The sequence below is a fragment of the Streptomyces sp. NPDC111516 genome, assembly GCF_055635345.1.
In genome coordinates this window covers 1-112400 of sequence record NZ_JBVKBV010000009.1, presented here as the reverse complement: position 1 = coordinate 112400, position 112400 = coordinate 1, and the positions used below count along the sequence as shown (strand labels likewise).

Sequence of the window (112400 nt, the reverse complement as noted above, 5' to 3'; positions counted from 1 at the left end):
CGCCAGGTCGATGGCGGACGCGGCCATCGTCGGCGGGTAGAGAACGGTGGCCTTCAGCACGCTGTCGTCGGCCTTGATGGCGTCCATCGCGGACTTGGCCCCGGCACCGCCGACCATCAGGAACTCGTCGCGGCCCGCCTGCTGGATGGCGCGAAGCGCTCCCACACCCTGGTCGTCGTCGTGATTCCACAGAGCGTCGAACTTCTTCTGCGCCTGGAGGAGTTGGGCCATCTTCGCCTGACCCGACTCGACAGTGAAGTCGGCGGCCTGACGGGCCACCAGTTTGATGTTGGGGTAGTTCTTCAACGCGTCCGCGAAGCCCTGACTGCGCTGCTTGGTGAGCTCCAGATTGTCGATGCCGGCCAGCTCGACGACCTTGGCTCCCGCCTTGTCCTTGAGCTGCTCACCGATGTACGTACCGGCGTTGAGACCCATGCCGTAGTTGTCGCCGCCGACCCAGCAGCGGTAGGCCTGCGGAGAGGCGAAGATCCGGTCCAGGTTGATGACGGGGATGCCCGCCCGCATGGCCTCCAGGCCGACCTGGGTGAGCGCCTTGCCGTCGGCGGGGAGGATGACGAGGACGTCGACCTTCTTGTTGATGAGGGTCTTGACCTGACCGATCTGGGCGGCGGTGTCATTGGAGCCCTCGGTGCTCTCCAGCGTCACCTCGGAGTACTTCGCCGCCCGCGACTTGGCGTTCTCGTTGATGGCGTTGAGCCAGCCGTGGTCGGCCTGCGGACCCGCGAAGCCGATGGTGACGGGCTTGCCGGGCTTGTCGTCGGCGGCGGGCTGATTGTTCTGCGCGGTCTCCGACTTCTTGGGCTCATTGCTGGTACAGGCGGTGAGGACCGCGCCTGCGGAGACGGCTGCGGTGCCGAAGAGCAGTCGTCTGCGGCTGGTTTCTGGCATGGCTGTCAAACCCTTCATCCGGTGCGTGTCACGTCACACCGGTGCGTGACATGTCACATGTGGTGAACGGAGCGGTGGGCGGTGCGGAGAAGCAGGGCGGTGGGCTCAAGTCTCCCCGTGCGCCGATGTGCGGCGCTGGACCAGGACGGCAGCGACGATGATCGCGCCCTTGGCGATCTGCTGGACATCGCTCTGCAGATTGTTGAGCGCGAAGATATTCTGGATGGTGGTGAAGACGAGGACACCGAGGACGGAGCCGACGATCGTGCCGCGTCCGCCGCTGAGCAGGGTGCCGCCGATGATCGCGGCGGCGATGGCGTCGAGCTCGTACAGATTGCCGTTGGTGTTCTGTCCCGAACCGGCCAGGACGATCAGCATGAAGGCCGCGATGCCGCAGCACAGCCCGGAGAGCAGATAGAGGTAGAGCCGTTGCCGTCGCACGTCGATGCCGGCCAGCCTGGCCGCTTCCGCGTTGCCGCCGACCGCGACCGTACGCCGCCCGAAGGTCGTGCGGTTCAGCACCAGCCAGCCGATGACGGTCACCGCGGCGAACATCATGACCAGGGGCGGGATGCCGAGGACGTACGAGTCGGGCAGGCCCAGGTCGAGAACCGACTTGACGGTGACGATCTGGGTCTTGCCGTCGGTGATCTGGAGGGCGAGCCCGCGGGCGGAGGCGAGCATGGCCAGCGTCGCGATGAACGGCACCATCCGGCCGTACGCGATGAGCACCCCGTTCACCAGCCCGGCACCGAGTCCGACGATCACGGCGGTGAACAGAATCCCTGCGAAGCCGTACTCCTGGGTGGCGAGGGTGGTCGCCCATACGGAGGCCAGCGCGACCATCGCGCCGACCGACAGATCGATCCCTCCGCTGGTGATGACGAAGGTCATCCCGACGGTGACGACTCCGATGACGGACGACTGGGTCAGGATCAGCTGAAGGTTCCCGGTGTCCAGAAAGGCGTCGGGCTCGGTGAATCCGCCGACGGCGACAAGTACGGCGAGAACGCCGAGGAGCGAGAGGTTACGCACGTCCAGGCGCAGGCCGAAGGCGCGCGAAGGTCCGTCCTGCTCCCTGGGTCCGGCGGCCGGGGCGGGGACGGCCCTCTTGTCCGGCCCGCCCTGCTGCGCCGAAGAGACAGGCTGCGTCATGACGTCGGGCTCCCTTCCATCACTAGGTCGAGTACGCGGTGCTCGTCCAGCTCCCGGGCGTCCGCCGCGTGCACGACGCGGCCCTCGCGGAGCACCAGAACCCGGTCGGCGAGGCCCAGCACTTCGGGCACCTCGCTGGAGACGAGCAGGACGGCGAGGCCTTCGTCGGCCAGCCGGCGGATCACGGTGTAGAGCTCGGCGCGGGCGCCGACGTCGACACCGCGGGTCGGTTCGTCGAGCAGCAGCACCCGGCAGCCGCGCAGCAGCCAGCGGGCCAGGACGGCCTTCTGCTGATTGCCGCCGGACAGTGTGCGGACGGGGGTGTCCGGGTTGTCGGGGCGCAGGGAGAGCTCACGGGTGGCGGTGCGGGCGGCCCGGCGTTCGGCCCCGCGGTCGAGCCAGCCGGCCCGGGAGAAGCGGGACATCGAGGAGACGGAGACGTTACGGGTGACGGTTTCGAGCATCAGCAGGGCCTGCGCCTTGCGTTCCTCGGGGGCGAGCCCGATCCCGGCGGCGACGGCCGCGCGGACGCTGCCGGGCCGGAGCTGCTTCCCTGCCACGGTGACGCGTCCGGCGCTCGGCCTGCGGGCGCCGTAGACGGTCTCCAGGATCTCGGAGCGCCCCGACCCGACGAGTCCGGCCAGGCCGACGATCTCGCCGGGCCGGAGCTCCAGGTCCACCGGGGCGAATTCGCCCCTCCTGGTCAGCCCTTCGACCTTCAGTACCGGTTCCGCGACGGCCGCTCCCGCACTGTCCGTGGTGCGCGGCGGGAAGACGTGTTCGACGTTGCGGCCGGTCATCATGGCCACGATGTCGCGCGTCGGCGTGGACTTGGCGGGCAGCCCCACGGCGACGGCGCGGCCGTCCTTGAGTACGGTCACCCGGTCGCCGATGCGGCGGATCTCCTCCAGGCGGTGCGAGATGTAGACGACGGCGACCCCGTCGGCGGTGAGCGCGGCGACGATACGGAAGAGGTTGTCGACCTCGTCGGGGTCAAGCGCGGCGGAGGGCTCGTCCATCACGATGAGCCGTACGTCGTGGGAGAGTGCCCGCGCCATGGAGACGATCTGCTGCTGTGCGGCGGACAGTTCACCGACCGCCCGGGCCGGGTCGATCTCCGGGTGGCCGAGACGCTTCAGCAGCGCGGCGGCCGCCGTACGGCCCTCGCGGGTGCGGACGATGAAGCGGGCGGTGGTGGGTTCATGGCCGAGGAAGACGTTCTCGGCGACCGACAGGCCCTCGACCAGGTCGAGTTCCTGGTAGATGGTGGCGATGCCGAGCCGCATCGCGGCGATGGGCGACTTGAGCGTGACCGGTTCGCCGCGCCAGGTGATCTCGCCACCGTCGGGCTGGTGGGCCCCGGCGAGCACCTTGATGAGAGTGGACTTGCCGGCGCCGTTCTGCCCGAGGAGACAGTGGACTTCGCCGGCCTGTACCTCCAGGTCCACGCCGTCGAGGGCGCGTACTCCGGGGAACGACTTGGTGATGCCGGACATGGTGAGCAGGGGTGGTTCTGGTGCCATGACAAATCCCCTCGGCGAATGGGGTATCCCCTGCTCGAGCGCAGCCGAGAGCTTGGGGAAGGCCGGTGAGTGGACAGGGCGGTACCAGGTGCGGTGGTGCGAGGTGATTCCGGTGTTCCGGTATTTCCTGTGTTCTGGTATTTCCGGTGCTTACAGTGCTTCCGGCCCTGTGTACTGGTGCGGGCCCAGGTGCTGCCCGCCCCGGGGTCAGGCCGGTGAGAACAGGTGGTCGCTGATGAGCCGGGCGGCGCCGATCACTCCGGCGGCCGGTCCCAACTCGCCGAGCACGATGGGGAGATTGCCGGTGGCCAGCGGCAGCGACTGCCGATAGACCTGGGTCCGGACGCTGGCGAGGAGCGTGTGCCCGAGGCCGGTCACACCGCCGCCGATCACCACCAGTCCGGGATTGAAGAAGCTGACGAGTCCCGCGATGACCTGGCCCACCCGGTTGCCGCCTTCGCGGATCAGGTCGAGCGAGGTGGCATCACCGGCGGCCGCGGCGGCGGCCACATCGGCGGCGGTGAGCCTGCCGGCCGCCTCCAGTCGGCCCGCGAGCTCCGGCGACTGCCCGGCACGCGCCGCGTCCTCGGCGTCGCGGGCGAGCGCGGCACCGCTGAAGTGGGCTTCCAGACAGCCCCGGTTGCCGCAGGCGCAGGCGCGCCCTTCGGGTTGGACCTGGATGTGGCCGATGTCTCCGGCGCTGCCCGTCGTACCGCGGTGGACCTCGCCGCCGACGACGATGCCGCAGCCGATACCCGTACCGATCTTGACGCAGAGGAAGTCGCCCACGGAGCGCGCGACGCCCGCGTGCTGCTCCCCCATCGCCATCAGGTTCACATCGTTGTCGACCATGACGGGGCAGCCCAGTTCCTGGCTGAGCGCCTCACGGACCGGGAAGCCGTCCCAGCCGGGCATGATCGGCGGTGCGACCGGCACGCCTTCGGGGAAGCGGACCGGTCCGGGTACGCCGATACCCGCGCCGTCGAAGCCTTCGGCGAGCCCGGAGGCCCGGAGCTTGGCCGCCATGGCCAGCACCTGCTCGAAGATGGCGACCGGCCCTTCGCGTACGTCCATGGGGTGGTTGAGGTGGCCCAGGACCTCCAACTCTGCGTTGGTGACGGCCACATCGACGGATGTGGCACCGATGTCGACGCCGAGGAATCGCAGCTGCGGAGCGAGCCGGATGTTGTGCGAGCGACGCCCTCCGCGGGATGCGGCGAGCCCATCGGCCACAACAAGTCCGGTCTCCAGCAGTCTGTCGACCTCGACGGCGAGCTTGGAGCGGGAGAGATCGACCTGATCCCCCAGCTGTGCCCGTGAGTTGGGCCCGCCGTCGCGCAACAGCCGGAGCAGTCGCGCCTGATGCGCATTCGCGGGTCGTGCCGTCATACGTCTCACGCGCCCCTCCCCGCCACATCGGCCTGTCCGTCGGGCTTTCGAGGGGAACGTAGCAGCGGTTGCCGGGAGTGGGAAGAAGTTGCGCAGGAATCCACTACAACTTTCTCCACACCGAGGACAAAGCCGTTCGGCCCGCGGCGCCCACAGACCACGGAAGGGCCGGGGCTCAAGCCCCGGCCCTTCCGTTACGACCCCATTCGACCCGCTCGGCCGCGCGCTACTCCTCGTCGCGCTGGTGATACGTCTTGCGCGTGTGTTCCGTGTGCGCCCGCATGATCTCCGTGGCCCGCTGTTCGTCGCGCGAGGCGATCGCCGCGATGAGCGAGCGGTGCTCGATCCAGGACTGGGTGCCCCGTTGACGGGCCACCGGGGTGTAGTACCAGCGGACCCTGCGGTCCACCTGCCCTGCGAGCTCGGAGAGGACGACATTGCCCGCCAGCTCCATGACTTTGGCGTGGAAGGCCGCGTTGGTGGCGACCGCCAGATCCACGTCGTCGTCCGCGACCGCCTGCTCGCCCTTGGCGCAGAGCTCCTCCAGGGCGGCGATGCCCGCGGTGCCGGAGTTGGCCGCGGCGAGGCGGGCGGCCTCGGCCTCCAGCAGGGTGCGGACCGAGAGCAGCTGGTCCGCCTCGTCCTCCGTGGGCTCATGCACGAACGCGCCCTGGGCGGGCCGGAGATCGACCCAGCCCTCGGTGTTCAGCCGCTGCAAGGCCTCCCGCACCGGCTGCCTGGACACCCCGAGATGGCCGGCCAGTTCGCTCTCGACCAGGTGCTGGCCGGGGCGGAGCGCACGCGTCGTTATGAGTTCGAGCAGCGCCTCGTACACGCGCTCGCGTAGCGGACCGGGCCGTTCCAGCTTCGGTACAGCCCCTTGCGGCAGTCCTGCGGACAACATCGCGGTCCCCCTCCCGGCGACGAGCAATTGCTTATCGTCTACAGTCTACCGAGCACAACGCCCCTCACGGACAGCGGATCACCTGACCCGCGTACGAGAGATTCCCGCCGAAGCCGAAAAGCAGCACCGGCGCGCCGCTGTGGACCTCGCCGCGTTCCACCAGCTTGGACAGGGCCATCGGGATGGAGGCCGCGGACGTATTGCCGGAGTCCACGACATCCCGGGCGATGACCGCGTTGACCGCGCCGATCTTCCTGGCGACGGGTTCGATGATCCGCAGATTGGCCTGATGCAGCACGACCGCGGCCAGATCCTCAGGGGCGACACCGGCCTTTTCGCACACCTTGCGGGCGATGGGCGGCAGCTGCGTGGTTGCCCAGCGGTACACGGACTGCCCTTCCTGCGCGAAACGCGGGGGCGTCCCCTCGATTCGCACCGCGTTGCCCATCTCCGGCACCGAACCCCACAGGACGGGGCCGATCCCGGGCCGGTCCCCGCCGTCCGGGTCCGCGACGACGACCGCCGCACCGGCTCCGTCACCGAGCAGGACGCAGGTGCTTCGGTCCGTCCAGTCCGCGATGTCCGCCATCTTGTCGGCACCGATGACGAGGACGCGCTCGGCCGCGCCCGCCCGGATCGCGTGGTCGGCGGTGGCGAGGGCATGGGTGAATCCGGAGCAGACCACATTGATGTCCATGACCGCGGGCGAGCCCATGCCGAGCCGGGCGGCGACCCGCGCGGACATGCTCGGCGAGCGGTCGATCGCGGTGGAGGTGGCGACCAGCACCAGATCGACCTCGGCGGGCCGCGTCCCCGCCGCGGCGAGCGCCTTGCCCCCTGCGTGCGCGGCCATCTCGTCCACCGGCTCGTCAGGGCCTCCGACGTGGCGGGTCTTGATGCCGACGCGGCTGGTGATCCACTCGTCGCTGGTGTCGACCATGGCCGCCAGATCGTCATTGGTGAGCACCTTGGCGGGCTGATAGTGGCCGAGCGCCACGACACGTGAGCCGGTCATGTACGGGATCCCCTCGCTACGTATGGCAGGAACCATCCAGTCTTGGTCGCTACTGCCCGGTACGGGGGCACGTGTTCCCACAGGAATAGGACCTGGTCATTGGAGGCTTGACGACAGCCTTGACCGCCGGAAGGCATACTGTAGACAATATTCTGTCGACTTGACGTGGCATCGTTTCCTGTTCTCCCGCTCGGCCCGCTCAGCCCACTCCTCGGATCATTCCCCGGGCCGTCACCCGGTCCGTTCCCCGGTTCACGAAGCTGTTCTGCGTATCGGGGCAGGTGGCCCGGCCCGGCGTGTGCGGGCCCCCTCCACCTCGACGACACACACCCGGCAGGCGTTCTTCGGAGTGAGCGTGTCGCCCTGGCACAGGGTCGGGACGTCCTTGCCCGCGGCCCGGCAGGCGTCCAGGATCGTCGAGCCCTCGGGGACCCGGGTCTCCTGCCCGTCCAAGGTGAACTCGATCAGCCTGCGCGGAAGTTGCAGCGGCACAGCGGTCATGATGTGTAGACCCCCAGATGGTCGATGGCGGACCCGCATCTCCACCGAGCAAGGGGCGCCGCTCACCGATTCGGCGTGCGTCCACTGCGGCAACTGCATCGAGGTGTGCCCCACCGGGGCGCTCTCCTTCAAGTCCGAATTCGACATGCGCGCGGCCGGGACCTGGGACGAACAGGCCCAGACGGAGACCACCACCATCTGCGCGTACTGCGGAGTCGGCTGCAATGTCACACTCCACGTGCAGGACAATGAGATCGTCAAGGTCACCTCTCCGCACGACAATCCGGTGACTCACGGCAACCTCTGCATCAAGGGCCGCTTCGGCTTCCAACACGTACAGAATCGGGTTTAACCGCTATGGGACGGGTCACCGAGCGCCGCCGCACCATCCGTATCCGGGACGGGGCGGTCACCACGCGCCCTGACACGCTCGTCGCGGAGGAGCCCCTGGAGATCCGGCTGAACGGCAAGCCGCTCGCCATCACCATGCGCACGCCGGGCGACGACTTCGCGCTGGCGGCGGGCTTTCTGGTGAGCGAGGGCGTGATCGGTGACGGCCCCGAGGTCCAGTCGATCGTCTACTGCGCCGGGGCCACCGCGGACGGCGTGAACACGTACAACGTCGTGGACGTGAAGCTCGCGCCCGGTGTCCCGGTTCCCGACATCACCCTCGAACGCAATGTGTACACCACGTCGTCCTGCGGACTGTGCGGCAAGGCGAGCCTCGACGCGGTACGCACCACGACCCGGCATCCGATCGCCGACACTCCCCCGGTCCGGGTCGAACCCGCGCTGCTCGCCGCGCTCCCCGACCGGCTGCGGGCCGCGCAACAGGTCTTCGACCGGACCGGGGGCCTGCACGCGGCGGCGCTGTTCTCCGAGACGGGCGAGCTGCTCGACATCCGGGAGGACGTCGGCCGGCACAACGCGGTCGACAAGCTGGTCGGCCGGGCCCTGACCGACCACCGGCTGCCGCTGTCCCGGGCGATCCTGCTGGTGTCCGGGCGAGCCTCGTTCGAGCTGGCCCAGAAGGCGGTGATGGCCGGGATCCCGATGCTCGCGGCGGTCTCGGCGCCATCGTCCCTCGCCGTGGATCTGGCTGCCGAGACCGGACTGACCCTGGTCGGTTTCCTGCGGGGTCCTTCCATGAACGTGTACGCGGGTGAGCACCGCATCACCCTGGAGGCGACGATCGGCCAGGGCTGAGTGCCTGTCCCGAAGGCTCCACCCTCAGCTCACGGCGACCGGCTCCCGCGCCACCACGCCGTTCTCCTGGGTTTCCTCCAGCAGGTCGCGCGATCGGCGCTTGGCGATCACCGCGCACACCATCAGCTGCATCTGGTGGAAGAGCATCAACGGCAGCACGGCGAGGGACGCCTGCGCCCCGAAGAGGACGCTCGCCATCGGCAGCCCGGCGGCCAGGCTCTTCTTCGAGCCGGCGAACTGGATGGCGATCCGGTCCCCACGGTCGAAGCCGAGCCGCTTCGCCCCGTACCAGCTCAGCGCGAGCATCAGCGCGAGCAGCACGGCCTCGGCGCCGAGCAGTGCCCCAAGCCTGGCCGGGGTGACCTGGTGCCAGATGCCCGCCACCATGCCTTCGCTGAATGCCGTGTAGACGACGAGCAGGATCGAGCCGCGGTCGACGTAGCCGAGGACCCTCTTGTGGCGGGTGATGAAGCCACCGATCCAGCGACGCAGCAGCTGCCCCGCGACGAACGGCAGCAGCAGCTGGACCCCGATCTTCAGCAGCGCGTCCGCCGAGAATCCGCCGCCGCTGCTGCCGAGCAGCGCCGCGGCGAGCAGCGGGGTGAGGAAGATCCCGGCGATCGAGGAGAAGGAGCCCGCGCAGATCGCCGCGGGCACGTTGCCGCGGGCGATCGAGGTGAAGGCGATCGACGACTGGATCGTCGAGGGGACGAGGCAGAGGAAGAGGAAGCCGCTGTACAGCTGCGGCGTCAGGACGTACGGCACCAGCCCCTTGCCCGCCAGTCCGAGCAGCGGAAAGGCCACGAAGGTACAGACCAGGACGGTGAGGTGGAGCCGCCAGTGCTTGAGTCCCTCGAGCGCCTCGGCGGTGGAGAGGCGGGCGCCGTACAGGAAGAAGAGCAGGGCGACGGCTCCGGTCGATGCGCCGCCCGCCACCTCCGCGGCGGTCCCCGACGCCGGCAGTATCGCCGCGAGTACGACCGTACCGATCAGCGCCATGATGTACGGGTCGATCGGCAGCCAGGACGGAGGTTTCGGGGTGCGGCGGTTCATCTGCTCCACTTGTTCTCTTGGTTCCGGTCGTGCCCTCCCCATCCTGCTCTTGATCAAAGCAATCGGGAATCCCGCATACCGCTCTCACTGTCATCACGATCGGCGATAACCTGGCCTCATGTACGACCCCGCGCAGCTCCGTACCTTTCTCGCTGTCGCCCAGACCCTGAGCTTCACCCGGGCCGCCCGCCGGCTGGGGGTCCGGCAGTCCACGGTGAGCCAGCACGTGCGGCGCCTGGAGGACGCGGCGGGGCGGCAGCTGTTCACCCGGGACACGCACCGGGTCGATCTCACCGTGGACGGTGAGGCGATGCTCGGTTTCGCCCGGACGATTCTTGAGGCCCATGAGCGGGCAGTGGCCTTCTTCACCGGCACGCGACTGCGTGGGCGGCTGCGGTTCGGGGCGTCCGAGGACTTCGTGCTGACCCGGCTGCCGGAAATCCTGGAGTCGTTCCGCCGCGACCACCCGGAGGTCGAGCTGGAGCTGACGGTGGAGCTCTCCGGGACGCTGCACCAGCGACTCGCGGCGGGCCGGCTCGATCTGGTGCTCGCCAAGCGGCGCGTCGGCGACACGCACGGAGAGCTGGTCCGACAGGACGCGCTGACCTGGATCGGCGCTCCGCGGCTGCGGATCGACCCGGACCGTCCGGTTCCGCTGGTCCTCTTCCCGCCGCCGGGCATCACCCGGGCCCGCGCCCTGGAGGTCCTGGAGGAGCACGGCCGGGCCTGGCGGGTCGCCTGTACGAGCACCAGCCTGAGCGGGCTGATCGCAGCGGCCCGTGCGGGGCTGGGCGTGATGGCTCACAGCCGTGGGCTGATCCCGCCGGGTCTGGCACCGGTGCCGGCCAGAGCGGGGCTGCCGGAGCTCGGCGATGTGGACTTCGTCCTGCTGCACGGCCCGCGGCGGGACAGGGCGCAGGAGGCCGCGGACGCCCTGGCGGCGGCGATCCTGGCGGGCGGCGACCGGCTGATCCGCGGACCAATATCCCCGTAACCGCCCAGAACGGGAGTGACTGTGGCGTACAGATTTGGTGGAGATTCCCGCGTCGGCCGCTTACTCCGCGGCCTCAGCCACGCCCGAGCCTTGCCCATCTGGCCGGATTTCGGTGGCTGACCTGTGCATGGGCCACATGGTCCGCCGATACGGGACCCTCCCGCCCCGCCGTCCGTTGGGGTAGCGTCACGGCGCTGTGCGGAGCGCCACAAGGAGCAGGTCATTGCGCGAGTTCACTGTCCCACCGATGGCAGCCGCGCCCCTCGTAGGCGGGCTGGCCGATGTGGTGTTCGAGTACGCCGAGGAGGATCCGGACCGGGTCGCGCTCGGCCGGAAAGACGCGAGCGGACGCTGGCGGGATGTCACCGCGGCGACGTTCCGCGACGAGGTGCTGGCGCTCGCCAAGGGCCTGATCGCGCACGGCGTCAGATTCGGCGACCGGGTGGCCCTGATGTCGCGGACACGCTACGAGTGGACGCTCTTCGACTTCGCGCTGTGGACGGTCGGCGCCCAGTCCGTACCGGTCTATCCGACGTCCTCGGCCGAGCAGGTCCGCTGGATGCTGCACGATGCCGGTGTGTCCGCCGTCATGGTCGAGCACGAGGACCACGCGATGACGATCGCGTCGGTGATCGACCAGCTGCCCGGGCTCAAGCGGCTCTGGCAGTTGGACGCCGACGCGGTGAACGAACTGCTCGACGCGGGCACCCAGGTCGAGGACGAGGTGGTGCACCGCCACCGGCGCGCGGTGACGCCCGAGTCGGTGGCGACGATCATCTACACCTCGGGGACGACGGGACGCTCCAAGGGCTGCGTGATCACGCACGCCAACTTCATGTTCGAGACGGACACCATGGCCTCGCGCTGGGAGTCGGTCTTCCACTCCAAGCCGGGCGACGAGGCGGCCACCCTCCTCTTCCTGCCGCTGGCGCATGTCTTCGGCCGGATGGTGGAGCTCGCGGCGGTTCGCGGCCGGGTGAAGCTGGGCCATCAGCCGGAGCTGTCGGCGAAGGCCCTGATGCCGGATCTGGTGTCGTTCCGGCCGACGTTCATCCTGGCGGTGCCGTACATCTTCGAGAAGGTCTTCAACGCTGCCCGGCGCAAGGCCGAGGCGGAGGGCCGGGCCGGGGCGTTCGACAAGGCCGTGGACATCGCGGTGAAGTACGCCGAGGCAGTGGAGGCACGGGCGTTCGACACCGGTCCCGGGCCGTCCGCCGGGCTGCGGATGCAGCACCAGTTCTTCGACAAGGTCGTGTACAGGAAGGTGCGCGAGGCGATGGGCGGCCGGATCCGGCACGCCATGTCCGGTGGTTCGGGCATGGAGCGGCGGCTCGGGCTGTTCTTCGCGGGCGCGGGCGTCACCGTGTACGAGGGGTACGGGCTGACCGAGTCCACCGCGGCGGCCACCGCCAATCCGCCGGAGCGCACCCGGTACGGCACGGTCGGGCAGCCGATCCCCGGCACGACCGTGCACATCGCGGAGGACGGCGAGGTGTGGGTGCACGGCGACAATGTGTTCGCGGGCTATCTCGGCGCCCCGGAGGCCACGGACGCGGTGCTGCGGGAGGGCTGGCTGGCCACCGGGGATCTGGGAGCGCTCGACGAGGACGGCTATCTGACGATCACGGGGCGGAAGAAGGAGATCCTGGTGACGTCGGGCGGCAAGAGTGTGTCGCCGACCGGTCTGGAGGAGCGGGTGCGGGCGCATCCGCTGGTCGCGCAGTGCATCGTGGTCGGCAATGACCGGCCCTACGTCGCCGCGTTGGTCACGGTCGACCAGGAGTCGGTGGACCACTGGCTCGCCATGCAGGGGCGGGCGCCCCTGCCGTCGGAGGAGCTGGTGCGGGATCCGGACCTGGAGATGGAGGTCCGGCGTGCGGTGGTCGCCGCCAATACGGCGGTGTCGCAGGCCGAGTCGATCCGTACGTTCCGGATCCTGGCGCATCCGTTCAGCGAGGAGCACGGCCTGCTCACGCCGTCGCTGAAGCTGAAGCGCAAGGCGATCGAGACGGCGTACGCGACGGAGGTCGACGCCCTGTACCGCTGAGGCACGGCCGTCCGTGCCTCAGCAGTACGGCGCGTGCTACGTGATCGAGATGCGGAACAGCTTGTCCGCACCGTCCGGCTGGTTCCCCTTGTTGTCGCAGCTAGTGGTGGACGACTGCCGGACCGCCTGCACCAAGGCCCTACAGAGTGCCTGCATCTGAGCCGCCGTCAGGGAACCCAGTGGTTACCGGATGCGGCAATCATCGACTGGAGTTGGACGCTCCCGCCGTAGTAGAGCTGTGGGTCGATCGAGGTGGTGGCGAGCTTCTTCCAGAGGGCGTCGAGCCAGGCCTGGGAGCCGGGGTCGGTCAGCGCGGTCACGGCGAACGGGGCGGTGAACGCCATGTCGTCGCCGCTGTCGAAGGCGGTGCCGCTGAGGTGGTATCCGGTGACGATCTTGTTCGGGTCGCCGCCGGTCTTCGACTTGATCCAGGAGTTGAGCTTGCGCGCCGAGGCGAGCGAGGCGGCGTCCCCGCTGGTGACGGCGTCGGCACCGATACGCCACGGGTCGCGGCAGGCGTTCCAGGAGTAGTCGCCGTCGTTGGGTCCTTCCAGCACCTCGCCCGCGGCCGGCTTGGGGGTGGTGTTGGTGTTGACGACGAAGTCCGCCAACAGGCCTGTGTTGGATGCGTACTTGGACTGCTGAGAGGTGATCAGGGCTTGGTGTGCGGTGCGCACGGTGTCCCAGGTGCCGTCGCCCGTCGCCCTCTTGAAGGCGCGGAAGTGGTCGGTCATCCAGTCCGAGGAGCGGCTCATCCAGTAGTGGGACTCACCGGAGTCCGACCAGTCGCCGAGCAGCATGAGATGGGTGGTCGGGTTGACCTCGCTCTTCTTGATGGCGTTGATGTGCTTGACCGCGAGATCCTTGTAGTTGTAGGTGCCCGTGGACCCCCACTGCTTGTCGGCGAGCAGCAGCCCGTAGGCGACGTCGAGGTCCCCGTCGGTCGCCGAGTCGGAGCCGTCGACGCTCTTGCAGGAGGTGTCCTGCTCGGCGGCGAGGAGATTGGCGTTGTTGACCGAAGGGTGCGCGAGCATGTACTTCACCATGCCGTCGAAGACCGTTCTGGCCTCCGGGTCGGCTCCCGCCATGGTCGCCGTGACGACCATGCCGTAGCCCTGGGCCTCGGCGACGTAGGGGTGGTCGGCGTCCGGCGAGATGACCTCGTACCAGCCGTTGCCGCAGTTCTTCCTGACGAACGCGGACTTCCAGGCGTTGTACGTCCTGATCACTGCCTGGTCGAGCGTGGACTGTGCGCCGGACGGCTTCAGCGTCCCTGTGGCGTACGGGAATTGGTGGCTGCCGAACGGCACCGCCGGACCGCCGGTCGCGGGGACGCCGGTGTCCAGGTAGTCGAGGTTGGGGCCGCCGTTCGCGGTGGTCGCGGTGGCCCGGACGGTGTTGGTTCCGGTGACGAGCTGGGCGGAGACGGTCTTCGTCGCCCAGGTGTCCCAGGACCCGGTCCCGTTGAACGCGACTCCGGAGGCGACGACCTTGCCGTTGACGCTGATGTCCATCGGGCGGGCGGTGGCGGTGCCGTTGGCGTAGCGGATGTCGAGCGAGGTGCTGCCCGCGGTGGCGTTCACCGTGAACTCCACAGAAGATCCGGCGGTGTTGGTGTAGTCGACGAATCCGGTGCCGGAGAAACCCGTGTGGTTCGTCGCCACGGCCGCCTGCGAGAGCGTGGCGACCTCCGCCTGGTAACGGTTCGCCGCCGCGGCCGCGGGCGGCGCGGCGAGCAGGGGCAGCAGCAGTCCGGCGGCGGCGAGTGCCGTGCCGCCGATGGTCGGTTTGCTCGTCATGGTGCGCATCGGACCTCCTCAGCCCTGGTACTGGACGACGATCTTGGTGAAGTCGTACGGGGCCTGGGACACCCCGCTGCAGGCGTCCGCGTCGCCCCCGGAGCCGCAGGCACGGTCGCGGTTGACGGACCAGAAGGCGTACCGCGCGATGTGGTGCTGCTGCGCGTAGCCGAGGATGGTTCTGAAGTCGGTGGTGGTGACCGTCTCGTCCGACTCGTCGGTCTTCCCGTTCATCGAGGAGACCCCGATGTGCCGGTACGCGGCGCCGTCGCTGTACCCGTAGGCGCTTTTGACGGCGGCTTTCAGACCGTCGAGTGCGCTGACCGTGGCCGCGCCCATGGTGCCGGTGTGTCCGCCGAAGTCGAAGGGCATGATGACCCAGCCGTCGTTGTCGAGCCCGGCGGCTGCACCTCGTTTGATGAGGTCCTTGCCGTTGGTGTCGGGGCCGGTCGGGGTGGTCCCCATGGTCACGTACGTCACGATGCCCGGGTTCTTGGTCTTGACGATCTTCAGGGCGTCGACCACCCGCTGCCGCACGGTGCCTTTGGAGAACTCGGTGTCCTCGATGTCGATGTCCAGCGCCTTGAGGTGGTAGGCGTTGATCACCTTCTGGTAGGCCCCGGCGAGCGCGGAGGCGCTGGAACACTTCTCGCCGAGCTTGTTGCCGCTCCAGCCGCCCGCCGACACGACGATGTCGCCGCCCGCCGCCCGGATGGAGTCGATGGCTGCCTGGTCCGAGCCGCCGGTCAGCGCCCGGTCACCGTCCCACTTCGGGTTGCAGGAGCCGTCCGAGAGGATGAAGGCGAGGGTGAACCACTTCACGCCCGTCGCCGCCATCACATCGGTCGGCTTCTGTGGGTTTCCCCAGCCCAGGTACTCGTAGGGGGCCGCCGCCATCGCTCCGGGGCCCGCGGCCACCGTGGCGGCGGACGGGGAGCCGGCACCCGGGCCGCCTGCCTCCGAAGCGGCGGAGGCATTGGGGATCTGGGCGAGCAGGGGCAGAAACAGACAGCTGAGTCCGGCGAGGACGGCCACGGAACGGCGTGGGGGGCGGTCAGCGTGCACGGGTGCTCCCTTCAGAGCAACGTTAGGAAAGGTTCCTAACCATCACTGCATGGGATTCCCTGGAGAACGATCTGTCAATGCTTCGCGCGGGCCCAAATATCCATGCCCGTACGTGAGTTCGCAGAATTTCGGACACCTCGGGCACGGAGCGGCGGCATCGGGAGCACGATCGGGGCGGGACCGGGTGAGGCCGACGCCCGGTCAGGGCGCCTCCGGGACCGACCGGCAGCGGCCGCCCCGGACACCGGGACGGCGGGGAATGCACGGCACACGCTGATCGTTGACCATGAGAATCCCAACCGACAACGTAAGGATCGACCGCTCGTGAGCAAGGTCCCCTCCATCACCCTCAACAACGGCGTCGAGATGCCGCAGCTCGGTTTCGGTGTCTGGCAGGTGCCTGACGACGAGGCCGCGAAGGCGGTCGCGACAGCCATCGAGTCCGGGTACCGGAGCATCGACACCGCCGCGATCTACGAGAACGAGGAGGGCACCGGCAGGGCCGTCGCGGCCTCCGGTGTCGCCCGCGAAGAGCTCTTCGTCACAACAAAGCTGTGGAACGCCGATCAAGGCTACGACTCCACCCTGCGTGCCTTCGACACCTCGCTCGACAAGCTGGGTCTGGAGTACGTCGATCTGTATCTCATCCACTGGCCCGTGCCGGCCAAGGACGCGTATCTCGACACGTACAAGGCCTTCGAGAAGATCTACTCCGAGGGCCGCGCGAAGGCCATCGGTGTCTCGAACTTCCTCCCGGAGCACCTGGAGCGCCTGCTCGGCGAGACCTCCGTGGCCCCGGTGATCAACCAGATCGAGCTCCACCCGCAGCTCCAGCAGGCCGAGTCGCGCGCGTTCCACGCCAAGCACGGCATCGCGACGGAGGCCTGGTCGCCGCTGGGCCAGGGCAAGGGGCTCCTGGAGGTGCCGACGGTCGTCGCGATCGCCCGGAAGCACGGCCGCACACCGGCTCAGGTGGTGCTCCGCTGGCACATCCAGACCGGCAATGTGGTGATCCCGAAGTCGGTGACGCCGTCCCGGATCGTGGAGAACCTCGATGTGTTCGGCTTCGAGCTGGACGCCGACGACCTGGCCGCGTTCGCCGCGCTGGACGAGGGCAAGCGACTCGGCCCGAACCCGGGTGAGTTCAACCTCGGCGCCTGAGCTTTCGGGGCCGTGCCGCCCGAGCCGTCACCCACTTGGACCAAGGGCCGTCGTCAGGTGTCTCCGAGCACCGCGGGGTTCCTCGATCGCCGGTATCCCGGCCGTACGGCCGGGATACCTGACAGCCGGGACGTGGGCGGCGTCTGCCGCGCCGGGGCCACGTTCTGCCGCCCGGTCGCTGCGCCCCAACCGAGGGCCGCAGGCCGAGAACGAATCCGGAAGCCGAATCCCGGTACCGAAGCCCGGAAGTCGAATCCCGGAACCGGAACCGGAACCCGAAAGGAACCGGAACCGGAGCCCGGTAGCCGCGCGCGGCGCGGCTGTTCCGATCGGCTGGCAGTGGCTCGCCGTCCGGCTTTAGTATGGCTTGGCAGGTGATTGGGTTTGTCAGTCGTCGTTCAGGTGTGGGCATCCGACCGGGTCGCTCCGATCGGATGCCCTGGCTGGAGCCCCGGCCCGATTCCGGCGGGCCGGGGTTCTACGTCAACCGAGTGACTCGGTCACCAGTCTCGGTCACCGCGGTCACGGTCACCACGGTCGCGGTCTCCGTCGAAGTGGCGCTCGATCACCCGGAAGCTGCCCACCACTCCGTTCTTGACCTTCACGCCGCCCCTGACGCGCCCCGGGAACACTCCGTCGCTGGAGCTGTGGGGTCCGACGGTGGCGATGGGGGCGCCGTTGTCGCAGGTGGCCCCGCGGAAGACCTCGACGGTCCGGCGGCTGTCGTTGCGGATGTTGAGACTCGTAGCGCCGAGGCCGCTGATCACGACCATGCAGCCGCCCGGCTCGGCGGAGTACGTCCGCTCGTTGATGTGGATGCGGCCCTCGAAGTACTCACGACCCTCGAAGTGCTCACGACCCTCGTAGCGCTCCCGACCCTCGCCGTAACCACGGCCCTCGTTGCCCTTGCCCTCGTTGCCCTTGCCGGCGTCGCCGCCGTCGAGAGCCGAAACGGGAGCGGCCTGCTGGACGGCCGGGGCAGCCTGGAACGGCTCGGAGGTGGCGGCCGAGGCGTAGGTGATGCCGGTGGCGGCCATGGCCGCAGCGGCCGCGACGGCGGCGGTAACGATGGCGGAACGGGTAACCATGTCGCTTCTCCTGTCTCAGAGAGGGTCGGCTGAGCAGTCGACCCGTGGATGAACGTACTGACGGCCCCCATACCTGTCATATCGGACACGTCGAAGGTCGACGCCTGCACGCCGATCGAGGTACATAAAGTACGCCATATGCTATTTCCATATAATTAGATGAGACGCCAATTGACCTTATTTGTGGGCGAATTGATCTGCCATTAGCCTGTCCAGGGGACTTTCTGATGCCCACTCACCCTGGCGGCAGCGTGTCTTCTATGGACACGGTCGGGGCAGCGGCCGCGGGCCGTGAATGCCGGTGATCCACGGCCCCGTCCGCGCTTGGCCGCCACGGGGCCCGCAGCGCGTTCCACGGCGGCGGGTACGGGCAGCCCGACGAACGCACCGGCCCGCCCGGCCCCGCGGTGTCCCCGGAACCTGGCGGGTCGGCACGGGTCAGCCCGTAAAGGTCAGCCCCGTCGGCCCAGGTGCACCGTGCGCGCCATGAGCAGGAAGACATCGGGGCGGTGACGCAGTCCGGCCGGATCCTCGGGGTCGAGGAGCCGGTCCAGTACGGCGATGTCCTCGGCCGAGAGCGCCTCTTCGAACATCTCGCGCCGACGGGTGAACTCCGCGATGACATGGTCGCGCCCGGGCTGATAGAGCGGTGCCGGGAGGTCGAGCAGGAAACTGCGGGTCCCCTGCGGGTCCAGCCCCACCGCGGTGAGCAGGGCGTTCCAGTCCTCGGTCTCCCGCTTGGTGCCGGGCAGCGACGCCCGCATGTCCTCGAACCAGTCCGCGGTGATCGCGTCGAGCCTGGCCTCCAGGCCGGGCCGCCCCATGCCGATGTCGCGCGGCAGCTGGCGGGGTGGCAGACCGCCCTCGACCAGGGCAATGGTCCCCCCGGGGCGCAGCAGGGCGGCGAACCCGGCGAGGACGGCGCGCTGGTCACCCATGTGATGCAGAGCGTTGCCCACCCAGATCAGATCCGCCTCCCCCAACTCGTCGAGGTCCTCGGGGATCTCGGCCTGCTGGGTCCGTACACGGTCTCCGAGACCGAGCTGCTGGGCACGGGCCGGGGTGCGTTCCAGAAGGGCCGGGGTGCCGTCGACGGCGACGACATCGGCCTCGGGGAACACCTCGGCGAGCAGACAGGAGATCACGCCGGGGCCACTGCCGATGTCGAGCACCCTGCGCACGTTCGGGGCCGTGAGCAGGGCGGCGGTCCAGCGTGCCGCCTCCTCGTACTGCGGGCGGCTGAGCTCGGCGTTCTGCTCCAGCAGCGGGCCCATGACGTCCCAGTCGAATTCGGTGGTGTCGTGGTGGTGCACGTGGGTGTGGTCGTTGTGCCGTTGGCCGTGGGTGGTGGTGTGCCGATGACCGTCGCTGTGCTGGCTCATGGGGACAGCCTCACCACACATCGGCGTTTCTGGCGAGATTTGTTGCCGGTTCGACAACCCGCCGTGCCGATACAGCGAACGCCACTGCGGGGAACGTGCCGGCCGACGGATTCGGTGTCGCGCTGTGGCACGCCACCGCACGGCGGCGGCATGCCCGTTCGCCCGGCTATCTCACGCCGTGCCCGGGGGCGATCGCCACCACTCGCGCGGCCAGGTTCAGGTCGTTCTCGGTGACCACACCACCGGCGTCATGGGTGTTCACGGACAGGTTGACGGTGTTGTATCCGAGGGTCAGATCGGAGTGGTGGTTCAGCTCGTCCTGGATCTGGGCGATGTGCACGGTCAGCCCCAGAGCGGCGAAATGCGTGTGGAGCCGATAGGTGCAGGTGATCCGGTCTCCCTCCAGCGACCAGCCGGGCAGATCACCCAGACGGTCCTCGATCTCCTTCTGTGACAATGGTGCGGCGGGCATGCTGGGACTCCCTCACGAGCGATCGGTTCCGGTCGACGGTGCCGGTGACGTTACGGTCTGGGTATGACAACTGTCGCGCTTGACACGGGGGTAGGGCCGCTGCTGCGCAGCTGGCGGGAGCAGCGTCGGATCAGCCAGCTGGAGCTGGCGCTCCGGGCCGATTCCTCGGCCCGGCACATTTCCTTCGTCGAGACCGGCCGCTCCCGGCCCAGCGAGGACATGATCCTGCGGCTGGCCGAGCACCTCGACATCCCGGTCAGGGAACGCAACGCTCTGCTGGTGGTGGCCGGTTACGCGCCCCGCTACGCACAGACCGCGCTCGACGACCCGGCGTTCGGCGCGCTGCGCGAGGGGATGGAGCGGCTGCTCCAGGGGTACGACCCGTACCCGGCGCTCGTCGTCGACGGCATGTACAACGTCGTGGCGGCCAATCGGGGTATCACCATGCTGCTGGAGGGCGTGGCCGGGCATCTGCTGGCGCCGCCGCTGAACGCCATGCGGCTCACCCTCCATCCGGAGGGCCTGGCTCCGCGCATCCGTAATCTCCGGGAGTGGCGGGCCGATCTGCTGGCACAGATGGATCGCCAGATCGCCCTGGCCCGGTCGGCGGCGCTGCGTGAGCTGTACGAGGAGGTCGCCGGCTATCCCGCACCCGGAGGTACGGACCGGGCCGACGGCGCCGGGCCGACCGGGGGCGGCGACGGGGCGATCGACAGGTCCGGCCCCACGTCGCCGCTGCCTTTCGCGTTGCCGTTGCACATCGAGCACGGCGGACAGGTGCTCTCGTTCGTCTCCTCCATCGCGACGTTCAATACGCCGATGGATGTGACGGTGGCCGAGCTGGCCATCGAGACGTTCCTGCCTGCCGACCGGGCCACCGCCGACCATCTGCGGTCCCTCACTTCCTGACGATCGGGCGGACCCAGGGGGCGTCGGCGCGGGCCAGGACGATCGCGGCCGTGGTCACGGCGGCCAGGAGCGCCAGGGCGAGCAGCAGCGGAAGTCTCGGGTGCCCGTGCAGTACGGCCATGGCTCCGACGAGCGCGCCGGTCATCATGGCGGCGGCCGAGAGCACCCGTCGTCCGGCCCTGCTGCCGCCTCCGCCCGCGAACCGGCTGTCGGAGAGGATGCCGGTGATGGTCAGCGTCAGCACCGTGGTGGTGAGGTCGGGGACCGCCAGTGCACGGGACACGGCGTTCTGCAGCCCGAGGCCGAGTCCGAGCAGGGCGATGAGCGCGAAACGGACCCCGCCGACGTACGGATGTCCGGACATCAGAGTGACGAGCACCGCGGCCAGGACACAGGTGGTCTCGACGAGGAGTGCGTACATCAGCATCCGGCCGCGATGCGTCGGGGCGTGGTGCACGATCAGGCCGCCGAGCAGCGCCCCCACCGCGAACGCGGCGAGTGCGACGAGCGAGGCGGCGAGTGAGAATCCGGGGGCTCCGGCGATCGCGAAGCCGAAGAAGACCACATTGCCGGTCATGTTCGCGACGAAGACCCGGCCGAGTTCCAGGTAGCTGACCGCGTCGACCAGTCCCGTCACGACAGTCAGGGCGAGCATCAGGGGAGGCAGCGGTCCGTGCCGGTCGTTCATGTCCGGTACGACGGTGGACCAAGCCTCACGCAGCACGACGGGCACGGGCATGGTCACGGGTCGGCTCCGATCACACGTGGGTGCTCGGAATTGTGCCGTCCCGGGCGCACGGAACGCCACGACCGACGCATGTCGCCCCCGCCCTGAAGGAGGAGCCCGGCTTCCTTCAGGGCGGGGCGTCGTACGTTCCGGAGCGGCTATACGCGTGCTCCGTTGTCGAGCGGATCCCGGCGCGCCGCCTTCGTGCCGGACCGGCGCCTGGGAGCGCGCTTCCGGGCGGGCGGCGGGGCCTTGCTGCTCCGTTCGAGGACGAGTGCGGCCGGTACGGCGGTCATCACCGAGGAGTAGGTGCCGACACAGATGCCGATCAGCAGGGCGAGCGCGAAGTCCGCGAGGGAGTCGCCGCCCAGCACCGCGAGTGCGGTCAGGATGAAGAGAGCGCCCATTCCTGTGTTGATCGTTCTGGGCACGGTCTGGAGAACGGCCCGGTTGGCAACCGTGGCGACGGGTACGCGGCGGGCCTTCGCCCACAGTTCCCGTACCCGGTCGAAGACCACCACGGAGTCGTTGACGGAGTATCCGATGACGGTGAGGAGTGCGGCCAGGAAGATGCCGTCGACGGTGCGTCCGAGCCAGGCGAAGGCGCCGACCACGATGATGACGTCGTGGACCAGCGCCCCGACCGCGCCCACGGCGAAAGTCCAGCGGAACCGGATCGCCAGATAGGCCAGCTGTACGAGGACGGCGATGGCGAGCGCGATCAGGGCGTTGCGCCGGAGCTCGTCACCGAGGCTGGGGCCGATGAGTTCGTCACGGACCTTGGTGGTCTCGCCGCCCTCCTTCGCGAGGGCGGCGCGCATGGCGTGTTCACCGTCGTTGTCGAGCTTTCCGGTACGTACGGAGAGATCGCCCGCACCCGCGGTGGTGACCTCCGCGTCGCCGAAGCCCGCGTCGGCCAGGGCGGTGCGAGCCCGCTCCACCTCGACGGGCCTGCTGGTCGAGTACTCGACGAGCCGGCCGCCGGTGAATTCGACGCCCAGGTTGACGCCTCGTACGACGATACCGAGGACGGCGACGGCGACCAGTGCCGCGGAGACCAGCAGCCAGCGGCGCGGGAACCGCATCAGCTGGGGATCACGGCGGGTCAGCCAGGTACGTACCCGGCCGAGGGAGGCAATGCCGTTGATGCCCCGGTAGTCGCTGACGAATCGTGAGCGTGCGGCGATCTCGGTGAGTGCGCGGGCGATGACGAGTGCGGAGAACATCGACGCCAGCACACCGATGGCGAGCGTGACACCGAAGCCCTTCACCGGCCCGGAGCCGAGGAAGAAGAGCAGTCCGGCCGCGATCAGCGTCGTGACGTTGGAGTCGGCGACGGCGCTCCAGGCGCCTCGGAATCCGGCGGTCAGCGAGGAGCGCAGCGTGCGACCCGGGTGTTGCGCGTATTCCTCTCTGGCCCGTTCGAAGACCAGCACGTTCGCGTCGACCGCCATCCCGATGGCCAGGACGAATCCGGCGAGGCCGGGCAGCGTGAGCGTGACGCCGAGGGCGACCAGGGCCGCGTAGGAGATCAGTCCGTAGGCGGCGAGCGCGACGGCGGCCAGTGCGCCGAAGAGCCGGTAGACGATGATGATGAAGAGTGCGGTGGCCGCGGCGCCGATGAGGGCGGCCCGGGCACTGGCGTCGATGGCCGCGGCGCCGAGCGTCGGGCCGACGGTCCGCTGCTCGACGATCTCGACGGGGAGCGGCAGGGCGCCGCCCTTGATGAGCAGGGCCAGTTCGCGGGCCTCGTCGGCGCTGAAGGAGCCGGTGATCTGGGTGGAACCGGACGGCAGACCGACGTTGCAGCCGACCGAGGGGGAGACCTGCGGCGAGGAGATGATCTGCTGGTCGAGGACGATGGCTACGCGGCGCCGGTCGTCCTGGACCGGGTTGCAGGCCGCTTCGCCGGTCAGCCGGGTCCAGTCCCCGCCCGCCTTCTTGTGGAAGTCGAGGGAGACGGTCCAGCCGGCGCCCTGCTGGGCATCGAACACCGCGGTGGCGTCCTTGACGCCCGCGCCGGAGAGCCTGCTCGGGCCGAGGGCGAGAGGACGGCCCTGTTCGTCGGGGAGCGTCAGCCCGCCGCCGGCCTTGTCGTCCGCCTTGTCGTCCGCCTTGTCGTCGTTCTGGGTGCCGGGGCCCTGGACTGCGTGGAAGCTGAGCTGGGCGGTTCTGCCGATGACTTCGGCGGCCTTGCGCGGGTCCTGGACGTCGGGGAGTTCGACGATGATCCGGTCCTCACCGGAGCGGGTCAGGGTGGGTTCGGCGACGCCGAGGGAGTCGATGCGCTGGCGGAGCACCTCAAGGGTGCGGTCGGTGCTCTCGCGGTCCGCTTTCGCGGTGTCGGAGTCCTTGGCCTGGAGCACCATTCTGGTGCCGCCCTGCAGGTCGAGGCCGAGTCTGGGTGACATGGTCAGCGTGATGAGCACGGAGACGAGCAGGACGGCCGCAGCCAGAACCGCTCGCACCGTGGTGGCGCGAGTCATGGGTTTCCTCCGAGGGGGCGCCGGGCGCCCTCACCTCGGCGAGGACGGAACGGCGTGCGTGTGGGACGGGATCGGTGGCAGGACCGATGGCCGGTGAACGGCCGTCCCCGGAGGCCCGCGTACGCCGGGGAGCGCGACGCGGAAACGGTCGGTGGCACGAGAGGGCGCGGCGGGTGTTTGTCGGTGCGCGTGGTGCGGTACGCGGATGCCCGGTACGCCGGGCAGCAGGATGTCGGGTCCGGGCGGCGGGAGATGGTGCGCGGTGCGGGCTTGGTCGGCCCCGGCCCTGGGCCGGGGCGCCGGCGTCGGCACCGGGCGGTGGCCGTCGGTCGCCGTGGCCGTGCGGATGTGGGTGCGGCGGGTGTCGTGGGCGGTGCCGGTGCGGGCGGTCCGGTCGCTGTGCAGGGTCGGCTGATGGGCTCCTGGTGAGGACGCGGCGGAGGGCGGCACACCGGCGAACGGCCGGGCGGGGAGGGAGGATCCGGCGGCTGCGGGGGCGCCGCCGATGACGGTGAGCACGGCGAGCAGGACGGCGACGACCAGGCCCTGTCCTGCCTGCCGGACCTCCTGCGCGCGGCCGCGCGGAGCCGAGGTGGCCGGTCGTGGCCTCGGGGGCACGTTCCCCGGGGGCGGCCCCGGGAGTGGGGTCACCGCTCTCGGCCGGGCTGGGCCGGTGCCGTACCGGCAGTCTCCTGCCGGGCCGGTGCCTCGCAGGCCCGGCGGAGCACGGAGCTGAGGATCAGCCCGGCGCCGCGTACGACCGTGGTCGCCGGGTCGTCCGCGAGACGCACCGGAACGCCTAGGCGGACCGCGATCCGGTCGGTGATGTCGGGGCTGGCGGCGCCGCCCCCGGCGAGCAACGGGCCCTTGCGCAGGGCCCCCAGGACGGCGCCGTGCCGGTCCTGCTTCCACATCTCCGTCACCATGTCCAGGACGGTGCGGACGACCGCGGTGGGGGGCTCGGAGGGCTCGAGGTCGCTCAGTCCCGTCTCGGCCTGGCGCGCGTCACGGACCAGTCCGTCGACGAGTAGCGTCGCCTCGGTCAGCTCGGCGCCGATGTCGACGACGAGCAGTGGGCCGCCGTCCTGCGGCCCGGCGCACGCGGCGGCGGCGCGCGCGCTGTCCAGGGCGATGATGCTCACCGGCCCGAGTGCGGCGATCAGTTCCATTGCCGCGGCGCGGTGCTCGGCCCCGGCGAGGACGGGGTGGCTGAGGACGATCACGGTGTCGGTGCGGTCCGCGCCCAGGGCCGTATCGGCGATACGGCCGAGCATCCTGCCGCAGGACACGGGGTCGACGATGCGTCCCCGCCGGACCGGGCGGCCCTGCCCCGGCTCGGCACCGAAGTCGCCGCACGCCTCGGTGTCGGCGATGACGCCGTGTCCCGGCATCCAGGCGCGGGTCCGCGAACTGCCCAGGTCGAGGGCGAGACCGCGGGTGAGGCCGCGGTACTCCCGGCGGACGGACCGGCCGAGTCGAGGTCCGTCGTGCGACGAGTGCATCCGCCCCTCCTCCCCCTGCACGCCACGGTGGCCGTTCACCTGTCCATGGCCCCGCTGATAGCGAGGCATGGCCGAGCCCTCACTATGCAATAGGAAGGCAAAGAAAGCCACTCCCAGGCAAAATCCAAGGGCTCGGGCGTTGCGAGGTCTCCTTGGTGCCTCACACCTCCGACGGCAGGTATCCGGCGATCAGTTCGGCGAACTCGTCCGGTGCGGCGATCCGGATGCCGAGGTCCTCCGCCTTGGTGCGCTTGGATCCGGCCTTCTCCCCGGCGACCAGGAGCGTGGTGCGCTTGGAGACGCTGGACGAGGACTTCCCGCCGGCCCGCTCGATCAGTTCGTTCATCTGATTCCGGGAGAGCTTCTCCAGTACGCCGGTCATCGCCCCCGTCACCACCACGGTCATCCCGTCCAGCGGCAGCCCCGCAGCCCTCTCGCCGTCCGTGGCAGCGGCCGCTTCCGCGCCTTCCTCGCCGGGTGCGGGCGGCGGCGTCGCGCCGGGCTCCGTCATGTTGACCCCGGCGGCCACCAGCTTCTCGATCAGCGGGGCCAGCTCCACCAGCTCCGCGACGACACCCGCCGCCTTCTCCTTACCGATCCCGTCGACCCGTTGGAGCGCCTCGGCGTCGGCAGCCCTGATCCGGTCCATGTCCGCGAAGTACCGGGCGATACGGCGTGACATGGAGCGCCCGGTGCCGCGTACCCCCAGCGCGCAGAAGACCCTGGAGAGCGGTTGGGTCCGTGCCGTTTCGATGGCGGCGAGGAGGTTGTCGGTGCTGGTCTCGCCCATGCGTTCCAGGCCGAGCAACTGTTCCCGGTCGAGGGTGAAGAGGTCGGCGAAGTCGGCGACCAGGCCGGCGTCGACGAGCTGGACGACCCGGGTGGCGCCGAGGCCCTCGATGTCGAGCTGGTCACGGCCCGCCGCGTACGAGATGGAGGCGACGAGACGGCAATCGCGCCCCCGGACACAGCGCCAGCGCTGCTCGCTGGTGTCGATCTCGGAGCCGCACTGCGGGCACACCTCGGGGAAGACGACGGGCTGCTCCTCACCGGTCCGCAGATGGGCGACCGGCGCCTCGATACGGGGGATGATGTCGCCCGCCTTGTAGACCATCACCCGGTCGCCCAGCCGCAGATCGCGGCGGGTGATGTCGGCCGGGTTGTGCAGTGTGGCATAGCTGACGGTCGAGCCGTCGATCTCGACCGGTTCGAGTACGGCGCGCGGCGCGATGATGCCGGTCCTGCCGACGTTCCACTCGACGTCGAGGAGCCGGGTGACCTTCTCCACGGCGGGAAGCTTGTAGGCGATGGCCCAGCGCGGCGCCCTGGTCCCGGAACCGGCCTCCCGCTGGTCGGCTGCGAGGTCGGCCTTGATCACGATGCCGTCGATACCGAACGGCAACGAGGCACGCAGCACCGCTATGTCCTCGATCCGGCTCTGCACCTCCTCGACGGTGGTGACGGCGCGCGGTGCCACGTCCGTGTCCGCCGCGGTGTGGACGCCGAGCCCGGCGACGTACCCCAGGACCTCGCTGTGCGGGAGTTCGGCGAGGGCGTCGGTCAGTTCGCCGGTCTCGGGGAGCGGCAGGGCACCGTAGGCGAAGAATGTCATCTCCACCGTGTACGCGCGGTCCTTGGCCCGGAGTGTGCCCGCCGCGCCGTTCCTCGGGTTGGCGAAGGGGGCGCCGCCGTGCTCGGTGCGCACGGTGTTGGCCTGCTCGAACTGCTCGTTCGTCATGAGGATCTCGCCGCGCACCTCGATCGTCACCGGCTCGGCGAGCTGCTCGGGGAGGCCGGCCACGGTGCCGATCGCGTGCGAGACGTCCTCGCCGGCGGTGCCGTCGCCCCGGGTGATCAGCCGCTCCAGACGGCCCGCCCGGTAGCGGGCGGCGACAGCCAGGCCGTCGAGCTTCGGCTCCACGCTCCACGCGGCGACGGGTCTGCCGATCCGGCGCTCCAGCGACGCCGTCCAGGTGGCGAACTGCTCGGCCGAGAAGACATTGTCCAGGGACAGCATCGGCACCGTGTGCGGCACGTCGCCGCCCGCGGCGCCGCCCGCCACCTTGCCGGTCGGGGACGTCTCCAGCACCTCCTGCGGGTGCTCCTGCTCGTATGCGGCGATCCCCCGCACCAGCCGGTCGTACGCATCGTCGTCGAGCGTGCTCTCGCCCGTGGCGTAGTACGCGGCGGCGGCCTGCGACGCGTCTTCGACCGCGGCGGCGTAGGCGGCGGTATCGGCGAGCACAACAGCTGAGTTCGTCATGTCCCCCATCCTGCCGCCCACCACTGACAATGCCCTCTGAGCAAGGACGACGGCCCTCAGCCGGCCGCCTGAACCGTTCCGGCCGCCTCGTCGGCGTCACCCACCGCGCCGGGCGCCGCCAGCGGGATCTGCGGCCCCGAGCACTCCCGCAGCCACCGCCGCAGCACCCCGTGCACCTGCTCGGCCCCCACCAGCTCCGTACCCTCCGCCACCGGCGCCGACAGTTCCGCCGGCCACAGCAGGAACGGCCGGGACTGCTCGCCGCCCAGACCGCCGTGCGAGCCGATCTGCTCCTCGAACGCGTGCACACCGCCCGTGTCCTCGTCGTACATCGAGTTCACCATGATGTCGGCGACGTGCGGGAAGGTGTCCGTGCGGCGCACCGCAGCCGCCGCGCCCGGGCCGAAGGACGCCAGCGGCCCGTGCCCGTCCTTCAGTTCCGACACCGGGACCTCGACGCCCCCGCGGCCCAGGACGACCGATCCGTACCGTTCGCTGCGGACCAGCAGAAAGCCGATGCCGGGGTGGTTGGCGAGGGTGCCGAGCAGTGCGGGACGGCTCCGGTCGAGCTGTTCGCGCGAGGCGCGTCCCTCGATGTCCGGGAAGGAGATCAGGCCGAGGTTGCCGGAGGCGAGGACGACCGGGTCGGACGGCTTCTCGCGGTGTTCCGCCTCGCCCTCCTCGACCGGCCGGCGGTGCAGGTCGATCCGTACCGCGTCACGCGCCTCCGAAACGCTGCGGGTGCGCTGCGCCCGACGGGGCACGGGCAGTCCGCAGCCCGCCCGCACCAGGTCCTTGAGCGTCAGCCCGTACGCCCCCGCGAACGTCTCCCCGGGGCTCTGTCCGTGGTCGGAGAGCAGCACGATCCGGTAGGTGCGCGGGGTGTGTTCGGCGACCTTCCCGATCAGGGCCAGCGAGCGGTCCAGGCGCGCGAGCACCTTCTCCGCGTCGCGGCTGTGCGGTCCGGAGTGGTGCGCCACCTCGTCGTACGCGACCAGGTCGGCGTAGACGGCGGTGCGTCCGGCGAACATGTCCCCCATGACGGCGGCGACGACCACATCACGTTCGACGACGGTCGCGAAGGCCCGGATGAAGGGGTAGAACCCGCCACGTTTGATCCGGGGCGTGTCCTTCCGTATCCACGCCCGGGTCGACTGGCCGATCTCGCGGCAGACCTCTGCGACGAACGACAGCGCGGTGCGTACGGCGTTGGCCGGATCGGAGAAGTAGGCGAAATACCCCGACCTGGAACGGCGGCCCTTGCCGAGCCGGGCCGCCATGGACAGGACGAGCGCCAGCTGATCGGCGCCGCCGCTGAAGAGGTTGCCGCGGCTGGCGCCGTCGACCGTGAGCAGCCCCGTGTCGTGGGTGCGGGCGATGGCCCGGCGCTGGAGCTCGAGGGCGCTCGCGGGGCGGCTGGAGACCATGACGTCGCCGGTCTCCTTCTCGTACCAGCGGAAGGCGGGGACGTCGTGGTTGCTGCCGTGCAGGATGCCGAGCTGGCTGGCGCCGGTCTGGCTGGACCAGTCGGTGCGCCAGGGGGTGAGCCGATGGCCCTCCTCGTCCGCGAGCCAGTGCGCGACGGTCGGCATCAGGTCGGAGCCGGCAGCGCGGACGAGCACGTCGTGGCCGACGCCGTCGAGCTGGATGAACACGGTGCCGGGCGGTCCGCTGCGCCCGCTGTCGGCACCGCTGCGCCGTCTGCGGCGGTCGGCGAGCCGGGAGAGGCGGCGCCGGTAGGCGTTGTCGTCGCGGACGGCGAGCGCCGTGGAGGTCGCGGAGGCGACGGCGGACATCACGGCCGCGACGACGACCGCGGTCTCCGGGTTGGCGGCACCGCGCCCGTCCGGTATGAGCCGCAGGGCGAGCAGCAGCAGCGAACCGTTCAGGAAGAAGACGAGCATCCCGAGGACGAGTGCGGGCACGATGAGCAGTGCCCGTACCAGGACGGGCCAGACCAGGGCGGAGAGCAGACCGAACGCTCCGGCGCCCCAGGCCGCGGTGAACGCGGTCTTGGTGATGCTGTCGCCGTTGTCCGACTGGAGCTGGAAGTCCGGCAGAATCCCGGCGAGTGCCAGCATCGTGAGCGTCGAGACCGCCCAGACCACAATCACTCGCATCAGGGCGTTGCCTGCTGTTCGCCATCGCCCGTCACCCACGCCGTTCCCACCTCACATCCGGATCCCGTCGTTCCGGGCCCTGGCCCCCCAGCCTTTCACAGCGCGGCCGCGGGCCGTCGGCGACCGCGGTCGGGGGGACCGTCAGCAGCCGTCGTATCCGGCGGTCGGCATCGAGAGCCTGCGGTGCACGCTCGCCTTCGTACGGGCGCTGTACGGCGGCTCGTCGAGTCCCGCGATCTCCAGCCGTACGCCGCGCCGCTCGCACTCCGCGGCGAACTCCGGCACGGAGGTCAGGGCCCGCGCCAGCACCCGGTCGTTGGCGGCGACGAACACCTCGACTTCGCCGCTCTCGACGTCCGTCCACAGGGCGTGGTGGTCGGGGCGCAGTCCGTAGAAACGCAGCTGCCGGGTGACGACGTACCCCTTGTCGGCGGCCCAGCGGGCGCACATGTCGTGCTGGCTGCGGGTGTCCACAAGGAACGGATCGCTGTCGAGTTCCTCGAGCGGCGTGAGACTGGCGATGGCCGCCACCCGTACGTCCAATTACGTCCCCCATGGCCGTTCCCCCGTGCTGGGCGTACCGGCGACCCTACCCGTCCGGCTCCCGCGCAAGAAGGCGCGTGCCGGGACCGGAGGAGCGAGGGGGCGCGCGGCGTAAGGACACGGAACGCCACGTGCGCCCCCGTCCCGTACCCTCGCCCAACGGCTGCGCCGCTCCGGTTCGCCGGCCGGCACCGGGTCACCCGTTCCGGTCGCGGCACTAGGCTCGATGCCAGGGCCGGACCGAGGAGCCCGGAACCAAGGAACCCGGGAACGAGGAGGCACCGCGTGCCGGTGGAAGTCACCTGGTGGGGTCATGCCACCTGCACGATCGAGGACTCCGGGGTCCGCGTGCTGACCGATCCGCTCTTCGTACGGCGCTTCGCGCATCTGCGCCGACGCCGCGGCGAGCTGCCCGGCCCCGAGGCCGCGGTCGCCGATGTCGTGATCGTCTCGCATCTGCACTCCGACCATCTGCATCTGCCGTCGCTGGCCCGGCTCGCGCCCGGCAGCCGGCTGATCGTGCCAACGGGTGCGGTGCACTCCGTGCCGGGGCTGCGGGTACTGCGCTCGGTGCGCGGGCTGCGGATCACCGAGGTCTCTCCGGGCGACGTGGTCCGGGTCGGCGAGGTCCGGGTCCGGGCCGTTCCCGCGCTGCACGACGGCAGACGGCTGCCGGTGGGCCCGCACCGCTCCCCCGCGCTCGGCTATGTGGTCGAGGGCGAGGCGCGGACGTACTTCGCCGGCGACACCGGGCTCTTCGACGACATGGCCCGGGCCGTCGGTCCGGTGGATGTGGCGCTGTTGCCGGTGGGCGGCTGGGGTCCGTATCTGGGCCACAGCCATCTGGACGCGGGCCGGGCCGCGCAGGCGCTGACCCGGCTGGCTCCCCGGTCGGCCGTGCCGGTGCATTACGGCACGTACTGGCCGATCGGCATGGACGGAGTCAGGCCGCACGAGTTCCACTCGCCGGGTGACGAGTTCGTCCGCAAGGCGGCGCTGCTGGCGCCGGAGGTGGCGGTGCACCGGCTGTCGCACGGCGAACACGTGCGGCCGGAGGCCGCCCGGTGATCCAGGATGTCGTGAGACAGCTGCCCACGGAGTCGACGCAGCAGGCGGTCGGCTACCCGTCCCTGTTTCTGCTGGTGGCGCTGGGCTCGCTGGTGCCGGTGGTGCCGACGGGCGCTCTGGTGAGTTCGGCCGCCGTGGTGGCGCTGCATCAGTCGTCGCCGTTCTCGCTGCTGATCGTCTTCGGGGTGGCGTCGGCCGCGGCGTTCCTCGGTGACATCTGTCTGTACTGGCTCGGGCAGCGCGGGGTGCGGTCGAGGAACGGTTCGAGGTGGCTGCGGGCGATCAGCGACCGGGCCGCTCCGGAGCGGCTGGCGCAGGCGCAGCGGAAACTGGACGAGCACGGTGCGGTGGTGCTCGTGCTGTCGAGGCTGGTACCGGCGGGCCGGATTCCGGTGATGCTGGCCTGTCTGCTGGGCCGGACACCGCTGCGCCGATTCGCCCGCGGGGATGTGCCGGCCTGTCTGGCGTGGGCGGCGACGTACCAGCTGATCGGCATTCTGGGCGGTTCGCTCTTCCCCGAACCGTGGCAGGGTGTGGTCGCGGCGGTGGCTCTGACGCTGCTGATCAGCGGGGCTCCCGCGGTGTGGCGCAGGGTGCGGGCACGGTTCAGCCACTGACCGTGCGGGGTACCGGGTCGAGCAGGCGGGAGCCGCCGATCGGCAGGTCCCAGAGCCGTGTCCGGGGGTGTCCGGCCCGCTGCCAGGCGGTACGCAGCCGGGCCAGCGGTTCCAGTACGGGCTCCGCGGAGAGCAGGAAGGTCGCCCAGTGCATCGGCGCCATCGCGCGGGCGCCGAGGTCCTCGTAAGCCTGCACGGCCTCCTCCGGATCGGTGTGTACGTCACGGAGCCACCAGCGCGGTTCGTACGCCCCGATCGGCATCAGGGTCAGGTCGATGCCGGGGTACCGGCGGCCGATCTCGCCGAACCAGTGCCCGTACCCGCTGTCCCCCGCGAAGTGGATCCGCTGCCCGTCGCTGCCCGCGGTGCCGATGATCCAGCCTCCCCACAGGGAGCGGCAGGTGTCGGTGAGGGTCCGCTTGGACCAGTGGTGGGCGGGCACGAAGTCGAAGCGGACGCCGTCCAGCTGGGCCGATTCCCACCAGTCGAGTTCGGTGACACAGGTGAAGCGGCGACGGCGGCACCAGTGGCCGAGTCCGGCGGGGACGAACAGCGGGGTGTTCCGGGGCAGCCGGCGCAGGGTGGGGGCGTCGAGGTGGTCGTAGTGGTTGTGGCTGATGACGACGGCGTCTACGGGCGGCAGGTCTTCCCAGCGGACGCCGACCGGAGTGATCCTGGCCGGGGTGCCGAGGATGCGCCGGGACCAGACGGGGTCGGTGAGGACGGTGAGCCCGCCGGTGCGGACGATCCAGCTGGCGTGCCCGGCCCAGGTGATGGAGGTGGCGCCGGCGGGGGTGACGGGCAGGGATTCGGGGGCGTACGGGAGCCGGTGGATGCCGCGCAGCCCTTCCGGGCTGGGCCGCAGGGTGCGTTCACGGGCCAGGCGGGACATGCTCATGACACCCGGGAGCGGCCCGGTGAGCCGGTCGGCGAAGGTTCTGGGCCAGAGCCGGACCTCGCCGAGCGGACGCGGTTCGACGACCTCGCCGCGAGAGACCTGGTGCGGGTGCGCGGCCCCGGTGCGGGAGCGCTCGGTCCGTTCCGTCATCGAGAGACTCCCGTCTCGCTGTTCCTCATCGGAGTTCGTCGAGTGCCGTCCCGAAAATGCTCAGGGCTTCGGCCACATGCGGCAATTCGAGGGGCTCCACAGCGGTGAGGGACTCCATCTGCTGTTCCGGGGTCGACCCGAGCAGCGTCCCGGTGCCCAGCCGTACGCGCAGCGCCCCCAGTTCGTCGCCGAACCGGTGGCCGCCCGGCGTCGGTGCTCCGAGACGTTCCGTCAGGTACTCCTCCAGCTCCAGGGAGTCCGTGACACCGCGGTTCGCCAGCCGCGACCGGAGCGGCCCGAGGTCGACGTACAGATGGCGCCCCGCCTGCGGGGGCCTGGCCAGCGCGCCCGAGGCGAGCACCGCCCGGTGGGCCGCCGCGGCGACCTTCGCCTGGAGCTCGGCGGCCCGGCGAACCCGTTCGGTGACGGAATCCGGTTCACGCAGCGCGTGGGCGGCGGCCATGGCGACGGGTCCCGCGACAAGCGCGCCGAGCGCGGTGAGGATGTCGAGGGTACGGGCATGGCGCGCCGACGCCCGCTCGGTGTCCGGGAACCGGGCGACCGCGACCGGCCAGGCGGACGGGGTCAGCGCACCGGCGAGATCGCTGACGACCGTGACGTCGTCGGGGCACATCTCGGCCGGACTGAGCAGGACCGTGTCGTGCGGCCGGTGCAGGGTGTCGCGCCAGGTCTCGTCGCTGACGATGTGCATCCCCTCGGCGACCGCGGCCTCACAGGCCTCGCTCACGAGTTCCGGCGGGGCGACGGTGGCGGTCGGGTCGTCGACGACGGAGATCAGCAGCAGCCGGGGCCGCCCGCCCTCGGCGCGCACCCGGCGCACGGTCTCCAGCAGCGCGTACGGATCCGGCACGCCGCCGCACTCGGCCGGGGTCGGCACGTGGTAGGCGGGCCGGCCCAACAGCCGGGCCTGCGGGATCCAGGTGGCCGTACAGGGGCGAGGCATGAGCACGTCACCACCGTGCGCGGCGATCAGTGCGAGCAGCAGCGGCGACGCGCCCGGGGCGGCGACGACGTGCTCCGGGCCGCCGTGCAGTCCGCGCCGCGCCCAGTAGGCGGTCGCGGCCTCGCGCAGGGCGTCGCCGCCGCCGGTCGGTTCGGGTTCGCCGCGTCCGGCCGCGGCGGCGAGCACCTCGGCCAGTTCGGGCAGGACGGGCAGACCGGGATCGGGGGCCGGCGGCCCGTACCGGACCGGGCCGCGGTCCTCCCGTACGGAACGCGCCCCGCCCCCGCCCAGCTGTCCGCGCCCCGCCAGTCCGGTCCGCCCGGTCCGCTTCCGCGCCATCGAGCCTCCTTCGCCGCCGCCCGTCGCCCTGTCCCGTGCGTCTCGCACGCAGTGCCCTTTATACGAGGGTTCGACCGACGGCGCCCGCCCGGCGGAGCCGTCACCGGTGCCGGCCGAGGGCGCCGGCTCAGCCCGCGAAGGCCGTCCCGGGCATCCCGTGGCCCGCGTCCGGCAGCACCAGCAGCGAACCGGACAACGGGTGCGGGGCGGCGAGGCCCGTGCGGGCCGTGGAGATGTAGAGGTCGCGCAGGTCCGCACCGCCGAACGCGCAGGCGGTCGGGCGTTGTACCGGAAGTCCGATGACGCGGTCCAGGGAGCCGTCGGCCGTATAGCGGCGCACCGCGGCACCGTCCCACAGGGCGACCCAGACGGCCCCGTCGGCGTCGACCGTCAGCCCGTCGGGGAACCCCGCACCCTCCTCGACGGTGGCGAACGGGCGCCGGTTCACGGCGTGTTCGCCGTCGAAGTCGAAGACGTCGATGCGGCGCGTGGGCGTGTCGATGAAGTACATCAGCCGCTCGTCCGGGCTCCACCCGATGCCGTTGCCGCAGGCCACGACGGGCAGCACCGGCGTGACCGTGCCGTCGGGTGCGACGCGGGCGAGGCTGCCGCCGGTCTCCGCGCCGTCGTAGCGCATGGTGCCCGCCCACAGCGCACCGTCCGGCGCGACCGCCGCGTCGTTGCCACGGCGTCCGGGCTCGGGGTCGTGGACCAGCCAGCGGAAGGCGCCGTCGGGGCCGTACAGGCCGATGCCGTCACGCAGATGGACCACGAGCCCGCCACCGGATCGCGGTTTGGCCGCTCCGACGTGCTGTTCAGTGGCCATGACCGTACGACGGCCGGTCACCGGCTCGTAGGTGTGCACGCGGGCGGCGACGATGTCCACCCAGATCAGCCGGCCGGTGACCGGGTCCCAGGTCGGGCCCTCGCCGAGCTCGGCCTGCTCGCGTACGGCCACGTCCAGGTCTGTGCCACTCAATGTCTCTGCCCCTCGAAGTCTCTGCCCCTCGCGGTGTCCCAGTCGGCCGGAGAGCGCCTCGGTACCGTCGGCCGCGAGGCCCACCGGCTCCTTCTCGCGCTCCTGGGTCCGGCGGATCACCGGAATCACGCACTCAGCGTAGACGCGTGACCACGGCCTCGGCCCAGTGGCTGTGCGATGCCGGGGCCCCGGGTGGGGGGTGACAGCTTTCATATACCAAGACGCGTATCTCAATATTCGACATGGGCGCGTACGGTGTCGCTGACGATCAGCCCTTCGCGCGGCTCGCGTTCGGGCTCCGCGCCCCGAGGAAGGATCCACCGCCATGCCGAAAGAGACCGCCGTCTACACCCACGGCCACCACGAGTCGGTACTGCGCTCGCACCGCCGGCGCACCGCCGCCAATTCCGCCGCGTATCTGATCGACGAACTCCGCCCCGGCATGACCGTGCTGGACGTCGGCTGCGGACCCGGCACCATCACCGCGGACCTGGCCGCGCTGGTCGCCCCCGGCCGGGTGGCCGCCGTCGACACCACCGGGGAGATCCTCGCCCGGGCTGCCGAGGTCGCGGCCGAACGCGGCCTGGAAAACGTCGAGTTCACCACCGCGGACGTGCACGCTCTGGACTTCCCCGACGACTCCTTCGATGTCGTCCATGCCCATCAGGTGCTCCAGCACGTGGGCGACCCGGTGCAGGCGCTGCGCGAGATGCGGCGCGTCTGCCGCCCCGATGGCATCGTCGCGGCCCGCGACAGCGACTACGCGGCGATGGCCTGGTATCCGGAGGTGCCGGGCATGGACGTCTGGCTGGAGCTGTACCGCCGGGTCGCCCGCGCCAACGGGGGCGAGCCGGACGCGGGCCGGCGGCTGCTGTCCTGGGCGCGGCAGGCCGGCTTCACCGACATCACCCCGACCGCCGCCAACTGGTGCTTCGCCACTCCGGAGAGCCGCGCCTGGTGGAGCGGCCTGTGGGCGGACCGTACGGTCGGCTCGGTGTACGCGGAGCAGGCCGTGTCCGGCGGCCATGCGAGCGCCGGGGAGCTGACCTCGATCGCCGCGGCCTGGCACGCGTGGGGCACGCGGGACGACGCCTGGTTCACGGTCCCGCACGGCGAGGTGCTCTGCCGGGCCTGAGCGCCGCCAACTACCCTTGTGCGCATGGACATTATGGGAACCACGCTGCGCATCTGCGTCGACGACCTGGAGGCCGCGGTGGCCTTCTACGAGGACCTCACAGCCAGTTCCGCGCTGCGCTTCGAGCGCGGCGGAGTCTCGGTCGCCGCGATCAGCTGCTTCCTGCTGATGAGCGGCCCGGAGTCGGAGCTGGAGATCCTGCGCAAGGTGACGGCGACGATTGCGGTCAAGGATGTCGACGAGGCCCACGCCTCCCTCACCCGCGTCGGCGCCCGGATCCTCGCGGGTCCGGTACCGACGCCGGTGGGCCGCAATCTGATCGCGGTGCATCCGGACGGCTCGGTCTTCGAGTACGTCGACCGGACCCCGGCCGGCTGAGCCGCGGGCTCCCCTCCCGGCGGATCGGACCCGCGGCCGTCCGGCCCGTGCCGCTGGAGATGGGCGCGGGCCGGACGGCCGTCGGCGTCACGTCCTGGGACGCATCCGGTAGTTGTACGTGTCCGGCAGTGGATCGTCGGTGAGCTCGGCCCAGACTTCGTCCAGGATCTCCGCTCCCTCGCGTAGATCCGCGACCTCGAAGCCCTCGTCGAAGATGGCCCGGGCGGTGGCGCGGTCACCCTCGGCGATCAGCAGTCGGGCCTCCAACAGGCGGAAACGACCGCGCTGTTGAACCGCCGGAAGCAGGCCGTCCCACACCGTCCGGGCAGCCGCGGGACGCCCCGCCGCCAGCATTGCCTCCATCGCCTCGCGGCCGAGCGCCGTCGTGGCGGACGTCCAGGCGTCATCACCGCCTTCACCATCGCCCTCGCCGTCGGGGCGTTGCGCACCCAGGTCGTCGAACGCCTCGGCGTAGAGGTCGGCGGCCCGGTCCCCCTGTCCGCTCTCCTCGGCGGCGACGGCGAGGCAGCGCAACAGCGGCCACCGGGACGGGGCGAGGGCCAGTCCGCGTTCCCAGCTGCGGACCGCCTGGGCGCGGTCGCCGACGTGCCACTGGGCGACACCGAGGTGGTATTCGGTGAGGGGTTCGGCGGCGGCCGTCTCCAGCATGTCGCGCCAGTGCGGCGAGACCAGGGAGGGGCCGGGCGGGGCCGCCCGGCGGGGTTCGGCGAAGGTGCCCTGGTCCAGCAACTCCAGCCAGAGTTCCTGTTGTTCACCCAGGGTGGACTCGGCGAACGGAGTGCCGGGGAGCCGGTACTTTCCGCGCCGGACTTCCAGGGCGCCCCAGCCGGAGCCGGTGGCGAGGGACTCGCCGGGCTCGGTGTCGGCGCAGGGGCGCCAGGCGGCGTACGCGGCGTCGACATCGGCGCGTGGCAGCACCTCGGCGAGCCGTCGCTCCGTCTCGGCGCGGGCTGCCGCCCAGTCCTCGCCGTGCACGGCCCCGGGGTCCGCGGAAAGCGGTCCGTACGACTCCAGCCAGCTGAACTCGGCACCCGGTTCGAGCGGAATGTGTTCCAGCTGAGTACGGGCGAGTCCGGCCTGGATCTCGGCGTAGCCGACGGTGCCGGGCTCGCTGAGCCACTCCTGCCAGCGCCGCCCGGCCGGGCCGCTGCCCCACAGGAACAGCTTCCGGCCCCGCAGCAGATCGGTCGACGTCTGGACGAGTCCGTGCCCGTCCTCGTCGAGGGAGGCGATCCAGCGGCGCGCGCCGTCCGGCACCTCGTAGAAGTAGTCGGCGGGGAAGTCGCCGCGCAGCGGGTACGTACGGTCGACGGAGCCCGACTCGGGGACCGGGACCCGGGTCAGGGTGCGCTGGTAACCGAAGTGCCACGCCTCGTCGGCCGGGGCCAGGACGCGGGTGCGTTCGCCCTCGGGCACGGCGATGTTGGACCACCAGTAGACGGGTGCGGTGTACTCGTGCGGATTGCGTATCCGTACGCCGACGTGCAGGAAATCGGAGTCCTCGGGCAGCCACAGGTCCACCTGGAACGGCAGGTCGCGCAGCCGCTCCCACTCCCAGAGGCGGACCATGTCACCACCGTCGGGTGCGGCCACCCGGGCCGCGTGCACCGGGGCACAGTTCCAGCGGCGCGCGCCGTCCGGCACCTCGTAGAAGTAGTCGGCGGGGAAGTCGCCGCGCAGCGGGTACGTACGGTCGACGGAGCCCGACTCGGGGACCGGGACCCGGGTCAGGGTGCGCTGGTAACCGAAGTGCCACGCCTCGTCGGCCGGGGCCAGGACGCGGGTGCGTTCGCCCTCGGGCACGGCGATGTTGGACCACCAGTAGACGGGTGCGGTGTACTCGTGCGGATTGCGTATCCGTACGCCGACGTGCAGGAAATCGGAGTCCTCGGGCAGCCACAGGTCCACCTGGAACGGCAGGTCGCGCAGCCGCTCCCACTCCCAGAGGCGGACCATGTCACCACCGTCGGGTGCGGCCACCCGGGCCGCGTGCACCGGGGCACAGGACAGCGTGGTGTGGCCCGTGGCGCCGATGTTCCACTCGATGCCGCCGGAGAACCAGGCGCCGTTGAGCGCGAAGTCGGCGGGCTGCAGCACGGGGTTGGTGTAGAGGAGTTCGCGGCCGGTCGGCTTGTGGTGGAGGGAGTGGACGCGGCCGCCGAGCCCGGGCAGGACAGTGACCCGCAGCCGGGCGTTCTCGATGATGATCGCGTCGAGTCCGGTGGGGACGCGCTCGCGCCCGTAGCCGTCGAGGATGCGCACCGGCAGCACGGTGGCCAGCGGTTCGAAGCCGATCTGGCGTGCCATGTCACGTGGCAGTCGGGCCCGGTCGCGGTCGTCGACGACATGCATCTCGTCGAGCGGCCGCAGTGCGGGCAGCGGGTTCTCCGGGCCCAGTGGTGCGGCGGGCAGAGTCAGTACGGCACGTCGTACGGTCGTGGCCAAGGCAACCTCGCTCCCTCGCGCGGGCCGCCGCAGGTCCGGGCGCCCCCCGATGACCATGGAACACGCTGGACAGCGGCCCGGCCAGGGGCGTTGCCGTCAGACTTCGGCAAAAGACCGAAAGATCACGGGAGCGGCGCCGGAGGCCGCCGCCCCGGAGCCTCGTATCCGGGGCCCCGGATAATTCGCGTGCACCTCACGCCCACCGCCGTAACCTTGCCCCTCGACGGTTCACGAGCGAAAAGCGGAGCGGGAAACACGATGAGCACGCAGCACACCTACCGAGTGATCGTGCGCGGCACCTGGGACGGCCTGACGGAGGATGCACGCGCCCGACTCCTGTCCGAGGTGGACGAGCACGGCCTGAGCGCGATGCAGTTCACCGAGGAGGGCTCGCTGACGTACGACCGCGTGCTCAAGCACTTCAGCTTCCGGTTCGTGATCGTGTCGGACGCCGAGGACGGCGAGGAGATGGCATCCGCGATCGCCGAGGACCGGGCCGAGACCTTGTTGCGGGAGCAGGGTTACGGTCATGGCGAACTGCGCTCCACGGCGACGGACATGGACACCATGAAGATCAATTACAAGCGGCGGTGAGCGGCCGGGCGGCCGCAGCGCGCCTCGCCGAACGGCGGCCCCCCTCAGCTGAGGTCCAGCTCCGGCTCGTACATGTCCAGCCACATCGCGAGGTCCAGGGTGCGTTCGAGCCCGCGTCGGGACGCCGAGGTGATCCCGGGCGCGTCGTGTTCGGCCACCCTGCGCAGCCGGTCGCGGTCGATGAGGTCGAAGACCCGGTGGCCGGGGCGCGCGAGCAAGGTGCGGGCGTGCTCCTGGAGGGCTACGGCGTACTTCGGGTCCTGGGTCGACGGATAGGGGCTCTTGGTCCGCTCGTACACGGAACGGGGCAAAAGATCGGCGGTGGCCTCGCGCAGCAGGCTCTTCTCCCTGCCGTCGAAGGACTTCAGGGCCCAGGGGGTGTTGTAGACGTACTCGACGAGCCGGTGGTCGCAGAACGGCACCCGGACCTCCAGACCGACGGCCATGCTTGCGCGGTCCTTGCGGTCGAGCAGGACGCGTACGAACCGGGTCAGGTGGAGGTGGCAGATCCTGCGCATGCGGTACTCGAAGTCGCTCTCGCCGGTGAGCCGCTCGATGCCGGCGACGGCGGAGTCGTAGCTCTCGCGGATGTGCTTCTCCAGGCCGAGGGCCTGGTTCACGTCGTCGCGGAGCATGCCCGCGTCCTCACCGAAGTGCTCGGTGAACCGGACCAGCCAGGGGAAGGTGTCGGCGCTTCGGGCCTCCTCGTCGAAGAACTGGAGGTAGCCGCCGAAGACCTCGTCGGCGGACTCGCCGGACAGGGCGACCGTCGAGTGTTCGCGGATGGCGCGGAAGAGCAGGTAGAGCGAGGCGTCCATGTCGCCGAGGCCCATGGGGATGTCCCGGGCCCTGATCATCCGGGCCCGTACATCGGGGTCCGCGAGGGCGTCCGGGTCGAGCACGATGTCGCGGTGGATGGTCCCCGCCCGCTCGGCCACGGCGTGCACGAACGGCGTGTCGGGGGTGGTGCGCAGTTCGTCGGCGACGAAGTTCTCGGTGCGTCCGACGAAGTCGACCGCGAAGGTGCGGACCTTCTCGCCGGTCCGGGCGAGTTGCCGGGCGGCGAGCGAGGTGACCGCGGAGGAGTCGAGGCCACCGGAGAGCAGGATGCACCGGGGTACGTCGGAGATCAGCTGGCGGCGCACGATGTCATCGAGCAGTGACCGTACGGTGGCGATCGAGGTGTCCCGGTCGTCGGGGTGCGGACGGGTCTCCAGCCGCCAGTAGACGTGCCGGCGCAGGCCGTCGCGGTCGACGGTGAGCACCGTGCCGGGCTCCACCTCGTACATGCCGTCCCAGACGGCGTGGCCGGGGTTCTTGACGAGGCTGAAGAGCTCCCGGAGCCCGTCCAGGGTCACCCGGGGCCGGGACAGCGGGTTGGCGAGGACGGCCTTGGGTTCCGAGCCGAAAAGCACTCCATCGGGCGTCGGCCAGTAGTAGAAGGGCTTGACGCCCATCCGGTCACGGATCATGACGAGCTTGTCGTGGCGGCTGTCCCAGAGGGCGAAGGCGTACATGCCGTTGAGCCGTTCGGCGACGGACTCGCCCCACTCCAGATAGCCGTGCAGCACGACCTCGGTGTCCGAGTCGGTGAGGAAGCGGTGCCCGCGGGCGGTCAGTTCGGTGCGGAGTTCGGTGAAGTTGTACGCCTCACCGGAGTAGACGAGGGCGACCTCGCCCTCCGGGGTGGAGACGGTCATGGGCTGGCGTCCGCCGGGCAGGTCGATGATCGCGAGCCGGCGGTGTCCGAGCCCCGCGTGCTCGACGATCCAGGTCCCCCGGTCGTCCGGGCCACGGCAGGCCATGGTCTCCGTCATCGCGTCCAGCGTCGCGGTCTCCGAGGCGGCTCGCAGATCGCGGTCGAAGGAGACCCAGCCGACGATGCCACACATACGCGTCCTCCCGATTCGGTCCCGGCCGGGAAGCGGTCGTACGCACGGTGCCGTCGCTCGGGCGGCGCGCCGAAGGCGAATGCCCGGCAGAACCAGTTGTATTTAGCAGCTATGTATCGAGCCTGTGCCTGCCACTGCGCACGGTCAACACGGTCGTCACCTCACCGGGGGCAGACTCCCGGTACTTTCGGCCGCCACTTTTCCTTTCTTATACGGAGTACAGAGCTCCGCATCCCGTACCGAGAGGGCGCACGCGCCGCGGCAGGAACCCGAATCGGCCATGGGTAAAAACTTGCCCGATCCGGCTCGGCCGGTGGGGTGCACCCGGCAGCTCAGCGCATGGGCCGATACGCCGGATCGGGCAGCTGCGCCTGCCATTCGTCCTTCGAGAGGCCTCCCCAGCCGCAACGGCGTTGAGGAGCGGAAACTGAATTGATCGGCACCGCCTGCGGGGGCTGCCCACCAACACGGCGGACGATCGACTGAGCGAGAGACCCACTCAGGACGGAGCACGTCATCTCTGTCATCCAGCACCCCGCACCCGCCGTCGATTCGCGAACGGAACATCTCCAGCCGTCACCCCCGTCGCGGAGCTCCCTGCGCCGGGTGGTCCCGTGGACCCCCGGTCTCGTGGCCCTGCTCGTCGGGTTCTGGGGAATCCGTCGCCAGGGCACCCTGTGGGGAGACGAGGCGGTCACCTATGCGGTGGCACACCGGAGCCTGCCGCAGATATGGCACACCCTGGGCCACGTCGACGTCGTGCACGGCCTGTACTACCTGATCATGCGCGGTGTGTTCGGCCTCTGGGACGGCGGGCTCGTGGCACTGCGGCTGCCCTCGGTACTGGCGGTCGCCGCGGCTGCGGTCGGCATCGTACGGCTCGGACAGCGGCTCGGTGGGACATGGACCGGGCTGCTGGCGGGCCTCGTCCTCCCGCTGCTCCCGCCGGTGCAGCGGTACGCGCAGGAGGGCCGGTCCTACGCGCTGATCTGTGCGCTGATCACATGGGCCAGTTGCCTCCTCGTCAGCAACCTCTCCCGGCCGGAGGGACGGGACGGGACACGGGAGCGGCTGCGGGGATGGGTGACGTACGGCGCGGTGATGCTGACGGCCTGTCTGCTCCACGAGTTCGCCGTGCTGATACTTCTGGCCCACGGTGTGACCGTGTTCGGGGCGCACTCGGCGCGGCCCATGAGACGGGCGTGGAGCATCACGGCGGGCGGGGTTCTCGCCGGGCTCCTCCCGCTCGCCGTCTTCAGCACCACGCAGTCGGCGCAGGTGGACTGGATCGGTCCGCCGGACGCCGGGGAGGTGCTGGCTTTCGTCGTGACCGCCCTGCTGGGCATCGCCCTCGCCGGTTTCACCGGCCGTTCGCGCGGACCGGTCACCCTGCCCGCGCTCGCCCTCCCGCTGCTGATCCTGCCCACCACGCTGCTCATGCTGACGAGCCCGCTGCATCCGTTGTACGTGGACCGATACGTCCTGGCCTCCTCGATCGCCTTCGCGCTCCTGGCGGGCGCGGCGCTCGACCGGCTCCGGTTACGGCTGTCGGCACGCGATGCGGGAACCATGCGACGTATGACGTGTGCTGTGGCGCTGGTCGCGGTGCTCGCCACCCTCGTACCCGTGAGCACCGCGCTGCGGAAGCCGGGGAGCCGCGAGAACGACGCGGTCGCGATTGCCCGGGCGGTCCAGGACATCTGCGAGCCCGGGGACGGGCTGCTGTTCATGCCGTCACGCAGACGCGTGTGGACGCTGGCCCGGCCGGACTCCTTCGTGGCGCTGTCCGACCTCGCCCTGGAGCGGACCCCCGTGGAGTCCAACACGTTGTTCGGCCGGGAGTTGCCACCGCAGCGTATCCGCGAGCGCATCCTGACCAGGGCGCGCGTCATCGCCGTGCGCGATCTGGAGGGCCAGCCCCTGGACGCGAACGCGCGCGAGGCGGTCAAACGCGCCACCCTCGACGCGTACTTCGAGGAATGCGCGAGCAGGACGGTCACGCAGGCGCGCATCACCGTGTACGCCAGGCCCGGCCACTGCTGAAACCGAGTCGGAGATCGAGCGGGCCGGCCCGCTCGATCTCCGACTCACGTTACTGACTCAGCATCTCGACCGTGATCGCCCACCGCTCGTGGTCGCGCCAGGCTCCGTCGATGAAGAGGAAGTCCGGCGAGAACCCTTCGAGACGGAATCCGGCCCGCCGGACGAGGGCGATCGAACCCTCGTTGGCGGGCTGGATGTTGGCTTCGAGCCGGTGCAGGCCGAGCGGCCCGAAGGCGTACCGCAGGACCAGTGCCAGCCCTTCGCTCATCAGGCCCCGCCCCACCGCATGGGCGAAGGCCCCGTATCCGAGCGCGCCGCAGCGGAACCCGCCGTGGACGATGTTGTTGATGTTGATGAACCCTGCGATCGCACCGCCGACGCCGTCCTCACCGGCCCTGTCCTTGCCGGCTTCCCGTTTCCGTTCCCGTTCCGGTTCGCAGACCAGGAAGCCGGCCTTGGTGGGGTCGTCGATCAGCCGTCCCGCGTAGGCGGCGTACGCGCGGGCGTCCTCCGGCGGGAAGAGCCAGGGGCGGTGTACGTCCCGGCTCTCCCTCGCGCGGGTGGTGAACTCTTCGGCATCCGCCGGGGTGTAGGCGCGGATCGCCACGCGGCGCCCCTCGGCCAGATAGTCGAATTCAGACATCCGGCCAGCTTAGGGGGTGCGGTCGGCCCTCGTGCGCGCCTCACTTCCTCCGGTCGCCGACCACCGGCAACTCCAGCACATCGCGATTCGGCCCCCCGTTCAGACCAGCGCCGGCCCGTCGATGGTGAGCGTGGCGGGGTGGCCGTCGGCCGGCGCGTCCAGCACTGCGGGCACGCCGAGCGGAATCGTCAGCGCCGTCGGTCCGTGCCCGAAGCCCAGCTCCTCGACGACGGGTACGCCCAGTGTGCCGAGCCGGTCGGCGAGGACCGCCCGCACGTTCTCGTACGGGCCGCAGCCGACCCAGGAACCGCAGGCCACCCCGGATATCCCGTCGAGCGCACCGGACCTCAGCAGTTGGGTGAGGATGCGGTCGATGCTGTACGGGTCCTCGGTGGTGTCCTCGATCACGAGCAGCCCGCCCCGGGCCGACGTCCGGGCACGCGGCGTGCCCAGGTCGGCGGCGAGCAGGCTCACGCAGCCGCCGTAGGTGATGCCGCGGGCCCTGCCCGGTACCAGCACCCGGGCCGTGGGCAGGCCGAGGGTCCGTACCGTCTCTGGTTCGAACAGGGTGGCTCGCAGGGATTCCTGGGTGTCCGGGTCCTTGAGGAAGGTTTCGGCGCCGGCCATCGGACCGTGCAGGGTGGCGAGCCCCATGCGCCGGGCGAACGCCTCGTGGAGCACGGTGATGTCGCTGTAGCCGATGAACACCTTGGGACCGGCCGCGCGCATCGCCGCCCAGTCGACCAGGTCGACCATGCGGTGCGCGCCGTACCCGCCACGGGCGCAGATCACCGCGTCGACGGACGGATCGCACCAGGCCTCCTGGAGATCCCGGGCGCGCGCTTCGTCCGTACCGCCGAGGTAATCCAACTCCGGGTGGACATCGCGCACATGAGGAGCCTCGACGGGTTCCAGGCCCCAGCCTCGCAGTACGTCGAGGCCCGCCTCCAGACGATCCGCGGGCACCGGCCCGCTCGGTGCCACGACGGCGACCCTGGCACCGGGACGCAGCCGGGCCGGTCGGGTCAGGGGTGCGAGGGTCATTTCTTCAGCTCCAGCCGCGGTACGTCGGGGCAGTCGATGCCGAACGTCTGCCCGTACAGGGAGAGTTCGGCCTCCAGGGCGCGGATCATCGTGTCGGCGCGCCGGAACCCGTGCCCCTCCCCCTCGAAGGTGAGGTACGCGTGCGGAATGCCGCGCCCTTCGACCTCGGCCAGGAACCGCTCGCACTGAACGGGCGGGCAGATCGGGTCGTCCAGTCCCTGGAGCAGGAGGAAGGGGGTGGTCAGCCGGTCGGTGCGGTTGATCGGCGACCGTTCGCGGTAGCGGCCCGGAACGTCGGCGAGCGGGCCCACGAGGGACTCCAGGTACTGCGACTCGAAGTCATGGGTCTCGTCGGTGCCCCAGCCGGTCAGGTCGAGGATCGGGTAGATGATCGTGCCGCAGGCATAGACATCGGTGCCGGTGAGTGAGGCCGCGGTGGTCCAGCCGCCGGCGCTGCCGCCCCGGATGGCGAGCCGCCGCCGGTCGGCCGTGCCTTCGGCGGCCAGCGCCTGGGCGACGGCCACGCAGTCCTCGACGTCGACGACGCCCCACTGTTCGCGCAGCCGGTTGCGGTAGCTCCTGCCGTAGCCGGTGGAGCCGCCGTAGTTCACTTCGGCGACGCCGATGCCGCGCGAGGTGAAGTAGGCGATCTCCAGGTCGAGTACGAGTGCGGCATGCCCGGTGGGGCCGCCGTGCGCCCAGACCACGTAGGGCGGCAGTTCATCGTCGAGGCCGGCCCGGCCGGGGTTGCGGGGCGGGTAGATGTGGGCGTGGATCTCCCGGCCGTCGGGTCCGGTGAAGGTGCGGTCCTCGGGCCGCGGGTAGTACGCGGGGTCGACGGCGTCCTCGTGCGGTGTGCCGATGATCCGGGTGCGGCCGGTCGCGGTGTCCAGCTCGACGACCTCGTAGGCGCTGTACGGGCTCGCGGCGATGCCGTAGACCCGGCTGCCGTGCACGGCGAGCGACTCGGCCCATTCGGTCCAGGGTCCGGCGACGTCGACGAGGTCGCCGGTCTGCGGATCGAGGATGCCTAGCGTGGTGGTGCCCTTGCCGTGGATGGCGGCGATCAGGCCGTTCTCCAGCGGCCGGAACCAGCTGAGGCCGATCTTCCACAGCGGTCCGGCGAACTCCTGCTCCCGGGGGCAGAGGGCGACCGCGCCGCGGTGCGGGTCGGCGCGGTAGAGGTTCCACCAGCCGCCGCGGTCACTGGCGAAGAGAAGCTGCCCGTCGGCGCCCCATTCGATCTGCGGCACCGATTCCTCGGGGCCGCCGCCGAAGCTCCAGTTGTGCTGGAACGTACCGTCTTCGGCGACGTCGGCGAGCATCACCTCGGTGCCGTCCCACGGCATGCGCGGATGGTCCCAGGCGAGCCAGGCCACCCGCCGCCCGTCGGGCGAGAGCCTCGGCCCGGTGACGAACCGGTGGCTGTCGTCGGTGAGTTCACGTACCGCGGAGCGGTCCTCGGCGGCCGAGCCGTCCAAGGGTACGGCGGCGATCACCCGGCGCAGCTCGGTGGGCTGCTCGCCGGTGAAATCCTCCAGGACGCACCACACTTCGCCCCGGTCGCCCCGGTCGAGGTGGAGCTGCGGGTCGACCCACCGCAGCCCGCCGCCGACGGACGAGACCGGGGTGAGCGGCCGGGGCTCGCCGGGCTCGTCGGGGGCGTAGGCGTACAGCCGCTGGTCGGCGAAGTCGACGAAGACGATCAGCGGTCCCTCCGCGGCGCGTTCGGCCCCGGCCCAGGGCTGTCCGCCGTATTCGATGACTCGGCTCCGTACGTTCCACGGAGCGGGCAGGACGCTGTCACTGGTCCCGTCCGCGCGGCGGCGGATCAGGGCGCGGCGCCCCGCCTCGGCGGGGCGCGGCTCCGTCCACCACACCTCGTCGCCGACCACGCCGACGTACTCCGGACGGCCGTCGTGCGAGGCGGCCAGCCGCGCGTCGATCGGCGAAGGCCACGTCCCGTAGGGCCCTGTGGACACCATGTTCGATTCCCCCCGTTCCGGGTCAGGCCGTGCGCAGATAGTGATCGAGGACGCGGACGCCGAAGTGCAGTGCCGCGACGGGGACGCGTTCGTCGACGCCGTGGAACAGCGCCTGGTAGTCGAAGCCGACGGGCAGCTTCAGCGGTGAGAAGCCGTAGCCGGTGATGCCGAGCCGGGAGAACTGCTTGGCGTCCGTGCCGCCCGACATGCAGTACGGCACGACGTGGCCGTCCGGGTCGAAGCGTTCGATCGCGGCGCGCAGCTTCGCGAAGGTCGGCGAGTCGACCGGGGCCTGCAGCGGGACCTCACGGTGGTGGAACTCCCAGTCGACATCGGGTCCGGTCAGCCGGTCCAGGGTGGCGTGGAACTCCTCCTCGCCGCCGGGGACCATCCGGCCGTCGATGAAGGCGGTGGCGTGGCCCGGGATGACGTTGACCTTGTACCCGGCCTCCAGCATGGTCGGGTTGGAGCTGTTACGGACGGTCGGCTCGACCAGGGCGGCGGCCGGTCCAAGCTTGCCGAGCAGTTCGTCCACGTCGAAGCCGGGGGCGTCGAGGTCGGGGCGGATGCCGTGCAGTGCGGCGATCTCGGTGAGTGCGGCGCGCACGGTCGGGGTGAGCCGGACCGGCCATTCGTACTCGCCGATCCGGGCGACGGCCGCGGCGAGTGCGCTGACCGCGTTGGCCTTGTTGACCTTGGAGCCGTGGCCCGCCTTGCCGTGTGCGGTGAGCTTCAGCCAGGCGGTGCCGCGCTCGCCCGCGGCGATCGGATAGAGCGGCATGTCGGGTCCGGCGTGGAAGGTGAAGGCGCCGGATTCGCTGATGCCCTCCGTGCACCCCTCGAAGAGTGCGGCGTGCTGGTCGGCGAGGAAGCCCGAGCCGTCCTCGGCGCTGGCCTCCTCGTCGGCGGTGTACGCGATCACGATGTCGCGGCGGGGCCGGACACCGGTCCGCGCCCAGGCGCGTACGACGGCCAGGACCATCGCGTCCATGTTCTTCATGTCGATGGCGCCGCGCCCCCAGACGACGCCGTCGCGGACCTCCCCGGAGAAGGGATGCACGGTCCAGTCGTCGGCCTCGGCCGGGACGACGTCGAGATGGCCGTGTACGAGCAGGGCGTCGGCGGACGGGTCGGTGCCCTCGATCCGGGCCACCACATTGGTGCGCCCCGGGGTGCGCTCCAGCAGGGCGGGTTCCAGTCCGGCGGCGGCCAGCCGCTCGGCGACGTACTCGGCGGCCGGGCGTTCCCGGCAGTCGCCGCCGCCGCGGTTGGTGGTGTCGATCCGGATCAGTTCGGAGGTGAACGTCACCGATTCGTCGAGCGCCCGCTCGTCGACGCTCTCGGCGCTCTCCTGGGGGTGGGTCGCCTCAGCCATACTGTTCCTCCACGGCGGACGACACGATCGTCGTCACCGCCTTGAACGTGCGGATACCTTCGTACATCGTCGCGCTGGTGTAGGCGACGCGCCGTTCGCCGCTGGGCGCCACGCCGGGGACGACGGTGGCCGCCGCGGCCAGGTGCTCGGCGTCGAACTCCAGCTCGATAGTGAAGGGGCCGCCCTCCACCGGGGTGTGGCGCACGGCGAGTGCGGTCGCTTCCTTGGCCGCCGCACGGATGTCCGCGGCGGTACGGGCCGGCGTACGGCACACCGCCGCGTACCGCGACACATGGTCCTTCACGGCGACCTTGCGGGCCTCGGGGGCATACCCGTCCGCGTCGACGCAGGTCAGGTCGTCGCCGGTGACGAGGACGACGGGTACGCCGTACTCGGCCACGACGTGCGCGTTGAGCAGCCCCTCGCTGGCCCGGGCGCCGTTGACCCAGACCCCGGTGATGGAGTTCGCCAGGTAGGTGTGGGCGAGGACCCCCTCCGTACCGGCGCCCGTGTGGTAGCCGACGAAGGCGATGGCGTCGACGTCGCCGTGCTGGATGCCCTCCACCATGGAGAGGGACTTGTGTCTCCCGGTGAGCATCTGCACCCGGTCGTCGAGCCGCTCCAGCAGGAGGTTGCGCATGGACCAGTGGGCCTCGTTGATGAGCACCTCGTCGGCGCCGCCGTCGTAGAAGCCGAGCGCTGCCGCGTTCACATCGGAGGTGAACAGGGCACGGCACCGCTCCCATTGAGGAGTGCCCGGCAGCACATCGGCCGGCCAGGTGACGCCGGTGGCGCCTTCCATGTCCGCACTGATCAGGATCTTCATGCGGGGTCACGCTACGCGCCGAGGAACCGCCAGGCCAGAGGCACATCAACGTTCAATGGTCCAGTCCTCCGAAGGGAGCGCCACCCACGCCCCGAACCTCGGCATTTCGGTTGAGGCGGGGCCAGTAGGTGGCCGTGAACGCGAAAGTGCCTTCTGAGCTGGGATGACGTCTCTGAGGGCATGGTGGACCAGGAGGAATCCGTAGATCTCCTGCTCGACGCCGTCTGGATACTGCGAGCGCAGGACCAGTTGGAATGCTTTTGAAGCCCTGAGAGTCGGCATCAGGGGTCGACCAGGTCCAACACCGTGACGAGTTCGCTTTCCAGTTCCTCGATACGCGGGCGGTCGTCTCCCAGGACGGCGTAGCGCCAGTGGGTGCCGGGTCCGGTGGGACGACCGGCGCTGCCTGTGTAGAGGACGACGCCTTCTCCGTGGGCGGGGTCGTAGGCCAGTCCGGTTGTGTGGAGGCGCTCTACGGCCTGGGAGAAGGTGTGAGGGGCGCGGGTCGTCCGTTTGGCGATGAGCCAGGCGGGTGTGGGTCGTTCGGCGGCGTGGCTGAGGCGGGTGACCATGGCCTGCGGTGTGGTGGTCGCCGTGCGCCGTACGTTGCTCTCGGTGGCGTACAGCGTTCCGTCGGCGCCCAGGAGCGCGTCGATGCCGTACGGCCCGGCGTACCCGTGGGCGGCGAGGTGCTGTCCCAAGACGAGCCCCCACCACTCCAGTTCCGCGATCGTGCCGGGCGGTACATCGCGAAGGGGTGAGCGGTAGCTGGTGAACGAACCGTCGCGGGTGAGTATTTCGCCGCTGAACACGACCCGCGGCCCGGCGGCCTCGACGGCGCACTGCACGCTGACTTCCTTCGTGTGGCGGACGCACCGCTCCACGACCCACAGCCCGGTCCCGTCCCGTTCCGCTCCCACGGCCGGGCCTTGACGGGAGACGAACCGCATACCGAGACCGCCCGCAGAGCGGTCCGCCTTGACCACCACCCGCCCGAACCGGGACACCATCCGCGCCACCGCATCGGGGAGTTCACCGCCCCCGCATACCCGGCCCTCCGGCATGCGGATACCCCGCGCTTGCGCGACGGCGCGGAACCCGGTCTTCGTGTTGAGCCGGTCCACTGCCCTCAGCACGCCGACACCGGGTCGGCCGGACGCGAAGGGAAAGACCTGGATACCGAGTTCGGCGGCGAGCGCGACCGACGCGCCGTCCAGCACGATGGGCAGCAGCCGCGTCCCCGGGTGCCGACGGGCGAGGCTCATGAGAGTCTCGCCGAGTCCGTGGTGCCGGATGGCCTCCGGCATCCCCGTTCCGGGAAGGTCCGGAACGACGACGACTTCTACGGTGTCGTGAGGCAGTCCGAGTAACAGCCCGGCGTAGCGCAGGAAATCTTCCGGGAGCGGGACGGGGCTGACCAGCACGTCACCCGGCCGGGCCAGCCAGATCTTCCGGGGCGCCTGCGCCGACCACTCTCTCACCGCCTCACTCGCGTCGAGGCTCGCCGGTACCGGGGAAGCGAAGTTCGCGAGAAGAACCAGCGGTGCGTCGTCATCATGCTCGGCAATCATGATCCAGCCCTTCCCGCTTCCCACCCTCCTCTACCGGGTTCCCCGACGGGCTGCCAGGAGAGGTCCGGCTGATCCGGTCATGATGAGTGCCTGCAGACACTTCGCCGAGTTCGAGCGCGACCTGATCGTCATGCGCACCAACGAGGGCCTGGCCGCCGCCCGCGCCCGCTCCGGCGGCCGCAAGCCCAAACTCACTCCCGCCGCCATCGGCCAGGCTCGGCTGATGTACGAGGCCAGGGACGCCGGCGGTAAGCGGCTGCACAGCGTCGCCGAGATCGCCGACGCCTTCAAGGTCACCCGCGGCACCATCTACCGCGCCCTGGAGAAGGCCGAACAGTCATCCGTCCCCGCGCAGCTGCCACCGCTACCCGACGGCTCCTTCATCACCGCCCCCGGACCCGCCCCCCGCCTCCAGGGCCTGGCCGGCCTCCTGGTCGCGGGCGCCGAGGACGGCGAGCGGTATCCCCACCCCGTAACCGTTCAACAGGTCCTGCTATCCTTTTCGGCCGTATCTCGGCCGGCCCCCACCGAGAGCCGGATCACATGTGTTTTGCCTCGCCGTCTGTTCGCGGCCGTCGGCTGTACATTCGAAGTACACGCGCCGATGGCTGTCTCCATGCCTGCTGCACCGCTGCACCGCTGCACCGCTGCACCGAGCCCAAAGCCCCAGATGACCAGGGCGGCTCCGCGAGCAGCGGCTCCAGACACCCGGCAGGTGGGCCTCCGCCGGATGGCGGGGGCGGCCCGGACATCTGCCGGATACCCGGCGATCAGCCCACTCTCAAACCTGGAAGGCATGACACAGTACTCAGACGTAGCAGCTCCTGTGGTAGACGCCCCGGCCCCCGTGCGCGACAGCGGAAAGGCACCGGCGGGTCGGCTGATCGGGCTGGATCTGGCCCGCGGACTCGCGGTATTCGGCATGTACGCGGCTCATGTGGGGCCCGACCCTGACCAGGGCGGTGTGATCGGCTTCCTGATGGAGCTGGCCCACGGCAGGTCCTCCGCTCTCTTCGCCTTCCTGGCGGGCTTCGCCGTTGTCCTCATCACCGGGCGCGTGACACCGAAGACAGGGCGGGCCGGGCGCCAGGCAGTGGCCAAGGTGGTGATCCGGGCCGTGATCCTTCTGGCCCTGGGCACCGCGCTGACCATGAGCGGCATCCCGGTCGACGTGATCCTCGCCTTCTACGGCCTGTACTTCCTGCTCGTACTGCCGCTGTACCGGCTCGGCGCCGGCCCCCTGGCGGCGATCGCCGTGGGAACGACCCTCGTCCTGCCTCAGGTGCTCTACGTCGTGCAGCAGGCGATCGGCGACAGTGGCGTCCGCTCGCCCGGTGAGCCCGACGGCATCGTCTCGCTGCTCTTCACCGGCAGCTACCCGGCCCTGGCCTGGATCCCGTTCGTGATCGCCGGCATGGCCGTGGCCCGCCTGGACCTGGCTGCCACCGCTGTCCGGACACGCCTGGCCCTCACGAGTGCCGCCCTCATGATCACCGGCTACGGAGGCTCCTGGCTGGCGCTGCACGTCGTTCCCGGCGCCGCCAACGCCATCGGCGCGGGTGGGGCGAGCGCGTGGTGGTCCGACATCGCGGGTTTTCCGTCCGGTGACACCCCCGCCTGGCTGCTGGCTGCCTCCCCGCACAGTGAGACCACCCTGTCGATCCTGGGCAACACCGGTGTGGCGATCATGGTCGTGACCGCGTGTCTGGCCGCGACGGACGCCCTCCCGCGGCTCCAGTCCCTGGCCCGGCCGGTCATCGCAGTCGGTTCCATGTCGCTGACCGCGTACGTCTTCCACCTCGTCGGCATCCGGTTCCTGGGCATCGAGGAACTACCTGGATCGCCCCTGTATGTCCTACTTGGATTCATCGCGGCCGCCATGGTGTTCGCGACCGTCTGGTCGCGCTTCCAGCAGCGCGGACCACTGGAATGGCTGATGACCAAGGCGACGGGCCTGGCCCGGCACATCCGCTGAGCGCAGAACCGGCCGGACCGTCACACCGAGTCCCCGACGGTCAACGCCCCTGACGCCGACCGCTGCGGTGCGCCACGCGCTGCGTGTCCACCTGGATGGTGCGAGACGGTAGTCGACCGGCGCCGGCTGCGCTGCCCGATCGCCTGGGCCCGCTCCGGCCCGGCGCGGGGAAGTGAAGCGTCGGCCGTAAAGCAGCGAGCGCAGCAGTTCCGCTGCTCCCGCTCTACGCCAGCGGCGTCGGGTACAGCGGCACGTCGACGAGTTCGAGATCAGGCCGTGTCCTCAGGAGCCGGACCGGATGCCGATACCGGCCTTGATCAACCGCCGTATCGGCTCGGATCTCGGCGATGACCACGGGATCCACGGTGGTGAAGGACAGGAGCTCCTTGCTGCCCCAGCCCGACGAGAAACGGCTGTCCGCCCTGCTTCTTGCCGGAGGCTCCGGGCCAGGGGTGTAGTACGGGCGATGAGCCGCGGGTTGCCCGTGGCGTCGTAGCGGCCAAGCAGCAGGGTGCTCGGGAATGTGAGAGCCCCGGTGACACCGCCGATGATCGCTTCGGCTGTCTCGTACGTTCTGACCTTCCACCACCCCCTCACCCCAGGCCGATATGGCTGACCTGCAGCTTTCACCACCACCTCTCCGACACCCACACGCCCCCAGGCAGAGTGCAGCCAGCTCTTTGCGGTGGTGCCCCGCTGATCGCGGGCGATCAGGAGCACGGCACCGCGCAGCTGGTCAGTACCCAGTCCGTGTCCCGCCGTCGCTGGCTGGCGACAAAGCTCGTCTGGTGCTATGCGGCCGTGGTCGTGTCCGGCGCGGTGCTCTCGGCGTTCTTCACCTGTGGTGGAAGCCCTACCGTTCGGTGTTGCCCAGCCTGTGGCCGGAGGGGCCGGTCTTCGACAACACCGGTCCTGTGCTCCCCGCGCTCTGCCTCTTCCTGACCGCCGCCGGCGTCACCATCGGCATGCTGCTGCGCCGTGTCCTCGCGTCCATGCTGGTCACGTTCGTCCTCGCCGCGATCGTCGAGGTCGTCTGGGGCGAGATGCGGGTACTTCTCGCGCCGTCACGCATGCTCGCGCGGAACGCGGTGTAGTCGCGTTCCGCGTGCGCGGCGTCGATGCCCTCGTCCCCGTCGTCGGGACCGGTGAAGACGTCACCGATCGGCTCACCCGCGAAACTCCGGCGGAACCACCAGCGTTCGATCTCCGCCATGTGCCGGACCAGGCCGAGGAGCGTGAGATTCGACGGTTCCGCGGCGGTGCGGGCCAGCTGTTCCGGGCGGAGTCCGGCGCACTTGGTGAGCAGCGTCTCCCGGTGCCATCGGAGCCACCCCTCCAGCATGGCCCGCTCGTCCGCCGTGCTCGGAACGTTCAACTGGTCGCCGTCGACCGTCGTGCGTTCGACGCGAGGTGCCGTCCATGTCATGACGGCCATTCTCGCACCGGGGGCCGACGCGGTGCCCGGCCCGGCGCCGGGCGGTGAGACCGCACCGTCCCGCCGAACGGTCAGTCCTCGTGCCCCAGTTGGAGGTCGCGTTCGGTCCGTCCGCCGCCCGCGACCTGAAGGACGGTGGCCACCGGCGGATACCCGGCCGCGATCACCGTGTACTCGCCGGTGGACAGGTCCACGAACCGGAATGCGCCGTCGGGCCCGGTGGTCAGGGTGTCGACCACATTGCCCGCCGCGTCCAGGAGCGTGACCCGGGCGTCCTCGACGGGCCGGCCGCCGCTCGCCCGTACGACGCCACGCAGCACCGCGCCGCCGGCGAGTTCGATGTCCTGCCGGGTCTCCCTGGCGGCCTGCACACTCACCGGCAAGGCGGCGGGCCGGAAGGCGGGGGCGCTGGCGGCCAAGGTGTACTCGCCGGCCACCAGCTCCGTGATCACATAGCCGCCTTCGCGGCCACTGCGGGTGGACGCGACCACTTCCCCGCGCACATCGGTGAGCGTGACAGCGGCATCGCGCACCGGGATGCCGTCGGCGGTGACGACGGTCCCGGCGAGACGCCCGGCACCGCCGAGCACCACATCGAGCTCGACGGGCCGTTCGCCCACGGTGACGCTGACGGCCTGCGGCTGGTGGCCGCCGGCCGCGGCGATGAGGACGTAACTGCCGGCGCCGGGCACGCTCAGCGCGTACCGCCCGTCGTCCCCGCTCGCACCCCGTCCGACCTGCTGTCCCTGGACGTCGATCAGGGTGAGGGCGGCGCGCGGGACCTTCGTACCGTCGGGGTGCTGGACGCTGCCGCACACGGGCACGCCCGACAGGTACACGGGCGGCGGAGCGGCGGCGGTGGTGCGGGCGGCGGGAATCTGTGCGGACTCGGCGGCGGTTTCGGGGCTGTCGTGGGACACCAGCGGTTTCTCCTTGAGGAAGAAGGCGAAGAACAGGCCGAGCGCGAGCACCGGCACGAGGTAGAGGAAGATCCGCGGCATCGCGTCGGCGTACGCCTGGATATAACTGTCGCGCAGCGCGGGCTCCATGGCATGGACCAGCTGCGGGGTGATCGACTCGGGGTCGGGGAGGTCGGCGCCGGACGGCAGACGGACCGCGAGCGCGTCCGCGAGGCGGCCGGCGAAGAGCGTCCCGAAGACGGCGGCGCCGACGCTGCCGCCGATCTGCCGGAAGTAGTTGTTGGCGCTGGTGGCGGCGCCGAGATCGGCGGGCTGTACGGAGTTCTGCACGGCGAGCACGAGTACCGGCATGATCAGGCCGATCCCGATGCCGAGCACGGCCTGCGCGATGCTGTATTCGAGGCGCGGCGTGCCGGTTTCGAGCCGGGAGAGCAGCCACATGCCGACCACCGAGACAGCGCCGCCGAGGATCGGATGGACGCGGTAGCGGCCGGTACGGGAGATCAGCTGGCCGGAGACGACTGACGCCACGACGATGCCTCCCATCATCGGCAGCATCAACAGCCCGGACTCGGTGGCCGTGGCGCCGTCGACCATCTGCAGGAACGTCGGCAGATAGCTGGCGGCGCCGAACAGCGCGACCCCGACGACGGCGCCGACGAGCGCGGTGACATTGAAGATCGAATCACGGAACAGCCGCAGCGGAATGATCGGTTCGGCTGCCCGGTGCTCGACGACGAGGAACAGCAGGGCCGTTCCGACGGCCCCGACGCCGAGCCCCAGGATGGTGCGCGATCCCCAGGCGTACTCCGTACCGCCCCAACTGGTCAGCAGCACCAGGCAGGTGGAGGCGGCCGCGAGGAGCAGTGCGCCGAGGATGTCGAGGCGGGGGCGGACCGTGGGCCGGGGGAGTTTCAGTACGACGGTGATGACGGCGAGGGTGATCAGGCCGAACGGGACGTTGATGTAGAAGCACCAGCGCCAGGAGGCATGGTCGGTGAAGAAGCCGCCGAGCAGTGGGCCGGCGACGGAGGCGAGGCCGAAGGCGGCACCGATGAGTCCCATGAACCGGCCGCGTTCCCGGGGCGGCACGACATCCGCGATGATCGCCTGGACACCGATCATGAGTCCGCCGCCGCCGATGCCCTGGACGGCGCGGAAGGCGATCAGCTCGTCCATGCTGCGGGACCAGCCGGCCAGTGCGGAGCCGATGACGAAGACGACGATCGCGAACTGGAAGACGCCCTTGCGGCCGAAGAGGTCGCCGAGCTTTCCGTAGATCGGCAGTCCGATGGTGGAGGCGAGGAGGTACGCGGTGACGGCCCAGGACATCTTCTCCAGGCCGTGCAGCTCACCGACGATCTTCGGCAGTGCGGTGGCGACGATCATCTGATCGAGTGCCGCGAGCAGCAGCGTCAGCATCAGTCCGAGGAAGACCAGCCGGATGTGGCGGGGGCTGGTCTCCGGCACGGGGGACGGAGCGGCGGCGGCCTCCTTCGCGGCGGGGAGCGGCGATGGCAGCGGCAGCGTGGCCGCCGCCTCGTCGGCCCCCGTGCCGCTCGGCTCGTCCTCCAACAGAGTGATCCCACCCACCACGTGCCGCTCCCCTCGTCGCGTCTGCGCCGCCCATTTCTCGCATCGGGCGACAAGGAAGGGCAAACGCGACGGGGGGCGCTGACGGCGCACTCGAGGGGCTTAGCCCCCGGTGAGAGCCACTACGGCGCACAACCGACGGGGCGAGAAGACCACCCGAACCGGTGAGGCCGGTCAAGAGAGCGTGGAGCTACTTCTCGACCTCGGCGGCGAGGTTCTGCAGCAACTCGTCGTAGATCCGGCCAAGTCCCTTGGGGGCAAAGGTCTTCTCGAAGAATCCGCCGATGCCGCCGGCACCGTTCCAGACGGTCGACACGACCGTCTTCGACTTCCCCTCACCGGCCGGGGTGACGGTCCAGGTGGTGACCATGGAGGAGTTGCGGTCCTTCTCCACGAGCTGGCCGTCGGTGGGCTCGGTGACCTCCAGCAGGCAGTCGCGCACCCGCTTGCTGGTGGCCTGGAGCTTCCAGTGGACGAGGGTCCCCTCGCCGTCACCGCCCTCGCGCACCTCGTACTCGCTGAAGTGGCCGGTCAGCACCTTGCTCCGGGTCTCCGCGTAATCGGCCAGCGCGTCGAACACCGTCTCCGCGTCCGCCGCGATGACTCGCTCTGTCGTGGCCTCGACCTGCGCCATGGCTGTTCCTCCAGCACTCGGTTGTTCGGGGGTGTGCTGAGCCAATCACCTCCGGCACGCCGCTCAAAATCCGGGCCCGGACGAAGGGGAGAAAACGATCAAGGGAACAAGTGTTCTATTCTCTGCCCCAGTGCTACCGAGGAGGCGTCCATGCGCTGGGACAATCTGGTCGACAACTCCGCCACGACCGGGAACAGCGCGCTCTTCACCGCTGACGCGGTGACCACGCGCACCATTGACACACCCGAATTCCGGGGGATCACCTTCCATGAGATCCGGGCCCGCTCGATCGTGAACCGGGTTCCCGGCGCGTCGCGGATGCCGTTCGAATGGACGGTCAATCCGTACCGGGGCTGTACGCATGCCTGTGTCTACTGCTTTGCCCGCAAGACCCACAGCTATCTGGATCTCGACACCGGCACCGGCTTCGACTCGCAGATCGTCGTCAAGATCAACGCCCCGGAACTGCTGCGCAGCCATCTCTCGTCCCGCCGCTGGCACGGCGCGCACATCGCGATGGGGACCAATGTCGACTGCTACCAGCGCGCGGAAGGCCGCTACCGGCTGATGCCCGGCATCATCTCGGCCCTGCGCGATCACGCGAACCCGTTCTCGATCCTGACCAAGGGGACACTGATCCTGCGCGATCTGGAGCTGCTGCGCCAGGCCGCCGAGGTCACCGATGTCGGCATCTCCGTCTCGGTCGGCTTCGTCGACGAGGGACTGTGGCGCACCGTGGAGCCCGGCACCCCCTCCCCCGAGCGCCGCCTGGATGCCGTCCGCGCCCTGAGCGAGCACGGCATCGACTGCGGCGTACTGATGGCACCCGTCATCCCGTTCCTCGGTGACCATCCGGACCAGTTGCGCGCCACGGTGCGGGCGATCGCCGCCGCCGGGGCGACCTCGGTGACGCCGCTCGTGCTCCATCTGCGCCCCGGCGCCCGTGAGTGGTACATGCGGTGGCTCGGGCAGCACCACCCCTATCTGGTGCGGCGGTACGAGCGGCTCTACGCCGAGGGCGCCTATGCGCCCAAGTGGTACCAGCGGCGCATCACACGGTACGTCCACGAGCTGGCGACCGAGTTCGGCATCGGCCCCTCCCACCACGGCTCGACCCGCGGGCTGCCCCTGCGCCAGGAGCGGCGGTCACCGCTCGACGGCCCCGAGCCGACCCAACTGACCCTGCTCTGACAGTGCGGATGCGACGTATCCGAGTCGGGGCCCACCGCACCCTACAGGGCAAACGGGTCAACTCTCACCGGAACAGGTCCTTTCCGGGGTGAATGCGGGGAGCATGCGGCGGGGGCTGCACCCCACGCAGCCGCGTTTCCCCCACCACGGGAGGCCATATGACGAAACGTCCAGGAATTCTGTTCGCCGTCGGTGCGACGGTCGCCGGTCTCGTGACCGCCGCTCCGTCCCCGGCGACCGCCGACACCGGCACACCGCGCGCCGCGGCCCAGCTCAGCTGGACCGACTGCGGCACCAAGTCGTACCCCACGCTGCAGTGCTCATCGGTCAGTACACCGCTCGATCATGACGATCCGTCGGGTCGGCGGATCACCCTCGCACTGTCCCGGATCCCGCACACCTCGAAGACCTTCCAGGGCCCCCTGTTCGTCAACCCGGGCGGCCCCGGGGGCAGCGGCCTCTCGATGGCCGGGTTCGTCGCGTCTTCGCTGCCGACGCGGGTTGCCGCGCAGTACGACGTGATCGGCTTCGACCCGCGCGGCGTCGGGAAGAGCGAGCCGGCGATGGACTGCGTACCGAAGTACTTCGCTCCGCTGCGTCCCGACTCGTTGCCGGGCTCGCCCGCCGTGGAGGAGGCCAACCGGAACCGGGCCCGCTCGTTCGCGGAGGCATGCGGGGAGAAGTATCCGGATCTGCTGCCCCACATGGATACGGTCAGCGCCGCCAAGGACCTCGACGTGATCCGGCAGGCGACCGGTTCCCGGCAGCTCAACTACTTCGGGTACTCCTACGGGACCTACCTCGGCGCGGTGTACGCCAAGCTGTTCCCGCAGCGGGTGCGGCGGCTGGTGCTCGACTCGAACGTCGACCCGGAGGGCGTCTGGTACGACGACAACATCGGCCAGAACTACGCGTTCGACGCCCGCCACAAGGCGTTCGCCGCCTGGGTGGCGAAGCACGACAGCACGTACGGGCTCGGCAGTGACCCCGCGGTGGTCGAGCGTGCCTGGTACGCGATGCGTGACGCCGTCGAGGCGCACCCCGCGGGTGGCATGGTCGGGACGAGCGAGGTCGAGGACACCTTCCTGCCGGGCGGCTACTACAACGGTTACTGGCCCTACCTGGCCGATGCGTTCGCCGGCTACGTGAACGACCACGACCAGGACGCGCTCGTGAAGGCGTACCAGAAGTTCGGCGCGGTCGACGCGAAGGGCGACAACGGGTACTCGGTCTACTCGGCCGTGCAGTGCCGCGACGCCCAGTGGCCCCACAAGTGGAGCACCTGGCGCGACGACAGCTGGAACGTACAGGCCAAAGCACCCTTCTTCACCTGGAACAACACCTGGTACAACGCCCCGTGCGCCGACTGGCCGGTGGAGCCGCTGAACCCCGTACAGGTCTCCAACAGCAGCCTGCCGCCGGTGCTGCTGTTCCAGGCCACCGAGGACGCGGCCACGCCGTACCAGGGCGGTGTCACATTGCACCGCAAGCTGCGCGGCTCCAGCCTGGTGGTCGAGCAGGGCGGCGGAAACCACGGCATCACGCTGAGCGGCAATGACTGCCTGGACACCTACCTGGCGGACTATCTCGCCAAGGGCACCGTCCCACGCGGCAGCGGCAGCCGCGTCGACGCGGACGCGGTCTGCGCCAAGTCCCCCGACCCGAGTCCGCTGACCGGCAAGGCGGCGGCGAGGTCGGCGCCGGGAACGGAATCGGGCAGCAGGGGCAACATCCTGCACGGCCTGCTCGGTTTCCGCGGCTGACGGCCGTCGAACCAGGGCCGGACAAACCGGTACGGGCCATCCTGGCGCATGAGCCAGGATGGCCCGTATGGCGATATGGACGACGTCGCCCAGCGTGCCCGACGTGCGCGTGCGGGACATGACCGTCGACGACTGCGAGGCGGTCGCGAAGGTCCGGGTGCGCGGCTGGCAGGCCGCGTACGCCGGGCTGATGCCGCAGTCGCATCTGGACGCCATGGACATCGCCGAGGGCGCGCAACGGCGCCGCGGATTCTTCGCCGAGGGCAGCACGGTGGTGAATGTGGTGGCCGAGCGGCCGGGCCTCGGGGTGATCGGCTGGGCCTGCTACGGCCCGTACCGCGAGAACGGCGGACGGACGGCGCGGGGCGAGCTGTACGCGATCCATGTGGCGCCCGAGCAGATCTGGACCGGGGCCGGCCGCGCCCTGATGACCGAGATACTCACCCGCGCCGCCGCGGACGGCTTCCCGGACCTGGTGCTGTGGGTCCTGAAGGACAACGCCCCGGCCCGCCGCTTCTACGAGCACGCCGGTTTCCTCCCCGACGGGACCGAGGAGCCCTTCGATGTGGACGGCGTCCTCGTGCCCGAGCTGCGCTACCTACGCACCCTCAGGCGCCCTGCCCCCGCAGCCGGCTGAGCGCGTCCCGCGCCGCGTCGCCCAGTCGCGGGCGCGGCACCGCCGCCTCCAGGAGCGGGCGGGCCCGCTCGTCCCCGAGCTGCCCGAGCCCCTCCACGCAGGCGAGCGCCACCCGCCAGTGCGGATCGCCGGGGGCCAGCAGCCGCTCCAGGGTGCTCATCAGCGCCGGTACGGACTCCGGGGCCCGCAGCTCGGTGAGGAGCCGTACCGGATGCAGGGCGTACGCGGTGCGCAGGGTGTTGGTCGCCAGGGCGGCGGCTGCCCGCGGGGTGCGGGGGTCGCCGAGGCGCGCCAGGGCGTGGGCGGCGCAGACGCAGCGCTCGGGGTCACGGTGGTTGAGCAGCAGGACCAGCGCCTCGAAGGCCCGTCGGTCACCGGCGCAGCCGAGCCGGAACGCGGCGATCTCCCTTGCCCAGAGCGGGCGTTCGCGTTCCACGAGGACGCGGGCCAGTTCCTCGTCGTCGTCGGTGGCGAGCAGTCTGCGGTACGCCGCCGACTCCCCCGCCTCGTCAGCCAGCCGGTCCGTCAGCGACCGGAACTCCTCGTCCATGACCGTCAGCGTATCGACGGGGACTCTGCGTATCGAGGGCCGGGCGAATGCGATCTGGCACGGGCCGACACGCCATGACACGGGGCGAATGTGACATGGCCCACGGCAACTCGGGGCTGGCGCGCTCGTTACCCACCGGTTAAGCTCATGTGAGCGGGACATCTTCCCCGCCGGCTCCGGTGGCCTGGTGACGCAGCCATCCGGAGTGCTTGTCGGTTCGGCAGCTTTGCGAGACGTGACTCCGGGACAGAGTCCGTCGCCCCTTCCCGGGCCGGGCGCGCCCAGCGCTCCCCGGCCCCGAGCACCACGACACGCAAATCCCGCACGCTCTGCGCCAGTTCGCCCTTTCAGCGCGCGCCGTGCTCCTCACAGTCGTCACTCATCCTCTGGAGTCCCGTGATGGACACCCCGCTCAGCACCATCGCCGTCGTCGGTCTCGGCACCATGGGCACCGGCATCGCCGAGGTCCTTGCCCGCGCCGGCCACGAAGTCATCGGTATCGACATCAACGAAGCGGCCGCCCGTCAAGCCGTCGCCGCCCTGGAAGCCGCGACCGCCCGCGCCGTGCGGCGCGAGCGGATCACGGAGGAGGAGCGGAGCAACGCCCTCGCCCGGTTCCGTACCTTCGGGGACCTTCGGGCCGCCGCGGACGCGGAGCTGGTCATCGAGGTCGTTCCCGAGTCGTACGAGATCAAGCAGCAGGTCTTCCGGGAGCTCGACACCATCGTCTCCCCCACCGCGATCCTGGCGACGGGCACCAACGCCCTGTCGGTGACCCGGCTGGCTGCCGAGTCGCTGCGCCCCGAGCGCGTACTCGGCCTGCACTTCTTCAACCCGGCGCCCGCGATGAAGCTGGTCGAGGTGGTCTCCTCGGTGCTGACCGCGCCGCCGGCCGTCGAGGCGGTCACCGCGCTCGCCCGCAGCCTGGGCAAGGAACCGGTCGCGGTCGGCGACCGGCCGGGTTTCGTCGCCGACGGGCTGCTGTTCGGGTACCTCAACCAGGCGGCCGCGATGTACGAGGCGAACTACGCCTCCCGTGAGGACATCGACGCGGCGATGAAGCTGGGCTGTGGCCTGCCGATGGGCCCGCTCGCCCTGCTCGACCTGATCGGGATCGACACCGCCCGTACCGTCCTGGAGGCCATGTACTCCGCGTCGCAGGACCGACTGCACGCCCCGGCCCCCATCCTCAGGCAGCTCAGCGAGGCGGGGCTGACCGGCCGCAAGTCGGGCCGCGGCTTCTACACGTATACGGAGCCCGGCAGCCAGACCGTGGTGCCGGACGCGCTCACCGCGCAGGACGGCGCGTCCGCGGTGGCCGGGCGCACGGTGCGGTCGGTGGGTGTCGCGGGCTCGGGGACGATGGCCTCGGGGATCGCCGAGGTCTTCGCGAAGGCCGGCTACGACGTGGTGCTCGCCGCCCGCAGTCAGGAGAAGGCGGACGCGGCGAAGGGCCGGATCGCCAAGTCCCTGGAGCGTTCCGTCACCAAGGGACGGCTGACCGCCGAGGCCCGGGACGAGGCCCTGGCCCGGATCACCGCGGCCGGTTCGCCGGACGCCTTCGCCGATGTCGATCTCGCGGTCGAGGCGGTCGCCGAGGACCTGGCGGTCAAGCAGCAGCTGTTCGGGACGCTGGACAAGGTCTGCAAGCCGGGCGCGGTGCTCGCCACCACCACCTCGTCGTTGCCGGTCGTGGCGATCGCACGGGCCACCTCGCGTCCGCAGGACGTCATCGGGATGCACTTCTTCAACCCGGCGCCCGCGATGAAGCTGGTCGAGGTGGTCCGCACGGTGCTCACCACGGACCATGTCCACGCCACGGTCCGCGAGGTGTGCGTCAAGGTCCGCAAGCACCCGGTGGACTGCGGGGACCGGGCCGGCTTCATCGTGAACGCGCTGCTGTTCCCGTACCTCAACAACGCGATCAAGATGGTCGAGGAGCACTACGCGAGCCTCGACGACATCGACGCCGCGATGAAGCTGGGCGGCGGCTATCCGATGGGCCCGTTCGAACTCCTCGACGTCGTCGGACTCGACGTCTCGCTCGCCATCGAGAAGGTGCTGCACGGCGAGTTCCGCGACCCGGGCCTGGCCCCGGCGCCGCTGCTGGAGCATCTGGTGGCCGCCGGCTGCCTCGGTCGCAAGACGGGGCGCGGCTTCCGCGAACATGCCCGGCGCTGAGAGGGTCCGGCAGTGGGCAGCGCGGGTGAAGGAGCGGGGTTGGGGTGCGTGCATCGCAAGGCGGAGGATTGAGGCAGATGGGGTCTCCCCTGCTCGAACGCAGCTGAGAGCTTGGGGAAGGAGCGTTGGTGATTGACGACAACGCCGCGAAGTGCGTGCCCCAACCCCGCGACGCCGCGAAGCCCGCTGCCGGGCCCTCTGAGAGGGTCCGGCAGTGGGGAGGGCTGCTCGATCCGTCGGGCGGCCCGCCCCCACAGGCGCGTTCCCCTGCACCGATGCAGTACGTTCACACCATGTCCCAGCCCGCCAGGTCCCCCCGTGTCTCCGCCGCGCCCGACCCCCAGGAGAGTGCCGCAGGTACCCGCGCCGCCGCCCAACGGCTCAAAATGCGCCGTGAGCTGGCCGCCGCGGCAATGGAACTCTTCGCCACGAAGGGGTACGAGGCGACGACGGTCGACGAGATCGCGGGCGCCGCGGGAGTCGCCCGGCGGACCTTCTTCCGGCACTTCCGTTCCAAGGAAGAGGCGATCTTCCCGGACCACGACGACACCCTCGTCAGGGCCGAGGCCGTCCTCAATGCCGCCCCCGCGCACGAGCACCCTCTCGACACCGTCTGCCGCGGCATCAAGGAAGTCATGAAGATGTACGCGGCGAAGCCCGCGGTCTCCGTGGCCCGCTACAAGCTGACCCGTGAGGTCCCGACGCTGCGCGAGGCCGAAATCGCCTCGGTGGCCCGCTACGAGCGGCTGTTCACGCGCTATCTGCTGGGCCATTTCGACGAGCGCGACCACCATGTCGGCAATGACGACCCGCTGCTCGCGGAGGTCGCCGCGTCCGCCGTCGTCACCGCGCACAACCATGTGCTGCGCCGCTGGCTGCGGGCGGGCGGCGAGGGCGATGTGGAGGCCCAGCTGGACCACGCGTTCTCGATCGTCCGCGACACGTTCGGGACCGGCATCGGCGCGGGCCGCATCGTGGGCGCCGAACCGGCGAAGCAGCCGGCCGCTTCGGTGACGTCCCAGGGCGAGGTGCTGGTCGCGGTGGCGCGGACGGACGCGCCGCTCGACGAAGTGATGCGCACGATCCAGCAGGCGCTCAAGGACCGCTGACCGGGGCGAGGGCGGGGACGGCTCCCGCCCCGCACCGGAAACCGGGTTGCCGCTCCCGCGCCCCGCTGCTCCAGTGTGCGGATGAATCATGATCGCGACACACTTCTGACCCTCTTCGACCACGAGATGCGCGAGCATGCCCGCCCCGGCGGCCCCGGCGTGCGGGTCGAACGCACCGGCGACGTCGTACGGCAGGTCGGCACGGCCGACGACTGGAACGGCATCGTCTGGTCCGCCCCGGACCTGGATCCCGTACGGGCGGACGCGGCGATCGCGGCGCAGGTCGCGCACTTTACGGCCCTCGGGCACGACGAGTTCGAGTGGAAGCTGTACGCGCACGACCGGCCGGCCGATCTGGCGGAGCGGCTCCTCGCGGCCGGCTTCGAGGCGGAGGCCCCGGAGACCCTGCTGGTGGCTCCCACGGACGGCCTCTCGACGACGGTGGACCTCCCCGAGGGCGTCCGGCTACGCACCATGCGCGACGCGGACGACGTGGAGCTGATGGTCCGGGCCAATGTGCAGGCGTTCGGTTCCCAGTGGTCCCGGCTGCGGCATCAGCTGCTGACGGGGCTCACCGAAGCGCCGGACACGTTCGTCGGGGTGCTGGCCTTGGCTGGGGACGAGCCGGTGAGCGCGGCACGGATGGAACTGCACCCCGGCTCCGGCTTCGCGGGGCTGTGGGGTGGCGGGACGGTCCCCGCATGGCGCGGGAAGGGAATCTACCGGGCCCTGGTCGCCCACCGCGCCCGGATCGCGGCGGAGCGGGGCTGCGGCTACCTTCAGGTCGACGCCTCCGACCAGAGCCGCCCGATCCTCCAGCGCCTCGGATTCCTCGCCCTGAGCACCACGACTCCGTACGTGTACCGGCCCTCGCGCTGACCGCTCCCGGCGGGACAGAACCGCGTAAAACACCTCTCCCCCTGCTCATGCGTGGCCGGCGGGTGACAAGTGAGAGAAATTGTTGGCACCGAGTGCCTTGTCAGGTGTCACGGAGTGCCATACGTTGAAGTTGTCCGGGCGGCCGGCGTGCTGAGATCTCACGTACGCCGGCTGTCCCCGCAAGCCATGTGCCTGCGCGCCCGGACGCCTGCGTCACAGGCAAACCCTTCTGCTCCACAGAGCAAGCCGAAGCCGTACCAGCCGAACCGACGGCAACACCTCCACACCACCCAGCTCCCCCGCTGCTCACAGGGACTGTCAAACGCTCCCTCAGCGCCCCCATCCGCCGGAGGCACACCGTGAAGGAAATCCTGGACGCGATCCAATCGCAGGACAGTACGGCCGCGGATTTCGCGGCCCTGTCCATCCCTGAGTCGTACCGCGCGGTGACCGTGCACAAGGACGAGACGGAGATGTTCGCCGGGCTCGCCACCCGTGACAAGGACCCCCGCAAGTCGCTGCATCTGGACGACGTCCCGGTGCCCGAACTCGGGCCCGGCGAGGCACTGGTCGCCGTCATGGCGAGCTCGGTGAACTACAACTCCGTCTGGACGTCGATCTTCGAGCCGATGGCCACCTTCGGCTTCCTGGAGCGCTACGGAAAGCTCAGCGAGCTCACCAGGCGCCACGACCTGCCGTACCACGTCATCGGCTCCGATCTGGCGGGCGTCGTCCTGCGCACCGGCCCCGGCGTCAACGCCTGGAAGCCCGGCGACGAGGTCGTCGCACACTGCCTCTCGGTCGAACTGGAGTCCTCGGACGGCCACAACGACACGATGCTCGACCCCGAGCAGCGCATCTGGGGCTTCGAGACCAACTTCGGCGGGCTGGCGGAGATCGCGCTCGTCAAGTCCAACCAGCTGATGCCGAAGCCGCAGCACCTCAGCTGGGAGGAGGCCGCCGCTCCGGGCCTGGTCAACTCCACCGCGTACCGCCAGCTCGTCTCGCGCAACGGCGCGGACATGAAGCAGGGTGACAACGTGCTGATCTGGGGCGCCAGCGGCGGACTCGGTTCATACGCCACGCAGTTCGCGCTGGCGGGTGGCGCCAACCCGATCTGTGTCGTCTCCAGCGAGCAGAAGGCGGAGATCTGCCGGAAGATGGGCGCGAGCGCGATCATCGACCGCAACGCCGAGGGCTACAGGTTCTGGAAGGACGAGCACAACCAGGACCCGCGTGAGTGGAAGCGGTTCGGCAAGCGCATCCGCGAACTCACCGGCGGCGAGGACGTGGACATCGTCTTCGAGCATCCGGGCCGCGAGACGTTCGGCGCCTCGGTGTACGTGACCCGCAAGGGCGGCACGATCGTCACCTGCGCCTCGACGTCCGGCTACAACCACGAGTACGACAACCGCTACCTGTGGATGTCGCTCAAGAAGATCGTGGGCTCGCACTTCGCCAACTACCGCGAGGCGTGGGAGGCCAACCGCCTGGTGGCCAAGGGCAAGATCCACCCGACGCTGTCGAAGGTCTACTCCCTGGAAGAGACCGGCCAGGCCGCGTACGACGTCCACCGCAACCTCCACCAGGGCAAGGTCGGCGTGCTGGCGCTCGCCCCCCGCGAGGGTCTGGGTGTGCGCGACGAGGAGCTGCGCGAGCAGCACATCGACGCCATCAACCGCTTCAGGAATGTCTGACATGACGGGCCGCCACAAGGACCGCCCGTGGCTCATGCGGACCTACGCCGGTCACTCGACCGCCGAGGCGTCCAACGAGCTCTACCGGCGCAACCTCGCCAAGGGCCAGACCGGTCTGTCCGTCGCCTTCGACCTGCCGACGCAGACCGGGTACGACCCCGACCACGTCCTCGCCCGCGGCGAGGTCGGCCGGGTCGGCGTGCCCGTGTCGCACCTCGGTGACATGCGCCGGCTGTTCCAGGACATCCCCCTGGAGCAGATGAACACCTCGATGACGATCAACGCCACCGCGATGTGGCTGCTGGCGCTCTACCAGGTGGTCGCCGAGGAACAGGGCGCCGATCCCGCGAAGCTCCAGGGCACCACGCAGAACGACATCGTCAAGGAGTACCTCTCGCGCGGGACGCATGTCTTCCCGCCCGGCCCCTCGCTCCGGCTGACCACCGACATGATCACGTACACGGTCAACCACATACCGAAGTGGAACCCGATCAACATCTGCAGCTACCACCTGCAGGAGGCGGGAGCCACTCCGGTCCAGGAGATCGCGTACGCCATGTCGACGGCCATCGCGGTCCTGGACGCCGTACGGGAATCCGGCCAGGTGCCCGAGGAGAAGTTCGGCGATGTTGTCGCACGGATCTCCTTCTTCGTGAACGCGGGCGTCCGCTTCGTCGAGGAGATGTGCAAGATGCGCGCCTTCGGCCGCATCTGGGACCTGGTCACCCGCGAGCGGTACGGCATCACCGATGCCAAGCAGCGCCGCTTCCGCTACGGCGTCCAGGTCAACTCGCTCGGTCTGACCGAGGCGCAGCCGGAGAACAACGTCCAGCGCATCGTCCTGGAGATGCTGGCCGTCACCCTGTCCAAGGACGCCCGCGCCCGGGCGGTCCAGCTGCCCGCCTGGAACGAGGCGCTGGGGCTCCCCCGGCCGTGGGACCAGCAGTGGTCGCTCCGCATCCAGCAGGTCCTCGCGCACGAGAGCGATCTGCTGGAGTACGAGGACATCTTCGACGGCTCGCATGTCGTCGGGGCCAAGGTGGACGAGCTGGTCACCGAGTCGCTCGCCGAGATCGGCCGGATCCAGGCGATGGGCGGCGCCATGGCGGCCGTCGAGTCCGGCTATCTGAAGTCCGAGCTGGTCTCCTCGCACGCGGCGCGCCGGGCCCGGATCGAGGGCGGCGAGGAGAAGATCGTCGGCGTCAACATCTACGAGACCACGGAACCGAACCCGCTCACCGCTGACCTCGACGGGGCCATCATGACTGTCGATCCCGCCAATGAGGCCCGGGTCGTCGCGGCCCTCCACGAGTGGCGCGACAACCGCGACGAGGCCCGTGCCACCGATGCGCTGGCCGCGCTGAAGAAGGCCGCCGCGGGAATCGGGAACCTGATGGAAGCAACCGTGGAGTGCGCCCGCGCGGGTGTCACCACCGGCGAGTGGTCCTGGGCGCTGCGCGATGTCTTCGGCGAGTTCCGGGCTCCGACGGGCGTCTCGTCGGCCCCGGTCGCGGTGACCGCGGAGGCCGGCACACCGCTCGCCCTGGTCCGCGAGAACGTCGCCCGCACCGCGGCCGACCTGGGCGCCGGTCGGCTGCGGCTGCTGGTCGGCAAGCCGGGCCTGGACGGCCACTCCAACGGCGCCGAACAGATCGCCGTACGGGCCCGCGACGCCGGGTTCGAGGTCGTCTACCAGGGCATCAGGCTGACCCCCGAACAGATCGTCTCGGCCGCCCTCGCCGAGGACGTGCACTGCGTCGGTCTGTCGATCCTGTCCGGTTCGCACGCCGAACTCGTCCCCGACGTACTCACCCGGCTGCGCGAGGCGGGCGCCGCCGACATTCCGGTGATCGCGGGCGGGATCATTCCGCCCGCCGATGCCGCGGCGCTGATCGGGGCAGGTGTCGCCGCCGTGTTCACCCCGAAGGATTTCGGTATCACGGAGATCATCGGCCGTATCGTCGACGAGATCCGGAAAGCGAACAAGCTCGACCCTCTGGAGGTCCCCGCATGACTGCCGTCAACCGCCTGCGTCCGCGCCGCTCGTGCCTGGCCGTGCCCGGCTCGAACCCGCGGTTCCTGGAGAAGGCCCAGGGCCTCCCGGCCGACCAGGTCTTCCTCGACCTGGAGGACGCCTGCGCGCCGCTCGCCAAGGAGGGCGCCCGGCACACCATCGTCGACGCGCTGAACGACGGCGACTGGACGGGCAAGACCCGGGTCGTGCGGGTGAACGACTGGACGACGCACTGGACGTACCGCGATGTCATCACGGTCGTCGAGGGCGCCGGCCAGAATCTCGACTGCATCATGCTGCCGAAGGTCCAGGACGCCCAGCAGGTCGTCGCCCTGGACCTGCTGCTGACCCAGATCGAGAAGACGATGGGCTTCGAGGTCGGCAGGATCGGCATCGAGGCGCAGATCGAGAATGCCAAGGGCCTGGTGAACATCGACGACATCGCCGCCGCCTCGCCCCGTCTGGAGACCCTGATCTTCGGCCCGGCCGACTTCATGGCGTCGATCAACATGAAGACCCTGGTCGTCGGCCAGCAGCCGCCCGGATACGGCGCGGACGCGTACCACTACATCCTGATGCGCATTCTGATGGCGGCCCGTACGCACGACCTCCAGGCGATCGACGGTCCCTTCCTGCAGATCCGTGACGTGGACGCGTACCGCGAGGTCGCCGGCCGTGCGGCCGCGCTGGGCTTCGACGGCAAGTGGGTGCTGCACCCCGGTCAGGTCGACGCGGCCAACGAGGTGTTCTCGCCCTCGCAGGAGGACTACGACCACGCGGAGCTGATCCTCGACGCGTACGAGTGGTGCACCTCCGAGGAGGGCGGCAAGAAGGGCTCGGCGATGCTCGGCGACGAGATGATCGACGAGGCGAGCCGCAAGATGGCCCTCGTCATCGCGGGCAAGGGCCGCGCGGCCGGTATGCAGCGCACCTCCAAGTTCGAAGCGCCGGAGGCCTGATCATGCAGTTCGGACGCACCTATGAGGAGTTCGAGGTCGGCGCGGTCTACAAGCACTGGCCCGGAAAGACGGTCACGGAGTACGACGACCACCTCTTCTGCTTGCTGACCATGAATCATCACCCGCTGCACATGGACAGCAACTACGCGGAGAGAACGACCGACTTCGGAAAGAACGTCGTCGTCGGCAACTACATCTACTCGCTGCTGCTCGGCATGTCGGTTCCGGATGTCTCCGGAAAGGCCATCGCCAATCTTGAGGTCGAGTCGCTGAAGCACGTCGCGCCGACCTTCCACGGCGACACGATCTACGGCGAGACGACCGTTCTCGACAAGACTCCGTCAAAATCCAAGTCCGACCGCGGAATCGTCTACGTGGAGACCCGGGGGTACAAGCAGGACGGCACGCTGGTCTGCGTGTTCCGTCGCAAGGTGATGGTCCCCACCGAGACGTACATCAAGGAGCGCGGCGGGGAGCAGCCCGCCCGTCCCGAGCTGAACCAGCCTTCGCAGAAGAACGTGGAGAAGTAGCCATGACGCGACTCGCCCAGACTGCCGGCCTCAATGATGTCCAGCAGGAAATCCTCTCCACGGTCCGGGACTTCGTCGACAAGGAGATCATTCCGGTCGCGACCCAGCTGGAGCATCGTGACGAGTACCCGACGGAGATCGTCGAGGGGCTCAAGGAGCTCGGCCTGTTCGGGCTGATGATTCCCGAGGAGTACGGGGGGCTGGGTGAGTCGCTTCTCACATACGCGCTGTGCGTGGAGGAAATCGCGCGCGGCTGGATGAGTGTGTCGGGAATCATCAATACGCACTTCATCGTGGCGTACATGCTCAAGCAGCACGGCACCCAGGAGCAGAAGGACACGTTCCTGCCGCGGATGGCGCTGGGCGAGGTCCGGGGCGCCTTCTCGATGTCCGAGCCGGCCCTGGGCTCGGACGTCTCGGCCATCACCTCCAAGGGCGTCAGGGACGGCGAGGAGTACGTCCTGAACGGCCAGAAGATGTGGCTGACCAACGGTGGTACGTCCTCGCTCGTCGCCGTTCTGTGCCGGAGTGACGAAGGCCACCCCGAGGGGACCGCTCCGCACAAGTCGATGACGACTTTCCTGGTGGAGAAGGAGCCCGGTTTCGGTGAGGTCCGGCCTGGCCTCACCATTCCCGGCAAAATCGACAAAATGGGCTATAAAGGCGTGGATACAACCGAACTCATCATGGATGGGCTACGTATTCCAGCCAATCGAGTACTGGGTGGCACCACCGGCCGAGGGTTTTACCAAATGATGGACGGCGTCGAAGTCGGCCGGGTAAATGTGGCCGCGCGTGGCTGCGGCGTCGCTCAGCGTGCATTCGAACTAGGCATTTCCTATGCCCAGCAGCGGCAGACCTTCGGAAAGCCGATCGCCCAGCACCAGGCGATCCAGTTCAAGCTGGCCGAAATGGCCACCAAGGTCGAGGCCGCGCATGCAATGATGGTAAATGCAGCACGCAAAAAGGACTCCGGGGAACGAAATGACCTGGAGGCAGGGATGGCGAAGTACCTCGCCTCCGAGTACTGCAAGGAAGTCGTCGAGGACGCCTTCCGAATCCACGGCGGCTACGGCTTCTCCAAGGAGTACGAGATCGAGCGCCTCTACCGGGAGGCCCCGATGCTGTTGATCGGTGAAGGTACCGCCGAGATCCAGAAAATGATCATTGGGCGCCGACTCCTGGAGGAGTACCGGTTCCAGGGTTGATTGTCCCTTTCAAGTCGATTTGGCAGCGAAGAAGATCACACCCTGACATCCTGGACCGGCGCCTTCAAGCCGTCCGACTCGGCTGCTGGCTTGCCCAGTTACGGCTCGCAACCGCTAACATCGCCGGAAAAGCCGCCGTCCCCCGTTGCCAGCGCGGCATCATCCGCTACGAAGGTCATCCATGCCCGACAGCCAAACCTCTGCACCACGCGGCGGAGTCCGCCTTGCGCGCGGAGCTTCGCCGTGGCTCCTGCCGACCGTCGCCACCGCGGCACTCAGCCTCGCCCGGGCCCGCAAGTCCGGACGCTGGGCGGCGGTGGCCGTGCCCACCACCGCGCTCGCGGCGGGCATGCTGTGGTTCTTCCGCGACCCCGAGCGCGAGATCACCCAGGGCCGTGTCATCTCACCGGCCGACGGTGTGGTGCAGAGCATCATGCCGTGGAAGGACGGGCGGACCCGCGTCGCAATCTTCATGAGCCCGTTGAATGTCCACGTCAACCGTGCGCCCCTGGCCGGCACGGTGACCTCGGTCGAGCACGTCCCCGGTGGGTTCGTTCCGGCGTTCAACAAGGAGAGCGAGAACAACGAGCGCGTTGTCTGGCACTTCGACACCGAGCTCGGCGACATCGAGATGGTGCAGATCGCGGGTGCGGTCGCACGTCGTATCGTCCCCTACATCCCGCAGGGCACGAAGGTGGAGCAGGGCGAGCGCATCGGCCTGATCCGCTTCGGCTCCCGGGTCGACATCTACCTTCCGGAAGGTATCGATGTCGCGGTCGAGGTCGGCCAGGCCACCACCGCGGGGGTGACTCGAATTGACCGTGATTGATCCTGACACGCAGGCCGGCTGGGTACCGGAGGCGGAGTCCGAGGAGGACGCCGGCGAGGACATGCCGCTCTCAATGCGGCTGTCGATAGCGGACACCCTCACTCTCGGCAATGCCACATGCGGCTTCATGGCGGTGTACTTCACCACCACCGGAATCCTCATCCCGCACCTCACGGGCAGCAACGAGAGCGGTATGGCCCGGCACTCCGCGGCCACTGCCGTGATCCTCATGCTCATGGCCGCGGTGTTCGACCTCTTCGACGGGCTCGTGGCACGCAAGCTGCGCTCCTCGCCGATGGGCGCCGAGCTGGACAACCTCTCGGACCTGATCAGCTTCGGGCTCGCCCCGGCGTACTTCGTCCTCGTGTACGGCATGGTCGCGGACGACGCACACCAGCGGGTCTCGGCACTGGCGGCGATCGTGGTGCTGCTGGCTGTGGTGCTCAGACTTGCCAGATTCTCCTGCGTGACCATGAAGGACGGCATGTTCCAGGGCATGCCGAGCCCCTTCGGAGCGCTCACGGTGGTCTCGATCGTGCTCCTGGAGCTGCCCTTCGTACCGACGCTGCTCGCGATCGTCGGCGTGGCGTGGCTGATGGTCAGCCGGGTCGAGTACCCGAAACCGCGTGGCGTCCTCGCGGTGGCGATGCTCAGCTGGATCGTGGCCGCGATGGGGCTCCTCGCCGCGTGGGCGTTCGACGCCCCCGGCGGTAAGCTGCTCCTCCAGACCGGCTGCGCGCTGCAGGTGGTCCTGGGAGCGGTCATCCCGCTGTTCGCGACGGCCCGGCGGGTGAACACCTTCCGCGGCAACCGGCGCGAGGCCCGGGCGGCCCAGCTGCCCTAGGGCCGGAACATCGGAACACGCAAAAGGGCCCCGGGTGCATCCCCAGCACCCGGGGCCCTTTCTCGTATCCGCAGGGCTGACAGCGCGCATGTGAATCAGTGCGAAACCGGTCGGTCCGGGCCGGTGGCTCTCAGAGCCTGTCGGGTGGCCTTCGATCGGATAGCGGACGCGGTCTGGTGCGTGCGATTCCAAGGCGCCGGGATGTCCTCGTAGCGGAGCTACTAGGACATTTCGGCAACGCGGGAAGCGTGCGTGCCAGGGCGTGGCCGCCCGATCAGAGGCCACCCGACAGGCTCTCAGCCGGGTACAAGTACGGCGGCCCCGTTCACCCGGTCCGCCGCCAGGTCGGCCAGTGCCTGTTCGGCCCTGCTCAGCGGGTAGGGGCTCACCGTGACCCGTATGCCCACACGCCCCGCCAGGGCGAGGAATTCGCGGCCGTCCTCGCGGGTGTTGGAGGTGACGCTGCGCAGATTGCGCTCCTGGAACAGATGGCGCTGATAGTTCAGCACGGGAACGTCCGACAGATGGATTCCGGCGATGGCCAGCGTGCCGGACCGGTCCAGTGCCTCCAACGCCACCGGCACCAGGTCGCCGACGGGTGCGAACAGGATCGCCGAGTCCAGAGGTTCCGGCGGGCGGTCGTAGGCGCCGCCCGCCGACGCGGCCCCCAGGTCGAGAGCGAGCTCGCGTGCCCGTGCCGAGCGGGTCAGTACGTGAACGGTGGCGCCCTCGGCGAGGGCCACCTGGGCGGCGAGGTGGGCCGACGCGCCGAAGCCGTAGATACCCAGCCGCCCGCCCTCGGGCAGCGAGCTGCGCCTGAGGGCCCGATATCCGATGATGCCCGCGCAGAGGAGCGGGGCGAGCCGGGCGGCGTCCTGGCCGTCCGGGAGCCGGTAGCCGTACGCCTCCGGAACCAGTGCCGTGTCGGCGAAGCCTCCATCCGCGTCCCACCCCGTGTAGACGGACCGCGGGCAGAGGTTCTCCCGGCCGCCCCTGCAGTACCGGCAGCTCCCGCACGTACCGCGCAGCCAGGCTCCACCGACCCGGTCGCCGATACGGAAGAGGCCGGCCCCGTCACCGATGGCCGCCACCCGGCCGACGATCTCGTGGCCGGGGACGGTGGCGGGACGGTGCGGCGGGAGATCACCCTCGGCCAGATGGAGATCCGTACGACAGACACCGCACGCTTCCACGTTCAGCAACAGTTCCCCGGGGCCGGGAGCGGGCACGCCGCGGCGCACACGCGCCAAGGGCCCGGTGCCGATCGGACCGGGTGTCTGGACGGCCCAGCCGGTCTGCTCGGCCGGGGCACGCGCGGGAACAGCCACAACTCCAGCGTGCGCTGGCGCGGGCGCGGAGGCAACCGGCTTCGACGGCGTGTCCCCGGGCCGTGCTGCGCCCGTCGGCAGGAGGGCTAAGGTTTCACCAGGGGCGCACCCATACGCGCGGGAACGTCATGCACCGACACCACAGCGCACCGGACAGCACCCAGGAGCTCCTGGTCACCCTCGGGCGTCTGGTCGATCAGGCGTTGGAGAACATCAGGATCGAGCGATCCCGGGCGGAGCTCGGCATGGCGCTGCAGCGGCACATGCTCCCGGCCGAACTGCCCGATTTCCCAGGGATCCGGATCGCGGCCCGCTACTCGCCCTCGCAGGACGGTCTGGCTGTCGGCGGTGACTTCTACGACGCGTTCCCGATGCGGGACGGGGCCTCCGGCATCGCCATCGGTGACGTGCAGGGGCACGGGGTGGAGGCCGCCGCCTTCATGGGTGAGGCCCGCGCCAGTCTCCGGGCCCTCGCCAGCGTCACGGACGACCCCGGAGAGGTACTGGCCTGTGCCAACGATCTGCTGATCTCACTGGGCTGCGACCTGTTCACCACCTGTTGCCTGCTGAGCATCGTCCCGGAGAGCGGTGCGCTTTCCGTCGCCCGGGCCGGACACGTCCCGATCATCTGGGGCACCGACGATGGCGATTCGGGCATCTCCCTGGACGTCGGCGGCGTTCCCCTGGGGATACTGCCCGGCCAGCAGTATCCCGTGACCCGCCGGAGGATGAAGCGATCCGGATATCTGGTCCTGGTGACCGATGGGGTGGTGGAAGGACCGGCCTACCCCATCGACGAGGGGCTGGCCGCGGTGTCCGCGCTGGTCGGCACGGCGGACGCGACGGATCCCGCCCAGCTCGCCGCGCGGGTGATCCGGGTGGCGGATCTGACCGGTCATGAGGACGACGCCGCCGTCCTCGTCGTCCGCTACGAGGGTGCCCCGGGCGCCGGCTAGCCCGGAACGCCTGGCACGGCACCTCGCCGCGTTGTCGTCAGTCGCCCGAGTATGTCCAGTACGAGGACGATCCTCCGCCTTGCGATGCACCGCACCGGACGCCCCGGGCTGATCCACGAAGATCGACAGGACAGGGCCGAGCGGGATGCGCCGCGTCCGTCCGTTTCGCGGGCATGGCGTTCGCCGCGGCCCCGGCGTGCCAGAACGGTCGGGGCACCCGCGTGTGGTGTCTGATGCTGCTGTGGTGGACAGCGCACAGTTCCGGCGGCAGACGGCCACGGCCCTCACGCTCCTGGCGGTGGCCGTCTGCTACTACGCGACGGCCCGCCTGGGGCTGCTCCAGCAGCTGGTGCGCGGCCAGGTCACGCCGCTGTGGCCGCCGACCGGGATCGCGGTCGCGGCCCTGCTCGTGTTCGGGCTGCGCGTCTGGCCCGGGATCGCGCTCGGCGCCCTCGCGGCCAACGCGTCCATCGGACCTTCCGCCCTGCCCGTAGTGATCATCGCGGCGGGAAACACCCTTGCCCCGGTCTGCTCCTGCCTGATGCTGCGCCGGGCCGGCTTCCGCAACGACCTCGACCTCTTACGGGATGCACTGGCACTGGTCTTCCTCGGTGCGCTGGGCGGCATGCTGATCAGCTCGACCGTGGGCAGCGGCATCCTGGTCCTGTCGGGGGCGCTCCCGGCCGGGGGCTTCTGGCCGACCTGGTCTGTCTGGTGGACGGGCGACGCCATGGGTGTCATGGTCGTCACGCCGTTCCTTCTGGTCCTGTGCAGGGCTCGACGGCCGCACAGTGTCGGCCTGCCCCGATGGGCCGAGGCGGTCGCGCTGGTGGCGTGCACAACGGCCGTCACTCTCCTGGCGACCGACACCTCCCACGCCTCGCTCCTCTTCCTCGTGTTCCCCTTCCTGATCTGGGCCGCGTTCCGTTTTGAACGGGCGGGCGCCGCGTGCTGCGCGCTGGGCGTGTCCGTGTTCGCGATCCTCGCGGCCGGACGGATGACCGGCCCCTTCGCCCACCACGGTCTCCTCACGAACATGATCACGCTCCAGGCGTTCAACGGAGCGGTCTCCCTCACCGCTCTGCTCCTCGCGGCGGTCGTCACCGAACGGAGGCGCACATATCAGGAAATCAGGCGGCTCTGCGCGCAACTCTCCGAGAAGGTGGCGCGATTCGACAGCTGATTCACTCCATCGGTCGTACGAAGCATGCGCGGACCCCCGATCCGCAGCAGGCTGAGGGGCGACGGCACCGCGACGAGGGCTACCGGACGCCGAGACTTCGGGCGACCGGTCGCCGTAAGAGGTGGAGCCATGCCCCGTGTGTCAGCGAATATCCATGTGTCCCGCCCTGCCGACGAGATCTTCTCGTTCCTACGGGATCCGCGGAATCTGGCCGTGTGGTCGTCGAGCATCGATCACGTGATCGAGGGTCCGATCAGCACGGAACTCGGCGACCAGTACACCTGCAAGTTCCCGGGCAGGCGGCGGGCGCACCGCCTCACGTGCACCGCGAGCACACCGGTCGAGTACCTGGCGTTCCGCGGTGCGTGCATGTGGACCCCGTTGGGGCGCCACTCGCCGGAACTGGAGTTCCGGCTGAGTCCCGGCCGACGGGGAACGATGGTCAATGTATCGGTCAAGCCCCATCTGGACGGCGGCATGATCATCCTTGCCCCGTTCGTGACGATGGCGTGGCGTCGTGACCTGCCGGCGGAGCTACGGATCCTGGCGGAGCTGCTCGCCGATGAGGATTGTCCGTGACGCGGACACGAGTGACGGTCAGGGGGCGCCGTCCGTGGGGTGACACGGAGGGGCGGGTGGTCCGCCCGCACCTGCCGGACGGACGCGAGTTTCCGATCGCCGGACGGGCCTGGTCTTCTGCCCTGCCCCGTCCGGCGATCCACGGCCGCGACCGGGGGCGTTCTACAGCAGGAAGTCGCGCGCGATCGCCTCGGACGCCCGTTCCAGGAGCGGTCCCGCCTGGGCCATGGAGACCGCGGGGTCCGGTTCCAGGTCCGCGAGGGCGTACGCGCGGCTGATGCCCGCGCCGGTCAGGGACTCCGGCGGCAGGGCGAGGCGGCCGCAGACCGCCACGACCTCGATGCCCGCGGCGCGGGCGGCCGCGGCCACGCCCGCCGGGGCCTTGCCGTGGAGGGTCTGCTCGTCGAGCGAGCCCTCGCCGGTGATCACCAGGGTGGCGCGTGCCAGGGCGGGGGCGAAACCGAGGACGTCGAGCATGACCTCGATGCCGGGGCGGAACCGGGCGCCCAGGGCGACCAGCGCCCCGTAGCCGATGCCACCCGCCGCCCCTGCTCCGGGCAGCCGGGCCTGGTCCGGGCCCAGGACGGACGCGTAGTGGGCGAGCGCGGCGTCGAGCGTCGCGATGTCCTTCTCGGTCGCGCCCTTCTGCCGGCCGTAGACCTCGGGCGCGCCCTTCGGTCCCGTCAGCGGGTTGTCCACGTCGCTGGCGAGTATCAGGTCGACGTCGGCCATGCGCGGGTCGAGGCCGGACAGGTCCGCCTCGGCCAGGTCGGCGAGGCCACCACCCCCCGGACCGACCGGCTTGCCGTCCGCGTCCAGGAAACGGGCGCCCAGCGCGGCCAGCATGCCCGCGCCGCCGTCCGTCGTCGCGCTGCCGCCGACGCCGAACACGATCGTCCGGGCGCCCGCGTCGAGCGCCGCGGCCAGCAGCTCGCCGGAGCCGTACGTCGTGGCCGTGAGCGGGGCGAACACCCCTGCGGGGAGGTGCTGGAGGCCCGAGGCCTCGGCCATCTCCACCACAGCGGTGGTGTCGCGCAGCGCGTACGCGGCGGTCACCGGATCCCCGAGCGGCCCGGTCACCCGCGTCTCGTGGCGCTCGAACCCGGCGGCCACCGCCGCCGCCACCGTGCCGTCGCCGCCGTCCGCCACGGGCAGGGTCTCGACCCGCACCCCGGGCACGACGCGCCGCAGCCCGGCCGTCACCCGCTCCGCGACCTGTACGGCCGTGAGCGAGCCCTTGAACTTGTCCGCCGCGACGAGCACGCGTGCGGTCTCCATCACTGCTCCGTCCGCCACCTTGCATCCCTTGCTCTCGAACAGGCAGTCGCGCCGCCCCCGACCCTATCCGCAGCGCATACCCGCTGCCCAGAGCCGTCTCACTCCGGCACCGCCCGCACTACGCTGCCCGCGTGACCACCACTGATTACGCCACCTACATCGCGGGGCTCCCCCGGGTACTGGCCGCCGCGGCGAGCGTGTTCCGGGACGTCCACGGACGAGTGCTGCTCGTCGAGCCGAACTACCGGGACGGCTGGGCGCTGCCTGGCGGGACCGTCGAATCCGACGAGGGCGAGAGCCCGCGTCAGGCCGCGCGGCGCGAGACGGCCGAGGAGATCGGGCTCGACCGGAAGCCGGGACGGCTGCTCGCGGTCGACTGGGCACGCGGCCCGATGCGGCCGCCGATCGCCGCGTATCTGTACGACGGCGGAGTGCTGGACGACGCTGAGCTGAAGGCGATCCGGCTGCAGGAGGAGGAGCTCCTGTCCTGGGAACTGGTCGAGCCCGACGACCTCGACCGCTATCTGCTCGGCGGTCTCGCGCTGCGTCTGAGGGCGGCGCTGAATGTGCTCGATTCCGGCGGCGGCGCGGTGGAGCTGGAGGACGGCCGCCCGGTGACGGCCGACCTGTAAGAGGAGCTCACAAGCCCATATTTCCGTTGTGCTTCCTCATGCCCCTTTGCGCCCCGTTGTCTTGACGTGCCGTCAACTGATAGTCCGGTCACGGCTGCCGGACACCCGAGTTCATGTGTCATTGGTCCGCGGTGCACGCTCGACCGGCATCATCCGAACTCCAAGACAGCGGAGGGATCATGCGTACGCACACGGGGCACCTCGGCGGGTTGCTGGCCACCATCGCCGCAACGCTCGCCTGTACGACCGTCGTCGCCACGGCGTCGATCGCCACAGCGGAGCCGGCATCGGCGCCGGCCGCACACCGCCAGGTGCCGTTGTCGGTCGACGGCGGCGCCTGGCAGTCGGGCCATGTCCAGGGCATGGCCATCGACCGCCGCAAGGGCTTCATGTACTTCTCGATGACCAACCTGCTGGTCAAGACCGACCTCGACGGCAACCCGGTCGGCTCGGTCACCGGATTCACCGGCCACCTCGGCGATCTGGACTTCAACGAGAAGGACGGCAGGGTCTACGGCTCGCTGGAGTACAAGGAGGCGAAGTCCTTCTACATCGCGATCCTGGACGTCGACCGCATCACCGGGATGGACATGGACGCCCAGTCCACGGGTGTCGTCTCGACCGTCTATCTCAAGGAGGTCGTGAAGGACTTCACCGCCGACATGAACGGCGACGGCGTCTTCGACGGCGACACGGCCGATACGCCCGACCACCGCTACGGCTGCAGCGGCATCGACGGCGTCGCGTTCGGCCCGGCGTTCGGCGACCGGCGCGGCAAGTTCGGCGAGCGGAAGCTGACGGTCGCGTACGGCGTGTACGCCAACACGGGCCGCACGGACAACGACCACCAGGTGCTGCTCCAGTACGACGTCACACGGTGGAAGAAGTACGAGCGCCCGCTGACCGAGTCGGCCCCGCACACCAGCGGCCCCGCACACGTGGACGGCAAGTTCTTCGCGTACACCGGGAACACCACGTACGGCGTGCAGAACCTGGAGTACGACGGGTACAGCGGCAACTGGCTGATGGCCGCCTACAAGGGCACCAAGCCGGGCTTCCCCAACTATTCGGTCTTCGCGCTGGACGGTGCGAAGAAGCCGGTGCGCGGGTCCGTCCGCGGGCAGCAGAAGCCGGAGCGCGGCCTGCTGCTCCCGCTGCTGCGCGGGGGTGCGCATGATGCGGCGACGGGTACGTACGGGTGGCCGGCGCCCGGGCAGTACGGCCAGTACGGGCTGATCTCGCTCGACGACGGCCGGTTCTACGTCGCGCAGAGCGGCACGGTCAAGGAGGGCGGTGTCACCAAGCAGACCGCCCGCGCCGTGCTGAACACCTGGACGGGCCGGACCTCGTCCCCGTTCACTCCTGTCGGCCCCGCGGCGCTCGGCCCTGGCAGCCCCGCTGCCTGACATCCGCCTCGCGCGGAAACTCCTCGCGGTTTTGCCGGCCGGCGCTGCGCAGGCTCGGGTCATGACTCTCGTCGCGATCCTCGGTTTCGGCGCTGTTCGTCAGCGTCGGGTTCGCCGCGGCACAGCTCGTCCACGACACCGTGGAAGCGGACGGGATCCGGTTGCCCACCAAACGCGGGGCCTACCGGAGCGATGGGGACATGTCCCGTCTGGAACAGACGATGGGCTCCATCGACGTGAGCGACGCTCGGTTCACTTGACATCGGCCAGCCAGCGCAGCGCGCTGAGGCTCGGCAGGAAGAAGTACTCGCCGCCACGGGTGATGACAAAACGCTCTACGCCGTGCAGGCGGCGCCGGATGGGGTGCTGCGGGATCGTGAAGGCTCCCGTGCCGTCGTTGTCGCCCGTGAGCAGGTCCTTCTCCTGGTCAAGGCCGGTAAAGTTGCCGCCGTTCAACCATTGCGACTTCACGAATTCAAACTGACGGTCCAGGTGTGAGCCGATGAAGACGAAGACGATGCCACGGTCGGCGCCGTCGTCGTCCAGGATGTCGGCCGGCAGCGGCGGGCCGTAGCTGGTGCCCCGTCGAATCATGCGGTGCAGGCGAACGTCGCCGATGATCTCCGAGTCGCGTGGGTTGGCCCGCCTGGCGTGGGCGCCGTGGGGGCAGATCGCGCCGCGCGGATCGGCCTCGTAGCGGAAGTCGTTGTTGCGCTGATCGTCCGCCCCCAGGGCCGGGTTGTCGTGCTCGGGCGCCAGGATCAACGGGGCGCCGCTCGGCCAGCGGCCCACGATCTTGGCGGCGAGCAGCGACTCTTCCTCCGGGCTCCCGGAGTTGTCGTGGAGATACCGGCGGAAGGCCGCGACGCGTGTGTGCAGCTTCCGCCAGGCCACGAAGGTGCCGTTGCGGCCCAGCTCGGCCGGCTGCGGCATCGGCGGCAGGTTTCCGGTCTCGTCGGGATAGCCGAGCACGAATTCGCCTGCCTTGAGCGCGGAACCGTCACCAGGCGGAGTCCCGGCGCCACTGCCTTCGATCGTGGGGTTGCCGATGCCGTCCTTGTAGCCGAAGCTGGTGCGCCCGGTGGACAGCTGGTAGAAGTCCTGCCGGTGGACGACCTGAAGACCGGGAAGCTGCGCGTGGGCCTTGCGTGCGCGTTCGAGGACGACCGCCAATGACTCCTGGTCGGCGGCCAGGAGGGACAGCACGACGTGTACCTGGCCGGTGCCGAAGGGCGGCTCCCAGCGTGCGGGCGCGCTCTCCCCGGTATCACCGATGAACTGGGCGCGTGCCGCCATGCCCTGCCGAAACTCCTCAGGAAAGGTGCTCAGGGCGGCCGGTGGGACCTGGAGCGCTTCGAGCCCCCGATAGGTCAGTCCGACGTTGAGGAGCGCGGGCAGGTCCGGTTGCCACCAGTTGGCAGCGGAGTCGACCAGCTCGGCCAGGCGCCCCATCAACTGACGCCCGGCGCCGGGATCGTCCACACGCAGCAGGATGTAGGTGCCGACGTACGGTGACGGCCGGTTGCGCAGCACGATGCCCTGAATCTCGTCCAGCTGCAGCGGCGGGGCTTCAGTCGCTGTCATGTCGTCCTTCCGGTCAGGTATCGGCGAATTTGTACCAATTGCCACTACTGTCGGCGCTGTCCGACACGGCACATCGCGCGATTGACGAGCGCGTGGGCGCGTGGGGTCGCTCGAAGCGCGAGGTTCAGCCGCGCGAGCCGAAGCGCTCGCTCGGGATCGCCGCCGACGGTCAACCAGAACTCCGCCGCATGATCGGCGTACGCCTCGGGGTGGCGCGCCATCAACTCCTCGTAGCGCGCGGCAGCGTGGGCACGCCAGAACCGAGCCTCCGCCGATGCCTCGAACCTGCCCAGGAGGCGCGCAAGCCGGGTCGCGTAATCGGGATCGTCGCTGATGTGGGCCAGCCGGCGCAGGCGCTCCGTCGCCACGGCCATCCTGCCTTCGGCGGCGTCGGTCTCAGCGAGGTGACCTTGAGCCGACACGTAGGACGGCAATCGGCAAGCGGCCGACTCCAGCCAGATGCGCGCGCGCACCAGGCCACCCTGGGCCAGCCACATCTGCCCGCACTGGAATTCGAGGATCGCCGGCGGAAATGGACTGACCCCGCGGTAGGCACGTCTCGCCGCCAGAAACCACGTCTCGGCCTCGTCCGCCACGCCGCTCTCGGCATGACAGCGGGCCATGGCGCCGAGGGTCCTGAAGTCCTGTCGCCCCGACAGCCCCTGTCGATGCAGCGCAAGCGCCTCGTCGTACCGCCCGACCGCCTGACAGACGGCTGCTCGCTCCTCGTCCAGGCGTCGCCGGTCGAGCCCCAGCGCAGCCGCCGCGTCCAGATCGTCCAGCGCCGCCGCGAACCGGTGGAAAAGGCCCGCCAGTCTGGCGCGCACCACGAGCGAGCGAGGATCGCGCGGCGCCCGGGCGACGAACGTCTCGGCCAGCGATGCCGCGCGCTCAACCTCGTCGATGCGGCCCAGTACGTACCCGCGCAGCGCGGTCATCTCCACCAACTCGCCCCAGCCGTCAGCGGTGAGTCGTCCCCGTGTCGCCTGCGACATCAGACCTTCGATGCGCGCGTCGAGGTTGCCCATGGCGATGACGCCGGCTGTCGTGGGCGGTCCGCCCACAAGGTCGGGCCCCCTCTCACCACCGGCATGAGTGGCCGCCGTGGAACTGCTCATCAGCTTGCGGCAACCGTCGGGATGGCGGCCTCCCGCTCGGGCGGGTCCGGGTTGGGCGGTGCCAGGTACGGGAACTCGCGCGAAGCCGGGACGGTCCCGTCGACGCCGTCGCTCACGCGCGGGCCATGGCCCGCGTTGACGATCAGCGTGTAGAGCGTGTCGATGACATCGTCGTTGAGTGACCGGCCGCCACAGGTCGCATGCTCCCGTCCCTCCAGCAGGGCGCGCTCGATCTCGAAATAGCTGTCTTCGGCGTACGGCTTGGCGACGTCCACGACCAGGAAGTCCGCGAGCAGCAGCTCCGTCAGCGGATGCGTCCCGTCCGGCTGCGTCGTCCAGTCCGCCTTGCCGTCGAGACCGTCGAAGAAGACCAGGTTGGCGTTGAGCCGTGCGCGATAGGCGTCCGCGTAGCTCGGACCCAGCCGGAACGGGTCTTCCTCGTTGTAGAGGTCGCGCAGGTCAACGACTCTATTGGCGGCGTCGACCCCGTTGTCCGACATCAGTATGTTCTTGACCTCGGGGCGGCCGAGGCGTTCCAGTCGCACCGGATACGGGCCGCCCGTAACGGTTTCCGCCGCGACGGCGAATACGCTGCCCGAGGCCGCCCCGAACACCCTGGCGACCTCAAGCTCTGCCACGACGGTCAGGACGTTGTTGCCCTCCAGGAAATTGGTGCCCTTCGGCAGGAAGGCGAGCCGCCGACTCGTCCGCGTCTCCACCTCCTTGACCACGTCCATGAAGAAGGGATCCAGCCGCAACCCGGCGTAGCAGCGCACGCCATGGCTCTCACCGCCCCGCTCGTCATTCACCAGCAACGAAACCGATTCCCCATTCGGCAGCACGCACGTTCCCCGCTGCGTCAACTCCCCGTCGTCATCCGGTCCAACCGGAGCCGAGAAGGTGCAGGTAAGCACAAATTCATCGGTGCCGACATCGAAAAGTGAGCCGGAATCTCCCATGGGTACGGATGCCGGACGGACACGGAAGCGATAGCTGGCAGCGTCGGAGAACAGGGCTCCCGGCCGCGCATAGGGAAAGACATTCATGACGAGTACGAGCCGACCCGCCCGGGAGGGGCTGGGAAAGGCATAAAGGTCGGTCAGGTCTATGGCCGGGTCGGCCAGGGCGCGGGTGCCGGAAAGATGGTCGGACATGATGCTGCGACCTTTGCTCATGGGGCCCGGTCCGACGACCGCGCGCCGTTGCCGGGCTGCCGGGTGCCCAGGCGCCATGGCCACGGCTACAGCACCTGGAACGCGGGACAACTGCTAGCTGGACGCAGCATCCAGCAACGTGTTGAACGCCTGCGTGACCTGCTGCGCCTTGGCGGTGTCCTCGACGGTCATGGTCGGATTGGAGGCGTACCACATGTCGGCCTCCACGATCTTCGTCGTCAACCAGTCGACGATGCTCGGATCGGTCGCCCCGGGCCAGCCCTCGATGACACCTTCGAACATCTCGTCGAACCACGGTGCGGCGTTGGCGAAGATGTCAGCCATGTACGGCTTGAAGGCACCGTCATAGGTGACCGCACCCATGACCTGAGTGTCATTGTTGATGAACGTGACGCGGAAGTCATGGACAGTGCCGACGAGCTTTTCGTACTGAAAGGCGTCGTCCTGGATCTTGGCGGCGTTCTGGCGGAACCTCTCTGCCCCGCCTGGCTTGGCATCGAAGACAACGGTGATTTCCGCTACCTGCCCGACCCGCTTGCCGAGACCGTCGGGCTGCCTGACCACGGTTGGAGTCGCGTCCGCCGAAGTCGCCGACTTCGTGGAGCTCTGTGTCGTCATGACTCCCTCTCCCTTTGATCTTCTATCGGCTGGTCTGCGGGCTCTCCTCCCGTTCTGAGCGCGTTCCGGACTGCCCACATAGCCAGCTTTGTCGTCCTCCGAGGCATCGGCAAGACGATCACGCCCCCCATGGGCCGAAGGTGGATTGTCCACCGGACAGACAGCGCAGCCGACGGCCCATCCTGGCCCCCAACACGGTCGGTCGCCATGCGTCACCATGTGTGTCGATCAGGTCCTGTTGTTGGGTCCTGGTTCCGTCCGACTCATAACGCCCGATCGAGTAGTACTTCACCGACTGGCACAACCGTCGCCCGAGAAACCACCCGATACTCGCTCGCTCCGACCAGGCAGGCGCCCTATTGTCAGCCCATGAACAGCCCTCTCGTAGCCATACTCAGCGGCGCAGGCATCTCCACCGATTCCGGAATCCCCGACTATCGCGGTCCGAACGGGCTGTGGCGACGGGATCCCGAGGCCGAGAAGCTGGTCACGTACGAGTACTACATGAGCGATCCGGAGATCCGCCGACGGTCCTGGCAGATGCGTCGCAAGAACCGCACGCTCCAGGCCGAGCCTAACGCCGCACACCGCGCCGTCGCCGAGCTGGAGAAGTCCGGCATCCCGGTCCGGGTGATCACGCAGAACGTGGACGGCCTGCACCAGCTCGCCGGGATGCCCGCCCGCAAGGTGCTCGAACTGCACGGGACCGCGCGCGAGACGGTCTGCACCCGCTGCCACGCCCGCGCTCCGATGGCCGAGGCCCTGGCCCGCGTCGAGGCGGGCGAGGCCGACCCGCCGTGCACGGTCTGCGGCGGCATCCTGAAGTCGGCGACCGTCATGTTCGGTGAGCGGCTCGATCCGGTGGTGCTGGGTGAGGCGATGTCGATCGCCAAGGCCTGTGAGGTGTTCATCGCGGTCGGTACGACGCTGCAGGTGCAGCCCGCCGCGTCGCTGGCCGGGATCGCGGTGGACAACGGGGCCCGGCTGATCGTGGTGAACGCGGAGCCCACGCCCTACGACGAACTGGCCGAGGAGACCATCCGCGAGCCCATCGGCACGGCGCTTCCCGCGCTGCTGGCGCGGCTGGGCGCCGCCCCGGACCCGAGTCCGGACTCCCGCGGCTGAGTAGGCCCATCCGTCGCATCCTGGCCCCGGGCGGCCGTCTGTTGCTGACGGTCGAGCCCGTGGCGGCACAGCGGCCCGGCCGCAACTCGCCGGGCAGCTCACTGGTGGTCGAGTTCCCGCTGTACGCGGCGTGAGGGGCGGAACGTGTACAGGTCGAGGATCTCGGGCGCGTCCACCAGTCCCGGACCGCCCGCCCGGACCCAGGCGGCGATGTCCTTCACGGCGTCCGGGTCGTTGACCAGCCCGAGCCAGACCGGGCGGCCGCCCGCCCCGCGCCCCTCCGCGGAGGGCTGTACGACGATGACGTTGGCCTGCTCGCAGGCGTCCAGGCACTCCACGGCGCGGACCGTGGCGGTCTCACCGAGCGAGCGGCGCAGTTCGGCGAGCTGGCCGGCGTGGTCGACGTCCGGAATCTTCGCCGTCCCGCAGCAGCAGCCGCGGCAGACACTGACGGTGGGCCGGGGCGTGCCTCGGGCCGGAGCGGCCTTGCGGGTGCGGTTGCTCATACGGGGACGCCTCCGGTGCCGGCGCGGGTGATCACCGTGGGACTGTACCGATACCTGCCACCGGATCGAACACCTGCACTCCCCCGCCATCCGGTGGGGTAGAGTTGAGGGCTGCGAAGGGGAGTAGCCCCGCAAACCGGTCGTCGACACACTGGAGCCCTCGGGTTCCCGGTGGCCGGGCCCGTAGCTCCTTACGGGCGGGCGAGACCTTCGGTCAGGTATGACACGCCCGCGCCCCGTGGGCGCTGACGTCATGCCGGGCCGAGTGGTCCTCCGAAAAGCCAGAGTGGCGCTTCGCGAAGGCCCCGGGGCCCGGCTCTCACAGAAAGCCACCCGGAATGCACCTCGACCCCCTGGCGATTCTCACCGCCTTCGGGCTGATCTTCCTCGCGGAACTCCCGGACAAGACGATGTTCGCGTCGCTCGCCATGGGCACCCGCATGCGACCGCTGTATGTCTGGTTCGGCACGTCGTCCGCGTTCATCGTGCACGTCGCCATCGCCGTCGGGGCGGGCAGCCTGATCGGGCTGCTGCCCGACTGGATCGTCAAGCTCGTCTCGGCGTCCCTCTTCGCGTTCGGGGCGTTCATGCTGCTGCGCAACGGCGGCGGCGATGACGAGGAGGAGGGCGGCGCCAGGACGGTGACCGGCTTCTGGCCGGTCTACTCGACCGCGTTCATGGCGGTCTTCATCAGCGAGTGGGGCGACCTCACCCAGATCACGACGGCCAATCTGGCCGCGAGCAACGGCACCTGGTCCACGGCGATCGGGTCCGCGGCCGCCCTGATGTCCGTCTCGGCGCTGGCGCTGGTGGCGGGGCAGTTCATCGCGAAGCGGGTGCCGCTGAAGACGGTTCAGCGGATCGGCGGGGTCTGCATGCTGGGGCTGGCGATCTGGACCGTTGTGGAGATCTTCATCGGCTGAGAGCCTGACGTCTCCGCCGCTTCGGATCGCACCGTTGTCCCTGCTGCCACCGCATGGCCGCGAAGGACGGGCTTGGTTCTCCGAGCCCGTCCTTCGCGTTTCTCCGCGCGTTGGGCGATGTCAGAAGAGCGCCGGTGTGTCGTCCTGCGTGCCGCTCTCGAAGGCCAGCAGCCGCTGCTTGCGGTCGAGCCCGCCGCCGTAACCGGTGAGGCTGCCCGAGGCGCCGATGACGCGGTGGCACGGGACGATGATGCCCACCGGGTTCTTGCCGTTGGCGAGGCCCACCGCACGCGAGGCGCCCGGTTTGCCGAGGAGCTCGGCCAGTTCGCCGTACGAGCGGGTCTCGCCGTACGGAATCAGCCGGAGTTGCTCCCAGACGCTGCACTGGAACGGGGTGCCGTCGAGGTGCAGCGGAAGGTCGAACTCACGCAGTTCACCGGCGAAATACGCGTCGAGCTGACGGATCGTCTCCGTGAAGGGGCGCGGGTCTGGCTCGCCGAAGGTCTCCTCGGGCGGGCGGTGCCGTTGGCCGGTCATGTAGAGGCCCGCGAGGACGCCGTCGGTGGCGACGAGGGTGAGCGGACCGTACGGGCTGTCGACGACCGTGTGCTGCCGGGTCGCCGCACGGGTTTGCGTAGCGGTCATGACTGATTTCCCAACGTGCTTGGACCGACCGGCAAATGGGGGGTGGGAGAAGGAGCGGGGGTGGGTGCGTGCCCGCCCCCGCGACGCCGCCCCCCATTTGCCGGTCGGTCCTATGCGGGCAGGTGGTTGATGGGGTGATCGTCCACGGTCCAGAGGTACTGAACCGCGTAGGCCCGCCAGGGCCGCCAGGCCGCCGCACGGGCGGTCAGCGCTGCGGGAGTCGACGGGAGGCCGAGCTCCTCGGCCGCGCGCCGGATGCCGAGGTCGGTGGGGAGAAAGGCGTCCGGGTCGCCGAGCGCCCGCATCGCGATCACCTCGACGGTCCAGGGGCCGAAGCCGGGAAGAGCGGTCAGTTCGGACCGGGCCTTCGCCCAGTCCGTGTCGGTGCCGAGCCGCAGCACGCCGTCGGCGAGTGCGCCGACGAGGGTGGTGAGGGTGGTGCGGCGGCTGCGCGGCAGGGCGAGCTGTTCGGGGTCGAGCCCGGCGAGTGCCTCGGGGGCCGGGAAAAGATGAGTGAGGCCGCCCTCGGGGTCGTCGACGGGGAGGCCGTGCGCGGTGACCAGCCGGGCCGCGTGGGTGCGGGCGGCAGCGGTCGAGACCTGCTGTCCGAGCACGGCCCGTACGGCGAATTCCGCACCGTCGACGGTACGCGGCACCCGTCGGCCGGGCGCCTTGTCGACCAGGGGGGCGAGCAGCGGATCGGCGCGCAGCTGGTCGTCGACGGCCACCGGGTCGGCGTCCAGGTCGAGCAGCCAGCGGCAGCGGCTGATCGCGAGGGTGAGGTCGCGCGGATCGGTGAGGAAGAGCCGGCAGGCGATGTGGTCGGGGTGCGGGGTGAGGGCGACGATGCCGTGCCCGTACCGGAGGGTGAGCGTGCGGCGGTAGGAGCCGTCGCGCCACTCCTCGACGCCGGGGACCGCGGTCGAGGCGAGGTGGCCGAAGAGGTTGGTCGGGTTGAGCGGGGCCCGGTACGGCAGCCGCAGCGCCATCACTCCGGGCGTGGGCAACGGGACCGCGGACCGGGCGGCGCGGCTGCGCAGCTCGCCCGGGGCGAGCGCGAAGACCTCACGGACGGTGTCGTTGAAGGTGCGGATCGAGGAGAACCCGGCGGCGAACGCGACCTCGGCCATGGGCAGCCCGGTCGTCTCGATCAGCAGCCGCGCGGTCTGCGCGCGCTGCGCGCGGGCCAGGGCGAGCGGACCGGCGCCCAGCTCGGCGAGCAGCTGGCGTTCGATCTGCCGGGCGGAGTAGCCGAGCCGGGCCGCGAGACCGGGGACACCCTCGCGGTCGACGACACCGTCCCGGATGAGTCGCATCGCACGGGCGACGGAGTCGGCGCGCGCGTTCCACTCCGGGGAGCCGGGGCTGGTGTCGGGCCGGCACCGCTTGCAGGCCCGGAACCCGGCCTGCTGGCAGGCGGCGGCGCTGGGGTAGAAGGTCATGTTCTCGACCTTGGGCGGCACGACGGGGCAGCTGGGGCGGCAGTAGATCCGGGTGGTCAGGACCGCCGTGAAGAACCAGCCGTCGAAGCGGGCGTCCTTGGACTGGACGGCCCGCACGCAGCGCTCGGTATCGGTGTGCATGGTTCAAGCATCGGCCACCGGGCACCCGGGGGCTCGCGAAAATCCGACATCGACCTCGCGCTGTCCTGCGAACACGAGCGCGTAGAACTTGTATCGCGGGCATGAGAGCCCCGGGCCGGACGGTGCTCGCAGCCACGGCGCCGTCGGGCCCGGCGCGCATGGCGCAGCCCCGGTGATCGATCCGATCACCGGGGCTGCGCCATGTCACACCTTCACGCGTGTGGCGGCCGACCGCGCTCCTCCTGCCAGAGACCGCGGCCGACCGCCGCCCACCCCGAACAGCCCGGTCACCAGGAGGACTTGGTGACCCCGGGAAGGAATCCGGCATGGGCCTGCTCACGCATCCGCACGCGTGAGACCCCGAACTTGCGCAGGTGTCCGCGCGGCCGTCCGTCCACGCCGTCCCGGTTTCGCACCCGGGTCGCGCTGGCGTCGCGCGGCTGGCGCCGAAGCTCGTCCACGGCGGCGCGGCGTTCGGCGTCCGTGGATGACGGCCTGCGGATGATCTCCTTCAACTCGGCACGTCGGGCCGCATATCGCTCGACGATCGCCTTGCGCTTCTCGTTCTGCGCGATCTTGCTCTTCTTGGCCATCAGACCTTCACCCCCCTGGCGCGGATGCGGGCGACGGCCGCCTCGATCCCGATGGTGTCGATGGTCTTGATCGCCTTGGCGCTGAGCGTCAGCCGGATGTTCCGGCCCTCGCTCGGCAGCCAGTACCTCTTGCGCTGGATGTTGGGGTCGAAGCGGCGCGAGGTACGCCGATGCGAGTGGGAGATGTTGTTGCCGAATCCTGGTTGGGCGCCGGTCAGTTGGCAGTGGGCGGACATGGTCCTACCTGCTTTCCACGCAAAGCGCTTGTTGGAAATGGAAATCATTGCCATATAGTAGCCCCATGGCACGCAACGAACTACGTCCGGTCGTCAAGCTCCGCTCCACCGCCAGGACCGGCTACACGTACGTCACCCGCAAGAACCGCCGGAACGACCCCGAGCGCATGGTTCTGCGCAAGTACGACCCGGTCGCCCGCAAGCACGTCGACTTCCGCGAAGAGCGCTGACCGCTCCCGCCCGACCCAGAAGGACACCCTCATGAAGCCCGGAATCCACCCCGCGTACGGCCCCGTCGTCTTCCGCGACAAGGCCGCCGGCTCCGCCTTCCTCACCCGTTCCACCGCGACCAGCGACAAGACGGTCGAGTGGGAGGACGGCAACACCTACCCCGTCGTCGATGTCGAGATCTCCTCCGCGAGCCATCCCTTCTACACGGGTACCGCCCGCGTTCTGGACACCGCCGGACGCGTCGAGCGGTTCGAGCGCCGCTACGGCCGTCGCGGGGCGAACTGATGCAGGACCAGGCCCGGTTGCCCGTCGTGATCGTCGGCGGGCTCCACTCCGACGCCCGCAAGGAGGTCGTGGACCGGCTGCTGCGTACCGTCCCCGGCAGCGTCGCCCTCCACCACGATCTGACCACCGCCGCCGAAGGCACCGTGCGGCGTGTCGTGCGGGACGCGTCGGGTGAGCTGTCGCGCGGCGACGCCCCGCTCGTCAACGACTGCGCCTGCTGCGCGCTGCGCGAGGACCTGGTACCCGAGCTGGAGCGGCTGGCCGGTACCGGTCCGGCCAGGTTGGCGATCGTCGAGCTGTGGGACTCCGTCGAGCCCAGGGCGATGGCCGAGGTCGTCGTCGCGCACGGCGGTCACGCGCTCGAACTCACCAACGTGATGACCGCCGTCGACCCAGCGCTCGTGCTGCCCTACCTCGGGAACGGCGACGACCTGGCCGAGGCGGGGCTCGCGGCGGCCACCACGGACCAGCGGACCGTGGGCGACACCTGGGCGCGGCAGCTGGAGTACGCGCCCGTGCTCGCTCTCGTCGACAGCGGAGCCGCCGACGAGGAGGACCGCGCGCTGCTCACCCAGCTCCACCCGACCGCGCGCCAGGTGCCCGCCGGTTCGGGTGAACTCGGCCAACTGGCCTTCGCCGGCTTCGACGTGGAATCGGCCGCGGCGGCCCAGCACCCCGCCTGCGCGCTGCTGCCGCAGGAGGCGGACGAGGCCGGGGTCGCCACGCTCGTCTGGCACCGCCGCCGGCCCTTCCATCCCGAACGGCTCTACCAGGCACTGGAAGACCTGTGCTGCGCGGCCGCGCGCAGCCGTGGCCGGTTCTGGCTCGCCGACCGTCCCGACACCCTGCTGGCCTGGGACGCCGCCGGTGGTGCGCTCTGCGTGGAGAACGCGGGCCCGTGGCTGGCCTCCCTGCCCGACGCCGCCTGGGACCTGGTGGATCCGATGCGCAGGGCGGCAGCCTCGCTCGACTGGCACCCCGAGCACGGCGACTGCTGCCAGCACCTCGTCTTCACCTCCCCCGGCCTCGACCGCGACGGGGTGGCGCGGCTCCTCGACTCCTGCCTGCTCACCGACGTCGAGTACGCCGCGGGGCCCGAGGCGTGGAAACAGCTCCCGGCCCCCTTCGACTCGCTCCTCGACCCGGTTTCCTGACCGCAGCGGTGCACACGGCTCCGCAAACCTCCATCCCAAGGAATTCGCATGGCACGACGCAACGATCCCCACAAGCCCCTGAAGGCCCGTCCCAACCCGCTGGACACGGCCGGGATCACCTACATCGACTACAAGGACACCGAACTGCTACGGAAGTTCATCTCCGACCGCGGCAAGATCCGCAGTCGTCGCGTGACCCGGGTCACCGCACAGCAGCAGCGACAGCTCGCCCGGGCGATCAGGAACGCCCGCGAGATGGCACTGCTGCCCTACGCGCACAGGTAACAGCGCAGGCTGCGTGCGTTCGCCGGACCGGCCCATGCGGTCTCGGACCCATGCGGTTCGGCGGACGCGGCGCGCCCGTCACCCCTGCGCCGCAAGTACCTCTTCGAACGCCGCGTACGCGTGCGCGTCGAACAGTACGAACCGCACCTCCTCGACGGGCGGGGCGGCCTCCTCCAGAACCGTACGGACGGCGATGCGCGCCCCGTCGTCCATCGGCCAGCCGTAGATGCCGGTCGAGATGGCGGGGAAGGCGACGGTACGTGCCCCCAACTCCGCTGCCACCCGCAGCGATTCGCGATAGCAGGAAGCGAGGAGCCGGGACCGGTCCTCGGCGCTGCTCCAGACCGGGCCCACGGTGTGGACCACCCATCGGGCGTCGAGCTTTCCGGCGGTCGTGGCGACGGCCTGGCCGGTGCGCAGGCCCCTTCCGTACTGCAAGGCGCGCAGCTCCCGGCAGGCGGCGAGGATCTCCGGGCCGCCGCGCCGGTGGATCGCTCCGTCGACCCCGCCGCCGCCGAGCAGCGAGGAGTTCGCCGCGTTGACGATGACATCGGCGGACTGCTGGGTGATGTCGCCGCGTACCAGGGTGACGGTGACGGCCTCGGGTGTGCGCATGCGGCCCATGATGCCGTGTCACCGTCGGCCGGACGGCCCGTGGCGCCCCGAAGGCGCCGTGGAGTTCCGGCCGGGCCGTGCGCGCTCCCGACCGCCGCGCCGCTCAGGCCACCCGCAGCCGCCGCCAGACCGCCTTCGCCGCGTGGTGACCGGACATGCCGTGCACGCCCGGTCCGGGCGGGGTGGCCGAGGAGCACAGGAACACCGCCGGATGCGCCGTCGCGTACGGCACGCGTGCGAGCTTGGGCCGGATCACCGTCTGGAGGCCGGAGAACGCCCCGCACGCGATGTCGCCGCCGACGTAATTGGCGTTGCGCGCCGCGAGTTGGGGCGGCCCGGCGACCGCTCGGGCGAGCACCAGGTCACGGAAGCCGGGAGCGAAGCGCTCCAGCTGCCGTTCGATGACGTCGGTGGCGTCGCCCTCCCAGCCCGCCGGGACGTGTCCGTACGCCCAGAAGACGTGCCGGCCCTCGGGTGCGCGCGACGGATCGATCCGGCTGGGCTGCGCGGTGATCAGGAACGGCACGCTCGGGTCGCGGCCCGCCACCGCGGCGCTCAGCGCGGCGTCGATCTCGCCGGCCGTGGGGCCGATGTGGACCGTTCCGGCCCTGCGGGCCTCTTTCGCGGTCCAGGGGACGGGGCCCGAGAGCGCGTAATCGATCTTGAAGCAGGACGCTCCGTACCGATAGCCGCGGTACGCGTGCCCCAGCCCCGCGATGCGGGCGAGGGCGGTCGGCGAGGTGTCGAAGACGTAGGCGCGGGCGGGCGGGAGTTCGTCGAGGCGCTTGACCTCCGTACCGGTACGGATCGTGCCGCCCTGTTCGCGCAGGTACGAGGCGAGGGCGTCGGAGATGGCCTGCGAGCCGCCGCGCGGCACCGGCCAGCCCTTCTCGTGCGCGGCGAGGGCGAAAAGCAGGGCGATGCCGCCGGTGGCCACGCCACTGACGGGGGCTATGGCGTGGGCAGCGAGCCCGGCGATCAGACCGCGCGCCTTCGCACCGTGGAAGCGGCGGGAGAGCAGCGTCGCGGGCTGGAGCGCGTCGAGTCCGAAGCGCACCCAGCGGTACGGGTCGCGGGGCAGCCCGTCCCACGGGGTGCGGAGAAAGTCCTCGGCGAGGGTGTCCCAGTGGCCGATGAACGGGGCGACGAGCCTGCGGTACGCCCCCGCGTCCCGGGCGCCCAACGACATGGCGCTCTCCCCCACCGAACCGGTGAGCACGGCGGCCGATCCGTCCGGGAACGGGTGGGCGAGCGCCAGCTCGGGCTGGAGCCATTCCAAGCCGTGCCGGGCGAGCGGCATCCTGGCGAACGCGGGCGAGCCGACGCCCAGCGGATGGACGGCGGAACAGGGGTCGTGACGGAAACCGGGGAGGGTGAGCTCCTCGGTGCGGGCACCGCCTCCGACGGTGTCGCCCGCCTCGAAGACCTCGACGGCGAAGCCGCGGCGGGCCAGTTCGGCCGCAGCAGTCAGTCCGTTGGGCCCCGCCCCCACGATGACAGCATCAAGCATCGACGGCACCTTCGGACTCCTTCGTCAGCCGACGGCCAGGACACCCAGGATATTCCGAGGCACCGCAAGCGCGGTCGCGGGTAGGGTCGCCGCTCGATGAATACACCGAACTCCCAGGCCGCGCCCGCGACGGGTCCCGTCGCCGACGTTCCCGCCCGTATCGCCGGCATGGCCTCCCTGCTCACCGCGCTGCCCGGCATCCGGGCCGTCGTCCTGGGCGGCAGCCGGGCCCGTGGCACCCACCGCCCGGACTCCGACTGGGATCTGGGCGTGTACTACCGGGGCACCCCCGACCTGGCCGCGCTGACCGTGCTGGCGTCCGAAGTACAGGGCTCCCCTGCCGAGGTCGTGGGTCCGGGCGGCTGGGGACCGTGGGTCGACGGCGGGGCGTGGCTGCGGGTGGACGGCGTCCCGGTGGACTGGATCCTGCGCGATCTGGACCGGGTCGAGACGGTCTGGGCGGACTGCCGCGAGGGACGCTACGAAGTGGGCGTGCAGCCGGGGCATCCGCTCGGGTTCTGGTCCCCCGCCTATCCCGGGGAGGTCGCGCTCGGCCGCGTACTCGCCGACCCCCGGGGTGAGTTGACGGCGCTTCAACAGGAGACCCGGAACTATCCGTCCCGCGCGGCACGGGCCGACATGGGACGCTTCTTGTACGCGTAATAGGTGGAGGGGTGGACACTGCAGTCGTGCTCGGTGAGGGTCCTGCAGATCGGCTCGACTCCGCCGAAGCGGTCCCGGTGCTCGTCGATGAACGCTACGAGCGTGTGTGTGGCCGGTCGAGCTCGGCCGCGAAGAAACTTGCTGCAGCCTTCAGGATCTCGTTGGCCCGCTTCAGCTCGGCGACCTCCTTCTTGAGGGCCTTGAGCTGGGCGGATTCCTCAGTCGTGGTCCCGGTCCGGGCACCGGCGTCGACCTCGGCCCGACGCACCCAGTTCCGCAGGGGCTCCGGGCCGATGTCGAGCTTCGCGCCGATCGACCGGATCGCCGCGGACTCGGTCTTGTACTGATCGCGAGTCTCCAGGACAGCCGGTCCACCGTGACCGGCTCGTCGAGGTGGGCCTCGATCCAGACCTGCGCTCGCCGCACCGCCGGGTGAACGATGCCGGGACCTCGTACCGCGCCGTCGTCTTCGGTCACGAGGTCGAGGAGTACAGCGGCACACAGGTGCCGACGCCGGGCCCTCACCATCCACCGGTCGTCTTCGGGGGCGTCGAGTGCGGCGGTCAGCGCGGGGACGGCGCTTTCCGGGGCCCGGCTGACCGAGACCCGGCCGCGGGCGAGCTCGTCTACGGCGCGGGCGAGGTCGGCGGCATCGCCCGGGTCGGGGCCTGGCGATCCCCCAGAGGCGTGGGCGATGACCCAGAGGAGCTCGCCGCGGCCCTCGGCGCGCCGACCGCTGCGGTATGCCGTGCCGGCCGGGATGCGCAGGACGTCACCGACCCCGATGCGCAGGCCCTCGCCTCCGACTACGAAGTCGAAGCTCCCGCGCACCGGCAGGACGAGGACGACCAGGCGTGCGTGCCGCTGGGTGCCGACCGACTCGTGCGCCGTCAGGTATCGGTACCGACCGAGGCAGACGAGCGGGCCAATGCCGCGCAGGTCCACGATCGTGCGTTCGTCGGTCGAGGTGAGGTCGGGCACGTCCGTGGCGGCCAGCTCCATGACGGGAGGGCGGGTCAGCGGCATGGGGCAGATTATCCGGCGGACGGATCCGAACGCGCCAGCGGGCGGGCGCACCTAACGTGCCAGCGTGACCGAAACCGCCGAGAGCCGGGTCCACTCGGACCACCAGCCCACCCACGACGAGCTCCGCGAGGCCTTCGGGCGCGACGGCGTCGTCGTGCTGCCCGACCTGCTTGATCCCGACGAGGTGGCGACCTACCGTGCCGTCTACGACCGCTTCCTGTCCGGCGAGATCGACGCCGGGGACAAGCGCAGCGACCTCGGTCAGGGGAGCGACGAAGTCGCCTCCGGGACGGAGAACATCACACAGATCATGTGGCCCTCCGCGCTGCTGCCCGAGCTCCTGGACATGCCGCTGCACCAGCGAGGCATCGACCTGGCCCAGGTCCTCATCGGGGACGACGCCGCACTCGACTTCGACATGCTCATCAACAAGACACCCGGCTCGAACACCCCGACACCGTGGCACCAGGACGCCGGCTACTGGGTCGACCTGCCCGACGACCGCGCGGTCTCCATCTGGGTCTCGCTCGACGAGGCCACGCTCGACAGCGGCTGCATGTGGTATGTCAAGGGCTCGCACCGCGGCCCCGTCCGGCCCCACTGGCCCGCGGGCAAGGGAGGCGGTGCCATCGAGTGCGCGTGCTCGGAGGACGAGCCCGGTGCCACGTACGTCCCGCTCGCGCCGGGCTCGGCGGTCGGCCACGCCGGCCGGACGCTGCACTACTCGCGGGGCAACTCGACCACGGACCTGCACCGCCGCGCCTACATCCTCAACTACCGGCCCGCGGCCATGATCGAGCTCGAACGCGAGCAGGGAATGGACCACGGCAGGACCGTCAACGAGCGCGAAGTGCGCAACCCGGGATCCGCGGGCTGACCTGGCACCAGCGGGGCCTTCGCGCAGTATGGGGTCCCATCCGGGGAATTTCTCTGCGGCTTCGCCTCGCCCGAGTTCGACAGCGTCCCACCACGGGCGCGGTGGTTCGGGTCGGGTGCTGGGCATGCCCGGCCCGAAGCGTTCTGTCAGATGCCCGTCACGCCAAGACTGGAACTTCTGCCGGCCGCGTGCGTCCTGTTGAAGGCTGAGTGTTTCAGTGCCCTGGGAGAACCGGGTCAGCACAGCGTCCGTGTGGCCGAGCCAGCCCCGCCCTTCCGGGGCGATCACCGCTTGACCAGGTTCAGGATCAGCGTGGCGATGTCCTCCGGAGCCTCCTCGGCCATGAAGTGGCCCGCCTGGGTGGTGAAGTGCTGAAGGTCGGTGGCCCACGGTCGCCAAGTCGCGGTGGCGTCGAACCCCAGATGCCGGCCCCAGTCCTGCTGGACGACCGTCACCGGCATGGTGATCCGGTTGCCGGCGTCGAGGTCGGCCTGGTCATGTTCGATGTCGACGGTCGCGGTGGCGCGATAGTCGGCGACGATCGACGGAACAGCGTCCCGGCATGCGCGAAGGTACTCGGCGCGCACTTCCGCCGGGATCGCGTCGGAACTCGTGGACCAGACGTCGAGGAAGTGGCCGAAGAAGGCGTCGGCGCTGCCCGCGATCATCTGCTCGGGCAGACCGGGCGGCTGGGCCATCAGATACAGGTGGAAGGCCACCGCCGCGCTGACGCCGTGGAGGACGTTCCAGGTGTCCGGAGTGGGAACGATGTCCAGGATTCCCAGGTGGCTGATCCGATTCGGGTGATCAAGGCCGGCCCGGAAAGCAACGTGCGCGCCGCGGTCGTGCCCTTCACCATGCTCGTGGCACGGCGCAGCCGTGAGATCGCGCTGCTGCGGGCCATCGGTGCCTCCCGCCGCCAGGTGTCCCGATCCGTCCTCCTGGAGGCCCTCCTGGTCGGCCTCGTCGCCTCGGCAGCCGGGTTCCTGCTCGGCCTCGCCATCGCCTCCCTGCTGCCCGGCGTCCTGAGCACCGGAGGAAGTACGCTGCCCGAAGGCCCGCTGGTGATCGGCCCGCGCTCGATCCTGGCCGCACTCGCCGTAGGCGTGGGCATCACCATGCTCGCCGCATGGCTGCCGGCCCGCAGGGCGGCGAAGGTCGCGCCGGTCGAGGCGATGCGCACCACCGAACAGCAGCCCTCCACCGGGGGGACCCGGATGCGGGGCCTGGCCGGTCTCACCCTCCTCGCCCTCGGCGTCGGGTGGCTGATCTCCCTGACCGGGGCCAAGGACGCCTCGGAGGAGAACCTGCAAAGCGCCATGCTCGCCTGCGCCCTCCTCGCCGCTGCCCTCATCGTGCTCGCGCCGCTGCTCGCCGCACCGGTCATCCGGCTGACCGGACAGCTGACCGGCCGACTCGGTATCACCGGCCGCCTCGCCACTCTCAACGCGCTGCGCGACCCCCGGCGCACCGCGGCCACCGCCACCACCTTGATGATCAGCACCGCGCTGGTCGCCGGACTCGCCGTCATCGGCCACTCCACCAGCCAGGCCTTCGACCAGCAGGCCGCGGATGGCCTCGGCGCCGACTACGTGATCAGTACGCGCACCACCATGTCCGGCATCGACCCGGCCGCCGTACGCCAGGTGGCCGACACCGCCGAGGTGCGGACCACCAGCGCCGTCACCGACTCCACCGTGGTCACCGGCGGCCAGGTCCGGGAGATCTCCGGCGTCGGCCCCGACACCGTGACCGACGTCATGACCCTCGACTTCGTCAGCGGCTCCCTGAAGGATCTCGGCCCGGGCCGCATCGCCGTCTCCCGTACCCTCGCCGACGAACACGGGCTGGCCACAGGCGGCAAACTCGACCTCGCCATGGGCCAGAAGCACGAGGCCAAGCAGTACACGATCGTCGGCGTCTACAAGGACAACCCCACCGCCCGCGACGCCCTCGGCGCCCGCAGCGAGGGTCACGAACAACAGCTACCTTCCCCACACCATCCAGCGCATCCTCATCCGCACCGACGACCACACCGCCTCGCACACCACCGAGCAGAAACTGCGCACCGCCGCGGGCAGCAACCCGCTGCTGAAGGTGCAGAACCGTCAGCAGCTCGTCGACGAGGCCGCCGGCACCATGGCCGACCTGCTGAACATCATGTACGGCATGCTCGCCATCGGAGCGCTGATCAGCGCTCTCGGCATCGTCAACACACTGGCCATGTCCGTCGCCGAACGCACCCGCGAGATCGGCGCCCTGCGCGCCCTCGGCATGGACCGCACCCATGTCCGCCGGATGATCCGCCTGGAAGCGGTGACCGTCGCCGCGTTCGGCACTCTCCTTGGCCTGGCGGGCGGCCTGTTCGCCGCCTGGTCGGTCGGCTCACTCGCAGGCGGGGCGATCGCCCAGTACTCGCTGGCTCTGCCGTGGGGCACGCTGCTCCTCGTATGCCTGGTCTCCCTCGGCATCGGCGCAATCGCTGCTGCGGTCCCCGCCCGACGAGCTGCCGCACTGAGCCCGTTGACCGCCGTGGCGCACACATAACCCCCGGCATACGGCCGGCCACGCCACCGGCAGGACCCCACCGCCAACGCCTTCCGCGTGCACGGCGCTGGGGTCCCTGTGCAACTCCTGCGCTGTGTACGTCAGTCATGAGGCAGCTCGGTCACCAGTGGGCCGGGCCCGGACGCCCGGCGCGGCGCTTGGCCGTTCGCGGCAGGGGGAATCACCGACGCTTGTCGGCCGGGGCGTACTCATGCTGATGCCGGAGCGCGGCCAGGTCCGCAATGGCCTCGCCGCCGTCGGCGAGCATCACTGCCAGGCCGGTGGCGATCCGTCTCGGATCATGTCCGGTCCCGGGAGGTCGCAGCGGCCTGAGAGCGGTGGAGTACGCGGCGGTCAGTCCCATGGCATCGACAAGATCCGCCAGCAACCGTGCCCCTGCATGACCGACCGCCCCTGAACCATCGGTACTGACATAGCTCTTGGCCGCAACTCGATACCCTGCACGCAGAAAGTGCCCTCCGCCTGTACCGACAGAACCCCTCAGCAAGGTTCATTGTCCCAGGTCAGGAAGGCACTTGCGTGTTTCCGCCTCGACAGCCACCAACCCCGGGCGAAATGGCGAGGTCAGCGCCAATACCGGTAACTCAGGGCGTTGTTGTCCGCTTGACCGGTTGGGTTTCCCCTGCTCGTGGACCACCGGCCGGGCCGGCAACAGCCGGTTTCGCTGCTGCATCCGGCCCGTCCACGCCAACACCTCGTCCACAAGCCCCGGAGAAAACGCCTGTGTCAACACCCCGACCGCGCCCCGGTCCGACAGACGCTCACCAGATGAATTCAGCCGACCCGCTCTCGGCACATCAACAGCAACGACCAATTTGCGCCTGAGATACCGGTATTGAGGTCAGCGCACGTACTTGTCGAAGAACTCGGTCACGTAGCGGGTCGCGGCCTGGCGCTGTTCGGCGGGCTTGAGCTGCTGGGGATTGCCCGTCCCGTTGGTGCTTTTGCACCGGCCGCCAGGCAGGTTCCGCTTTTCGACGGCGACGTCGTCCGTGGCGAACCGTGGCCCGGTGCCGGGTGTCCAGACGGTGTTGAAGAAGTTGTGGTTGGCGCCGGTCACAGCGTGGTGGTGGGCGTGGGGGTTCTTGGCGGCCATGGCGAGGGGGATCTTGCTGTCGTCCCACATGGCGTCGCAGGTACCGGCGACCACGGCGACGGGGACGCGGGTGATGCGCTCTTTGTCGGCGTCGATGCCGTTCATGGCGGGTGCGAGCGCCATCGTGCCCCGGATGTTCACGCCGGGCAGAGGCTTGTGGCTGTCCAGGGCCTGTGCAAGGACTCCGCCGCCGCCGCGCGAGTGCCCGAGGGTGCCGACCCGGTTGAGATCCACCTGGCCGGTGAACTGCTTGAGCTTCTGCAGCGGGCCCTTTCCGGCGGTCAGCTTTTGCCACATTTCCAGGTGTTTGTCCAGCAGTGCCCGGCGTGCGATGTGGCCTTGGTCCTGCTCGTGGGCCTGGATGCCGTTGGCCGACACCGACACCACGATGTAACCCTTCTCGGCCAGGGCCCGGGCAAGGTAGGCGTAGCCCCGGTAGTTGTCGACCGGCCGGGCCTCCTTGCCGCACGGCCAGGCGTAGGGGCGGACGGGCTTGTCCCCGGCGGCGCAGGTGTCGGCCCAGCCGTGCAGCATCATCACCAGGGGGTGCTTGTCTTTGCCGAGCTGACGGGGGTAGGTGACGGCGGCCCTCAGTTCCATGGGGTTGTCGGCCAGGCCGGGCGGAGCGTAGGCGGTGTCACCGAGGTCGTAGGTTAGCTCGGCCACCTGCTTCGTGCCGGCCTCTTCGGAGACCTGGACCGGACGGACGGTCACGGACTCGGGCTGGGGCTGGGAGCTCCCACAGGCAGTCACCACGGTGACCGCGGCGGCGGCTGCCGCGGTGAGGATGCTGCGGCGCAGGGCGCGAGGGGGCATATGCATGGGAAATGGGGACCCTTCCGGGGCGCGGTTCTTGGGCTGGGGGCCGCTCGGGTCAGTGGGCACCGCGACGGCATTCCAGAAGGTACGCGTTCTGTTTGTCAGGGATGTATCAGGTGAGGCTCATATGCCACTCAATAGCCACAAGGCCCTGATGATCGACGAGTTACGCCGGCATCTGCGCCTGCATCTGTGCTCGGAGCTCGGTGCTCGTCACCGACAACGAAGAACGGGCGCCCACGCGCAGTCGTCAACAGGGCGAACGTTGCCTGATGCGGCACTGGAGCCGATCGGCCCGCCGCCCGGGAGGCGGCAGGCCGTACGGGGACCGGCGTCAGCCCTCGTAGCGCAGGCCGTGCCCGAAGCGGAACAGCGGATCGGCGGTGTCGAACGGCACGTCCGACCGGCTCGCCTCCACGGCTGCCATCGACGACGGCAGGTCGAACGGCAGCGAGCCCTGCGGCCGTTCCTCGCCGAACAGAACCTTCGCGAACGCGCTCTCCGCCGCGCCGAAGTTGACCGTCAGCGACGCGGCGTGCCCGGCCAGGCCGGTCAGGATCGCCGGCCGGTCCAAGTAGACGTCGACAACCGTCGGCACGACGACGCAGATCCGCCGCACGCGCTCGATCTCCTCCGCCGGGAAGTCGAGCGAGCCCGCGTGGAAGAAGGACTCGATGGTCCCCTCCTCCCCGCGCTGCTCGAACGGCGCCGCCAGCCGCAGCACCGCCACGTCCGCCTCCTCCGGCGTCGCGACGAGCGTCGCCCGGTCGCCCAGCACCTCGGCCGACAGGCCCTCCGCGTAGACCTTCAGGCCGCCCGGGGCAAGCGGCAGCCGGGCCGGGCCTTCGTCGGCATTGGCCAGCAGGACGTACGAGGCCGCCTGCGCGGCCAGGCCCTCGGCACGTGCCTCGGCGGCGCCCACGATCTCGTCGGCAGCCTCCTCGTCCAGGTACGGCCGGTCGAACAGGCCGAGCCGGAACTTCTCGCGCAGCAGCCGGCGTGCCGAGGTGTCGATGCGCTCCTCGGTCACCTTTCCGGCCTTGACCAGGTCCACCAGCACCTGCGGGCGGAACTCGCCGCCGAACTGGTCCACCCCCGCCTCCAACGACTTGAGCATGCGCTCCTCGTACGTCAGCTCCTCCACGCCCCAGCAGGTGTTGGCGAGGATGGCCCAGTCGGTGCACACGATGCCGTCGTAGCCCAGCCGCTCGCGCAGCAGGCCGGTGATGATCCCCTTGTTGAAGCCAAAGCCGACCTCCTCGTACCCGGTGCCGATCGGCATGCCGTAGTAGGGCATCATCTGGGCGACGCCGGCGTCGATGACGGCCTTGAACGGTTCGAGGTGGTAGTCGAAGTTGTCGCCCGGGTAGACCTGCTCGCGGCCGTACGGGAAGTGCGGGTCCTCGCCGTTCAACTGCGGGCCGCCGCCAGGGAAGTGCTTGGCCATCGCCGAGACCGACTCCGCCCCGACCTCCTCGCCCTGGAGCCCGCGCACGTAGGCGACCGCCAGCTTGGACGTGAGGTCGGCGTCCTCGCCGAAGGTGGTGCTGATGCGCGCCCAGCGCGGCTCGGTGGCGAGGTCGATCTGCGGGTGCAGCGCGACCCTGATGCCGACGGCCAGGTACTCGCGGCGCACCGTGTCCGCCCAGCGGCACACCAGTTCGGGCGAGCCGACGGCGGCGAAGCCGAGCGGTTCGGGCCACTGCGAGAACGGGCCGGCCATCAGCGCGGTGGCCGGGTTGTCGGTGAAGGAGTGGCGTGGGTCGCTGGAGATGGTCACCGGGATGCCCAGCGGCCGCTCCAGGGCGGCCTGCTGGACGGTGTTGTGCCAGGCCGCAAGGTCGCGTGCGGTGTTCGCCCAGAGGATGTTGAAGTGGTTGATGCGCCGCTCCAGGAAGGTGGCCATGGACGGCATGCCGAAGTGGCCGGGCTCGTCGATGGGGGCGGTGTTGCCCAGCGGGTGGAACATGAGGCCGGCCTTGTCCTCGATCGGCAAGCGGCTCAGCAGGTCCTCGACCCGCTGGCCGACGGAGAGCGTCGGGTCCTGGTAGGGCAAGCGCGTTTCGGCGGTCATGAGGGGGCCTTCCTTGATGGTGCGGGAGAAATCGTGGGCGTGGGCGTGGGCGGGGTGCGATCAGGCAGCGTTTTTGATCCTGGTCACCAACAGCGCTCCGACCAGGCAGAACACGGCGGCGAGACCGAACCAGAGGGAGTAACCGGCCCCGTCGAGCAGGGCATTGCCTACAGGGATGACGACCACGCCGGCCAGCAGCGGCGAGAGCGAACTCGGCAGGGTGTTCGCGATGTTGAGCACGCCCAGGTCCTTCGCGGTGTCGGCCTTGTCGGGCAGCAGGGCGATGGCGAGCGCGTTGTCCACCGCGAAGAACAGCCCGGCACCGAGGCCGAGCACGGCTTCGAGCACCAGCAGGGTGCCCAGCCCGGCGTCGCCCAGGAACGGGGTGACGGTGACGACGGCGAGCACCGCCGCCATCAGCAGGCCGCTGGCGACCACGAACGGCTTGCGGCGGCCGAGCCGGTCGGACATCACGCCGCCGACGATGCTGGCGACCACGAGGGTGGCGACGTTCAGGCCGCTGGCCAGGGCGTTGAAGGCCAACTGCTCGTCGGTGTCGTGCATGCCGAACTCGGCTGCCAGGAAGAGCGTCAGGTAGGAGGCAAGGGCGCCGTAGCCGAGCATGATGAAGAACTTGCTCAGCCAGACCCAGCCGAAGTCCGGGTTCTTGCGCGGGTCGAAGACGAAGGAGAGCAGCAGGCTGCGGAGGTTCAGCGGCTCGGTCGGCCGCTCGGCGCGCACCCGGTCCGGCAGGCGGACGGCGAACCAGAGGCCGAGGGCGAGTGCGAAGGCGGCCGGCACGGTGAACCGCAGGAAGTCGTTGGGCAGCACGGACAGCAGGATCGCGCCGACCAGGATGCCCGTCGGCGTGACCGCGCCGACGATGCCGGATACGCTGCCCCGTCGGGCCTCGGGGACGTGATCGGCGATGGTCGCGCTGGCGGCGGCGAAGGCAAAGTTTCCGGCGCCCTGGGCGGTGCACCAGGCGATCAGCAGGAGAGGGATGTTCGGGGCCACGGCGCAGGCCGTCAGGGCCGCCGCCATGCCGGCCAGTCCGCCGACGATGAAGGGGCGGCGCATCCCGAAGCGGGAGGTGCAGCGGTCCGACAGCCGCCCGGCGAGCGGCTGGACGACCATCGCGAACACCGCGCCCGTCCCCGTGACCAGCCCGAGCTGGGCGGGGGCGGCGTCCAGACCGACGAGGTGCTGGATCTTGACCGACAGGCCGCCCATCACGGGGGCGAGCACGGCCAGGAACATGCCGAACTGGCCGAGGGCGAGTCTTCGGACGAAGCCGCGCGGCGCCTGCGGCCGGTGGGCCACCGCAGGCACGGGAGGGGTTTCGAGCATGAGGGAGCTCCTAGGGGAACCAGCCACGGCGGCGTGGCGTGAGCCCAATTGCTACACACGTGTATCTTTCTGTCAAGCAACCCTGATACCGTCCCCACATGACCTCCTCAGGAGCCGGGACGGCGGCGCCCGGCGGCTACGCCAAGGGCCGCGCCCGCCGGGCCGCGATCATCCAGACCGCCGCCGAGCACTTCGCGCAGCGTGGCTTCCGGGCCGTCACAATCCTCGATCTCGCCGCCGACTGCGGCATCTCCCGAGCCGGTCTGCTGCGCTACTTCCCCGACAAGGACGCGCTGCTCCAGGCCGTGCTGGAGGACCGGGACCGCGCCGACAGGGACCGCTTCCAGCCCTACGCCCGGCTCGGCGGCGGCCTCGGCGTCCTGCGCGGGATGGTGGACCTGGCCGGACAGAATGAGCTCTCCCCCGGGCTCATCGAACTCTTCGTCCGGCTCTCCGGCGAGGCGTCCGACCCGGGGCACCCCGCCCACCCGTACTTCGCCGACCGCTACGAGCGCATCCGGCACAGCACCGCCCACGCACTGCGCGCGGCCCGCGAGGCCGGGCACCTGCGCGGCGACGTGGACCCGCAGGAGGCCGCCGTGCGGCTCACCGCGCTGATGGACGGACTCCAGGCCCAGTGGCTCTTCGACCGCTCCGTCGACATGGCCCGCCATGTGCGGGCGGCGGTCCTCGCGCTGCTCACCGAGCCGGGCGCGGCCGCCTTCGACGCCCTCACGCCGGCCGGCTGACGCGGGGGGGCGCCTCTATGTCTTTTATGTCTTTCGTCGAGCGAGGTGAGGGGGCCGGGGTTCGGGGTTCGTAGAGGGTGCCGTCGCGGAGCATCGATAACAGGCACTCACCTGTCCGCTCGCAATCATGGCCTCTGGGAGGCCCGGTGCACGAAGGCGGGCGGGAGGTTCGCGCCCACACCACCTTTGACCGCTCCAGCCGGTCGAAGCGGCAGGCCGGCTCGGCGGTGAAGTGGCGGGCGGGCGGGGTCCAGGCCGTGCAGATGGGCGAGGGTGGTGAACCGGCCGCCGGGCGCGAGAACTTCGGTCACGGCGTCCAGGATGTGCCCGCGCCGGTCCTGCGGCACGACCGTCGGCGTCGACCACGAAGTTTGATCGGTGACAGCCCTGATCACGAGCGCGCCGATGCCGCGCCGTACCGCTGGTGACCGAGCACCGCCCCGACCGGCCGGTACCGGCGCGATCGGGGCGGTTGTGCACCTGCTGGGCCACAGCAATCGAGGAGGGCCGGGGCCTGACCTCGATGAGTTGCGTGCCGGCCGGTACCGCCTACGGTCTACTGGTCCGGCGACCCATGACTAGTGCCGTGACCGGCAATGTTTGCCCCGTAAGGAGCGTCGTCCAGCGCGTGCGATCGCAAGGCGGCCGGAAGTCCTTGGATGGGGTCTCCCCTGCTCGAACGAAGTTGAGAGCTTGGGGAAGGAGCTACCAGGGCTTTTGGCCAACGCGGAAGGGGGTCCCCCTGGCCCTTAAGGCCTTGGGGGAGTGCGTGCTGGACGGCGCGACGGGGCAAAGCTTGCCGGGAGGGGCACTAGCGCAGATGCCGGGCGAAGAACCCGGCCGCGTCCTCCCCCGCGAACTGCGGGACGCCGGTGTGCCCGCCCATATTGGCGTGCAGGGACTTCTCCTCGGAGCCGAAGGCGTCGAACAAGTCCAGGGCCGCCTGCCGGTCGTTCCCTTCGTCGTCCCACTGAAGCAGGACGTGCAGCGGAATGGTGACCTGACGGGCCTCCTCGAACATGGCGCAAGGCACGAAACTCCCGGCGAACAAGCCGGCGGCCACGATGCGCGGCTCGACCACCGCCAACCGGATGCCGATGGAGATCACACCCCCCGAGTACCCGACCGGGCCGCCGATCCCGGGCAGCGCGAGAAGGGCGTCCAGCCACATCGACCGCCAGGACCAGGCGTCCCCCGTCGAAGCGGGGCAGCGACAGCCCGGCCAGCACCGTCCGCAGGCCATCGACGTCGATCCGGCCGTGGTTCAGACCCCGTACATCGCTCCGTGCCCACGACGATGCTCGGGCAGCAACGTCAGATCCACCGGGGACTTCACCGCCCCGTCCGCACACAGCACCGCGTCCATCAGCTCGAACAACTCGTCGCGCCGAGCGGTCAGACACTCGTAGAAATCGCCCCGGAAGCGTGACGCTTCGGCGAACGCCTCCCTCTGGACAGCATCAGGCAGCAGACTCACCCTCACGGCCTTCGTCTTGGTCAGTGCACCTTGGTCGGAGCACATGATCAGACGAAGGCCGCCCCCGCGTCCGGCAAATCCCCAGGTGAGCGACTCAGTTCGAGACACCATTCGGGACCGGAAGATAAAAAAACAAGCTCAGTGCCTGACGCTGTCGGGGATCTCGGCTTCCGCTCTGCACGTGCGCTGCACGTAGTGGGAAGTTGGAGGGTCTGCGCCGGTCGGGCTGGTCCTCGGCGCCACGTGTTCCACTAGCCCTAGGGAGGGTCGACCGTGACCTCCGATCACGACATGCTGTGGCGTCGCTGCGCGCACCTGGGCCGTCTCCTGCTGCCTGTGGTGGATGAGGAGGCGTGGCGCCAGGCTCGCCGTCACGAGCACTTGGGGGCCTGGGGCATCAACGTCGCGGAAGGCGAGCGGCTGATCGAGGTCTTCGCGGCCCTGGCCGCCCATGCCGTCGCGGTCGACACTTCCGTGTCTGCCGCGGAACTTGACGTCCTACCTCTGAGCGCGATGGCTGACGCGGCGACCGGTAAATGCGACTTCGAGCTGCTAGCCGGGCTCCCGGACACCTTCGCCGACGGCCGCGACGAACTGGCCGTCAAGGTCTTCCGGCTGTACACCTACAGGGGCGGGCAGTACAGCCGCCGACTTTTCCAGCTGAGCACAGAACTGCGCCATGTGCTGATCGTCCTCGCCGAACGCTCGCGAATGCCGTCCCCCAGGTGCGGGCACGTCTTCTTCTGGGCGGCTGCAGCGGGCCTGTCCAGTGATCACGGAGATTTGACGAACTGACGGTGGGTGCTGCTCCTTCGCCAAGATCGGTTCTGGCAGGGTCCGGGGCAAGGAGGTGAGCACCACCTTGCGAACGAGCAACTCAACTTGCGGGGTGAACCGTTCCGGTTCGGTAGAGACTCTAAAATGTGCTCTCGGTGGATGCCGCCCGCAAATCGGCCCCCACCGGTGACACGCTCCATGTCGCCCTGTGCCTGTCGCGGGCGTTCGGCATCCTCGCCCAGTCCCTCCATGGCCACCACCGCACCTGGTGTCTGAACGAGAAGGGCGCGTCGGCCGCGGCGGCCGCCCTGCCGGACACGCCGGTGGACTTCGCCGGACGGATCGACGAGGCGCTGCGGGGGCTGGACTGCGCGGCGGTGGAGCGGGCCGCGGAGCTGGTACGGGACGTTCGGTCGGCGCTCGCGGCGGGCGCCGCGGAGACCGGGAGCCGGTCGTGATCGCCGGACTGCAGTGCGTGATACTCGACTGCTCCGATCCCGTAGGCCTCGCCGGGTTCTACCAGCGGCTGCCGGGGCGCTCGTGGCGCGTCCTCGCAGACCCGGCGGGGCATCCCTTCTGCGGCCTGGTCAGGCACGGCGGCGTGGCGTGGGCGGGGCCGGTCAGGCGCCGTCACGCAGCGCCTGAAGGACGCGTTCGACGGTCGCCGCGTCGCGGGCCGCCGTGAACGGCAGGGCGTTGCCGCCGGTGATGCAGAACGGGGCGCCGGAGAGCGTGGCCTGCGCGCCGCCCGCCTCGGTGACCAGGAGCAGCCCTGCCGCGTGGTCCCAGGCGTACTCCCAATTGAAGGCGACCGCGTCCTGGTCGCCGCGCGCGACGGCGAGGTATTCGAGGCCCGCCGAACCACAGGGGCGGGCTTCGATGCCGTCGGTGCGCAGGCCGAGCAGGGCGCGCTTCTGGGCATCGGTGGTGTAGTCGGGGTGCGACATCGCCACTTTCAGAACGGCGCCGGGCGCGGGCGATCCGGACCGTATCGGCTTGCCGTCGAGCGTGGCACCGCGGCCGCGGACCGCGATCGCCATCTCGTCCAGGGCGGCGGCGTACGTCCACGAGGCGAGGAGTTCGCCGCGGTGGGCGAGGGCGACCAGGGTGCAGAAGCCCGGTTCGCCCCGGGCGAACTGGCGGGTGCCGTCGACGGGATCGACGATCCACACCGGTGCGTCGCCGCCCAGGGCGTCGTACACCTTCGGATCGGCGTGGACCGCCTCCTCGCCCACGACCACCGAGCCGGGCAGAAGCCGGGACAGGGCGGCGGTGAGGTGTTCCTCGGCGAGGCGGTCGGCGGTGGTGACAAGGTCGTGCGGGCCGCTCTTCTCGACTATCTCGTGCGCGGCGAGCCGGCGGTAGCGGGGCATGATCTCGGCGGCGGCCGCTGCACGGACCGCCGCCTCGACCTCGGTCAGGTCCCCGGCAAGGAATTCATCGGTCATGCCCCCAGCCAATCACGGCCCGCCGGGGAACCGACGACCTGGTCATGACGGGGAGGTGGCGGGTCAGCATCCGAGGGCGTACCGTGCCTGGGCGGTGAGCAGGAGCGAGTCCTGTCTCACCGGTACGCCCCGAACGGTCTTGGGCGCACTGGTCCTCCGCTTTCGTCGGCGCGGGCGATCGGGCCAGGGCGGCAACGGGACCAGACAGGGCCTGGGACGATCAGAACCATTCGTCGCGCGCCGGTGGTTCGCAGAGCTCGAAGACCACCTCGCCCGCATCCGGATCACCAGCGGCGACCGGGCGCACCTGGGCGCCGACCGACACCAGGTGCGGCGCGGCGCCGACGACGCGGCAGCGGAACACGAAGCCCTCGGGGAGCCGGACGAGGGACTCGTTGCGCGCCGCTTCCGTGTAGCGGTGCACGACCCCGGACCTCACCACGACGCCCAGCCCGGCGCTGTGTTCGGGCTTCAGATCACTCGATGCGCACACCGGACACAGCAGCCTCCGGAAGGAGGCCGTGCCGCACCAGCGGCACCGGTGGTAATGCAGGCCGGCTTCCTCATGCACCGTCTGCACGGTGCCACTTGATGACCGGGACATGTTCGACCCCCTGCGCTCGGCTCGGATGCGCCGCGCCTGCTCGTCGGCGCGTCCGCACCATAGGACACTGAGTGCCGAAACGTAAAGGCACTCAGTGCCAAATGACGGTACGGTCCGGTGTCAGCCCTGACCGATAGCCGACTCGATCTGCTGCACGACGCGCCACATCGGAGCACCCTTCGTCGCGACCATGACGACTACGTCGCCCTCGGTCCTCGGCTCGGATGCGCCGCCGGCCGCCTCGCTCCCCCACACCTGGCGCACCAGCCCGAGGGCGTGATCCACCGCGGCCTCCGCGTCCCCTTCCCCGCCCGAACGCAGCCAGGTCCGCAGCCCGTTGTTGTGCGCGGCGACGACGGACGCGGCGATCACCTCGGCCCGCAGCGCACCGTCCCCCGACTCGCCGTACCGGTCCCGGAGATAGCCGGCCAGCGTCTGCTCGTACCGGCGCACCACGGACAGTTCGTAGGTGCGCAGCCCGGGCACCTCCCGGGTGAGCCGGTAGCGCTGGACGGAGAATTCGGGGTTGGCGGAGTACATACCCAGGACGAGCCGGGCCGCGTCGCACACCGCGCCGACCGGCTCCGCGTCACCGACCGTCGCCAGGAAGGCGGTCATGTCGGCGAGACAGCGTTCGTGGTCCGGGAAGACCGCGTCCTCCTTGGACGGGAAGTACCGGAAGAACGACCGGCGCCCGACCCCGGCCCGCGCCACGATGTCGTCCACCGTGGTCTGCTCGAAGCCCCGCTCCAGGAAGAGCTGGAAGGCCGCCTGGGCGAGCACCTCCCGCATGGGGGCCTTCTTCGCCGGTCTGCGTGCGTCAGTCATGCGGGGAACGTAGCACCGGAGAGCCTCTTCTGGCACCAGGTTCCTTTACAGAGGGTACTGAGTGTCATATCGTCATCGCTACGAACCATCCCAGGTAGGAGAGCCGGCGTGAGCTTGAGGATCGTTGTCTGTGTGAAGTACGTGCCCGACGCCACGGGGGACCGGCATTTCGCCGATGACCTGACGCTGGATCGTGAGGATGTCGATGGTCTGTTGTCGGAGCTCGACGAGTATGCGGTGGAGCAGGCGCTGCAGATCGCGGATGGGGCGGAGGATGCGGAGATCACCGTGTTGACGGTGGGTCCGGAGGATGCCAAGGACGCGTTGCGCAAGGCGTTGTCGATGGGTGCGGACAAGGCTGTTCATGT

Annotated in this window: 98 protein-coding genes and 10 pseudogenes (1 of these 108 running past the window's edge); 47 read left to right on the top strand and 61 right to left on the bottom strand. The window is 70.2% G+C overall.

Annotated features, from left to right (window positions below):
* From ACZ7L9_RS19285 to ACZ7L9_RS19255, 7 genes and pseudogenes are all read right to left on the bottom strand, one after another.
* Positions 1 to 909, bottom strand: partial view of a substrate-binding domain-containing protein gene (locus tag ACZ7L9_RS19285; RefSeq protein WP_471416345.1) — the 5' portion only. It extends 129 nt beyond the left edge of the window; only the first 909 of its 1038 coding nucleotides appear in the window; the start codon lies at positions 907 to 909; its stop codon lies off the left edge, out of view.
* A gap of 105 nt (positions 910 to 1014) precedes the next feature.
* Complete coding sequence (locus tag ACZ7L9_RS19280) at positions 1015 to 2064, bottom strand: ABC transporter permease (RefSeq protein WP_471416344.1); 1050 nt, start codon at positions 2062 to 2064, stop codon at positions 1015 to 1017.
* Complete coding sequence (locus ACZ7L9_RS19275) at positions 2061 to 3587, bottom strand: sugar ABC transporter ATP-binding protein (RefSeq protein ID WP_471416343.1); 1527 nt, start codon at positions 3585 to 3587, stop codon at positions 2061 to 2063. Before ACZ7L9_RS19275 ends, ACZ7L9_RS19280 begins: the two co-directional genes overlap by 4 nt.
* A gap of 207 nt (positions 3588 to 3794) precedes the next feature.
* The gene (locus tag ACZ7L9_RS19270; RefSeq protein WP_471416540.1) at positions 3795 to 4976 is read right to left on the bottom strand and encodes an ROK family transcriptional regulator; all 1182 of its coding nucleotides are present in this window, start codon (positions 4974 to 4976) and stop codon (positions 3795 to 3797) included.
* Positions 4977 to 5202: 226 nt separating this feature from the next.
* On the bottom strand, positions 5203 to 5880 hold the full coding sequence (locus ACZ7L9_RS19265) for a GntR family transcriptional regulator (RefSeq protein WP_471416342.1): 678 nt from the start codon (positions 5878 to 5880) through the stop codon (positions 5203 to 5205).
* A gap of 64 nt (positions 5881 to 5944) precedes the next feature.
* Positions 5945 to 6895, bottom strand: a complete 951-nt coding sequence (locus ACZ7L9_RS19260) for a beta-ketoacyl-ACP synthase III (protein ID WP_471416341.1) — start codon at positions 6893 to 6895, stop codon at positions 5945 to 5947.
* 267 nt (positions 6896 to 7162) lie between these two features.
* A pseudogene (locus tag ACZ7L9_RS19255) lies at positions 7163 to 7396 on the bottom strand (2Fe-2S iron-sulfur cluster-binding protein); the annotation flags it as partial.
* Between the two features lie 34 nt (positions 7397 to 7430).
* Here ACZ7L9_RS19255 and ACZ7L9_RS19250 point away from each other — a divergent pair.
* Both ACZ7L9_RS19250 and fdhD read left to right on the top strand, forming a co-directional pair.
* Positions 7431 to 7748 (top strand): annotated as a pseudogene (locus ACZ7L9_RS19250) (4Fe-4S binding protein); the annotation flags it as partial.
* A gap of 5 nt (positions 7749 to 7753) precedes the next feature.
* Entirely contained in the window at positions 7754 to 8602 is an 849-nt protein-coding gene (fdhD, locus tag ACZ7L9_RS19245; protein ID WP_471416340.1) for a formate dehydrogenase accessory sulfurtransferase FdhD, read from the top strand.
* Between the two features lie 24 nt (positions 8603 to 8626).
* Here the strand turns inward: fdhD and ACZ7L9_RS19240 are convergent, their stop codons facing one another.
* Positions 8627 to 9655: a bile acid:sodium symporter family protein gene (locus ACZ7L9_RS19240; protein WP_471416538.1), complete on the bottom strand. Its 1029-nt coding sequence runs from the start codon at positions 9653 to 9655 to the stop codon at positions 8627 to 8629.
* Between the two features lie 118 nt (positions 9656 to 9773).
* On the opposite strand from ACZ7L9_RS19240, the gene ACZ7L9_RS19235 reads away from it, so the two are divergent.
* Positions 9774 to 10649 (top strand): LysR substrate-binding domain-containing protein, encoded by an 876-nt coding sequence (locus tag ACZ7L9_RS19235; protein ID WP_471416339.1) that lies wholly within the window; start codon positions 9774 to 9776, stop codon positions 10647 to 10649.
* 247 nt (positions 10650 to 10896) lie between these two features.
* Positions 10897 to 12696 carry an AMP-dependent synthetase/ligase gene (locus tag ACZ7L9_RS19230; protein WP_471416338.1) on the top strand — a complete coding sequence of 600 codons (1800 nt, stop codon included), beginning with the start codon at positions 10897 to 10899 and terminating at the stop codon, positions 12694 to 12696.
* 167 nt (positions 12697 to 12863) lie between these two features.
* Here the strand turns inward: ACZ7L9_RS19230 and ACZ7L9_RS19225 are convergent, their stop codons facing one another.
* Both ACZ7L9_RS19225 and ACZ7L9_RS19220 read right to left on the bottom strand, forming a co-directional pair.
* Positions 12864 to 14495: a glycosyl hydrolase family 8 gene (locus tag ACZ7L9_RS19225; RefSeq protein WP_471416337.1), complete on the bottom strand. Its 1632-nt coding sequence runs from the start codon at positions 14493 to 14495 to the stop codon at positions 12864 to 12866.
* Positions 14496 to 14513: 18 nt separating this feature from the next.
* Entirely contained in the window at positions 14514 to 15560 is a 1047-nt protein-coding gene (locus ACZ7L9_RS19220) for a chitinase (protein WP_471416336.1), read from the bottom strand.
* Between the two features lie 324 nt (positions 15561 to 15884).
* On the opposite strand from ACZ7L9_RS19220, the gene ACZ7L9_RS19215 reads away from it, so the two are divergent.
* Positions 15885 to 16721 carry an aldo/keto reductase gene (locus tag ACZ7L9_RS19215; RefSeq protein ID WP_471416335.1) on the top strand — a complete coding sequence of 279 codons (837 nt, stop codon included), beginning with the start codon at positions 15885 to 15887 and terminating at the stop codon, positions 16719 to 16721.
* A gap of 500 nt (positions 16722 to 17221) precedes the next feature.
* Here ACZ7L9_RS19215 and ACZ7L9_RS19210 read toward each other — a convergent pair whose 3' ends face one another.
* The 3 genes from ACZ7L9_RS19210 to ACZ7L9_RS19200 all read right to left on the bottom strand — a co-directional run bounded on the left by ACZ7L9_RS19210 (position 17222) and on the right by ACZ7L9_RS19200 (position 19663).
* Positions 17222 to 17809, bottom strand: a complete 588-nt coding sequence (locus ACZ7L9_RS19210; protein WP_471416334.1) for a hypothetical protein — start codon at positions 17807 to 17809, stop codon at positions 17222 to 17224.
* A gap of 452 nt (positions 17810 to 18261) precedes the next feature.
* Positions 18262 to 19191 (bottom strand): class I SAM-dependent methyltransferase, encoded by a 930-nt coding sequence (locus tag ACZ7L9_RS19205; protein ID WP_471416333.1) that lies wholly within the window; start codon positions 19189 to 19191, stop codon positions 18262 to 18264.
* A gap of 166 nt (positions 19192 to 19357) precedes the next feature.
* A complete protein-coding gene (locus ACZ7L9_RS19200) occupies positions 19358 to 19663 on the bottom strand; it encodes a 4a-hydroxytetrahydrobiopterin dehydratase (protein WP_471416332.1) in 306 nt (101 codons plus the stop codon).
* A gap of 63 nt (positions 19664 to 19726) precedes the next feature.
* On the opposite strand from ACZ7L9_RS19200, the gene ACZ7L9_RS19195 reads away from it, so the two are divergent.
* Entirely contained in the window at positions 19727 to 20572 is an 846-nt protein-coding gene (locus ACZ7L9_RS19195; RefSeq protein ID WP_471416331.1) for a helix-turn-helix domain-containing protein, read from the top strand.
* Here ACZ7L9_RS19195 and ACZ7L9_RS19190 read toward each other — a convergent pair.
* The 7 genes from ACZ7L9_RS19190 to ACZ7L9_RS19160 all read right to left on the bottom strand — a co-directional run bounded on the left by ACZ7L9_RS19190 (position 20562) and on the right by ACZ7L9_RS19160 (position 30213).
* Positions 20562 to 21305, bottom strand: coding sequence for a YoaK family protein (locus ACZ7L9_RS19190; RefSeq protein WP_471416536.1), 744 nt, complete (start codon positions 21303 to 21305; stop codon positions 20562 to 20564). The genes ACZ7L9_RS19195 and ACZ7L9_RS19190 overlap by 11 nt on opposite strands.
* A gap of 152 nt (positions 21306 to 21457) precedes the next feature.
* The gene (gene secD, locus ACZ7L9_RS19185) at positions 21458 to 23785 is read right to left on the bottom strand and encodes a protein translocase subunit SecD (protein WP_471416330.1); all 2328 of its coding nucleotides are present in this window, start codon (positions 23783 to 23785) and stop codon (positions 21458 to 21460) included.
* A 30-nt stretch (positions 23786 to 23815) separates the two neighbouring features.
* On the bottom strand, positions 23816 to 24403 hold the full coding sequence (locus ACZ7L9_RS19180; protein WP_471416329.1) for a hypothetical protein: 588 nt from the start codon (positions 24401 to 24403) through the stop codon (positions 23816 to 23818).
* 29 nt (positions 24404 to 24432) lie between these two features.
* Positions 24433 to 25287, bottom strand: a complete 855-nt coding sequence (locus ACZ7L9_RS19175; RefSeq protein WP_471416328.1) for a rod shape-determining protein — start codon at positions 25285 to 25287, stop codon at positions 24433 to 24435.
* 160 nt (positions 25288 to 25447) lie between these two features.
* Positions 25448 to 27559 (bottom strand): NAD-dependent DNA ligase LigA, encoded by a 2112-nt coding sequence (gene ligA, locus ACZ7L9_RS19170; protein ID WP_471416327.1) that lies wholly within the window; start codon positions 27557 to 27559, stop codon positions 25448 to 25450.
* A gap of 47 nt (positions 27560 to 27606) precedes the next feature.
* Positions 27607 to 29709: a phage holin family protein gene (locus ACZ7L9_RS19165; protein WP_471416326.1), complete on the bottom strand. Its 2103-nt coding sequence runs from the start codon at positions 29707 to 29709 to the stop codon at positions 27607 to 27609.
* 102 nt (positions 29710 to 29811) lie between these two features.
* A complete protein-coding gene (locus ACZ7L9_RS19160) occupies positions 29812 to 30213 on the bottom strand; it encodes a recombinase family protein (protein WP_471416325.1) in 402 nt (133 codons plus the stop codon).
* Between the two features lie 285 nt (positions 30214 to 30498).
* On the opposite strand from ACZ7L9_RS19160, the gene ACZ7L9_RS19155 reads away from it, so the two are divergent.
* On the top strand, positions 30499 to 31281 hold the full coding sequence (locus ACZ7L9_RS19155; RefSeq protein ID WP_471416324.1) for an MBL fold metallo-hydrolase: 783 nt from the start codon (positions 30499 to 30501) through the stop codon (positions 31279 to 31281).
* Entirely contained in the window at positions 31278 to 31898 is a 621-nt protein-coding gene (locus ACZ7L9_RS19150; protein ID WP_471416323.1) for a DedA family protein, read from the top strand. Before ACZ7L9_RS19155 ends, ACZ7L9_RS19150 begins: the two co-directional genes overlap by 4 nt.
* Here the strand turns inward: ACZ7L9_RS19150 and ACZ7L9_RS19145 are convergent.
* The 3 genes from ACZ7L9_RS19145 to ACZ7L9_RS19135 form a co-directional block, all read right to left on the bottom strand.
* The gene (locus ACZ7L9_RS19145) at positions 31888 to 32946 is read right to left on the bottom strand and encodes an MBL fold metallo-hydrolase (protein WP_471416322.1); all 1059 of its coding nucleotides are present in this window, start codon (positions 32944 to 32946) and stop codon (positions 31888 to 31890) included. The genes ACZ7L9_RS19150 and ACZ7L9_RS19145 overlap by 11 nt on opposite strands.
* Before the next feature lie 25 nt (positions 32947 to 32971).
* Complete coding sequence (locus ACZ7L9_RS19140) at positions 32972 to 34249, bottom strand: aminotransferase class I/II-fold pyridoxal phosphate-dependent enzyme (RefSeq protein ID WP_471416321.1); 1278 nt, start codon at positions 34247 to 34249, stop codon at positions 32972 to 32974.
* Positions 34250 to 34376: 127 nt separating this feature from the next.
* Positions 34377 to 35228, bottom strand: coding sequence for an SMP-30/gluconolactonase/LRE family protein (locus ACZ7L9_RS19135; protein ID WP_471416534.1), 852 nt, complete (start codon positions 35226 to 35228; stop codon positions 34377 to 34379).
* A gap of 325 nt (positions 35229 to 35553) precedes the next feature.
* Here ACZ7L9_RS19135 and ACZ7L9_RS19130 point away from each other — a divergent pair, with 325 nt between their 5' ends.
* The gene (locus ACZ7L9_RS19130) at positions 35554 to 36363 is read left to right on the top strand and encodes a methyltransferase domain-containing protein (protein ID WP_471416320.1); all 810 of its coding nucleotides are present in this window, start codon (positions 35554 to 35556) and stop codon (positions 36361 to 36363) included.
* A 24-nt stretch (positions 36364 to 36387) separates the two neighbouring features.
* Entirely contained in the window at positions 36388 to 36741 is a 354-nt protein-coding gene (locus ACZ7L9_RS19125) for a VOC family protein (protein WP_471416319.1), read from the top strand.
* Between the two features lie 87 nt (positions 36742 to 36828).
* Here ACZ7L9_RS19125 and ACZ7L9_RS19120 read toward each other — a convergent pair whose 3' ends face one another.
* Complete coding sequence (locus tag ACZ7L9_RS19120; protein ID WP_471416318.1) at positions 36829 to 39207, bottom strand: DUF5107 domain-containing protein; 2379 nt, start codon at positions 39205 to 39207, stop codon at positions 36829 to 36831.
* A 258-nt stretch (positions 39208 to 39465) separates the two neighbouring features.
* Between ACZ7L9_RS19120 and ACZ7L9_RS19115 the strand changes: the two genes are divergently transcribed.
* The gene (locus tag ACZ7L9_RS19115; protein ID WP_471416317.1) at positions 39466 to 39801 is read left to right on the top strand and encodes a DUF6204 family protein; all 336 of its coding nucleotides are present in this window, start codon (positions 39466 to 39468) and stop codon (positions 39799 to 39801) included.
* Between the two features lie 44 nt (positions 39802 to 39845).
* On the opposite strand, the gene asnB is transcribed toward ACZ7L9_RS19115, so the two are convergent.
* Positions 39846 to 41693: an asparagine synthase (glutamine-hydrolyzing) gene (asnB, locus tag ACZ7L9_RS19110; protein WP_471416316.1), complete on the bottom strand. Its 1848-nt coding sequence runs from the start codon at positions 41691 to 41693 to the stop codon at positions 39846 to 39848.
* A gap of 630 nt (positions 41694 to 42323) precedes the next feature.
* Here asnB and ACZ7L9_RS19105 point away from each other — a divergent pair.
* On the top strand, positions 42324 to 43736 hold the full coding sequence (locus ACZ7L9_RS19105; RefSeq protein ID WP_471416315.1) for a glycosyltransferase family 39 protein: 1413 nt from the start codon (positions 42324 to 42326) through the stop codon (positions 43734 to 43736).
* A 49-nt stretch (positions 43737 to 43785) separates the two neighbouring features.
* Here ACZ7L9_RS19105 and ACZ7L9_RS19100 read toward each other — a convergent pair whose 3' ends face one another.
* The 6 genes from ACZ7L9_RS19100 to ACZ7L9_RS19075 form a co-directional block, all read right to left on the bottom strand.
* Positions 43786 to 44379, bottom strand: a complete 594-nt coding sequence (locus ACZ7L9_RS19100) for a GNAT family N-acetyltransferase (protein ID WP_471416314.1) — start codon at positions 44377 to 44379, stop codon at positions 43786 to 43788.
* Positions 44380 to 44478: 99 nt separating this feature from the next.
* Positions 44479 to 45423, bottom strand: a complete 945-nt coding sequence (locus ACZ7L9_RS19095) for a S66 peptidase family protein (RefSeq protein WP_471416313.1) — start codon at positions 45421 to 45423, stop codon at positions 44479 to 44481.
* Entirely contained in the window at positions 45420 to 47408 is a 1989-nt protein-coding gene (locus tag ACZ7L9_RS19090) for a dipeptidyl-peptidase 5 (protein ID WP_471416312.1), read from the bottom strand. The genes ACZ7L9_RS19095 and ACZ7L9_RS19090 overlap by 4 nt, the downstream gene beginning before the upstream one ends.
* A gap of 22 nt (positions 47409 to 47430) precedes the next feature.
* Positions 47431 to 48783, bottom strand: a complete 1353-nt coding sequence (locus ACZ7L9_RS19085; protein WP_471416311.1) for a M20/M25/M40 family metallo-hydrolase — start codon at positions 48781 to 48783, stop codon at positions 47431 to 47433.
* Complete coding sequence (locus ACZ7L9_RS19080; protein WP_471416310.1) at positions 48776 to 49609, bottom strand: M55 family metallopeptidase; 834 nt, start codon at positions 49607 to 49609, stop codon at positions 48776 to 48778. The genes ACZ7L9_RS19085 and ACZ7L9_RS19080 overlap by 8 nt, the downstream gene beginning before the upstream one ends.
* A gap of 281 nt (positions 49610 to 49890) precedes the next feature.
* Entirely contained in the window at positions 49891 to 51180 is a 1290-nt protein-coding gene (locus ACZ7L9_RS19075) for a preATP grasp domain-containing protein (protein ID WP_471416309.1), read from the bottom strand.
* Here ACZ7L9_RS19075 and ACZ7L9_RS19070 point away from each other — a divergent pair.
* Both ACZ7L9_RS19070 and ACZ7L9_RS19065 read left to right on the top strand, forming a co-directional pair.
* Positions 51179 to 51496, top strand: a pseudogene (locus ACZ7L9_RS19070) (helix-turn-helix domain-containing protein); the annotation flags it as partial. The gene ACZ7L9_RS19075 and the pseudogene ACZ7L9_RS19070 sit on opposite strands and share 2 nt — an antisense overlap.
* A gap of 480 nt (positions 51497 to 51976) precedes the next feature.
* On the top strand, positions 51977 to 53155 hold the full coding sequence (locus ACZ7L9_RS19065; protein ID WP_471416532.1) for a DUF418 domain-containing protein: 1179 nt from the start codon (positions 51977 to 51979) through the stop codon (positions 53153 to 53155).
* Positions 53156 to 53378: 223 nt separating this feature from the next.
* Here the strand turns inward: ACZ7L9_RS19065 and ACZ7L9_RS19060 are convergent, their stop codons facing one another.
* The 4 genes from ACZ7L9_RS19060 to ACZ7L9_RS19045 all read right to left on the bottom strand — a co-directional run bounded on the left by ACZ7L9_RS19060 (position 53379) and on the right by ACZ7L9_RS19045 (position 57737).
* The gene (locus tag ACZ7L9_RS19060; protein WP_471416308.1) at positions 53379 to 53510 is read right to left on the bottom strand and encodes a hypothetical protein; all 132 of its coding nucleotides are present in this window, start codon (positions 53508 to 53510) and stop codon (positions 53379 to 53381) included.
* 498 nt (positions 53511 to 54008) lie between these two features.
* Positions 54009 to 54581 carry a mycothiol transferase gene (locus tag ACZ7L9_RS19055; RefSeq protein ID WP_471416307.1) on the bottom strand — a complete coding sequence of 191 codons (573 nt, stop codon included), beginning with the start codon at positions 54579 to 54581 and terminating at the stop codon, positions 54009 to 54011.
* An 80-nt stretch (positions 54582 to 54661) separates the two neighbouring features.
* Positions 54662 to 57106 carry an MFS transporter gene (locus ACZ7L9_RS19050; protein WP_471416306.1) on the bottom strand — a complete coding sequence of 815 codons (2445 nt, stop codon included), beginning with the start codon at positions 57104 to 57106 and terminating at the stop codon, positions 54662 to 54664.
* 187 nt (positions 57107 to 57293) lie between these two features.
* A complete protein-coding gene (locus ACZ7L9_RS19045) occupies positions 57294 to 57737 on the bottom strand; it encodes an SRPBCC family protein (RefSeq protein ID WP_471416305.1) in 444 nt (147 codons plus the stop codon).
* A 150-nt stretch (positions 57738 to 57887) separates the two neighbouring features.
* Here ACZ7L9_RS19045 and ACZ7L9_RS19040 point away from each other — a divergent pair, with 150 nt between their 5' ends.
* The 3 genes from ACZ7L9_RS19040 (at position 57888) to ACZ7L9_RS19030 (ending at position 61328) form a co-directional block, all read left to right on the top strand.
* On the top strand, positions 57888 to 58928 hold the full coding sequence (locus ACZ7L9_RS19040; RefSeq protein ID WP_471416304.1) for an Rv2578c family radical SAM protein: 1041 nt from the start codon (positions 57888 to 57890) through the stop codon (positions 58926 to 58928).
* Between the two features lie 158 nt (positions 58929 to 59086).
* Positions 59087 to 60691 (top strand): alpha/beta hydrolase, encoded by a 1605-nt coding sequence (locus tag ACZ7L9_RS19035; RefSeq protein WP_471416303.1) that lies wholly within the window; start codon positions 59087 to 59089, stop codon positions 60689 to 60691.
* Between the two features lie 67 nt (positions 60692 to 60758).
* On the top strand, positions 60759 to 61328 hold the full coding sequence (locus ACZ7L9_RS19030; protein ID WP_471416302.1) for a GNAT family N-acetyltransferase: 570 nt from the start codon (positions 60759 to 60761) through the stop codon (positions 61326 to 61328).
* Here the strand turns inward: ACZ7L9_RS19030 and ACZ7L9_RS19025 are convergent.
* Complete coding sequence (locus ACZ7L9_RS19025) at positions 61300 to 61878, bottom strand: adenylosuccinate lyase (protein WP_471416301.1); 579 nt, start codon at positions 61876 to 61878, stop codon at positions 61300 to 61302. The genes ACZ7L9_RS19030 and ACZ7L9_RS19025 overlap by 29 nt on opposite strands.
* Before the next feature lie 399 nt (positions 61879 to 62277).
* Between ACZ7L9_RS19025 and ACZ7L9_RS19020 the strand changes: the two genes are divergently transcribed.
* The 10 genes from ACZ7L9_RS19020 (at position 62278) to pssA (ending at position 74128) form a co-directional block, all read left to right on the top strand.
* Positions 62278 to 64059: a 3-hydroxyacyl-CoA dehydrogenase family protein gene (locus tag ACZ7L9_RS19020; protein ID WP_471416300.1), complete on the top strand. Its 1782-nt coding sequence runs from the start codon at positions 62278 to 62280 to the stop codon at positions 64057 to 64059.
* A 293-nt stretch (positions 64060 to 64352) separates the two neighbouring features.
* Positions 64353 to 65168, top strand: coding sequence for a TetR family transcriptional regulator (locus ACZ7L9_RS19015; protein ID WP_471416299.1), 816 nt, complete (start codon positions 64353 to 64355; stop codon positions 65166 to 65168).
* 81 nt (positions 65169 to 65249) lie between these two features.
* Positions 65250 to 66047 carry a GNAT family N-acetyltransferase gene (locus ACZ7L9_RS19010; protein ID WP_471416298.1) on the top strand — a complete coding sequence of 266 codons (798 nt, stop codon included), beginning with the start codon at positions 65250 to 65252 and terminating at the stop codon, positions 66045 to 66047.
* Positions 66048 to 66406: 359 nt separating this feature from the next.
* A complete protein-coding gene (ccrA, locus tag ACZ7L9_RS19005) occupies positions 66407 to 67744 on the top strand; it encodes a crotonyl-CoA carboxylase/reductase (protein ID WP_471416297.1) in 1338 nt (445 codons plus the stop codon).
* Position 67745: 1 nt separating this feature from the next.
* A complete protein-coding gene (locus ACZ7L9_RS19000) occupies positions 67746 to 69758 on the top strand; it encodes a protein meaA (protein WP_471416530.1) in 2013 nt (670 codons plus the stop codon).
* Positions 69755 to 70717: an HpcH/HpaI aldolase/citrate lyase family protein gene (locus tag ACZ7L9_RS18995; RefSeq protein ID WP_471416296.1), complete on the top strand. Its 963-nt coding sequence runs from the start codon at positions 69755 to 69757 to the stop codon at positions 70715 to 70717. The genes ACZ7L9_RS19000 and ACZ7L9_RS18995 overlap by 4 nt, the downstream gene beginning before the upstream one ends.
* Positions 70718 to 70719: 2 nt before the next feature.
* Positions 70720 to 71247 carry a MaoC family dehydratase gene (locus ACZ7L9_RS18990; RefSeq protein WP_471416295.1) on the top strand — a complete coding sequence of 176 codons (528 nt, stop codon included), beginning with the start codon at positions 70720 to 70722 and terminating at the stop codon, positions 71245 to 71247.
* Between the two features lie 2 nt (positions 71248 to 71249).
* Positions 71250 to 72455, top strand: a complete 1206-nt coding sequence (locus ACZ7L9_RS18985) for an acyl-CoA dehydrogenase family protein (RefSeq protein ID WP_471416294.1) — start codon at positions 71250 to 71252, stop codon at positions 72453 to 72455.
* A gap of 181 nt (positions 72456 to 72636) precedes the next feature.
* Positions 72637 to 73284, top strand: a complete 648-nt coding sequence (locus tag ACZ7L9_RS18980) for a phosphatidylserine decarboxylase (protein WP_266749955.1) — start codon at positions 72637 to 72639, stop codon at positions 73282 to 73284.
* Complete coding sequence (gene pssA, locus ACZ7L9_RS18975; protein ID WP_471416293.1) at positions 73271 to 74128, top strand: CDP-diacylglycerol--serine O-phosphatidyltransferase; 858 nt, start codon at positions 73271 to 73273, stop codon at positions 74126 to 74128. Before ACZ7L9_RS18980 ends, pssA begins: the two co-directional genes overlap by 14 nt.
* A 296-nt stretch (positions 74129 to 74424) precedes the next feature.
* On the opposite strand, the gene ACZ7L9_RS18970 is transcribed toward pssA, so the two are convergent.
* Positions 74425 to 75456 carry a zinc-binding alcohol dehydrogenase family protein gene (locus tag ACZ7L9_RS18970; protein WP_471416292.1) on the bottom strand — a complete coding sequence of 344 codons (1032 nt, stop codon included), beginning with the start codon at positions 75454 to 75456 and terminating at the stop codon, positions 74425 to 74427.
* 128 nt (positions 75457 to 75584) lie between these two features.
* Here ACZ7L9_RS18970 and ACZ7L9_RS18965 point away from each other — a divergent pair, with 128 nt between their 5' ends.
* The 3 genes from ACZ7L9_RS18965 to ACZ7L9_RS18955 all read left to right on the top strand — a co-directional run bounded on the left by ACZ7L9_RS18965 (position 75585) and on the right by ACZ7L9_RS18955 (position 78174).
* Positions 75585 to 76412 carry a PP2C family protein-serine/threonine phosphatase gene (locus tag ACZ7L9_RS18965; RefSeq protein ID WP_471416291.1) on the top strand — a complete coding sequence of 276 codons (828 nt, stop codon included), beginning with the start codon at positions 75585 to 75587 and terminating at the stop codon, positions 76410 to 76412.
* Between the two features lie 241 nt (positions 76413 to 76653).
* Positions 76654 to 77595, top strand: coding sequence for an MASE1 domain-containing protein (locus ACZ7L9_RS18960; RefSeq protein ID WP_471416290.1), 942 nt, complete (start codon positions 76654 to 76656; stop codon positions 77593 to 77595).
* A gap of 129 nt (positions 77596 to 77724) precedes the next feature.
* Entirely contained in the window at positions 77725 to 78174 is a 450-nt protein-coding gene (locus ACZ7L9_RS18955; RefSeq protein ID WP_471416289.1) for an SRPBCC family protein, read from the top strand.
* 162 nt (positions 78175 to 78336) lie between these two features.
* Here ACZ7L9_RS18955 and ACZ7L9_RS18950 read toward each other — a convergent pair whose 3' ends face one another.
* Positions 78337 to 79452 carry a glycerate kinase gene (locus ACZ7L9_RS18950; RefSeq protein ID WP_471416288.1) on the bottom strand — a complete coding sequence of 372 codons (1116 nt, stop codon included), beginning with the start codon at positions 79450 to 79452 and terminating at the stop codon, positions 78337 to 78339.
* Between the two features lie 131 nt (positions 79453 to 79583).
* Between ACZ7L9_RS18950 and ACZ7L9_RS18945 the strand changes: the two genes are divergently transcribed.
* Together ACZ7L9_RS18945 and ACZ7L9_RS18940 are read left to right on the top strand one after the other, a co-directional pair.
* The gene (locus ACZ7L9_RS18945; RefSeq protein WP_471416287.1) at positions 79584 to 80084 is read left to right on the top strand and encodes an NUDIX domain-containing protein; all 501 of its coding nucleotides are present in this window, start codon (positions 79584 to 79586) and stop codon (positions 80082 to 80084) included.
* Positions 80085 to 80263: 179 nt separating this feature from the next.
* Positions 80264 to 81490 carry a hypothetical protein gene (locus tag ACZ7L9_RS18940; RefSeq protein WP_471416286.1) on the top strand — a complete coding sequence of 409 codons (1227 nt, stop codon included), beginning with the start codon at positions 80264 to 80266 and terminating at the stop codon, positions 81488 to 81490.
* Positions 81491 to 81742: 252 nt separating this feature from the next.
* Here ACZ7L9_RS18940 and ACZ7L9_RS18935 read toward each other — a convergent pair whose 3' ends face one another.
* The 4 genes from ACZ7L9_RS18935 to ACZ7L9_RS18920 form a co-directional block, all read right to left on the bottom strand.
* Positions 81743 to 83074 (bottom strand): Dyp-type peroxidase, encoded by a 1332-nt coding sequence (locus ACZ7L9_RS18935; RefSeq protein ID WP_471416285.1) that lies wholly within the window; start codon positions 83072 to 83074, stop codon positions 81743 to 81745.
* Positions 83075 to 83118: 44 nt separating this feature from the next.
* A complete protein-coding gene (locus ACZ7L9_RS18930) occupies positions 83119 to 84102 on the bottom strand; it encodes a tetratricopeptide repeat protein (protein WP_471416284.1) in 984 nt (327 codons plus the stop codon).
* An 89-nt stretch (positions 84103 to 84191) separates the two neighbouring features.
* Positions 84192 to 85346: a DUF4331 family protein gene (locus ACZ7L9_RS18925; protein ID WP_471416283.1), complete on the bottom strand. Its 1155-nt coding sequence runs from the start codon at positions 85344 to 85346 to the stop codon at positions 84192 to 84194.
* A gap of 114 nt (positions 85347 to 85460) precedes the next feature.
* A complete protein-coding gene (locus ACZ7L9_RS18920; protein ID WP_471416282.1) occupies positions 85461 to 85985 on the bottom strand; it encodes a hypothetical protein in 525 nt (174 codons plus the stop codon).
* A 369-nt stretch (positions 85986 to 86354) separates the two neighbouring features.
* Between ACZ7L9_RS18920 and ACZ7L9_RS18915 the strand changes: the two genes are divergently transcribed.
* Complete coding sequence (locus tag ACZ7L9_RS18915) at positions 86355 to 87110, top strand: SIR2 family NAD-dependent protein deacylase (protein WP_471416281.1); 756 nt, start codon at positions 86355 to 86357, stop codon at positions 87108 to 87110.
* Between the two features lie 98 nt (positions 87111 to 87208).
* Here the strand turns inward: ACZ7L9_RS18915 and ACZ7L9_RS18910 are convergent, their stop codons facing one another.
* Entirely contained in the window at positions 87209 to 87616 is a 408-nt protein-coding gene (locus ACZ7L9_RS18910) for a (2Fe-2S) ferredoxin domain-containing protein (RefSeq protein ID WP_471416280.1), read from the bottom strand.
* Positions 87617 to 87954: 338 nt separating this feature from the next.
* On the opposite strand from ACZ7L9_RS18910, the gene ACZ7L9_RS18905 reads away from it, so the two are divergent.
* Positions 87955 to 88539 carry a TMEM165/GDT1 family protein gene (locus tag ACZ7L9_RS18905; protein WP_471416279.1) on the top strand — a complete coding sequence of 195 codons (585 nt, stop codon included), beginning with the start codon at positions 87955 to 87957 and terminating at the stop codon, positions 88537 to 88539.
* Between the two features lie 120 nt (positions 88540 to 88659).
* On the opposite strand, the gene ACZ7L9_RS18900 is transcribed toward ACZ7L9_RS18905, so the two are convergent.
* From ACZ7L9_RS18900 to rpmB, 4 genes are all read right to left on the bottom strand, one after another.
* A complete protein-coding gene (locus ACZ7L9_RS18900) occupies positions 88660 to 89184 on the bottom strand; it encodes a methylated-DNA--[protein]-cysteine S-methyltransferase (protein ID WP_471416278.1) in 525 nt (174 codons plus the stop codon).
* Between the two features lie 110 nt (positions 89185 to 89294).
* On the bottom strand, positions 89295 to 90767 hold the full coding sequence (locus ACZ7L9_RS18895; RefSeq protein ID WP_471416277.1) for an AlkA N-terminal domain-containing protein: 1473 nt from the start codon (positions 90765 to 90767) through the stop codon (positions 89295 to 89297).
* 287 nt (positions 90768 to 91054) lie between these two features.
* Positions 91055 to 91360: a 30S ribosomal protein S14 gene (rpsN, locus tag ACZ7L9_RS18890; protein WP_471416276.1), complete on the bottom strand. Its 306-nt coding sequence runs from the start codon at positions 91358 to 91360 to the stop codon at positions 91055 to 91057.
* The gene (rpmB, locus tag ACZ7L9_RS18885) at positions 91360 to 91596 is read right to left on the bottom strand and encodes a 50S ribosomal protein L28 (protein WP_471416528.1); all 237 of its coding nucleotides are present in this window, start codon (positions 91594 to 91596) and stop codon (positions 91360 to 91362) included. Before rpmB ends, rpsN begins: the two co-directional genes overlap by 1 nt.
* Positions 91597 to 91661: 65 nt before the next feature.
* Between rpmB and rpmG the strand changes: the two genes are divergently transcribed.
* The 4 genes from rpmG to rpsR are packed head-to-tail and all read left to right on the top strand — an operon-like array spanning position 91662 to position 93551.
* Positions 91662 to 91826 (top strand): 50S ribosomal protein L33, encoded by a 165-nt coding sequence (rpmG, locus tag ACZ7L9_RS18880; RefSeq protein ID WP_471416275.1) that lies wholly within the window; start codon positions 91662 to 91664, stop codon positions 91824 to 91826.
* Between the two features lie 31 nt (positions 91827 to 91857).
* Complete coding sequence (locus ACZ7L9_RS18875) at positions 91858 to 92112, top strand: type B 50S ribosomal protein L31 (RefSeq protein WP_404256226.1); 255 nt, start codon at positions 91858 to 91860, stop codon at positions 92110 to 92112.
* Positions 92112 to 93266 (top strand): CobW family GTP-binding protein, encoded by a 1155-nt coding sequence (locus ACZ7L9_RS18870; protein ID WP_471416274.1) that lies wholly within the window; start codon positions 92112 to 92114, stop codon positions 93264 to 93266. The genes ACZ7L9_RS18875 and ACZ7L9_RS18870 overlap by 1 nt, the downstream gene beginning before the upstream one ends.
* Positions 93267 to 93314: 48 nt before the next feature.
* The gene (rpsR, locus tag ACZ7L9_RS18865; RefSeq protein ID WP_389988322.1) at positions 93315 to 93551 is read left to right on the top strand and encodes a 30S ribosomal protein S18; all 237 of its coding nucleotides are present in this window, start codon (positions 93315 to 93317) and stop codon (positions 93549 to 93551) included.
* 78 nt (positions 93552 to 93629) lie between these two features.
* On the opposite strand, the gene ACZ7L9_RS18860 is transcribed toward rpsR, so the two are convergent.
* Both ACZ7L9_RS18860 and ACZ7L9_RS18855 read right to left on the bottom strand, forming a co-directional pair.
* Positions 93630 to 94166, bottom strand: coding sequence for an O-acetyl-ADP-ribose deacetylase (locus ACZ7L9_RS18860; RefSeq protein ID WP_471416273.1), 537 nt, complete (start codon positions 94164 to 94166; stop codon positions 93630 to 93632).
* A 103-nt stretch (positions 94167 to 94269) separates the two neighbouring features.
* Positions 94270 to 95685, bottom strand: coding sequence for a phytoene desaturase family protein (locus tag ACZ7L9_RS18855; protein ID WP_471416272.1), 1416 nt, complete (start codon positions 95683 to 95685; stop codon positions 94270 to 94272).
* Between the two features lie 159 nt (positions 95686 to 95844).
* Here ACZ7L9_RS18855 and ACZ7L9_RS18850 point away from each other — a divergent pair.
* Positions 95845 to 96312, top strand: a pseudogene (locus ACZ7L9_RS18850) (nucleotidyltransferase domain-containing protein); the annotation flags it as partial.
* A 198-nt stretch (positions 96313 to 96510) separates the two neighbouring features.
* Here ACZ7L9_RS18850 and ACZ7L9_RS18845 read toward each other — a convergent pair.
* The gene (locus ACZ7L9_RS18845) at positions 96511 to 97365 is read right to left on the bottom strand and encodes a hypothetical protein (protein WP_471416271.1); all 855 of its coding nucleotides are present in this window, start codon (positions 97363 to 97365) and stop codon (positions 96511 to 96513) included.
* Positions 97366 to 97429: 64 nt separating this feature from the next.
* Between ACZ7L9_RS18845 and ACZ7L9_RS18840 the strand changes: the two genes are divergently transcribed.
* On the top strand, positions 97430 to 98242 hold the full coding sequence (locus ACZ7L9_RS18840; protein WP_471416270.1) for a phytanoyl-CoA dioxygenase family protein: 813 nt from the start codon (positions 97430 to 97432) through the stop codon (positions 98240 to 98242).
* A gap of 284 nt (positions 98243 to 98526) precedes the next feature.
* Here ACZ7L9_RS18840 and ACZ7L9_RS18835 read toward each other — a convergent pair.
* A pseudogene (locus ACZ7L9_RS18835) lies at positions 98527 to 99093 on the bottom strand (alpha/beta fold hydrolase); the annotation flags it as partial.
* 6 nt (positions 99094 to 99099) lie between these two features.
* On the opposite strand from ACZ7L9_RS18835, the pseudogene ACZ7L9_RS18830 reads away from it, so the two are divergent.
* Both ACZ7L9_RS18830 and ACZ7L9_RS18825 read left to right on the top strand, forming a co-directional pair.
* A pseudogene (locus tag ACZ7L9_RS18830) lies at positions 99100 to 100122 on the top strand (FtsX-like permease family protein); the annotation flags it as partial.
* A gap of 217 nt (positions 100123 to 100339) precedes the next feature.
* Positions 100340 to 100789 carry an ABC transporter permease gene (locus ACZ7L9_RS18825; protein WP_471416269.1) on the top strand — a complete coding sequence of 150 codons (450 nt, stop codon included), beginning with the start codon at positions 100340 to 100342 and terminating at the stop codon, positions 100787 to 100789.
* A gap of 214 nt (positions 100790 to 101003) precedes the next feature.
* Here the strand turns inward: ACZ7L9_RS18825 and ACZ7L9_RS18820 are convergent.
* The 5 genes and pseudogenes from ACZ7L9_RS18820 to ACZ7L9_RS18800 all read right to left on the bottom strand — a co-directional run.
* A pseudogene (locus ACZ7L9_RS18820) lies at positions 101004 to 101224 on the bottom strand (IS1380 family transposase); the annotation flags it as partial.
* A gap of 76 nt (positions 101225 to 101300) precedes the next feature.
* Positions 101301 to 101543, bottom strand: a complete 243-nt coding sequence (locus ACZ7L9_RS18815; protein WP_471416268.1) for a transposase domain-containing protein — start codon at positions 101541 to 101543, stop codon at positions 101301 to 101303.
* A gap of 108 nt (positions 101544 to 101651) precedes the next feature.
* Positions 101652 to 102728 (bottom strand): alpha/beta hydrolase family protein, encoded by a 1077-nt coding sequence (locus ACZ7L9_RS18810; protein ID WP_471416267.1) that lies wholly within the window; start codon positions 102726 to 102728, stop codon positions 101652 to 101654.
* 331 nt (positions 102729 to 103059) lie between these two features.
* Complete coding sequence (locus ACZ7L9_RS18805; protein ID WP_471416266.1) at positions 103060 to 104799, bottom strand: glycoside hydrolase family 3 protein; 1740 nt, start codon at positions 104797 to 104799, stop codon at positions 103060 to 103062.
* A gap of 60 nt (positions 104800 to 104859) precedes the next feature.
* Entirely contained in the window at positions 104860 to 106149 is a 1290-nt protein-coding gene (locus ACZ7L9_RS18800) for an MFS transporter (RefSeq protein ID WP_471416265.1), read from the bottom strand.
* A gap of 98 nt (positions 106150 to 106247) precedes the next feature.
* On the opposite strand from ACZ7L9_RS18800, the gene ACZ7L9_RS18795 reads away from it, so the two are divergent.
* Both ACZ7L9_RS18795 and ACZ7L9_RS18790 read left to right on the top strand, forming a co-directional pair.
* Complete coding sequence (locus ACZ7L9_RS18795; RefSeq protein ID WP_471416264.1) at positions 106248 to 106898, top strand: TetR/AcrR family transcriptional regulator; 651 nt, start codon at positions 106248 to 106250, stop codon at positions 106896 to 106898.
* 146 nt (positions 106899 to 107044) lie between these two features.
* The gene (locus ACZ7L9_RS18790; RefSeq protein WP_471416263.1) at positions 107045 to 107326 is read left to right on the top strand and encodes a hypothetical protein; all 282 of its coding nucleotides are present in this window, start codon (positions 107045 to 107047) and stop codon (positions 107324 to 107326) included.
* A gap of 383 nt (positions 107327 to 107709) precedes the next feature.
* Here ACZ7L9_RS18790 and ACZ7L9_RS18785 read toward each other — a convergent pair.
* Together ACZ7L9_RS18785 and ACZ7L9_RS18780 are read right to left on the bottom strand one after the other, a co-directional pair.
* Positions 107710 to 108063, bottom strand: a pseudogene (locus ACZ7L9_RS18785) (alpha/beta hydrolase); the annotation flags it as partial.
* Positions 108062 to 108375: pseudogene (locus ACZ7L9_RS18780) on the bottom strand (transposase); the annotation flags it as partial. The pseudogenes ACZ7L9_RS18780 and ACZ7L9_RS18785, both read right to left, overlap by 2 nt.
* Positions 108376 to 108648: 273 nt before the next feature.
* Between ACZ7L9_RS18780 and ACZ7L9_RS18775 the strand changes: the two are divergent.
* Together ACZ7L9_RS18775 and ACZ7L9_RS18770 are read left to right on the top strand one after the other, a co-directional pair.
* Entirely contained in the window at positions 108649 to 109170 is a 522-nt protein-coding gene (locus ACZ7L9_RS18775) for a hypothetical protein (protein ID WP_471416262.1), read from the top strand.
* A gap of 134 nt (positions 109171 to 109304) precedes the next feature.
* A pseudogene (locus ACZ7L9_RS18770) lies at positions 109305 to 109610 on the top strand (DNA polymerase subunit beta); the annotation flags it as partial.
* 162 nt (positions 109611 to 109772) lie between these two features.
* On the opposite strand, the gene ACZ7L9_RS18765 reads toward ACZ7L9_RS18770, so the two are convergent.
* From ACZ7L9_RS18765 to ACZ7L9_RS18755, 3 genes are all read right to left on the bottom strand, one after another.
* Positions 109773 to 110600, bottom strand: a complete 828-nt coding sequence (locus ACZ7L9_RS18765; protein ID WP_471416261.1) for an inositol monophosphatase family protein — start codon at positions 110598 to 110600, stop codon at positions 109773 to 109775.
* A gap of 220 nt (positions 110601 to 110820) precedes the next feature.
* A complete protein-coding gene (locus ACZ7L9_RS18760) occupies positions 110821 to 111204 on the bottom strand; it encodes a Zn-ribbon domain-containing OB-fold protein (protein ID WP_471416260.1) in 384 nt (127 codons plus the stop codon).
* Between the two features lie 120 nt (positions 111205 to 111324).
* Positions 111325 to 111996 carry a TetR family transcriptional regulator gene (locus ACZ7L9_RS18755; protein ID WP_471416526.1) on the bottom strand — a complete coding sequence of 224 codons (672 nt, stop codon included), beginning with the start codon at positions 111994 to 111996 and terminating at the stop codon, positions 111325 to 111327.
* 144 nt (positions 111997 to 112140) lie between these two features.
* On the opposite strand from ACZ7L9_RS18755, the gene ACZ7L9_RS18750 reads away from it, so the two are divergent.
* Positions 112141 to 112400, top strand: a 260-nt coding sequence (locus ACZ7L9_RS18750; protein ID WP_471416259.1) for an electron transfer flavoprotein subunit beta/FixA family protein, incomplete at its 3' end; no start/stop codon positions are given.

What these genes read in the sequence shown, in the direction of transcription:
- ACZ7L9_RS18940 (WP_471416286.1), top strand. Translation starts at nt 80,264, where the DNA reads ATGCGTACGCACACGGGGCACCTCGGCGGGTTGCTGGCCACCATCGCC.
- asnB (WP_471416316.1), bottom strand. Translation starts at nt 41,693, where the DNA reads ATGTGTGGCATCGTCGGCTGGGTCTCCTTCGACCGCGATCTGCGAGCC.
- ACZ7L9_RS18905 (WP_471416279.1), top strand. Translation starts at nt 87,955, where the DNA reads ATGCACCTCGACCCCCTGGCGATTCTCACCGCCTTCGGGCTGATCTTC.
- ACZ7L9_RS19020 (WP_471416300.1), top strand. Translation starts at nt 62,278, where the DNA reads ATGGACACCCCGCTCAGCACCATCGCCGTCGTCGGTCTCGGCACCATG.
- ACZ7L9_RS19035 (WP_471416303.1), top strand. Translation starts at nt 59,087, where the DNA reads ATGACGAAACGTCCAGGAATTCTGTTCGCCGTCGGTGCGACGGTCGCC.
- ACZ7L9_RS19095 (WP_471416313.1), bottom strand. Translation starts at nt 45,423, where the DNA reads ATGACCCTCGCACCCCTGACCCGACCGGCCCGGCTGCGTCCCGGTGCC.
- ACZ7L9_RS18765 (WP_471416261.1), bottom strand. Translation starts at nt 110,600, where the DNA reads ATGACCGATGAATTCCTTGCCGGGGACCTGACCGAGGTCGAGGCGGCG.
- ACZ7L9_RS19115 (WP_471416317.1), top strand. Translation starts at nt 39,466, where the DNA reads ATGAGCACGCAGCACACCTACCGAGTGATCGTGCGCGGCACCTGGGAC.
- ACZ7L9_RS19195 (WP_471416331.1), top strand. Translation starts at nt 19,727, where the DNA reads ATGACAACTGTCGCGCTTGACACGGGGGTAGGGCCGCTGCTGCGCAGC.
- ACZ7L9_RS18845 (WP_471416271.1), bottom strand. Translation starts at nt 97,365, where the DNA reads ATGCCGCTGACCCGCCCTCCCGTCATGGAGCTGGCCGCCACGGACGTG.
- ACZ7L9_RS19270 (WP_471416540.1), bottom strand. Translation starts at nt 4,976, where the DNA reads ATGACGGCACGACCCGCGAATGCGCATCAGGCGCGACTGCTCCGGCTG.
- ACZ7L9_RS18950 (WP_471416288.1), bottom strand. Translation starts at nt 79,452, where the DNA reads ATGGAGACCGCACGCGTGCTCGTCGCGGCGGACAAGTTCAAGGGCTCG.
- ACZ7L9_RS18915 (WP_471416281.1), top strand. Translation starts at nt 86,355, where the DNA reads ATGAACAGCCCTCTCGTAGCCATACTCAGCGGCGCAGGCATCTCCACC.
- ACZ7L9_RS18755 (WP_471416526.1), bottom strand. Translation starts at nt 111,996, where the DNA reads ATGCGGGAGGTGCTCGCCCAGGCGGCCTTCCAGCTCTTCCTGGAGCGG.
- ACZ7L9_RS18980 (WP_266749955.1), top strand. Translation starts at nt 72,637, where the DNA reads ATGCCCGACAGCCAAACCTCTGCACCACGCGGCGGAGTCCGCCTTGCG.
- fdhD (WP_471416340.1), top strand. Translation starts at nt 7,754, where the DNA reads ATGGGACGGGTCACCGAGCGCCGCCGCACCATCCGTATCCGGGACGGG.
- ACZ7L9_RS18870 (WP_471416274.1), top strand. Translation starts at nt 92,112, where the DNA reads ATGCAGGACCAGGCCCGGTTGCCCGTCGTGATCGTCGGCGGGCTCCAC.
- ACZ7L9_RS18900 (WP_471416278.1), bottom strand. Translation starts at nt 89,184, where the DNA reads ATGACCGCTACGCAAACCCGTGCGGCGACCCGGCAGCACACGGTCGTC.
- rpsN (WP_471416276.1), bottom strand. Translation starts at nt 91,360, where the DNA reads ATGGCCAAGAAGAGCAAGATCGCGCAGAACGAGAAGCGCAAGGCGATC.
- secD (WP_471416330.1), bottom strand. Translation starts at nt 23,785, where the DNA reads ATGACTCGCGCCACCACGGTGCGAGCGGTTCTGGCTGCGGCCGTCCTG.
- ACZ7L9_RS18995 (WP_471416296.1), top strand. Translation starts at nt 69,755, where the DNA reads ATGACTGCCGTCAACCGCCTGCGTCCGCGCCGCTCGTGCCTGGCCGTG.
- ACZ7L9_RS19260 (WP_471416341.1), bottom strand. Translation starts at nt 6,895, where the DNA reads ATGACCGGCTCACGTGTCGTGGCGCTCGGCCACTATCAGCCCGCCAAG.
- ACZ7L9_RS18990 (WP_471416295.1), top strand. Translation starts at nt 70,720, where the DNA reads ATGCAGTTCGGACGCACCTATGAGGAGTTCGAGGTCGGCGCGGTCTAC.
- ACZ7L9_RS18810 (WP_471416267.1), bottom strand. Translation starts at nt 102,728, where the DNA reads ATGCATATGCCCCCTCGCGCCCTGCGCCGCAGCATCCTCACCGCGGCA.
- ACZ7L9_RS19210 (WP_471416334.1), bottom strand. Translation starts at nt 17,809, where the DNA reads ATGGTTACCCGTTCCGCCATCGTTACCGCCGCCGTCGCGGCCGCTGCG.
- ACZ7L9_RS19025 (WP_471416301.1), bottom strand. Translation starts at nt 61,878, where the DNA reads ATGGACGAGGAGTTCCGGTCGCTGACGGACCGGCTGGCTGACGAGGCG.
- ACZ7L9_RS18805 (WP_471416266.1), bottom strand. Translation starts at nt 104,799, where the DNA reads ATGACCGCCGAAACGCGCTTGCCCTACCAGGACCCGACGCTCTCCGTC.
- ACZ7L9_RS18895 (WP_471416277.1), bottom strand. Translation starts at nt 90,767, where the DNA reads ATGCACACCGATACCGAGCGCTGCGTGCGGGCCGTCCAGTCCAAGGAC.
- ACZ7L9_RS19075 (WP_471416309.1), bottom strand. Translation starts at nt 51,180, where the DNA reads ATGATTGCCGAGCATGATGACGACGCACCGCTGGTTCTTCTCGCGAAC.
- ACZ7L9_RS19175 (WP_471416328.1), bottom strand. Translation starts at nt 25,287, where the DNA reads ATGCACTCGTCGCACGACGGACCTCGACTCGGCCGGTCCGTCCGCCGG.
- ACZ7L9_RS18925 (WP_471416283.1), bottom strand. Translation starts at nt 85,346, where the DNA reads ATGTCCGACCATCTTTCCGGCACCCGCGCCCTGGCCGACCCGGCCATA.
- ACZ7L9_RS18800 (WP_471416265.1), bottom strand. Translation starts at nt 106,149, where the DNA reads ATGCTCGAAACCCCTCCCGTGCCTGCGGTGGCCCACCGGCCGCAGGCG.
- ACZ7L9_RS19205 (WP_471416333.1), bottom strand. Translation starts at nt 19,191, where the DNA reads ATGAGCCAGCACAGCGACGGTCATCGGCACACCACCACCCACGGCCAA.
- ACZ7L9_RS19030 (WP_471416302.1), top strand. Translation starts at nt 60,759, where the DNA reads ATGGCGATATGGACGACGTCGCCCAGCGTGCCCGACGTGCGCGTGCGG.
- ligA (WP_471416327.1), bottom strand. Translation starts at nt 27,559, where the DNA reads ATGGGGGACATGACGAACTCAGCTGTTGTGCTCGCCGATACCGCCGCC.
- rpmB (WP_471416528.1), bottom strand. Translation starts at nt 91,596, where the DNA reads ATGTCCGCCCACTGCCAACTGACCGGCGCCCAACCAGGATTCGGCAAC.
- ACZ7L9_RS19280 (WP_471416344.1), bottom strand. Translation starts at nt 2,064, where the DNA reads ATGACGCAGCCTGTCTCTTCGGCGCAGCAGGGCGGGCCGGACAAGAGG.
- ACZ7L9_RS19015 (WP_471416299.1), top strand. Translation starts at nt 64,353, where the DNA reads ATGTCCCAGCCCGCCAGGTCCCCCCGTGTCTCCGCCGCGCCCGACCCC.
- ACZ7L9_RS18920 (WP_471416282.1), bottom strand. Translation starts at nt 85,985, where the DNA reads ATGACGACACAGAGCTCCACGAAGTCGGCGACTTCGGCGGACGCGACT.
- ACZ7L9_RS19140 (WP_471416321.1), bottom strand. Translation starts at nt 34,249, where the DNA reads ATGGCGCGGAAGCGGACCGGGCGGACCGGACTGGCGGGGCGCGGACAG.
- ACZ7L9_RS19010 (WP_471416298.1), top strand. Translation starts at nt 65,250, where the DNA reads ATGAATCATGATCGCGACACACTTCTGACCCTCTTCGACCACGAGATG.
- ACZ7L9_RS19230 (WP_471416338.1), top strand. Translation starts at nt 10,897, where the DNA reads ATGGCAGCCGCGCCCCTCGTAGGCGGGCTGGCCGATGTGGTGTTCGAG.
- ACZ7L9_RS18795 (WP_471416264.1), top strand. Translation starts at nt 106,248, where the DNA reads ATGACCTCCTCAGGAGCCGGGACGGCGGCGCCCGGCGGCTACGCCAAG.
- ACZ7L9_RS18875 (WP_404256226.1), top strand. Translation starts at nt 91,858, where the DNA reads ATGAAGCCCGGAATCCACCCCGCGTACGGCCCCGTCGTCTTCCGCGAC.
- ACZ7L9_RS18955 (WP_471416289.1), top strand. Translation starts at nt 77,725, where the DNA reads ATGCCCCGTGTGTCAGCGAATATCCATGTGTCCCGCCCTGCCGACGAG.
- ACZ7L9_RS19045 (WP_471416305.1), bottom strand. Translation starts at nt 57,737, where the DNA reads ATGGCGCAGGTCGAGGCCACGACAGAGCGAGTCATCGCGGCGGACGCG.
- ACZ7L9_RS19125 (WP_471416319.1), top strand. Translation starts at nt 36,388, where the DNA reads ATGGACATTATGGGAACCACGCTGCGCATCTGCGTCGACGACCTGGAG.
- ACZ7L9_RS19275 (WP_471416343.1), bottom strand. Translation starts at nt 3,587, where the DNA reads ATGGCACCAGAACCACCCCTGCTCACCATGTCCGGCATCACCAAGTCG.
- ACZ7L9_RS19130 (WP_471416320.1), top strand. Translation starts at nt 35,554, where the DNA reads ATGCCGAAAGAGACCGCCGTCTACACCCACGGCCACCACGAGTCGGTA.
- ACZ7L9_RS19235 (WP_471416339.1), top strand. Translation starts at nt 9,774, where the DNA reads ATGTACGACCCCGCGCAGCTCCGTACCTTTCTCGCTGTCGCCCAGACC.
- ACZ7L9_RS19065 (WP_471416532.1), top strand. Translation starts at nt 51,977, where the DNA reads ATGACACAGTACTCAGACGTAGCAGCTCCTGTGGTAGACGCCCCGGCC.
- ACZ7L9_RS19145 (WP_471416322.1), bottom strand. Translation starts at nt 32,946, where the DNA reads ATGACGGAACGGACCGAGCGCTCCCGCACCGGGGCCGCGCACCCGCAC.
- ACZ7L9_RS19100 (WP_471416314.1), bottom strand. Translation starts at nt 44,379, where the DNA reads ATGTCTGAATTCGACTATCTGGCCGAGGGGCGCCGCGTGGCGATCCGC.
- ACZ7L9_RS18860 (WP_471416273.1), bottom strand. Translation starts at nt 94,166, where the DNA reads ATGCGCACACCCGAGGCCGTCACCGTCACCCTGGTACGCGGCGACATC.
- rpsR (WP_389988322.1), top strand. Translation starts at nt 93,315, where the DNA reads ATGGCACGACGCAACGATCCCCACAAGCCCCTGAAGGCCCGTCCCAAC.
- ACZ7L9_RS18935 (WP_471416285.1), bottom strand. Translation starts at nt 83,074, where the DNA reads ATGACAGCGACTGAAGCCCCGCCGCTGCAGCTGGACGAGATTCAGGGC.
- ACZ7L9_RS19090 (WP_471416312.1), bottom strand. Translation starts at nt 47,408, where the DNA reads ATGGTGTCCACAGGGCCCTACGGGACGTGGCCTTCGCCGATCGACGCG.
- ACZ7L9_RS18985 (WP_471416294.1), top strand. Translation starts at nt 71,250, where the DNA reads ATGACGCGACTCGCCCAGACTGCCGGCCTCAATGATGTCCAGCAGGAA.
- ACZ7L9_RS19000 (WP_471416530.1), top strand. Translation starts at nt 67,746, where the DNA reads ATGACGGGCCGCCACAAGGACCGCCCGTGGCTCATGCGGACCTACGCC.
- ACZ7L9_RS19085 (WP_471416311.1), bottom strand. Translation starts at nt 48,783, where the DNA reads ATGGCTGAGGCGACCCACCCCCAGGAGAGCGCCGAGAGCGTCGACGAG.
- ACZ7L9_RS19265 (WP_471416342.1), bottom strand. Translation starts at nt 5,880, where the DNA reads ATGTTGTCCGCAGGACTGCCGCAAGGGGCTGTACCGAAGCTGGAACGG.
- ACZ7L9_RS19225 (WP_471416337.1), bottom strand. Translation starts at nt 14,495, where the DNA reads ATGACGAGCAAACCGACCATCGGCGGCACGGCACTCGCCGCCGCCGGA.
- ACZ7L9_RS18760 (WP_471416260.1), bottom strand. Translation starts at nt 111,204, where the DNA reads ATGTCCCGGTCATCAAGTGGCACCGTGCAGACGGTGCATGAGGAAGCC.
- ACZ7L9_RS19040 (WP_471416304.1), top strand. Translation starts at nt 57,888, where the DNA reads ATGCGCTGGGACAATCTGGTCGACAACTCCGCCACGACCGGGAACAGC.
- ACZ7L9_RS19055 (WP_471416307.1), bottom strand. Translation starts at nt 54,581, where the DNA reads ATGACATGGACGGCACCTCGCGTCGAACGCACGACGGTCGACGGCGAC.
- ACZ7L9_RS18930 (WP_471416284.1), bottom strand. Translation starts at nt 84,102, where the DNA reads ATGGGCAACCTCGACGCGCGCATCGAAGGTCTGATGTCGCAGGCGACA.
- ACZ7L9_RS18910 (WP_471416280.1), bottom strand. Translation starts at nt 87,616, where the DNA reads ATGAGCAACCGCACCCGCAAGGCCGCTCCGGCCCGAGGCACGCCCCGG.
- rpmG (WP_471416275.1), top strand. Translation starts at nt 91,662, where the DNA reads ATGGCACGCAACGAACTACGTCCGGTCGTCAAGCTCCGCTCCACCGCC.
- ACZ7L9_RS19240 (WP_471416538.1), bottom strand. Translation starts at nt 9,655, where the DNA reads ATGAACCGCCGCACCCCGAAACCTCCGTCCTGGCTGCCGATCGACCCG.
- ACZ7L9_RS19200 (WP_471416332.1), bottom strand. Translation starts at nt 19,663, where the DNA reads ATGCCCGCCGCACCATTGTCACAGAAGGAGATCGAGGACCGTCTGGGT.
- ACZ7L9_RS18965 (WP_471416291.1), top strand. Translation starts at nt 75,585, where the DNA reads ATGCACCGACACCACAGCGCACCGGACAGCACCCAGGAGCTCCTGGTC.
- ACZ7L9_RS19080 (WP_471416310.1), bottom strand. Translation starts at nt 49,609, where the DNA reads ATGAAGATCCTGATCAGTGCGGACATGGAAGGCGCCACCGGCGTCACC.